Annotated in this window: 100 protein-coding genes and 3 pseudogenes (1 of these 103 running past the window's edge); 41 read left to right on the top strand and 62 right to left on the bottom strand. The window is 59.5% G+C overall.

What is annotated here, in order from left to right:
- The 35 genes and pseudogenes from fliF to ACP7BN_RS14375 form a co-directional block, all read right to left on the bottom strand.
- Positions 1–1,166, bottom strand: partial view of a flagellar basal-body MS-ring/collar protein FliF gene (fliF, locus tag ACP7BN_RS14545; protein WP_420647971.1) — the 5' portion only. Its footprint begins 622 nt before the window's first position; 1,166 of the gene's 1,788 nt are visible here — the first part of the coding sequence; its start codon is at positions 1,164–1,166; its stop codon lies beyond the left edge, outside the window.
- Between the two features lie 15 nt (positions 1,167–1,181).
- The gene (fliE, locus tag ACP7BN_RS14540; RefSeq protein WP_420647970.1) at positions 1,182–1,508 is read right to left on the bottom strand and encodes a flagellar hook-basal body complex protein FliE; all 327 of its coding nucleotides are present in this window, start codon (positions 1,506–1,508) and stop codon (positions 1,182–1,184) included.
- 126 nt (positions 1,509–1,634) lie between these two features.
- Positions 1,635–3,026 carry a sigma-54-dependent transcriptional regulator gene (locus ACP7BN_RS14535; protein ID WP_426204938.1) on the bottom strand — a complete coding sequence of 464 codons (1,392 nt, stop codon included), beginning with the start codon at positions 3,024–3,026 and terminating at the stop codon, positions 1,635–1,637.
- A 5-nt stretch (positions 3,027–3,031) separates the two neighbouring features.
- Positions 3,032–4,243, bottom strand: coding sequence for a sensor histidine kinase (locus ACP7BN_RS14530; RefSeq protein WP_426204936.1), 1,212 nt, complete (start codon positions 4,241–4,243; stop codon positions 3,032–3,034).
- Positions 4,244–4,353: 110 nt separating this feature from the next.
- Positions 4,354–5,829, bottom strand: a complete 1,476-nt coding sequence (locus ACP7BN_RS14525; RefSeq protein WP_420647968.1) for a sigma-54 dependent transcriptional regulator — start codon at positions 5,827–5,829, stop codon at positions 4,354–4,356.
- Positions 5,830–6,002: 173 nt separating this feature from the next.
- Entirely contained in the window at positions 6,003–6,299 is a 297-nt protein-coding gene (locus ACP7BN_RS14520; protein ID WP_426204934.1) for a flagellar protein FliT, read from the bottom strand.
- A gap of 10 nt (positions 6,300–6,309) precedes the next feature.
- Positions 6,310–6,708 carry a flagellar export chaperone FliS gene (gene fliS, locus ACP7BN_RS14515; protein ID WP_420647966.1) on the bottom strand — a complete coding sequence of 133 codons (399 nt, stop codon included), beginning with the start codon at positions 6,706–6,708 and terminating at the stop codon, positions 6,310–6,312.
- A gap of 125 nt (positions 6,709–6,833) precedes the next feature.
- Positions 6,834–8,279 carry a flagellar filament capping protein FliD gene (gene fliD, locus ACP7BN_RS14510; RefSeq protein ID WP_426204931.1) on the bottom strand — a complete coding sequence of 482 codons (1,446 nt, stop codon included), beginning with the start codon at positions 8,277–8,279 and terminating at the stop codon, positions 6,834–6,836.
- 81 nt (positions 8,280–8,360) lie between these two features.
- Positions 8,361–8,717, bottom strand: coding sequence for a flagellar protein FlaG (locus tag ACP7BN_RS14505; RefSeq protein WP_420647964.1), 357 nt, complete (start codon positions 8,715–8,717; stop codon positions 8,361–8,363).
- 72 nt (positions 8,718–8,789) lie between these two features.
- Positions 8,790–9,641: a flagellin domain-containing protein gene (locus ACP7BN_RS14500; RefSeq protein ID WP_426204929.1), complete on the bottom strand. Its 852-nt coding sequence runs from the start codon at positions 9,639–9,641 to the stop codon at positions 8,790–8,792.
- Between the two features lie 244 nt (positions 9,642–9,885).
- Positions 9,886–10,152, bottom strand: coding sequence for a hypothetical protein (locus tag ACP7BN_RS14495; RefSeq protein WP_426204927.1), 267 nt, complete (start codon positions 10,150–10,152; stop codon positions 9,886–9,888).
- Positions 10,149–11,438 (bottom strand): motility associated factor glycosyltransferase family protein, encoded by a 1,290-nt coding sequence (locus ACP7BN_RS14490; protein WP_426204925.1) that lies wholly within the window; start codon positions 11,436–11,438, stop codon positions 10,149–10,151. The genes ACP7BN_RS14495 and ACP7BN_RS14490 overlap by 4 nt, the downstream gene beginning before the upstream one ends.
- An 87-nt stretch (positions 11,439–11,525) precedes the next feature.
- A complete protein-coding gene (locus ACP7BN_RS14485) occupies positions 11,526–12,452 on the bottom strand; it encodes a ketoacyl-ACP synthase III (RefSeq protein WP_420647960.1) in 927 nt (308 codons plus the stop codon).
- Positions 12,453–12,677: 225 nt separating this feature from the next.
- The gene (pseI, locus tag ACP7BN_RS14480) at positions 12,678–13,730 is read right to left on the bottom strand and encodes a pseudaminic acid synthase (protein ID WP_426204924.1); all 1,053 of its coding nucleotides are present in this window, start codon (positions 13,728–13,730) and stop codon (positions 12,678–12,680) included.
- A gap of 75 nt (positions 13,731–13,805) precedes the next feature.
- A pseudogene (gene pseG, locus ACP7BN_RS14475) lies at positions 13,806–14,903 on the bottom strand (UDP-2,4-diacetamido-2,4,6-trideoxy-beta-L-altropyranose hydrolase); the annotation flags it as partial.
- Positions 14,900–15,595 (bottom strand): pseudaminic acid cytidylyltransferase, encoded by a 696-nt coding sequence (pseF, locus tag ACP7BN_RS14470; protein WP_426204922.1) that lies wholly within the window; start codon positions 15,593–15,595, stop codon positions 14,900–14,902. The gene pseF and the pseudogene pseG, both read right to left, overlap by 4 nt.
- A 6-nt stretch (positions 15,596–15,601) precedes the next feature.
- On the bottom strand, positions 15,602–16,765 hold the full coding sequence (gene pseC / locus ACP7BN_RS14465; RefSeq protein ID WP_426204921.1) for a UDP-4-amino-4,6-dideoxy-N-acetyl-beta-L-altrosamine transaminase: 1,164 nt from the start codon (positions 16,763–16,765) through the stop codon (positions 15,602–15,604).
- Entirely contained in the window at positions 16,762–17,763 is a 1,002-nt protein-coding gene (pseB, locus tag ACP7BN_RS14460) for a UDP-N-acetylglucosamine 4,6-dehydratase (inverting) (protein ID WP_426204918.1), read from the bottom strand. The genes pseC and pseB overlap by 4 nt, the downstream gene beginning before the upstream one ends.
- A 30-nt stretch (positions 17,764–17,793) precedes the next feature.
- Positions 17,794–20,718, bottom strand: a complete 2,925-nt coding sequence (locus tag ACP7BN_RS14455; protein ID WP_426204916.1) for a glycosyltransferase family 2 protein — start codon at positions 20,716–20,718, stop codon at positions 17,794–17,796.
- A 45-nt stretch (positions 20,719–20,763) separates the two neighbouring features.
- Positions 20,764–21,492, bottom strand: a complete 729-nt coding sequence (locus ACP7BN_RS14450) for a cephalosporin hydroxylase family protein (RefSeq protein ID WP_426204914.1) — start codon at positions 21,490–21,492, stop codon at positions 20,764–20,766.
- A 28-nt stretch (positions 21,493–21,520) separates the two neighbouring features.
- Positions 21,521–22,186 (bottom strand): acetyltransferase, encoded by a 666-nt coding sequence (locus ACP7BN_RS14445; protein ID WP_420647953.1) that lies wholly within the window; start codon positions 22,184–22,186, stop codon positions 21,521–21,523.
- On the bottom strand, positions 22,183–23,304 hold the full coding sequence (locus ACP7BN_RS14440; RefSeq protein ID WP_426204912.1) for a DegT/DnrJ/EryC1/StrS family aminotransferase: 1,122 nt from the start codon (positions 23,302–23,304) through the stop codon (positions 22,183–22,185). Before ACP7BN_RS14440 ends, ACP7BN_RS14445 begins: the two co-directional genes overlap by 4 nt.
- Positions 23,301–24,527 (bottom strand): methyltransferase domain-containing protein, encoded by a 1,227-nt coding sequence (locus ACP7BN_RS14435; RefSeq protein WP_426204910.1) that lies wholly within the window; start codon positions 24,525–24,527, stop codon positions 23,301–23,303. Before ACP7BN_RS14435 ends, ACP7BN_RS14440 begins: the two co-directional genes overlap by 4 nt.
- Positions 24,524–25,084: a dTDP-4-dehydrorhamnose 3,5-epimerase family protein gene (locus ACP7BN_RS14430; RefSeq protein WP_420647950.1), complete on the bottom strand. Its 561-nt coding sequence runs from the start codon at positions 25,082–25,084 to the stop codon at positions 24,524–24,526. Before ACP7BN_RS14430 ends, ACP7BN_RS14435 begins: the two co-directional genes overlap by 4 nt.
- On the bottom strand, positions 25,081–26,163 hold the full coding sequence (gene rfbG, locus ACP7BN_RS14425) for a CDP-glucose 4,6-dehydratase (protein ID WP_426204907.1): 1,083 nt from the start codon (positions 26,161–26,163) through the stop codon (positions 25,081–25,083). Before rfbG ends, ACP7BN_RS14430 begins: the two co-directional genes overlap by 4 nt.
- Complete coding sequence (gene rfbF, locus ACP7BN_RS14420) at positions 26,145–26,918, bottom strand: glucose-1-phosphate cytidylyltransferase (protein ID WP_420647948.1); 774 nt, start codon at positions 26,916–26,918, stop codon at positions 26,145–26,147. The genes rfbG and rfbF overlap by 19 nt, the downstream gene beginning before the upstream one ends.
- A gap of 240 nt (positions 26,919–27,158) precedes the next feature.
- Positions 27,159–30,752 carry a glycosyltransferase gene (locus ACP7BN_RS14415; RefSeq protein WP_426204905.1) on the bottom strand — a complete coding sequence of 1,198 codons (3,594 nt, stop codon included), beginning with the start codon at positions 30,750–30,752 and terminating at the stop codon, positions 27,159–27,161.
- 112 nt (positions 30,753–30,864) lie between these two features.
- On the bottom strand, positions 30,865–32,430 hold the full coding sequence (locus tag ACP7BN_RS14410; RefSeq protein WP_426204903.1) for a flagellar hook-associated protein 3: 1,566 nt from the start codon (positions 32,428–32,430) through the stop codon (positions 30,865–30,867).
- Positions 32,431–32,443: 13 nt separating this feature from the next.
- Positions 32,444–34,489: a flagellar hook-associated protein FlgK gene (flgK, locus tag ACP7BN_RS14405; RefSeq protein WP_426204901.1), complete on the bottom strand. Its 2,046-nt coding sequence runs from the start codon at positions 34,487–34,489 to the stop codon at positions 32,444–32,446.
- A gap of 21 nt (positions 34,490–34,510) precedes the next feature.
- On the bottom strand, positions 34,511–35,827 hold the full coding sequence (gene flgJ / locus ACP7BN_RS14400; protein WP_426204899.1) for a flagellar assembly peptidoglycan hydrolase FlgJ: 1,317 nt from the start codon (positions 35,825–35,827) through the stop codon (positions 34,511–34,513).
- An 11-nt stretch (positions 35,828–35,838) separates the two neighbouring features.
- Positions 35,839–36,927 carry a flagellar basal body P-ring protein FlgI gene (locus tag ACP7BN_RS14395; protein WP_420648096.1) on the bottom strand — a complete coding sequence of 363 codons (1,089 nt, stop codon included), beginning with the start codon at positions 36,925–36,927 and terminating at the stop codon, positions 35,839–35,841.
- A gap of 27 nt (positions 36,928–36,954) precedes the next feature.
- Complete coding sequence (gene flgH, locus ACP7BN_RS14390) at positions 36,955–37,650, bottom strand: flagellar basal body L-ring protein FlgH (protein ID WP_402805901.1); 696 nt, start codon at positions 37,648–37,650, stop codon at positions 36,955–36,957.
- A 52-nt stretch (positions 37,651–37,702) separates the two neighbouring features.
- Positions 37,703–38,488, bottom strand: a complete 786-nt coding sequence (gene flgG / locus ACP7BN_RS14385; RefSeq protein WP_420647942.1) for a flagellar basal-body rod protein FlgG — start codon at positions 38,486–38,488, stop codon at positions 37,703–37,705.
- A gap of 45 nt (positions 38,489–38,533) precedes the next feature.
- On the bottom strand, positions 38,534–39,274 hold the full coding sequence (locus ACP7BN_RS14380) for a flagellar basal body rod protein FlgF (RefSeq protein ID WP_420647941.1): 741 nt from the start codon (positions 39,272–39,274) through the stop codon (positions 38,534–38,536).
- A gap of 356 nt (positions 39,275–39,630) precedes the next feature.
- Entirely contained in the window at positions 39,631–41,193 is a 1,563-nt protein-coding gene (locus ACP7BN_RS14375; RefSeq protein WP_420647940.1) for a sigma-54-dependent transcriptional regulator, read from the bottom strand.
- 279 nt (positions 41,194–41,472) lie between these two features.
- Here ACP7BN_RS14375 and phhA point away from each other — a divergent pair, with 279 nt between their 5' ends.
- The 6 genes from phhA (at position 41,473) to ACP7BN_RS14345 (ending at position 45,830) form a co-directional block, all read left to right on the top strand.
- Positions 41,473–42,264, top strand: coding sequence for a phenylalanine 4-monooxygenase (gene phhA / locus ACP7BN_RS14370; RefSeq protein WP_426204896.1), 792 nt, complete (start codon positions 41,473–41,475; stop codon positions 42,262–42,264).
- Between the two features lie 110 nt (positions 42,265–42,374).
- Positions 42,375–42,731 (top strand): 4a-hydroxytetrahydrobiopterin dehydratase, encoded by a 357-nt coding sequence (locus ACP7BN_RS14365; RefSeq protein ID WP_003222798.1) that lies wholly within the window; start codon positions 42,375–42,377, stop codon positions 42,729–42,731.
- The gene (locus tag ACP7BN_RS14360) at positions 42,731–43,924 is read left to right on the top strand and encodes an amino acid aminotransferase (RefSeq protein ID WP_426204894.1); all 1,194 of its coding nucleotides are present in this window, start codon (positions 42,731–42,733) and stop codon (positions 43,922–43,924) included. The genes ACP7BN_RS14365 and ACP7BN_RS14360 overlap by 1 nt, the downstream gene beginning before the upstream one ends.
- A gap of 247 nt (positions 43,925–44,171) precedes the next feature.
- Entirely contained in the window at positions 44,172–44,303 is a 132-nt protein-coding gene (locus tag ACP7BN_RS14355; RefSeq protein ID WP_420647936.1) for a hypothetical protein, read from the top strand.
- Between the two features lie 73 nt (positions 44,304–44,376).
- The gene (locus tag ACP7BN_RS14350) at positions 44,377–44,556 is read left to right on the top strand and encodes a hypothetical protein (protein WP_420647935.1); all 180 of its coding nucleotides are present in this window, start codon (positions 44,377–44,379) and stop codon (positions 44,554–44,556) included.
- An 83-nt stretch (positions 44,557–44,639) separates the two neighbouring features.
- Positions 44,640–45,830 (top strand): MFS transporter, encoded by a 1,191-nt coding sequence (locus tag ACP7BN_RS14345; protein WP_426204890.1) that lies wholly within the window; start codon positions 44,640–44,642, stop codon positions 45,828–45,830.
- Between the two features lie 85 nt (positions 45,831–45,915).
- Here ACP7BN_RS14345 and ACP7BN_RS14340 read toward each other — a convergent pair whose 3' ends face one another.
- Positions 45,916–47,271: a hypothetical protein gene (locus ACP7BN_RS14340; RefSeq protein ID WP_426204888.1), complete on the bottom strand. Its 1,356-nt coding sequence runs from the start codon at positions 47,269–47,271 to the stop codon at positions 45,916–45,918.
- A gap of 134 nt (positions 47,272–47,405) precedes the next feature.
- On the bottom strand, positions 47,406–47,819 hold the full coding sequence (gene arfB, locus ACP7BN_RS14335; protein WP_420647933.1) for an alternative ribosome rescue aminoacyl-tRNA hydrolase ArfB: 414 nt from the start codon (positions 47,817–47,819) through the stop codon (positions 47,406–47,408).
- A 165-nt stretch (positions 47,820–47,984) separates the two neighbouring features.
- Between arfB and queC the strand changes: the two genes are divergently transcribed.
- Positions 47,985–48,683, top strand: coding sequence for a 7-cyano-7-deazaguanine synthase QueC (queC, locus tag ACP7BN_RS14330; protein ID WP_426204886.1), 699 nt, complete (start codon positions 47,985–47,987; stop codon positions 48,681–48,683).
- 62 nt (positions 48,684–48,745) lie between these two features.
- Here queC and ACP7BN_RS14325 read toward each other — a convergent pair whose 3' ends face one another.
- Together ACP7BN_RS14325 and ACP7BN_RS14320 are read right to left on the bottom strand one after the other, a co-directional pair.
- Positions 48,746–49,627 (bottom strand): queuosine precursor transporter, encoded by an 882-nt coding sequence (locus tag ACP7BN_RS14325; RefSeq protein ID WP_426204884.1) that lies wholly within the window; start codon positions 49,625–49,627, stop codon positions 48,746–48,748.
- Positions 49,617–50,216, bottom strand: a complete 600-nt coding sequence (locus ACP7BN_RS14320; protein WP_426204882.1) for a helix-turn-helix transcriptional regulator — start codon at positions 50,214–50,216, stop codon at positions 49,617–49,619. Before ACP7BN_RS14320 ends, ACP7BN_RS14325 begins: the two co-directional genes overlap by 11 nt.
- 437 nt (positions 50,217–50,653) lie before the next feature.
- On the opposite strand from ACP7BN_RS14320, the gene glyA reads away from it, so the two are divergent.
- Positions 50,654–52,003, top strand: coding sequence for a serine hydroxymethyltransferase (gene glyA / locus ACP7BN_RS14315; protein WP_426204880.1), 1,350 nt, complete (start codon positions 50,654–50,656; stop codon positions 52,001–52,003).
- Positions 52,004–52,064: 61 nt separating this feature from the next.
- On the opposite strand, the gene ACP7BN_RS14310 is transcribed toward glyA, so the two are convergent.
- Positions 52,065–53,483: an amino acid permease gene (locus ACP7BN_RS14310; protein WP_420647928.1), complete on the bottom strand. Its 1,419-nt coding sequence runs from the start codon at positions 53,481–53,483 to the stop codon at positions 52,065–52,067.
- A 937-nt stretch (positions 53,484–54,420) separates the two neighbouring features.
- On the opposite strand from ACP7BN_RS14310, the gene ACP7BN_RS14305 reads away from it, so the two are divergent.
- Positions 54,421–54,558 carry a hypothetical protein gene (locus ACP7BN_RS14305; RefSeq protein WP_420647927.1) on the top strand — a complete coding sequence of 46 codons (138 nt, stop codon included), beginning with the start codon at positions 54,421–54,423 and terminating at the stop codon, positions 54,556–54,558.
- Positions 54,559–54,628: 70 nt separating this feature from the next.
- Positions 54,629–55,594, top strand: coding sequence for a leucyl aminopeptidase (locus ACP7BN_RS14300; protein ID WP_426204878.1), 966 nt, complete (start codon positions 54,629–54,631; stop codon positions 55,592–55,594).
- 195 nt (positions 55,595–55,789) lie between these two features.
- On the opposite strand, the gene rluB is transcribed toward ACP7BN_RS14300, so the two are convergent.
- The 6 genes from rluB to ACP7BN_RS14270 all read right to left on the bottom strand — a co-directional run bounded on the left by rluB (position 55,790) and on the right by ACP7BN_RS14270 (position 60,660).
- Positions 55,790–57,013 (bottom strand): 23S rRNA pseudouridine(2605) synthase RluB, encoded by a 1,224-nt coding sequence (gene rluB, locus ACP7BN_RS14295; RefSeq protein WP_426204876.1) that lies wholly within the window; start codon positions 57,011–57,013, stop codon positions 55,790–55,792.
- Positions 57,014–57,169: 156 nt separating this feature from the next.
- Positions 57,170–57,361: a DUF1289 domain-containing protein gene (locus ACP7BN_RS14290; RefSeq protein WP_426204875.1), complete on the bottom strand. Its 192-nt coding sequence runs from the start codon at positions 57,359–57,361 to the stop codon at positions 57,170–57,172.
- 2 nt (positions 57,362–57,363) lie between these two features.
- The gene (gene scpB / locus ACP7BN_RS14285; RefSeq protein ID WP_426204873.1) at positions 57,364–58,323 is read right to left on the bottom strand and encodes an SMC-Scp complex subunit ScpB; all 960 of its coding nucleotides are present in this window, start codon (positions 58,321–58,323) and stop codon (positions 57,364–57,366) included.
- 11 nt (positions 58,324–58,334) lie between these two features.
- A complete protein-coding gene (locus ACP7BN_RS14280) occupies positions 58,335–59,093 on the bottom strand; it encodes a segregation and condensation protein A (protein ID WP_426205053.1) in 759 nt (252 codons plus the stop codon).
- A 60-nt stretch (positions 59,094–59,153) separates the two neighbouring features.
- On the bottom strand, positions 59,154–59,783 hold the full coding sequence (locus tag ACP7BN_RS14275) for an L-threonylcarbamoyladenylate synthase (RefSeq protein ID WP_420647922.1): 630 nt from the start codon (positions 59,781–59,783) through the stop codon (positions 59,154–59,156).
- A 13-nt stretch (positions 59,784–59,796) separates the two neighbouring features.
- A complete protein-coding gene (locus ACP7BN_RS14270; RefSeq protein ID WP_426204872.1) occupies positions 59,797–60,660 on the bottom strand; it encodes a PHP domain-containing protein in 864 nt (287 codons plus the stop codon).
- 87 nt (positions 60,661–60,747) lie between these two features.
- Between ACP7BN_RS14270 and ACP7BN_RS14265 the strand changes: the two genes are divergently transcribed.
- The 6 genes from ACP7BN_RS14265 (at position 60,748) to ACP7BN_RS14240 (ending at position 64,979) form a co-directional block, all read left to right on the top strand.
- Positions 60,748–61,344, top strand: coding sequence for a septation protein A (locus tag ACP7BN_RS14265; RefSeq protein ID WP_420647920.1), 597 nt, complete (start codon positions 60,748–60,750; stop codon positions 61,342–61,344).
- Between the two features lies 1 nt (position 61,345).
- Positions 61,346–61,645 carry a YciI family protein gene (locus ACP7BN_RS14260; protein WP_420647919.1) on the top strand — a complete coding sequence of 100 codons (300 nt, stop codon included), beginning with the start codon at positions 61,346–61,348 and terminating at the stop codon, positions 61,643–61,645.
- A 256-nt stretch (positions 61,646–61,901) separates the two neighbouring features.
- Positions 61,902–62,312, top strand: a complete 411-nt coding sequence (locus ACP7BN_RS14255; RefSeq protein ID WP_420647918.1) for a translation initiation factor 2 — start codon at positions 61,902–61,904, stop codon at positions 62,310–62,312.
- A 7-nt stretch (positions 62,313–62,319) separates the two neighbouring features.
- Entirely contained in the window at positions 62,320–62,997 is a 678-nt protein-coding gene (locus ACP7BN_RS14250) for a response regulator transcription factor (protein WP_426204870.1), read from the top strand.
- Between the two features lie 125 nt (positions 62,998–63,122).
- Positions 63,123–63,572 (top strand): Spy/CpxP family protein refolding chaperone, encoded by a 450-nt coding sequence (locus tag ACP7BN_RS14245; protein ID WP_426204868.1) that lies wholly within the window; start codon positions 63,123–63,125, stop codon positions 63,570–63,572.
- 66 nt (positions 63,573–63,638) lie between these two features.
- The gene (locus tag ACP7BN_RS14240; RefSeq protein ID WP_426204865.1) at positions 63,639–64,979 is read left to right on the top strand and encodes an ATP-binding protein; all 1,341 of its coding nucleotides are present in this window, start codon (positions 63,639–63,641) and stop codon (positions 64,977–64,979) included.
- A gap of 241 nt (positions 64,980–65,220) precedes the next feature.
- Here ACP7BN_RS14240 and ACP7BN_RS14235 read toward each other — a convergent pair whose 3' ends face one another.
- Complete coding sequence (locus ACP7BN_RS14235; protein WP_426204863.1) at positions 65,221–65,787, bottom strand: nitroreductase family protein; 567 nt, start codon at positions 65,785–65,787, stop codon at positions 65,221–65,223.
- A gap of 121 nt (positions 65,788–65,908) precedes the next feature.
- On the opposite strand from ACP7BN_RS14235, the gene ACP7BN_RS14230 reads away from it, so the two are divergent.
- Positions 65,909–67,363, top strand: coding sequence for a TrkH family potassium uptake protein (locus ACP7BN_RS14230; protein WP_420647913.1), 1,455 nt, complete (start codon positions 65,909–65,911; stop codon positions 67,361–67,363).
- Here the strand turns inward: ACP7BN_RS14230 and ACP7BN_RS14225 are convergent.
- Positions 67,320–68,381, bottom strand: a complete 1,062-nt coding sequence (locus tag ACP7BN_RS14225) for an AraC family transcriptional regulator (protein WP_426204860.1) — start codon at positions 68,379–68,381, stop codon at positions 67,320–67,322. The genes ACP7BN_RS14230 and ACP7BN_RS14225 overlap by 44 nt on opposite strands.
- A 164-nt stretch (positions 68,382–68,545) precedes the next feature.
- On the opposite strand from ACP7BN_RS14225, the gene ACP7BN_RS14220 reads away from it, so the two are divergent.
- Together ACP7BN_RS14220 and ACP7BN_RS14215 are read left to right on the top strand one after the other, a co-directional pair.
- Positions 68,546–68,857: an Mpo1-like protein gene (locus ACP7BN_RS14220; RefSeq protein ID WP_420647911.1), complete on the top strand. Its 312-nt coding sequence runs from the start codon at positions 68,546–68,548 to the stop codon at positions 68,855–68,857.
- A gap of 27 nt (positions 68,858–68,884) precedes the next feature.
- Complete coding sequence (locus ACP7BN_RS14215) at positions 68,885–69,475, top strand: HD domain-containing protein (protein WP_426204858.1); 591 nt, start codon at positions 68,885–68,887, stop codon at positions 69,473–69,475.
- A 140-nt stretch (positions 69,476–69,615) separates the two neighbouring features.
- Here ACP7BN_RS14215 and ACP7BN_RS14210 read toward each other — a convergent pair whose 3' ends face one another.
- Complete coding sequence (locus ACP7BN_RS14210; RefSeq protein WP_426204856.1) at positions 69,616–70,431, bottom strand: UDP-2,3-diacylglucosamine diphosphatase; 816 nt, start codon at positions 70,429–70,431, stop codon at positions 69,616–69,618.
- A gap of 227 nt (positions 70,432–70,658) precedes the next feature.
- On the opposite strand from ACP7BN_RS14210, the gene ACP7BN_RS14205 reads away from it, so the two are divergent.
- Positions 70,659–71,552, top strand: a complete 894-nt coding sequence (locus ACP7BN_RS14205; protein ID WP_426204854.1) for a DMT family transporter — start codon at positions 70,659–70,661, stop codon at positions 71,550–71,552.
- Here the strand turns inward: ACP7BN_RS14205 and ACP7BN_RS14200 are convergent.
- Positions 71,546–71,833 (bottom strand): SelT/SelW/SelH family protein, encoded by a 288-nt coding sequence (locus ACP7BN_RS14200; RefSeq protein WP_426204852.1) that lies wholly within the window; start codon positions 71,831–71,833, stop codon positions 71,546–71,548. The genes ACP7BN_RS14205 and ACP7BN_RS14200 overlap by 7 nt on opposite strands.
- Before the next feature lie 72 nt (positions 71,834–71,905).
- On the opposite strand from ACP7BN_RS14200, the gene ACP7BN_RS14195 reads away from it, so the two are divergent.
- Positions 71,906–74,095 carry a patatin-like phospholipase family protein gene (locus ACP7BN_RS14195; protein WP_426204850.1) on the top strand — a complete coding sequence of 730 codons (2,190 nt, stop codon included), beginning with the start codon at positions 71,906–71,908 and terminating at the stop codon, positions 74,093–74,095.
- Positions 74,096–74,102: 7 nt separating this feature from the next.
- Here the strand turns inward: ACP7BN_RS14195 and ACP7BN_RS14190 are convergent, their stop codons facing one another.
- The 3 genes from ACP7BN_RS14190 to recQ all read right to left on the bottom strand — a co-directional run bounded on the left by ACP7BN_RS14190 (position 74,103) and on the right by recQ (position 78,712).
- On the bottom strand, positions 74,103–75,752 hold the full coding sequence (locus ACP7BN_RS14190; RefSeq protein ID WP_426204848.1) for a FimV/HubP family polar landmark protein: 1,650 nt from the start codon (positions 75,750–75,752) through the stop codon (positions 74,103–74,105).
- A 127-nt stretch (positions 75,753–75,879) separates the two neighbouring features.
- Positions 75,880–76,314: a MarR family transcriptional regulator gene (locus ACP7BN_RS14185; RefSeq protein WP_420647904.1), complete on the bottom strand. Its 435-nt coding sequence runs from the start codon at positions 76,312–76,314 to the stop codon at positions 75,880–75,882.
- Between the two features lie 268 nt (positions 76,315–76,582).
- Complete coding sequence (recQ, locus tag ACP7BN_RS14180) at positions 76,583–78,712, bottom strand: DNA helicase RecQ (RefSeq protein ID WP_426204846.1); 2,130 nt, start codon at positions 78,710–78,712, stop codon at positions 76,583–76,585.
- A 276-nt stretch (positions 78,713–78,988) separates the two neighbouring features.
- Here recQ and ACP7BN_RS14175 point away from each other — a divergent pair, with 276 nt between their 5' ends.
- The 4 genes and pseudogenes from ACP7BN_RS14175 to ACP7BN_RS14160 form a co-directional block, all read left to right on the top strand.
- Positions 78,989–79,576 (top strand): UPF0149 family protein, encoded by a 588-nt coding sequence (locus ACP7BN_RS14175; RefSeq protein ID WP_426204844.1) that lies wholly within the window; start codon positions 78,989–78,991, stop codon positions 79,574–79,576.
- Positions 79,577–79,586: 10 nt separating this feature from the next.
- A complete protein-coding gene (locus ACP7BN_RS14170; RefSeq protein WP_426204842.1) occupies positions 79,587–79,982 on the top strand; it encodes a YbaN family protein in 396 nt (131 codons plus the stop codon).
- Between the two features lie 134 nt (positions 79,983–80,116).
- On the top strand, positions 80,117–83,134 hold the full coding sequence (locus ACP7BN_RS14165; RefSeq protein WP_426204840.1) for an Ig-like domain-containing protein: 3,018 nt from the start codon (positions 80,117–80,119) through the stop codon (positions 83,132–83,134).
- A 411-nt stretch (positions 83,135–83,545) separates the two neighbouring features.
- Positions 83,546–83,770, top strand: a pseudogene (locus ACP7BN_RS14160) (DUF6124 family protein); the annotation flags it as partial.
- 184 nt (positions 83,771–83,954) lie between these two features.
- Here the strand turns inward: ACP7BN_RS14160 and ACP7BN_RS14155 are convergent.
- Positions 83,955–93,347: a retention module-containing protein gene (locus tag ACP7BN_RS14155; RefSeq protein ID WP_426204838.1), complete on the bottom strand. Its 9,393-nt coding sequence runs from the start codon at positions 93,345–93,347 to the stop codon at positions 83,955–83,957.
- A gap of 532 nt (positions 93,348–93,879) precedes the next feature.
- Between ACP7BN_RS14155 and ACP7BN_RS14150 the strand changes: the two genes are divergently transcribed.
- The 3 genes from ACP7BN_RS14150 (at position 93,880) to ACP7BN_RS14140 (ending at position 99,116) form a co-directional block, all read left to right on the top strand.
- A complete protein-coding gene (locus ACP7BN_RS14150; RefSeq protein WP_420647899.1) occupies positions 93,880–95,238 on the top strand; it encodes a TolC family outer membrane protein in 1,359 nt (452 codons plus the stop codon).
- A 151-nt stretch (positions 95,239–95,389) separates the two neighbouring features.
- Positions 95,390–97,549 carry a type I secretion system permease/ATPase gene (locus ACP7BN_RS14145; protein ID WP_426204836.1) on the top strand — a complete coding sequence of 720 codons (2,160 nt, stop codon included), beginning with the start codon at positions 95,390–95,392 and terminating at the stop codon, positions 97,547–97,549.
- A 193-nt stretch (positions 97,550–97,742) separates the two neighbouring features.
- Positions 97,743–99,116, top strand: a complete 1,374-nt coding sequence (locus ACP7BN_RS14140; protein ID WP_426204834.1) for an HlyD family type I secretion periplasmic adaptor subunit — start codon at positions 97,743–97,745, stop codon at positions 99,114–99,116.
- A gap of 145 nt (positions 99,117–99,261) precedes the next feature.
- Here ACP7BN_RS14140 and ACP7BN_RS14135 read toward each other — a convergent pair whose 3' ends face one another.
- Together ACP7BN_RS14135 and ACP7BN_RS14130 are read right to left on the bottom strand one after the other, a co-directional pair.
- Complete coding sequence (locus tag ACP7BN_RS14135; RefSeq protein ID WP_426204832.1) at positions 99,262–99,858, bottom strand: tRNA-uridine aminocarboxypropyltransferase; 597 nt, start codon at positions 99,856–99,858, stop codon at positions 99,262–99,264.
- Positions 99,859–99,863: 5 nt separating this feature from the next.
- Entirely contained in the window at positions 99,864–100,757 is an 894-nt protein-coding gene (locus tag ACP7BN_RS14130; RefSeq protein ID WP_426204830.1) for a LysR family transcriptional regulator, read from the bottom strand.
- A 360-nt stretch (positions 100,758–101,117) separates the two neighbouring features.
- Between ACP7BN_RS14130 and speB the strand changes: the two genes are divergently transcribed.
- The 4 genes from speB (at position 101,118) to ACP7BN_RS14110 (ending at position 105,679) form a co-directional block, all read left to right on the top strand.
- Positions 101,118–102,068 carry an agmatinase gene (gene speB, locus ACP7BN_RS14125; RefSeq protein ID WP_420647894.1) on the top strand — a complete coding sequence of 317 codons (951 nt, stop codon included), beginning with the start codon at positions 101,118–101,120 and terminating at the stop codon, positions 102,066–102,068.
- A 9-nt stretch (positions 102,069–102,077) separates the two neighbouring features.
- Positions 102,078–102,500 (top strand): YybH family protein, encoded by a 423-nt coding sequence (locus ACP7BN_RS14120; protein WP_426204827.1) that lies wholly within the window; start codon positions 102,078–102,080, stop codon positions 102,498–102,500.
- A gap of 55 nt (positions 102,501–102,555) precedes the next feature.
- On the top strand, positions 102,556–104,058 hold the full coding sequence (locus ACP7BN_RS14115) for a purine-cytosine permease family protein (protein WP_426204825.1): 1,503 nt from the start codon (positions 102,556–102,558) through the stop codon (positions 104,056–104,058).
- 241 nt (positions 104,059–104,299) lie between these two features.
- Positions 104,300–105,679 carry a sodium:solute symporter gene (locus tag ACP7BN_RS14110; protein WP_426204823.1) on the top strand — a complete coding sequence of 460 codons (1,380 nt, stop codon included), beginning with the start codon at positions 104,300–104,302 and terminating at the stop codon, positions 105,677–105,679.
- 182 nt (positions 105,680–105,861) lie between these two features.
- Here ACP7BN_RS14110 and ACP7BN_RS14105 read toward each other — a convergent pair whose 3' ends face one another.
- From ACP7BN_RS14105 to ACP7BN_RS14090, 4 genes are all read right to left on the bottom strand, one after another.
- Positions 105,862–105,990: a PA1414 family protein gene (locus ACP7BN_RS14105; RefSeq protein ID WP_420647890.1), complete on the bottom strand. Its 129-nt coding sequence runs from the start codon at positions 105,988–105,990 to the stop codon at positions 105,862–105,864.
- A 121-nt stretch (positions 105,991–106,111) separates the two neighbouring features.
- Positions 106,112–107,044, bottom strand: a complete 933-nt coding sequence (locus ACP7BN_RS14100) for a DMT family transporter (RefSeq protein WP_426204821.1) — start codon at positions 107,042–107,044, stop codon at positions 106,112–106,114.
- A 231-nt stretch (positions 107,045–107,275) separates the two neighbouring features.
- Positions 107,276–107,680, bottom strand: coding sequence for a DUF2177 family protein (locus tag ACP7BN_RS14095; protein WP_426204819.1), 405 nt, complete (start codon positions 107,678–107,680; stop codon positions 107,276–107,278).
- Between the two features lie 38 nt (positions 107,681–107,718).
- On the bottom strand, positions 107,719–108,555 hold the full coding sequence (locus tag ACP7BN_RS14090) for a S1 RNA-binding domain-containing protein (RefSeq protein ID WP_420647885.1): 837 nt from the start codon (positions 108,553–108,555) through the stop codon (positions 107,719–107,721).
- A gap of 350 nt (positions 108,556–108,905) precedes the next feature.
- Between ACP7BN_RS14090 and ACP7BN_RS14085 the strand changes: the two genes are divergently transcribed.
- The 3 genes from ACP7BN_RS14085 to ACP7BN_RS14075 all read left to right on the top strand — a co-directional run bounded on the left by ACP7BN_RS14085 (position 108,906) and on the right by ACP7BN_RS14075 (position 110,975).
- The gene (locus ACP7BN_RS14085) at positions 108,906–109,094 is read left to right on the top strand and encodes a hypothetical protein (protein WP_186532130.1); all 189 of its coding nucleotides are present in this window, start codon (positions 108,906–108,908) and stop codon (positions 109,092–109,094) included.
- A 216-nt stretch (positions 109,095–109,310) separates the two neighbouring features.
- Positions 109,311–110,027 (top strand): TorF family putative porin, encoded by a 717-nt coding sequence (locus tag ACP7BN_RS14080; RefSeq protein WP_426204816.1) that lies wholly within the window; start codon positions 109,311–109,313, stop codon positions 110,025–110,027.
- A gap of 78 nt (positions 110,028–110,105) precedes the next feature.
- Entirely contained in the window at positions 110,106–110,975 is an 870-nt protein-coding gene (locus tag ACP7BN_RS14075) for a DUF6279 family lipoprotein (protein WP_426204814.1), read from the top strand.
- Between the two features lie 100 nt (positions 110,976–111,075).
- On the opposite strand, the gene ACP7BN_RS14070 is transcribed toward ACP7BN_RS14075, so the two are convergent.
- On the bottom strand, positions 111,076–111,468 hold the full coding sequence (locus tag ACP7BN_RS14070) for a transcriptional regulator (RefSeq protein ID WP_420647882.1): 393 nt from the start codon (positions 111,466–111,468) through the stop codon (positions 111,076–111,078).
- A gap of 174 nt (positions 111,469–111,642) precedes the next feature.
- On the opposite strand from ACP7BN_RS14070, the gene ACP7BN_RS14065 reads away from it, so the two are divergent.
- The 6 genes from ACP7BN_RS14065 to ACP7BN_RS14040 all read left to right on the top strand — a co-directional run bounded on the left by ACP7BN_RS14065 (position 111,643) and on the right by ACP7BN_RS14040 (position 115,171).
- Complete coding sequence (locus ACP7BN_RS14065) at positions 111,643–112,377, top strand: DUF899 domain-containing protein (RefSeq protein ID WP_426204813.1); 735 nt, start codon at positions 111,643–111,645, stop codon at positions 112,375–112,377.
- Positions 112,378–112,578: 201 nt separating this feature from the next.
- A complete protein-coding gene (locus ACP7BN_RS14060; protein WP_420647880.1) occupies positions 112,579–112,749 on the top strand; it encodes a YhfG family protein in 171 nt (56 codons plus the stop codon).
- Positions 112,746–113,345: a Fic/DOC family protein gene (locus tag ACP7BN_RS14055; RefSeq protein ID WP_420647879.1), complete on the top strand. Its 600-nt coding sequence runs from the start codon at positions 112,746–112,748 to the stop codon at positions 113,343–113,345. Before ACP7BN_RS14060 ends, ACP7BN_RS14055 begins: the two co-directional genes overlap by 4 nt.
- Positions 113,346–113,427: 82 nt before the next feature.
- Positions 113,428–113,703, top strand: coding sequence for a hypothetical protein (locus ACP7BN_RS14050; protein ID WP_426204812.1), 276 nt, complete (start codon positions 113,428–113,430; stop codon positions 113,701–113,703).
- Between the two features lie 270 nt (positions 113,704–113,973).
- Positions 113,974–114,558 (top strand): papain-like cysteine protease family protein, encoded by a 585-nt coding sequence (locus ACP7BN_RS14045; protein WP_426204811.1) that lies wholly within the window; start codon positions 113,974–113,976, stop codon positions 114,556–114,558.
- Positions 114,559–114,571: 13 nt separating this feature from the next.
- On the top strand, positions 114,572–115,171 hold the full coding sequence (locus ACP7BN_RS14040; protein ID WP_426204810.1) for a hypothetical protein: 600 nt from the start codon (positions 114,572–114,574) through the stop codon (positions 115,169–115,171).
- 81 nt (positions 115,172–115,252) lie between these two features.
- Here the strand turns inward: ACP7BN_RS14040 and ACP7BN_RS14035 are convergent.
- A pseudogene (locus ACP7BN_RS14035) lies at positions 115,253–115,343 on the bottom strand (group II intron maturase-specific domain-containing protein); the annotation flags it as partial.

The raw sequence follows: 115,343 nt of genomic DNA, 5'->3' as shown, positions 1-115,343 counted from the left end.
GTGGATTGCTGACGCTTGTCTGCCGGGTACGGTGCGAGCATTGGCTGGCCGGTGGCCGGGTCCATGATCTGCTGACCGTTGGCATCGACCAAGGGCTGACCCGGCTGCACCATGCTCGCCGGCGCGGCTGCGCCACCGGTGGTTTGCGGGGCCGAGGCTGGCGCTGGCGGCTGGTTGCTCAGAGCACCCGGTACGCCTTGCGGGCCATTGCTGGCGGTGCGTTGTTCGTTGACCGACTGTTCGCTGCGCAACGCCGGTTGGTCCGGGTTGAACTGCTCGGCGGTCGATTCGACGGCGCTGAAATCGACGTCGGCCGAGACTTCAGCCTTGTAGCGATCGTTACCCAGTACCGGTTGCAGAATGTTGTGCACGCGCTGGGTAAGCATGCTTTCCATGCGGCGGCTGTAATCGAACTGCTTGCCGGCCATGGTCATTTCGGAGTTTTCCGCCTGATCCGAGAGCAGCGTGCCCTTCTGATCGACGACGGTGATCTGCGATTTGCTCAACTCGGGAACCGAGGTTGCGACCAGGTTGATGATCGCCACCACCTGGCCTGGCTCCAGCGAACGACCGGAGTATAGCTCGACCAATACCGAAGCACTTGGCTTGCGCTCGTCACGCACGAACACCGAGCTCTTCGGAATCGCCAAATGCACGCGCGCGCCCTTGACGTTGTTCAGACTGGAAATGGTGCGCGCCAGTTCGCCTTCGAGGCCGCGACGATAACGGGTCGCTTCCATGAACTGGCTGGTGCCCAGACCCTGTTCCTTGTCGAGGATTTCAAAACCGATGTTGCCATCGCTGGGAGTGACACCAGCGGCCGCGAGCTTGAGCCGCGCACGGGACAGGTCATCGGCCTTGACCAGCAAGGCACCGGAGTTCGGTTCGACGGTGTAGGGAATGTCGGCGGCGGCTAGGGTATCCATGACCTGCTTGGCGTCCATCCCGGCCAGGCTGCCGTACAGAGGACGGTAATCCGGCTGCTGCGACCACAGCACCACGGCAAAGCCAATCGCCACGCTCGCAGCCAGGCCGACCAACAGGCCCACCTGACGCAGCACGGTCATCTCGGAGAGGTTTTCCAGGAAGGACAGGCCGAAAAGCGGCGGTTTGCCGTCAATCGGGGTGGCCTTGGCCGGAACGTTATCGGCGACTGCTTCTGCCATGACTCAATCTCGTCCTTATACCGGCATCTGCATGATGTCTTGATACGCCTGAACCAACTTGTTGCGTACTTGGGTCAGCGCCTGAAACGACACGCTGGCTTTCTGCGAGGAAATCATCACGTCCGTCAGATCGACGCCGCTTTTACCGATTTCGAACGCATTGGCCATCTGGGAGGAGGCCTGCTGGGTATCGCTGACTTTGTTGATCGCCTGACCGAGCATGTCGGAAAAGCTGCTGCCGGACATTTCCGGGACAGCGGCCGATTTCGGCGCAGACATGGCGTCCATTTGCATGGCGCGCATGTCCAGCATCAACCGATTAAATTCAATACCTTGGCTCATGGTCTACTCTCTTGGGCGGCCCGCAATTTTTTGACACTCACTCGGCGGGTACACAGGTGTTAGCAACAAGGGTGCCAGCTCTCGGCCGGCGCTTTCAGAAATACCGCTCAAACGTTTCGCAGTGATTCAGATGGCGAACAGATACGCCTCGACATCCATCCCCGCATCACGCATTTGCGCCAGTTTGTAGCGCAGCGTGCGTGGGCTGATTCCGAGTTTTTCCGCCGCCTCTTTGCGCCGGCCACGCTCGGCGCGCAGGGTGTCGATGATCATTTGAAACTCATGCCGACGCAGGTCATCGCCCAGCGCGCCGGGCGCATCGGACTCGATTTCGATGTCGCGAACCACCGATTGCGCAGCTGCCGCCACCGGCAATGCCGCAAATGTCACTGCACCGGCAAGACAGAAATCCTGCGGCTGGATCAACCCGCCCTGCTGCAAGATCAACGCGCGTTGAATTGCGTTGTCCAGTTCCCGCACATTGCCCGGCCACGGATATCCGGTCAGACACGCGCATGCCTCAGGCGAGAGTTTCGCTGCTGCGTGCTTCATTTTATTGACGTGTTTGGCCAACAGCCTTTCAGCCAGCGGCAGGATATCGGCAGTTCTTTCGCGAAGTGGACGCCAGGCCAGGGGAAATACCGACAGACGGTAAAAAAGATCTTCACGAAAGCGCCCCGCCGCCACTTCACCGGCCAAATCACGGTTGGTGGTCGCGACCACGCGGATGTCGAGGCTGATCGGCTTGCGCGCGCCGACTCGCTCGACTTCGCGCTCTTGCAGCACCCGCAGCAACTTGGCCTGCAGGCCCAGCGGCATTTCGGAAATCTCATCGAGCAGCAACGTGCCGCCATCGGCCTGTTCGAACTTGCCGGCCTGCGCCGCGATGGCGCCGGTGAACGAACCTTTTTCGTGACCGAACAGTGTCGCTTCGAGCATGTTGTCGGGAATCGCTGCGCAGTTGATCGCAATGAATGGCTGCGTGGCACGATGCGATTGCTGATGGATGTAGCGCGCCAGCACTTCTTTGCCGGTGCCGGACTCGCCAGAGATCAAAACTGTCGAATCACTGCGTGCCACGCGCGCGGCCAATTCGAGTAACTGTGCTGACGCAGGTTCGACCGCAATCGGGCCTTCGCCTTCAATTGCACCGATGCTGCCCAACGCATGCCGCGCCACCAGATCCAGCAGCGCCTTGGGTTCAAACGGCTTGACCAGATAATCCGCCGCACCCTGACGCATGGCATCGACCGCACGCTCGACCGCGCCATGAGCGGTCATCAACAGCACCGGCAATTGCGGCTGACGTGCGCGCAACAGGCACAGCAACTGATGGCCATCCATGCCCGGCATGTTGACGTCGCTGAGCACCAGACTGAACGGCTCACGCTCCACGGCTTTCAGTGCCTCTTCGGCCGAACCGACCGCGTGGTAGTCATGGCCGGCGAGCAGCAGCGTATCCGCCAGTGCTTCACGCAGCGCGCGGTCATCCTCGACCAGCAAAACCTTGATGCCCATATTTTTTACTCAGCTCCGTGTACAGCGCAAAACAGCGGCAGGATCACCTGCGCGCAGGTGCCGCGCCCGACCCGCGAGCGCAGCTGCAATTCTCCCTGATGGGCACGCGCCACCGCTTTGACCACGGTCAGTCCGAGGCCGGTGCCGGTGACTTTGGTGGTGAAAAACGGCTCACCGAGGCGCGCCAGCACCACTGGATCGATACCGCTGCCGCTGTCACTCACGCTCAGACGCAGAGTGTTGTCGCGGGTGTAGCAATGCACTTTCAGGCGCACTGCACCGGCGCTGGCCTGAATCGCGTTTTCGATCAGATTGAGAATCGCCCCGACCAGTGTGTCGCGGTTGCACAGCAACTCGCCGGCATGGCTGTCGCACTGCCAGCGGATTGGCAGGTCCTGGACGTGGGTCGACGCCGCAGACTGCAGGGCCTGCATCAAAGCAGTCGGTGTGATGCGGTCGGTCATTGGCAACTCGCCGCGAGCGAACACCAGCATGTCGCGCACTTGATGCTCCAGCTCGTGCAGTCGCTCCTTGAGCCGCCCGGCAAAGCGCTGCTGCGTGGCGACCGGCAGTTCCTGCTCGGTCAGATGACTGGCGTAGAGCAACGCGGCAGACAGCGGCGTGCGGATCTGATGCGCCAGCGAAGCGACCATGCGCCCCAACGACGACAGACGTTCGTGGCGCGCCAGTTGATCTTGCAGATGACGGGTTTCAGTCAGGTCGTTGAGCAGCACCAACTGCCCCGGCTCGGCATCCAGCGAGCGCGTGGCAATCGACAGGCGTCGACCGTTCTTCAGAGAGATTTCGTGGCCGTCGTCTTCACGCGGCGCGAAGCAGCGGGCAATCACGTGACGCCACAACTCGCCTTCCAGCGGCAAACCCAGCAGTTCGGTGGCGGTCGGGTTGGCTTCGCAGACGACACCGTGCCCATCGATGACGATAACGCCACCAGGCAACAGATCGAGGAGGTTTTGCAGACGGTTGGCCAGGCGTTCTTTTTCCGCCAGCTCTTGCATGCGCTGGGCACTGACCACAGCCAGCTCGCCCTTGAGCTCGGTCACCCGTGCTTCAAGCATGCTGTAGGAGTCGGTCAACTGGCTGGACATCTGATTGAACAGCGCGAAGGCCTGCTCAAGTCCCTGACGGCTCGCCTGTTCTGCGCACGGCAGCTGCGCCGAAGAGTCGGCAACTGGAGACATCTGGGAGGCTTGGGGCATTGTGCTCACTCGCTTGGCTGACCGTCAGTTAAACGGAACGTTGCGAGGGCTATAGCAATACCCGTGCCTAAAAAAAACTGCTTATAAATGAAGCAGTTGAAAAACAGGCGTCAATCCTCCGCCTGTTCATCTCCGTCGCGCCGGCTCATGCCGTACTTGCGCATCTTCTCCACCAGCGTAGTGCGGCGAATGCGTAAGCGTTCAGCGGCGCGCGCCACAATGCCATTGGCATCGTCGAGCGCTTGCTGGATCAGGCCCTGCTCCAGACCACCGAGGTAATCTTTCAAGTCCAGACCTTCCGGCGGCAACATGGCGTTGGCGGAGAAGTCCGGCGTATGGCCGTTGATCGCTACGCGTTCTTCAAGATCACTGCGCAGGCTGTCGACCAGTTGCTCGTCCTCGTCATCGACGTAGCGGAATTTCTTCGGCAACTCGACCACACCGATCACCCCGTACGGATGCATGATCGCCATGCGTTCCACCAGGTTGGCCAGCTCACGGACGTTGCCCGGCCAGCCGTGACGGCACAGCGACATGATCGCAGCCGAGTTGAAGCGGATCGAACCGCGCTTCTCGTGCTCCATGCGCGAGATCAATTCGTTCATCAGCAACGGAATATCTTCGACGCGCTCACGCAGCGGCGCCATTTCGATCGGGAACACGTTCAGGCGATAGTACAAATCTTCGCGGAAGGTGCCGATCTCGATCATGCTTTCGAGGTTCTTGTGAGTCGCGGCGATGATGCGCACGTCGACACTTTGGGTCTTGTTGCTGCCCACGCGTTCGAAGGTGCGCTCCTGCAACACGCGCAGCAGTTTGACCTGCATCGGCAGCGGCATGTCGCCGATTTCGTCGAGGAACAGCGTACCGCCGTTGGCCAGCTCGAAGCGGCCCGCACGGCTGGTGATCGCGCCGGTGAAAGCGCCCTTCTCGTGGCCGAACAATTCGCTTTCCAGCAACTCGGCCGGGATCGCCCCGCAGTTGACTGGCACGAACGGCGCGTCGCGGCGCTTGGAATGGTAATGCAGGTTGCGTGCGACCACTTCCTTGCCGGTGCCAGACTCGCCGAGGATCAGCACGCTGGCGTCGGTGTCGGCCACTTGCTGCATCATCTGGCGCACGTGCTGGATCGCGCGGCTGGTGCCGACGAGGCTGCGAAACAGATTGGGTTCGCGATGACGACCGCGCTCACGGGCCTGGTCATACATCTCGCGATAGACCTGGGCACGGTGCAGGGAGTCGAGCAATTTGCTGTAGCTGGGCGGCATTTCGAGGGTAGAAAGCACGCGGCGGCGCTGGTCGTCAGGCAGGTCGACGGAAGAATTGTCGCCCATCAACAAAACCGGAAGGAACTCATCCCAGGTTGAGAGTGTCTTTAACAAGCCCAAAAGTGCACCTGGAGCATTGACCGTCCCGATCAATACACAAATGACTTCACGACTTGATGACAAAGAGCCGACTGCCTGCTGCCAGTCATGGCTACCGCAGGGTAAATTTTCTTCGCCAAGAAAATTTAAAATCACCGCCAGGTCGCGGCGGCGGACGCTATCGTCATCGATCAGCAGAATTTTGGTTTCACGCCACATGCAATAGCAACTTCCCTAGTCAACTCAATGCCCGAAAATAAGGGGCAAGCGAGACGCTTGCAGGACACCATGTGCCTGTAGACGCCCGAAATCTGTAATCAGCCACTAGTTAAGTCAAAAAACCGTGCACAGTCAAATTTATGGCGCACGTGTCTGGATTAACTGAGGGTTAATTAACCAAACAGATGGTAAACCTTTGCCGCATTCTGCGCTTGGGTGATCTGCGACATCTCATCGGCAATTGCCTGACGCTCACCGATGGCAGCGTCAAGCAGTTGCTTGTAGACGTGCAGCAACTCCTCAAGATTGTCGCGCAACGCCACCTCATCCAGCGCAGCCTCACTCAAGACGTCTTCCATGCAGGAACGGCAATCGAGATCCAATTGGCCGATGACTTCCCAGTTGCGGTCGGCCAGGGCACCGATCAGCGCTTGCCGGGTGTCTTCGATTCGCTGCAATACAAGACTCATGGTGATCTCCTTAGAACTGAGGAGCTGGCGTAGGCGCGATGGCGTCCCAGCCTTCTTTGACCGTGCGCAGCAAACCGGCAACTTCATCGAGAATGCGCGGGTCGCTGGCGATATTCGCTTCAGCCAGACGCTTCATCATGTAGATGTACAGACTGTCCAGATCACTCAGCGTATCCGCGCAATTGTCCAGATCCAGGCCTTCACGCAGCCCGCTGACGATGCCAATGGCCTTGCTGATCGACGTGCATTTGGCCGGCACGTCCTTGCGCTCGATGGCGCCTTTGGCCTGAGCGATGCGATCCAGGCCACCTTCCATGAGCATTTGGACCAGACGGTGCGGGCTCGCTTCGGAGGTCTGAGCGTGTGCGCCGATCTTCTGATATTGCCGCAGCGCTAACATTGGGTTCATGGTCTACCTCATTGCCACAATGACTCGTATGACCAGTGTATCGCCATCGAGCCAAAAAACTTTAGCGCAAAAGACAAAAACCCGGCGCGCCTCTGAAAGCGCAGCCGGGTTTTTGTCGTTTCATCTTACTTTGCGGATTGCTGCGCGTTCAACGACGCGAAGAACGAGGTAATGTTGCTCGCCGTCGCTTTCATCTGCCCAACCAGCAAGTCCATGGCGTTGTATTTGGCCGTCAGGGTCTTGGTCAGGTTGGCGACACGAATATCGAGTGCCTCCTGCTGATTGGCAATCTTCTTGCCGTTCGCGGTCAGATCGGCAAGGCGCTGATCAAGCATACCTTTGGATGTGATACTGGCGGGCTTGAGATACGGGTCGAGCGACTTGCTCATACGCGACAACAGGCCGTTGGTGTCGTTGGTGCCCGCGAACAGTTGCTGTATCTGACCAGTGGTGCCGGGCGTAGCCATGCTTTTGGTAAACGCGGCTGCGTCGAACTTCAGCTCGCCCGTGTTCTGGTCGGTCATTACACCAATTTGCGACAAAACGCCTACTGGGCCACCCGTCGTGTTATTGGTCAGTTCTGCGCGGATGTCGCTCATCAGCTTGCGCGTCATCGAATCGCCAGTGAACGCAGCCTGCACGGTCAGCTTGCCATCCTCGTCCGGCGTCGCTTTGGACAAGGTATCAATGGTTTTCTTGAGCGTGTTGTACGCATCAACGAAGGATTGAATCGAGGTCTGCAGACCTTTGGTGTTGGGCTCGACGCCTACCGTCACAGTTGTGCCTGGCGCAGTGGTGGTCACCAGATTCAGGGTCAGGCCACTGACTGCACCCGTCACGGTATTGGTCTTGCTGGTCACCGGCAGACCGTCGATGGTCAGGCTCGCATCCTTGGCCAGACCGTTGATCGAACCGGAACTGCCCGCCGTCGGTGTAGCGCCCATTTCCTGAGTGCCATCGATCTCCAGGCCGGAGATGCCGCTGAGTTTGAGGTCCGTACCTGCGCCAGTCTTGTTCGAACTGACCACCAGACGCGAAGCACCGCTGCTGTCAGTCACGATGTTGGCGGAAATACCGGCAGGACCCGCCGAGGAGTTGATTGCGTCGCGCGTGCTCTGCAAGGTAGCGTTGGCCGGAATCGTGACCGGGATATCAATACCATTTTGAGTGATTTTCAGAGTACCACTCGGAATGGCACTGGCAGCACCGCCGGCGAAGGCTGCGCTGGCTACTTTCGAGCCGGTGGCCAAGGACGAGACGAAAATATTGTAAGTGCCGGCAACTGCAGTGTTATCAGTCGTCGCGGTAAGCACCGAAGGCGTACCTGAAGTCGCCGAGAAACCGGCAAACGCAGGCGCGGTCTTGCTGCCCAGGTTGGTCATGGCGGTCTGGAATGCGGTCAACGCACTCTTCAACGAACCGACACCGGAAATCTTCAGAGAATTGTTCTTCGTCTGGGTGTCGATCTGCGTCTGTTTCGGCGCTTTGTCAGCATTGACCAGTGCGGTCACGATTGCGCCGATGTCCAGGCCGGAACCCAGGCCGGAGCCGGGTAGAATTGGACTTGCCATGTGCATCTCCTTTCATGATGTTGCCAGTCTTTTGACCTTTGCCAGCGCCTAAAGCACTTCAAACACTATTCATGCCAGCTATCAGACTTTAGCGTCGAACAATACATGACTCGCATTGCTCAGACTTTCAGCCAGCTTGAGGGCTTCTGCGGAAGGGATCTGTCGTACAACCTCACCCGTTTCGCTCGCGATCACCTTGACGATGACCTTTCCGGAATGCTCGTCAATCGAGAACTCCAGGTTGCGCTTGATCGACTGTACAAACTTCTCGATCTCCTGCACTGCCAGTTTCAGCTTGGTCTCATCCGAATCACCGCTCTTTTCGGGAGCAGCGACCACAGCGACGACCTGAGGCTTCGTCTCTGGCTGTTTGTCAGCGACGATGTTGGCTGGCTTGGGCGCCGGATAAGCCACGTTAAGCTTGACGCTCATGTCCATGCTCATCACCTCTGAACGTAAAAAGCGAGAGAGCACGACAAGCGCACTCCCCCGCTAAAACTTATTCCGAAATTACTGAAGCAGCTTCAGTACAGCGGAAGGCAGTTGGTTGGCTTGAGCCAGTACGGAGGTCGAAGCCTGTTGCAGGGTTTGCTGCTTGGTCAGGTTAGCAGTCTCAGCGGCGAAGTCGGTATCTTGTACGCGACCTTGTGCTGCAGTGGTGTTTTCCACGATGTTCTGCAGGTTGGAGATGGTGCTGGTCAGACGGTTTTGCGAAGCACCCAGGCTCGAACGAGTGCTGTTGATCGTGGCAATTGCAGCGTCGATCGCGGTGATTGCGTTGTCGATGTTGACAGCAGCGCCCGATACGCTTGCACCGGTCAGAACTACAGTACCGCTACCTACGTTCAGGCTGACGGCGTCGAACTTGGAGCTCAGTACCAGGTCGATGTGGTTAGCCGAACCGGTGTTTGCGCCCACTTGCAGGGTCACAGTACCAGCCGAACCGTCCAGCAGGTTTTTGCCGTTCAGGTTGGTCGAAGCCGAGATACGGGTGATCTCGTCGGACAACTGAGCGAATTCGTCGTTCGTTGCTTTCTGGTCGATGCTGCCGTTGGTACCGGTACGGGCTTTAACAGCCAGTTCACGCATACGCTGCAGAATGTCGGTCGAAGCTTGCAGAGCGCCTTCAGCGGTCTGAGCAACGGAGATACCGTCGTTGGCGTTCTGGATCGCCTGGTTGCCACCACGGATCTGGGAAGTCATGCGGGTAGCGATCTGCAGGCCAGCGGCGTCGTCTTTAGCGCTGTTGATTTTCAGGCCGGAAGACAGGCGCTGCATCGAAGTCGACAGAGCGTCGGAAGCTTTGTTCAGGTTTTTCTGAACGTTCAACGACGTAGTGTTGGTGTTTACTGTTAAAGCCATGACGAATTCCTCGTTGGTTGGGTACTGCGGCTTCCGGCCCTGGCAACCGCCGGGTATGGCCTAGAGAACCTTCGTAATAGTTATCGTCGGGTTTGCAGGTTGCTTGAGGGCTTTTTGAAAAAATATTGCCATCACCCTGCCACTCCCAAAAAAACAAGGGCTTAGGGCGCTCCACCCACGAAAAAAATGACGCCATAAAACTGTCCGTACCACCAACCCTTGTGCCAGAGCCGTCGATCCCCCTTCAGCGCTGCGCGCTGTCGAGCAATTCAATCAGTTCATACTCGACGAAATCGGCAAGCCCCAACCAATCCTGGCGTTCCTGACACGCCAATATGTGTGTCAGCACCTGTGCCCACGACTGCTGAACCTCCTCAGAGGCGAGTGAAAAAAACCGCTGCGCCTCGTCGAATACGTCGACCATGGTCAGCGCCGCTTCGACATCACGCCCCAAACGAAACAATCCGGCGCATTGCCGGCATGCGCTGATGCAATCCACCTGCGCACTCATTGCACAAACTCCGGATTGAATTGCGTGCCCACGATCATCGCCCCTGCCCGACTGCTGTTAAGGAAGCTGACCTCTGGATGCCGCGCGATGTAACGCTCCATCACGCACAGGTAGCCACGAAAGTTCAACTGCGTCCTGACCCGTTCGCCATTGCCGTCACGGACCCAGTGCCGAGCCTGCTCCAGGGCTGGCCCCAGATCGCCATCGTTCCATCCGGCATGCGTCTTGTTCATCGGGAAGGCAAAGTCGGCGCCGAACAGGGTGATGCGCGTGCCGCCCATTTTCACGGCCAGGTCCACGGCGGGGTGAATCACACTGCCACCCGCATGCAATTCGGCCCGAGGGTGCTGATCACGCAACGTGGCATAGACAGGGCTGGCGGTATAAGCGCCATAGCGCTTGCCCCTCCAGGCCTTCAACACCTGCGGTGAGCTCATGGGCAGGTACACCAGCGGGATGCCGTCGGACTCCTCGAAAGGCAGGTGCCGAAAGCTGATCAACTGATCGATCGTCACCACCAGATCGGGAATGATCCCGTGCTGGCGCAAAGGCCGATAGGCCGTGTCGACACAAATGAACAGCGGACGGTCGACCTGACCGCGCACCGACGCCAGCCGTTCAAAATGCCCTTCCAGACTCGGCCCGGTGCCGATCACATAGATTTCGCGGCCGCTGCAGGTACCAAACAGTTGCGCCACGTCATCATCGCCAAGCAGCACCTCCAGGCTATCGCGCAAGCGCTGCTGAATCGCCGGCAATTGCGGATCGAACTCGCGATTGTTGAAACTCAGGTGAACCTCATTGACCAGCCGATCACGAATCTTCGCGCTGAAGTCATCGGCCAGGAGCATTTCGGCGGGCAGCGCAAAAAACGGCGTGTAGATATCCGCATGATCGCCGGCATACATCAGTTCCACTCTGGGGTCTTCAAGCCATGGCCGCTGGTCGAGCAACTGCAGAACCAACGCAAACAAGGCGCCGTTGAGGATGTGCACGTACAACCTCTCCAGTGCGGCGCGCTCGAGCAACACCGACGGCAGGTCGCCAAGGCCGGTGCCGTAGATGTGCACCCGGGGCTTTTCCGGCAGGCTGGCCGCCTGGACCCGGGCCTCGTGGATCCGGTCGTGGCGACTGGTCAGTTGAATCCCGTCCACACTCAGCGTAGAGCCCAGGCCTTGCACCAGTTCGGCTTGAATGGCCGACGCGTCCTCAGCCACCAATCGTGCAAACACCGCCGGCCAGCGTTGCTGGATCACCTGGGCGTTGGCTTGGAAAAACTCGCTCATGGCGCCTTGCGCTCCGTTTCAGGCAAAAAAATAGCGTTCAAGGTTAACCTTGAACGCTATTTTTGTATCCGCCGTTTTTGACCAGACTCAAGGACGATAGATGATCGCCGAGCCCCACGACAGGCCAACGCCGAAACCGCTGATCGCCACGCGCTGCCATTGCGAGTCGAGCGCATGTTTTTCCAGCAGCAACGGAATGCTCGACGACACGGTGTTGCCGGTCTCGACCATGTCCTTGATGAACTTCTCCGGCTCGCCTTCGAAGCGTCGCGCCACGGCATCGACGATCGCCGCGCTGCCCTGGTGGATGCAGAACGCATCGATGTCATCGGACTTCAGACCGGAGTCGTCGAGCAATTCATGCAAGTGCGCCGGGACTTTAAGCAACGCGAAGTTGAACACCTGACGACCGTTCATGAAGAACACGCCATCGGTCACCTTCAAGTGCGGTGCGCCGGCACCGTCGGTACCGAACTTGGCCTTACCCAGCGCCCACAGCGGATCTTCACCCATCCAGGTCGCGGTGGCGGCATCGCCGAACAGCATGGTGGTGTTGCGATCTTCCGGGTCGACGATCTTCGAATACGGGTCAGCGGTGATCAGCAGACCGTTTTTCAGGCCGGCGGCTTCCATGAAACCCTTGATCGCGTAGATGCCGTAGACGTAACCGGAGCAGCCCAGGGAAATATCGAACGCCGCGACCGTGGTCGGCAGGCCGAGCTTGTCCTGGACGATGGCTGCGGTGTGCGGCAGACCTTCTTCGTCACCGTTCTGGGTGACCACGATCAGCGCGTCAATCGCTTCACGTTTCAGCGCAGGGTTGCTGGCGAACAGCGCATTGGCTGCTTCAACACACAGATCGGAGGTTTCCTGATCAGCGTCTTTGCGTGGCAGAAAGGCTGAACCGATCTTGCCGAGGATGAAATCTTCATCCTTCTCGAATTTTGCACCTTGTGCGTAATTGTCCACGCCGGCTACAGGAACGTAGCTCGCAATGCTTTTTATGCCAATCATTACGGCTTCCCAATAATAAACAGCCCAATACCACCGCTCGCAAGGATTCGAGGGGCGCCGACAGACAGACAAAAGCCGCCACAACGGGCAGCCACGGGGAGCGCAAAGGGCTATCACTGCAACCGATAACGGGTCAGGCGCCATCTTCCCGGTCAATACAATACAGTGAAGATGCGCGTTATGACTCACAGGTCACGCTATTTTGCCGAATCGGTGCAGATCGGCTTATTCGATCAGTGACCAGTCCAGCGGCGTGCCGCGTTTGATCGGCGCGCGGGCGCGGCGTCCGAGAATGGCGTCGGTGTGCTTGGGCGGCAGACCGAGGCCGGGACGAATGGCGCGCAGATTGTCCGCACTAAAGGCTTCACCAGCGGCCATATCAGCGGTGACGTACAGCGAGCGGCGGTAAACCACCGACTTCAGTTCAGCCTCGGTCGGGCCGTATTGCACCTGGCCCATGGCCTGCCAGGCGCGTTCGGTTTCCAGCACCAGGCTGGCCATTTCTGCCGGCTCGAGCGAGAAGCTGGCGTCGACGCCACCCGCCGCACGATCCAGTGTGAAGTGTTTTTCCACCACGGTCGCACCCAGCGCCACAGCGGCCACCGACACGCCGACCCCCATCGAGTGATCGGACAATCCGACTTCGCAACCGAACAACTCACGCAGATGCGGGATCGTGCGCACGTTGCTGTTGGCCGGCGTCGCCGGATAAGTGCTGGTGCACTTGAGCAACACCAGATCCTTGCACCCCGCCTCACGGGCCGCGCGTACGGTCTCGTCGAGTTCAGCGATGCTGGCCATGCCGGTGGAGATGATCAGTGGTTTGCCAGTGGCGGCCACGCGGCGGATCAACGGCAGATCAGTGTTTTCAAAACTGGCGATCTTGTAGGCCGGCACATCGAGGCTTTCGAGAAAGTCCACCGCCGTGTCATCGAACGGCGTCGAAAACGCGAGCATCCCCAGCTCTTTCGCCCGGGCGAAGATCGGCGCGTGCCATTCCCAAGGCGTGTGGGCCTTTTCATACAAGTCATACAGCGACGTGCCGGCCCACAGACTTCCCGGATCCTTGATGAAGAATTCGCCCTCAGTCAGATCCAGAGTCATGGTTTCGGCGGTATAGGTTTGCAACTTCAAGGCATGCGCGCCGGCCTTGGCCGCCGCTTCGACAATCTGCAGCGCCACTTCAAGCGATTGGTTATGGTTGCCGCTCATCTCGGCAATGATGAAGGGCGGCGCGTCGGCACCGATCAGACGGTGGCCAATCTTGAAACTGCTCATGTGCGGTGTTCCTTGAAAACTCGGGTAAACCCGCAAGCACCGAGGATGAATTCGGCCTCGCGAAATACATTAAATGAGGGTCGATTGGCCATCCGGCGTTACCGGGGCCACGTTGAGCACCGCGTCAGCCAATGCCGCCGCCACCCGCGGCGCACCGCGCCCATCCACCAGTTGCCGCGAACGCTCGGCCAGGCTCTGGCGCAAATAATAGTTGTCGGCGACAAACCCGATTGCCAGTCGCAGTTGCTCGACACTGACCTGCTCACGCGCGCCCATGAACACATGCGCGCCGGCCGCCGCCATGATCTCGCCGTTGGCCTGCTGGTTGTTCGACACCGCAATGCAGATCGTCGGCAGACCCAGCGCCGCACGCTCCCAACTGGTGCCGCCGCCAGCGCCGATAAATACATCGGCTTGAGTCATGCGCTGATAGAAATCGCTGACAAAACTGTGCAGGCGCCAGTGCGGCCGCGTCTCGGCAAGGGTCTGCATCTGCGCCCATGCCGGGTTGTCGGCACCGGCGAGAAAATCCACTTCCAGCTCCGGGAAATCCGCCAGCGCGAGCATCGCGTGATGAGTCTGCATGGCAGCGTCGAAGCCGCCGAAATTCACCAGCACGCGCGTCGCCTTGGGTTTGATCTCGATGGCCGGGCAGATGAACTCTTCACGCAGCATCGCGTAACGCGGGCCGAGCAGGGTTTGGCAGTGCTCCGGCAGCAGCGGCGCATAGTTTTCGTGCAGGCCGGACAGATTCTGATTGAGCAGCAGATCGACGCTATAACGCCGGGTCGCCAGATCGTCCACCGCAGCAATCCGAGGTGCCCAGCGGCGCGCGGCGGTTTGCCAGTGATGATCGAGACCGTAGTGGTCAGCGATGATCCAGTCGAACCCGGCCTGCCCTTCGAGCAGTGCCGCCAACGCGTCGATGTCCGCCTGCCACGGCAGCATCGCTTCGATGGCCTGCTGCGGGTCTTCATCGGCGTAGCGCTCGGGCAGCGCGAAAGTCTGAAAACCTTCAGCATGCAAGAAATCGAGTCGATGCCCCGGCAAACGTCGGCAGGCAAATGCGACATGACTGCCCTGCGCGCGCAGCACTCGCGCCAGCGTCAGGCAACGGGCGATGTGGCCGCTGCCGATGGTTGGGGAGGCGTCGGCGCGGATCAGCACTCTCATTGCAGTTCTCCACCAGCCTTGAGCGCGGCGTACAGATATTCGGCACGCTGCCAGTCTTCGGGCGTATCGATGTCCTGCACCAGATGCCGGGGCAGAATCACTGGCAGACTGGCCGGCGAAAACATGACCTCGCCACTCAGCCAGGCCGCACTGCGTCCCCAGTAGAACTGGCCTGCATCCTGAAAGGCTTCAGGCAAATCCTGCGAGCGGGTATCGCGAAACTGCGGATACAGCGGCGTCAATGCGCCCTGCCCGTCCAGAGTCAGCGCGCGCTGCACCGGAAAACCGAAACTGCACACCGAAAACGCGAACGACTTGTCTGCATGCTGCTCAAGCAACTCAAAGCCCTGACGCAGGTAGCGCGCCTGCAACAGCGGCGCCGTGGCGTAAACGCAACACGCGTAATCGAAGCTCGGCAGTTGCTGCAAGGCATGCACGATCACCGCCGCTGTGCCGGCGAAATCATCAGCCAACTCCGCCGGACGCATGAACGGCACCTCGGCGCCATGCGCGCGGGCGATCTCGGCGATCTCCTGATCATCGGTGCTGACCACCACCTGATCGAACAGACCCGACTCCAGCGCCGTGCGAATCGAGCGGACGATCATCGGCACGCCGTCGAACGCTTTGAGGTTCTTGCGCGGGATGCGCTTGCTGCCACCGCGCGCCGGAATGATCGCCACACAACTCACGTAAAACTACTCCTCAAGCAGCAGCCGACGCAGATGCTCGACCACATGGTCCTGTTGTTCTTCGCTGAGCAGCGGGAACAGCGGCAAGCTGATCGCCTCGGCGTAATAACGTTCGGCCTCGGGGAAATCGCCCTCGGCAAAACCCAGGTCGCGATAGTACGGCTGCAGATGCACGGGAATATAGTGCAGATTCACCCCGATCCCGGCCGCGCGCAAACCTTCGAACACCTGACGATGGCTGAGATTGCAGCGCTCAGTCTGCAAGCGCACCACGTACAGATGCCAGGCCGACTCGGCCTCCGGCTGCGGGCTGGGCAAGGTCAGTGGCAAGTAGGCGAGCAGTTGATCGTAACGCGCCGCCAGTTCACGGCGACGCGCTACGAAATCATCCAGTTTGCTCAGTTGCGACAGCCCCAGCGCCGCTTGCAGATCGGTGATCCGGTAATTGAAACCGAGCTCGATCTGCTGGTAGTACCACGGGCCATGACTGGCTTCGCTCATCTGCTGCGGGTCGCGGGTCATGCCGTGGCTGCGCAGGCGTTGCAGACGCTCGGCCAGCTCCGGGCGATTGGTCAACACCATGCCGCCCTCGCCACTGGTGATGATTTTCACCGGGTGGAAACTGAACACCGTCATCGCGGCGAATTCGCCGCAACCGACCGGACGCCCCGCGTAGGACGCACCCACCGCGTGCGAAGCATCTTCGATCACAGTGAAGTTGTAGCGCGTCGCCAGTTCGGCAATCTGGCGCATGTCGCAGCTCTGCCCGGAGAACGCCACCGCAACGAGGACTTTAGGCAGTTTTTCTTCGCGCTCGGCTTGCTCAAGCTTGGCCGCCAGCGCAAAAGCGTCGAGGTTCCAGGTCAGCCGGTCGATATCCACGAAGTCGACATCGGCCCCGCAGTAACGCCCGCAATTGGCCGACGCGAGAAAGGTGTTCGGCGTGGTCCACAGTCGATCACCCGGCCCCAGTCCCGCAGCCAGACAGGCAATGTGCAGCGCCGCTGTGGCGTTGCACACCGCCACGCCGTAAGCCGCCTGGCAACGTTCGGCCATGGCCTGCTCGAAGCGTTCGATGGTCGGCCCTTGGGTCAGCCAGTCGGACTGCAAAACTTCGACGACTGCGTCGATGTCCGCCTGATCAACGCTCTGCCGACCGTAGGGAATCATGCCGAAAGGTCCGCGTGCAGGTCAGCGATCTGCCCCACCGAGAGGAACTGCGGATTGGTGTCGGAGCGGTATTCGAAATCCTCGCCGACCGGATGGCCACGCTCGCCGAGCTGATCCACGGCAAAATCCACGTCGACGCTGGTAAAGCGAATCGACGGCTGAATCGTGTAGTGATCGTCGAACTCCAGGGTCATCCGTGCATCGTCCAGCGGCACCATCAATTCATGCAGTTTCTCGCCCGGACGAATGCCGACATTCTTGTGCGGCAAATGCCCGGCCATGCCGCGCGCCAGATCGACGATGCGAATCGACGGAATCTTCGGCACAAATACTTCGCCGCCGTGCATGCGCGCGAAGCTGTCGAGGACAAATTGCACGCCGTGATCGAGGGTGATCCAGAAACGCGTCATGCGCTCGTCGGTGATCGGCAGTTCGGTCGCGCCTTCAGCAATCAGCTTGTTGAAGAACGGCACTACCGAGCCGCGCGAACCGGCGACGTTGCCGTAGCGCACCACGGCGAAACGGGTGTGCTGCTCGCCGGCGATGTTGTTGGCGGCGACGAACAGTTTGTCCGAAAGCAACTTGGTTGCGCCGTACAGATTGATCGGGCTGGCCGCTTTGTCGGTGGACAGCGCCACAACCTTTTGCACGCCGTTGTCGATGGCCGCCGCGATGATGTTTTCCGCGCCGTTGACGTTGGTGCGGATGCATTCGGTCGGGTTGTATTCCGCCGCCGGCACCTGCTTCAACGCCGCCGCATGGATCACGTAATCGATGCCACGCATGGCCTGACGCAAACGCTCGGCATCGCGCACGTCGCCAAGGAAATAACGCATGCACGGCGCGTTGAACGTCTGCTGCATCTCGTACTGCTTGAGCTCATCGCGCGAAAACACCACCACGCGCTTGGGCTGGTATTGCTCCAGCAAGCGGCGGATGAAATTGCGCCCGAACGAACCGGTGCCGCCGGAGATGAAAATCGATTTACCGTTGAACATGTCTTGAGTCCTGTTTGCTGTGCGCAAGGCTTAAGCGAGCAATTGCGCCCAATCAATCGGAGCACTCGGTGCCAAGGTAAAACCCTTGCCGGTCAGCGCCAGATTGGCGTTGTACAGCGGATCGGCGGCGAACATGCCCGGCCATTTTTCGCGCAGCGCTGCCAGTGCCTGCGGCGCCTCTGGCGTGCGGCCCGGGTGGATGACCTGCACCAGCGGCGTCCACACCGTGAGGTAACCGGCAGCACCGGCCTTGAGGCACAGATCGACATCGCTGTAAGCGTCAGCAAAGGTCTCTTCATCCAGCCCGCCGAGCGCATTGAACAGCTCTTTGCGCACCATCAGGCACACGCCGGAGACGGCCGAGTAGTTCTGCTCCACCAGCAGGCGTTGCATGTACACCTCGGCGTCGTGCTTCTCGCCAACAAACGCCGAGCCGACGCCGTTATTCATCCCCAGAATCAGCCCGGCATGGGCAATCTTGCGGTCGCGATTGATCAGCTTGGCACCGACGATCCCGACTTCCGGACGCTGCGCGTGGTTGAGCAGCGATTCGATCCAGTTCGGGTTGACCACTTCACTGTCCGCCGCCATCAGCACCAGGAACTCACCTTGCGCCTGCTCGCTCGCGGCATTGCACAACGCCGCCTCGCTCAGCGGCTGATCGCTATAGAGCACGCGCACCTTGGCGTTGTTCAGCGCGCCGAGCCAATCGTTGACCGCTGCCGAGTGATTCGGATTGGCCGCAATCAACACCTCGTACTGGGTGTAGCGGGTTCGCAGCAGCAAGCCTTCGAGGCAACGTTGCAGCGCCGGCAGATCATCCGAGGCCGGCACAATCACCGACACCTGCGGGCGGCCCGGATGGCGATAATCCACCTGCCAGGTGCCCGGCAACGACGAGGTGACCTGCGCCTTGTAGCCGCGCGTGCTCAGGTGACGCAACAACGCCTGACGTTCATCCGGGTTGTCTTCCAGCGCTTGCGCCTGGGTGATCAGCAAAGGTTCGTCGAGGTGCGCCAGACCGCCCACGCCACCCTGTTCGATGATGCGCAGCAGCAGGTCGAATTCCAGCGCCTTGCTGAAATCAGGCTGATAACCACCGGCCTCGACCAGCACGTCGCGACGAATCAGCCAGTGCCGCGCCATCAGCGCCGGGACACTTTGCAGCAGGTCGAGGTTGAAGCCGCTGCGGAATACGTTGACCAGCGCGCCTTCGGACGTGCGCTGGATTTCATCGGTCGCGACGGCGCGGCAGTCACCGGCAGCCTGCAACTCCAGACCTGCACGCAACAGACCACTGGCGGTAAATTCGTCGCCGGCCTCAGCCAGCAGCAACCAGTCGGCGGACGACTGGCCAACACTCGCGTTCAGCTTGTCGACGAAGTTGCCCTGAGTGACGCGCACAAAGTGCAGGACGTTTTGCGCGGTGGTCGCGGCCGGCGGTTCGCCGGTGGTGAACACCACTACTTTGAAGGCCTTGCTACCGCTTTCCAGCAAACTGTCCAGCGTGACTTGGATCTTATCGATGTCGTTGTCCAGATCGAGCAGCAAAATGCCGAACTGCGGACCACCACCATTCGCCTCCAGATGACGCGAAATTGCATGCGTCTGTTCGGCATCAGGTTGGCGCTCGGCGAGCCATTGGATCAAGCGACCCGTCAGCATCTTGCTGAATGCCGAGTGATTGCCTTCCAGCGACACGGCTTCCAGGCGCGCAAGCCAGTCACCGAGTTCTTGCGCTTCTTGCGATTCGCCCATTGCTTGCAGCTGAGTCACCAGGCGCCTGATCACATCGCGATTGAACACATTGCTGTCGTGGGCCTGCCACAAACGGTCAATCACACTCTCCGGCGTGTCGTTGTTGCGCGCCAGCATCAGGTGCTGTTGCCGCGCCCAGATGCCCTCCAGCCCTCTCAACTGGACGCGGCCCGCCGGCATTGCATGGATCAGAAACTCGAAGTGGGTCAACTGATCAAAGAACGCCTGATTGTAGAACGGCATTTCGACGTACTGTTTCGGGCCGAAACGGCGCTGTGGGTCGGCATCGGTGTCAGTCCAGGTCGAATCCAGAATCAACTCGGCGGTCAACGCACGACTGGTGCGCAGACTGTCGGCCAGTGCTTCGAAGCTCTCGAGCGCAAAGGCTTTACCCTGCTGCGGATCCGCATGCTGCACTTGGGTTGGCAAGCTGGCGACGAAACCGGCGAAGGCTTCACGCTCGGCGACATGCTTGGCGTCGGTATAGGCCAGCGAGTGGTAGATCTCGGTGTTGTGGTCGGATTGCTCATAGTTGAGCTCACGCACCACGTAGGGGATCGGCAGAATTCGCGCCTTGCCCCGGGCCAGCATGTACCAGGTGTGGCCAACCTCTTGCCATTGGAAGATCGTGTCTTCGGGCATTGCGGCATACCAGTCACGCAGAATTGCAGTGCGCTGCACGGCGTAAAACGGCGGCAGGTACTGCCGCATGTATTCCGTCAGGCGCTCCTGGGCCAGATCGGAGCAGTAGTCCTCGCAGACCTTCTTGTCACGGCGGTAGTAGCTGACGCTGTTGGGCAGCGCCAGGTACATCATGCTGTAGCCATGGCACAGGCTGTAATCGGGGTTGGCTTGCATGAAGGCCACCGCCTCATGCAGAGCATCGTGCACGAGGAAGTCATCGTCGGCGGCAAACACCATGTACGGCGTCTGCAACTGCTCCACGCCGTACGCCAGCTTGGCGCGGATGCCCCAATAGCCGTACTGCGGCAAGTGCCGGTAATCAACATTGGCAAACTGTGCGGCCATGCCCGGTTGAGCCTCGACCGAGGAATCCAGCACAAGAATCCTGCACGGCAGGCTGCTGTAAAAACGCACGGCACGACGCAGAAACGCCGGTCGTTCGTGAGAAATCAGCACAACGGTCAACTGATCGTCGAGTGCCAAACCGTGTTCAGAACTATTCTTGCCTTGCATACTTTCCCCACAAACGGCGAGTCGCCGAAAACTCAATTCTGTCGATTAACGTACGCGACGTAGATAGCCGTCCGGCGCCACTGTGATCAGCAACTTGCTGTGAATGGCCTGGTCGATTTCAAAAGCATTGGTTTCTTTCAGGTAAGCCCACACTGCGGTTTTCGGGTTATCACCTTTGCCCCACGGACGATCCGGAAAAGCGTCTGTCGGCATGTCCTCGACCACGGTATCCATGACCACGCAGTAGCTGCCCACCGAGACCATCGGCGCATACAGGCGCAGCTCTTCGAGCACGTGTTCATGGGTGTGGTTGGAGTCGAGCACCACCAGCACTTTCTTGCCCTCGATGCGCGCGCGCACCTGGTCGACAATCGCAGTATCGATGCTCGAACCCTGGATCATGCTGATGCGTTTGCTCATCGGGTGAGCTTCGATCGCTTCGCGGTTGTGCTGACGGATATCGATATCAACGCCCAACACTTCACCATGGCCGACCAGTTCCAGCATCGAGGCGTAAAACACCAGCGAACCGCCATGAGCAATGCCGGTTTCCACGATGATGTCCGGACGCAGATTCCAGATGATCTCCTGCATCGCGACCATGTCCTGCGGGAACTGAATGATCGGGCGTCCCATCCAGCTGAAGTTATAGGTGTACTTGTGCTTTGCGGTGGTGCCGACCCAGGCGAGGGATTCGGCTTGCAGCGCCTTGTCCTGTTGCAGGCCTTCGATGTTGGTTTTTACTTCTTCGCGAAACTGCTCATGAGGATTCATTGCAACTCTCCAAAAAAAGGGGAAACGCTTACTTGAATACCTTGCCGTCGGGGTAAGGCACTGCGTTGGTCTTGATGATCCTGGCGGGGTTGCCCACCACGACTGAAAAATCCGGGACGTCCCTGGTCACCACGGCGCCCGCACCGATCATGACCCAGCGGCCGATGCGCAGGCGCGGCAGGATCGTGGCATTGGTACCGATGAACGTGCCGTCGCCGATCTCCACGCAACCGGCGATGCACACGCCGGGCGCCAGGAACACCGAATGGCCGATCCGGCCTTCGTGTCCCACTACACTGCCGGCGCTGATGCTGGTGTTATCGCCAAGCGTCACTTCAGCTTGCAGCAACACGCCTTCCTGCAAATAGCTGCCCTGCCCCATGCGGGTCATTGTCAGGTCGATGCCAGGATGGATGAACTGGCCCAGGCAGGCACCCGCCTCGACCAGTTCACAGGTGGTTTCGTAGCGCAGTCGCGTGCTGCCGGTAATCAGGTTGACGAACCGCACGTCCGGCCCCTTGAGTTCTGCGACACACTGCGAACCGCCAATCACCGGAACACCATGGAACAGCGTGCCGTGCTTGCGCGGATCATTGTCCAGAAACGCAAATTCGGCGTTTGGCGTATGACGCTTGACCGCGTGCAGCATGCGCACCGCTTCCGGGTTGGCGGCGCCTAACAGATAGGTCTTCACAATGTTTGCCTGCGAGCAAGCAAGTCGAGGATCACGGCGACGACACGCTGCTGATCGGCGTCGGTCATTTCGTGATAGCTCGGCAGGTTGAAAGCGCGCTCGGGCAACGCGAACGCTACAGGCGTTTCAACTATTCGTTCACTGAACATTGGCAGCGAGGACAGCGGCCAGAAAAACACTCGGGCATCGATATCGGCGGCCTGAAATGCCGCGATCAACTCATTGCGATGGATGCCGGTATCGGCATCAAACACTACGGTCGGCATCCAGTAACCGTTGCGCCCATGGGTCGGTTCCGGGTTCAAGGACACACCCGGCACGCCTTCAAGTGCGTGCGCATAGTTGGCGAAAATCGCCCGTTTGCGCTCGATAAGCTCTTCAATGCGTTCGACCTGAGCGCAGCCGATCGCCGCTTGCAGGTTGCTCATCTTGTATTTGAAGCCGACGAAATCCGGCCAGAATTGCTTGGTGCTGCCCGCCACTCGACCATGATTGGAGAGCGTCAGGACGCGTTCGTACAACGCTTTGTCCGAGGTGACAAACATGCCGCCCTCGCCCGTGGTCATGGTTTTCGTGCCATGGAACGAGAAGGCCCCGAAAGCGCCAAGCGAACCGGCAGCCTGGCCGCGCCACTGCGAGCCGATGGCTTCCGCCGCATCTTCGATCACCGGGATGCCGAACTCGCGACCGATCGCCAGCAAGGCGTCCATGTCACACAGATTGCCGTACAGATGCACGGCCAGAATCGCCTTGGTACGCGGGCTGATCGCGTTTCGCACTTGTTGCGGATCGAGGCACCAGCTATCGCTGAGCACGTCGACAAACACCGGGGTCGCGCCCAGATAAGTGATCGGCGCCGCCGAAGCGATCCAGTTGGTATTGCCCAGAATCACTTCGTCGCCGGCACCCACGCCGAGGGCGGCCATGCCCATGTGCAAGGCACCGGTACAACTGGAGGTGGCAATCGCATAAGTCGCGCCCAGATGCTCGGCAAACCCGTGCTCGAAGCGCGTCAGGTATTCGTAGCAGCGCTCGCCCCAGCCGTTTTGCACGGCATCCAGAACGTAACGTGCCTCAAGTTCGCCGACACTCGGCTTGGTGTAATGAATTCTGCTCATCGAATGCTCAACTCCGGAACCGCCACTACAAATCGTGCACCCCATGTTTTGGCCTCGGCCAACTGCTCGGTCACTTCACTCAACAGGTTCCATGGCAGCACGAGGATGTAGTCGGGTTTTTCCACTGCGATACGCTCGGGCGCGACAATTGGAATACGGCTGCCGGGCAGGAACTTGCCCTGCTTGTGCGGGTTGGCATCGGCGACCCAGGCCAACAGATCGGCGCGGATGCCGGCGTAGTTGAGCAAGGTGTTTCCCTTGGCCGCCGCGCCGTAACCGACCACGCGCTTGCCATCAGCCTTGGCCTGCAACAGGAAACGCAGCAGCTCATGCTTGATGCGTTCAGCGGCCGGCGCCAGCGTGGCGTAGTACTCGGCGGTTTTCACGCCGGCAGCGAGTTCGGCCTGCAATTGCGCTTGCACCGCAGGCTGCACCGCGCGGCGTTCGCCGTCCTGGCGCTGCACGAACACCCGCAGCGATCCGCCATGGGTAGTGAGCTGGCTGACGTCGAATACTTCCAGGCCATTGCGCTCGCACAAGGTCTGCACGGCGGTCAGCGACAGGTAGGAATAATGCTCGTGATACAGCGTGTCGAACTGCGCGCCAGCCATCAGCGTCAGCAGTTGCGGAAATTCGAAGGTGGCGACGCCGCTCGGCTTGAGCAGCGCGGCGAACCCGCCGAGGAAATCATTGATGTCCGGCACATGCGCGAGCACGTTATTGGCGGCCATCAAATCAGCAGCCCAGCCTTCGCTGTTCAGTTGCGCGGCGGTGTCGCGGCCGAAGAACAGCTCGCGAATTTCCAGACCTTTCGCGCGCGCGGCTTGTGCAGTGCTGCGGGTTGGTTCGACGCCCAGGCAGGCGATGCCGCGCGTGGCCACGTACTGCAACAGATAACCGTCGTTGGCGGCGACTTCCACCACGCGGCTGTCGGCGTTCAAACCGAAGCGCTCGACCATCTCGGCCACATAACGTTCGGCGTGGGTCAGCCAAGTGCTGGAGAACGAACTGAAATAGGCGTACTCGGCGTCGAACAGGCTGTCGGCGCGGGTGTAATCCTCGGTCTGCACCAGCCAGCATTGCTCGCACACCGCGACTTTCAGCGGCACCCATTGCTCGGCCTGTTCCAGCCGATCGGCATGCACGTAGGCGTTGGACGGCGGCGAGGTGCCGAGGTCGATCAACGGCAGGCTCAGCGGTGCGGCGCACCCACGGCAGTTCATAGACGCACTCCAGCAAAATGTTGATCAAGCGCGGGATGGCTGGAATCCCGGGCTGACAGATTATTGACGGGTAACGGCCAGGCAATCGCCAGGCGTGGATCGTTGACCGACAAACCGGCCTCATGCGCAGGCGCGTAATCGGCGCTGTGCAGATAGAGCAATTCGGCGTCGTCAGTCAGGGTCTGGAAGCCATGGGCGAAGCCCGCCGGGATCAGCAGACTGCGACCGTCGCCGGCCTTGAGGTGCTCGGCGTGCCAGTGCAGAAAAGTCTCTGAGTCGGGGCGCAGATCGACCGCCACATCCCACACTTCACCGCGCAGGCAGGTGATCAGCTTGGCTTCCGGCGCGTTGGCATTCTGATAATGCAGACCACGCACACTGCCGCGCTCGCGGGTGCAGGAATGGTTGATCTGGCGAATATGAAACGCCGCGCCAAAGGCACTCAGACTGCCTTCGCAAAACAGCCGTGCGAAGTGCCCGCGATCATCTTCAAAGCGCTTGTGCACGACGTTGAACAGCCCGGCCAACGGCAAAGCCTGCAAAGAAAACTCGCTCACAACGCGCCTCGGTACAGGTTCAGTTGGCCAAGGGTCACGGCGCGCATGTCATCGCCGTTCTGCCACGCCAAGTGCCAGTCGAGCGTCTGGGTCAGGCAGTCCTGCAACGACCAGCGCGGTTGCCAGCCGAGCAGCTGACGCGCGCGGCTGCTGTCCAGACGCAGCAGACCGGCTTCGTGCAAGTCACTCGGTTCGATGCGCAAGCCACGCGCCTGTGGCCAGCGGCTGGCGAGCAATTCGACCACTTCGCCCACGCTGCACATGTCCGCTTCGCTCGGGCCGAAGTTCCACGCCCCGGCATATTCCGGGCCTTGTTCGTAGAGCCCGGCGGCCAGTTGCAGATAACCGGCCAACGGCTCCAGCGCGTGCTGCCATGGGCGCACGGCTTGCGGGTAACGCAGGGTTACCGGCTCATCAGCCGTCCACGCCTTGAGCACGTCGGGAATCAAGCGTTCCGGAGCAAAGTCGCCGCCACCCAGCACGTTGCCGGCGCGTGCGGTGGCCAGCGCCAGACCGTGCTCGGCGTGCTTCTCGGCCGGGAAAAACGACGCCGCATAGGATTGCGCCAACAGCTCGCAGCAAGCCTTGCTGCTGCTGTAAGGATCGTGACCGCCGAGGGCTTCGTCTTCGCGGTACGGCCACAGCCATTCCTTGTTCGCGTAGACCTTGTCGGTGGTCACCAGCACGCAGGCGCGCACGCAACCGACCTGACGAATCGCTTCGAGCAGGTTGAGCGTGCCCATCACGTTGCTCGAATAAGTGCCGAGCGGATCACGGTAGCCTTCACGCACCAGCGGCTGGGCTGCGAGGTGCAGCACGATCTCGGGCTCGGTGTCGGCGATGATCTCAAGCAGAGCGCCGAGGTCACGCAGGTCGCCGCGCTGATCGTTGATGCCTTCGTGGACCCGCGCCAGTTCGAACAGGCTCGGCTCGGTCGACGGATCCAGCGAAAAACCGCTGACATCGGCACCGAGGCTTTGCAGCCACAGCGTCAGCCAACTGCCCTTGAAACCGGTGTGACCGGTGACCAGAACACGTTTGCCCCGCCAGAAGTTTGCACTCAGGCCCACTGCTTCCATGGGGCCTCCCCGCTCTGCCACAACGCTTCGAGGTGGTTTTTATCGCGCAGGGTGTCCATCGGTTGCCAGAAGCCGTCGTGCTGGTACGCCATCAGCTCGCCGCGCGCGGCCAGACCATCGAGCGGGCCGGATTCCCACGAAGTCTCATCGCTGTCGATCAGCGGCAGGACTTTGGGTGACAGTACAAAGAAGCCGCCGTTGATCCAGCCGCCGTCGCCGCGCGGCTTTTCGGTGAAACCGAGCACGCGATCGCCTTCACGATCCAGCGCGCCGTAGCGTCCCGGTGGTTGTACGGCGGTGACTGTCGCCAGCTTGCCGTGGGTCAGGTGGAAGTCGACCAAGGCACTGATGTTCAGATCCGAGACACCGTCGCCATAGGTAAAGCAGAACGCTTTTTCGTCTTCCAGATACCGCGAGGCGCGCCGCAGACGGCCACCGGTCATGGTTTCTTCACCGGTATCGATCAGCGTGACGCGCCATGGCTCGCTGAAGTTCTGGTGCACGTCCATGCGGTTTTCGCGCATGTCGAATGTCACGTCGGAGGTGTGCAGGAAGTAGTTGGCGAAGAAGTCCTTGATCGCGTAGCCCTTGTAGCCGAGGCAGATCACGAAGTCGTGAATCCCGTGCGCGGAATACTGCTTCATGATGTGCCAGAGAATTGGCTTGCCGCCGATCTCGATCATCGGTTTCGGCTTGAGGTGCGACTCCTCACTGATGCGCGTGCCCAGGCCACCCGCCAAAATAACTGCCTTCATCGTCTCCCCTCTTGTTCTTCACAGGGCGGCACGCGGCTTTTTCAGCGGTGCGGGCCTTCTGGCTCAATCTTTCTGCCGATTCGGGCGCGGGTGGATAGACCGCAAGCGCTCGTTTTATGGCGATTGGAGGGGGACTTGCAGGAAACGCGCCAGCTCGACTGGCTAGTTATCGACTGAACAAGACGAAAAAAAACAGGCGCCGTTTAAGGTCGCCTGTTTTTTAAGCCTCGCGCGACTCGATCAATCCGCCAGCCAGCCATTTTCCCAGTAGCGCAGGTTGTCGCCGCGCAGCACGTAATCGCGCAACACCACTTCGCGCAACTCGTCGCCCATGCGGTAACTGGCGTCCGGATCGGCCAGGTGCATGCGGATCGCTTGCAGCCATTCATCCGTGGAGTTGCTCTTGATCCGCGTACACGGCAAGTAACCGCGATAGGCCTCGGTGTCGGTGCAGATTACCGGGTAGCCACAGGCGCCATATTCCAGCAGCCGCAGGTTGCTCTTGCAGTCGTTGAAGATGTGGAATTCCAACGGCGCCAAGGCCAGATCAAGATTCAGGCTGGCGAGTTTTGCCGGATACACCTCCAGCGGAATCACCCCGTGGAATTCATGCATGTAAGGCAGCAGATCGTCCGGGCACATGCCGAAGAACACCCAGTCGACTTCATTGGCCAGCTCGCGCACCACCTCGGCGATCACCGCCAGGTCACCGTGGTGACTGGTGCCACCGCCCCAGCCGACGCGCGGTTTTTTCGTGGTACGGCGCTGGCTGCGCAGGTCGCACCACAAATCTTTGGAGAGCATGTTCGGCACCACGCGGATGTCGTGATGCATGTCGGACAACGCGTTGGCCAACGGCTCGGTCGACACGACCACGCGATCACACAGACCGATCGCGCGGCGCACCATGCGCTCCATGTCTGGTTTGACCGGCATGTTGCGGATATGCGCATTGCGATGCGGGACGTCGATCACGTAGTCATCGAGTTCGAAGATGCGCCGCGCATTGAAGAATTTCTTCAGCGGCGGAATTTCGTCGATGGCGTGTTCCGAATAGCGCCCTTGCAGCACGATCACATCGGGTGACTGCCGCTCGATTTCGATGATTGAGGGCAGGCCATAGCAAATACGCCCTTGCGCCCTGCTCGCCGCTTCCAGTTCGATCATCGGCTGGCTCATCCGGTAGTGACCGATGGCAGAAGCATTGATCGGTACCGCCAGCACGTTGGGCAATTGCGCCTTGGAAAAAGCGCTCCAACCGGTACGCAGGCCAGGCTCGAGACTGAAGCTGGTGGCACCGATACCCTGCAACGTCAGATTGACGTTGTACGCCGGGTCACGCGCAACCAGCGGCAGCCAGCGCTGATAAAACGTCTCCTGCTCATCCGCATGTTGTTGCAGCTCTTGCGGCGTCGCCGCGACCACTGGCTGCGCACCCAGTGCCAGCAAGGCGTGAGGATTCCACACCACCAGATAACCTTGCTGACCGACGCGCAAACACAGGTCGATGGCATTCAGTTCCTGAGTCAGATCCTGCTCGTCGAGTCCGCCGGCAGCCTCGAATACCGCCTTGCGGACCAGCAGGCAATCGCCGCCGACCGCACTCAGGTCATGCGCAACTTGCAGGCGGAACATGTAGCCGTCCGACTGCAATGGCTGGCCATAAAACGGCAAGCCGGCCGGCCCTTGCAGGCCGAGTATCAGCCCCGCGTGCAACACGCAGCCGTCCGGGTTGAACAACTTGGCACCGACCACGCCGACTTCCGGGCGCTGCGCATGGTTGAGCAACTCGTCCAGCCACTCCGCGTGGGTGATGACCGCAAAGGCATTGAGCTGCAGCACGTACTCACCACGCGCCTGCCCCACCGCAAAGTTGTACATGGCCGAAGCGTTGCCCTGCTGCGGATACGTCAGAACGCGTACCCGGTCGCTGCCCAACTGCGCCATGCCCTCGAGCCATGCCAGCGCCTCAGGACTCTGACTGCCGTTGTCTACCAACAGCAACTCATATTCGGAGTAAGCGGTCTTTTCCAGCAGCGTCTCGACACAGCGCTGCATAGCGGCGGTCTGATCCCGGGCGGCAATGATGATCGACACCAGCGGGCGACGAGCGTGCTTATAGTCGATCCGATTGAGCAGCGGGGAGCCGCTTTCGCGTAGCTCATGAGCGATCCCGAGACGTTGCAGATGCGCTTCAAGCAGCCGCGGATTTTGCGCCAGCACGCCAGGTTCGGAGAGCCATTTCGACAGATCGAATGACGACTCCAGCAACACCTCGGCAACGTGCCCGATCACCTGCGTACCGTAGCTCTCGACCATCCGCCAGAGCAGATCGTGTGGCGCCAGCTCGGCGAACGTCGACTCGAACCCGCCCAGCGCGAGGAATCGCTCACGCTGAAACGCCAGCGCCCGCCCGACGTAGGGAAAGCTGCGCATCAAGTCGAGGTTGAAATCCGGCTTGAACGCAGGCTCCGCCGATTCGCCATCGCGCAGGCTGCCTTCATCGCTGTACAGGCAGGTCAACGTCTGCGACTGCGCAATCCGTTCAGCCATGACCAACAGTGCCGGCGCCACTGGACGATCGCCGGCCTGCAACAGATAGATCCAGTCGGCGCCCTCCAGTTGCGGCAGGAGCGCGTTGATCTGCTCAAGTCCGTCGTCCTCCAGCGGCATATGGAAAACTCGCCCGTCAAGCCGTGCTTCCGTGCAAGAGGCGGACAACACGAGGATCAACTCCGCTGGATAGTCTTGCGCGGCGAGCGCCTCCAGTGTGCGCTTGAGGCCGGCACGACTGCCCTGCGCGTCAATGATGATCGGCACCATGCGCGGCTGATAGGACCAACCGGCGAGCGTTTCCGGGAGCAACCTGCGCTGCCCGTCAGTCAGCACCCGACATTGCAGCCACTGTGCGTAAAGTTCGGCAAAACTGAAGCTGTCGACACCGACACAGCATTCCTGGCGGCTTTGCTTGGAGCCGAGGGTCCGGCTCAGCGGCAGCTCTTCCCATACGCGTGGCGACTCGTCGGCCTTGGTCAACGGGATGTAACGCACCCAACCGGACGCAGGTGCCTGCTCACCGCTGCGTGCCTTGAGCATCTGCAAAATCCATTCGCGCTCGATTTCAACCGCGTCTTTCATCGGTTGTTGCGCGCTCAGACGTTCCGGGTACAGCCGTTCGGCACTCAGTACGTTGTTCGACACCGCCAGATTGCCGCGCCGCAGCAAGCAGACAAACAAGGCGAAATCGAGGGTCGCGACGAAGCAGTGACCTTCCTGGGTCAGCGCCGGCAACAGCTCTTCGACATCGGCGCGACGGAACAACGCATTGCTGAATCCGCCAAGCACGTTGACCGGGAATTTTTCAAAGACGCTCAGCAGGTCGTCGCCCTTGAACAGGCCGCTGACCGGCGACAACGCAGTGTTTTCCAGGCGCGACGGCAGGACGATGTCGCTGGCATCCCATAACAGTCGCTGGGCCAACACCAGGCTGACTTCTGCGCGTGACATCTCGTGCACCTGCTGCTCGATGCAATCGGCATAGAGATGATCGTCGTCACACAGGATCTTGATGTACTCGCCCTGCGCTTCCTTTACGCACGCCTGCAGATTGCCGATCAGGCCCAGCGTGCGCGGGTTGCGCACGTAGCGCACCGCGACCGCCGATTGCTCGACTACGCGCGCCACGATGCTTTCAATCTCGTTGCCCCGGCTATCGTCGCAGACAATGATCTCGAGATTGGCGTAGCGCTGAGTCACGGCACTGCTCAAGGCCTTGCTGAAAAAGCGCGGGTTGAAGGCCGGAATGACCAGGCTGACGAGGGGAAGTGAATTCACGGCGGGCTCACAGGCGGTGCGAGCCCGCTCAGAAAAGCGAGCCCTTGAAACCGCTAAAGACATTAACTATTGAAGGGACAGGGTATACCGGGCGCCGGGCGCCCGGCTGTCGTCAAATTTTGTTGAACAGACCCAACTGGCTGATTTTGCTGAACGCCAGTTGCGCAGCTTGCAGCATGGTCTGTTGCAAGGTCAGACGCGTCATCACTTCGGCCGGATCCGAATCACGGATCGAGCCTTGGGTCGTGGCGTTCGCCAGCGTCAGGCTCTGGTTGGTGGTGCTCTGGTCATCCAGCGACTGACCCCGCGCACCGATCGAAGTGATGGCGGCGCCGATCTGGTTGCCGGCGCTGTCGAGGTTGCCGAGGGCCGATTCCATCGCGCCCTGGAACTTCTGCTTGGCCACCGCATCGCCGTCGAGCGGAGTATTCAATGCAGCCATCATCTGGCCCAGGGTGTCGAGCACGTTCTGGGTCTGGTGGTCGTTGGGCTGGATCGAAAACTGATCACCATTGGCCGGTGTACCGCCGATGGCGAAAGTCACACCGGCCGCTGTGGCATTGCCGCCGACCATGGTGCCTGACGATACGGGTTTGCTGTCGGCAGTCACCGGTGCCGCGTACAGATCGAAGTCAGTGGCGCTGGTGAACTTGAGCACGGCGCCACCCGGGAAGGTGCTGGTGTACGCCGCCTGGTTGGAAACGCTGGAGCCAGTGATCACGGCAGTCGACGGGTTGCCCGGACTGCGCGCAGTGGTGAACGAATCCGGAGTCACCGACAGCTGGAAGCTATGGCCGGCAATCACCGCATCCGGGTTGGTATCACCGGTCTTGAGGTTGATGTTCAGCTTCAGATCGACGCCACGGAAACTCACGGTCTGGTTGGCGCCGTTGGCATTGCTGACCACGCCGTTCTGAGTGGCCTCAGAGGTCACGTCGTTACCCAGCGCATCAGTGATTTTCAACTGGGTGCTGCTGAGGAAGCTGACGGTGTAAGGCTCGCCACCGGTGAATTTCGAGTTGTAGGTGGCGGCAGTGCCAACCGTACCGTTGGTCAGCACTACGCGACCGTCATCCACGGCCGGTGCAGTCATTTGCGTCTGCGTGCGGCTGGTGTTGATGGTCTGCTGGAAGGCATCCCAACCGGTGGTGTTGGTCGCAACGTTCAGACCATCGCCAATGCCCAGATTGATGCTGGTCTGGTCACCGTTGTAGGTGTAAGTGCCATCGACGTTTTGCGAGTACGGTGCAGTGTCAGTCTTGGAGCCGGAGAACAGGTAATTACCGTCGGCATCCTTAGCGTTCATCAGGCCCAGTACTTGTTGCTGGATCTGGCTCAGCTCGGCCGCATAAGCCTTGCGGTCCGCGTCGGTCTTGTTGCCGTTGTTCGCCGCCAGGCCGATTTCCTTGGCCCGTTGCAAGGCGTCGGTGATCGAATCCAGTGTCGATTCCTGCACGGTCAACGTGTTTTTGGTCGAATTGATATTGCCCTTGTATTGCTCGAGCAAGGCACTCTGCTGACCCAGGCGCAGCAAACGGCCGGCACCGACCGGATCATCGGCAGCGGTGTTGATGCGTTGCAGGCTGCTCGCCTCGGCGGCGGTCGCCAGCGCGTTGTTGAAGTTACGCTGATAGTCCGCAGCTTGCGTGCCGTAATATTGGGCGGTGGAAATGCGCATGAATTACGACTCCTTAAAGGCTGTTGATCAGCGTAGCGAAAGTTTCCTGCGCCGCTTTGATGATCTGCGACGAGGCGGTGTAGTACTGCTGATATTTGACCAGGTTGCCGGTTTCTTCATCGAGGTTGACCCCGGACAACGAATCGCGGGCGCCTTTGGCCTGAGTCAGAATCGCCGAGGTGGCGGTGTTGTCCGACTTGCTCTGCGCAGCCTTGGTGCCCACGTTGGTCACCAGTTTGTTGTAGGCGTCGGTCAGGCTGATGCCCTTGCTCGCCGTACCGGTGTCTACGGTTTGCTTGGTTTGCAGTGCGACCAGCGATTGCGCGTTGCGGTTGTCCGAGGACGCCGCGCCGGTCAGGTTCATCGTGAAGGTTTCACCGGCCTTCGGCGTGGCGCTGACGGTGGTCTGCACGGTGAAGGTCTTTTGTACGTTCGGGATGACGGTGGTGTCCATCACCGGGTTGCCGCTGGCATCGACGATGCCGACCTTGAGATTCAAGGTGTTGGCCTGCCCCGGCACGATGGTGCCGGTGCCCATGGAGAAGCCCTTGGCGTCAACCAGTTTATACGGCTGACTGCCGTTGGCGGCAGTACCGAACTCCAGTCTGACCGGCGTCGAGTACTTGAGCGCGGCCTGCATGTCGGCCTGCGACACCGGGTTGTAGATGTCGATGGTGCTGCTGAGCGTCGGCTGGGTGTAGCTGCCGGAATTGTTCGCGCTCGCCACCCCGGTCAACGGCCCTGCTGCGGCGATTTTCTTCGCGTCGGTGAGCACGGTCTGAATGCTGGCTGCCGCGTTACGGGTCGGCGTCACCTTGAAGCTGTCGCCAGCACTCAACGCGCCGCCATTCAGCGCCAGGGTAAAGCCGTCAATCACCGGCGGCGGTGTGGTCGTGGTGCTGAAAGCGCCCATGTCGGTGCCGTCGGAACGCTTGACGCTGTAGTCGGTGGCGCTGGTGAAAGTGATCTGATAATCGCTGGTGGTCAGCTTGCCGGTGTCCTTGATGGTCACATCAAGGTTGCCCGAACCGACACTGTTGCTGTCTTTGGCGATGCTGCGCTGACTGATCAGTGCGGCACTGTTGATGTTGTTGAAAATTGCCGCGCCGAAATCACCGTTCTTGTCGATGCCCTGGGCTTGCTGGCTGTTGACCTGATCGGCCACCACCAGCGCCACACGGCCCAGCTCGTTGAGCGCAGGGTCGAGGACTTCGTTGCGATACGTCAGCAGACCGCCGATTTCGCCACCGCTGATCACCGAAGTGATATCGATGGTGCTCGAACCACGATCCATCTGGATGCCCATGCGCGTCGGGTCACCCTTGCTCGGCACGGCGCTCAGGGTGTTGGTGGTGTTGCCGACCACCAGTGGCTGGCCGGTGCCGACGTATACGTCGAAGCTGGTGCCACGCTCTACCACCTGCGCGCTGACCAGCTCGGAGAGCTGACGTACGGCTTCGTTACGAGTGTCGAGCAGATCGTTGGGCTGGCCACCGCTGGTGGAAATCTCGCCGATCTTCTGGTTCAGATTGGCGATCGAGGTGGCGAGCTTGTTCACCTGGGACGCCATGTCCGACAGGTTGCCGTTGATCGCGGTGTTCTGATCGGTGAGCTGCTTCGACAGCGCGTTGAAACGACCGGTCAGCGCCTGCGCGCCGGTCAGCACCGACTGACGCGAAGTGTCATCGGTGGCCGAAGTCGATACAGCCTGCATCGAGGTGAAAAATTTCTGCAGCACGCCGGTCAGGCCGGTGTTGCTGTCGGACAGCGAAGCGTCGAGGCCGATGGCCTGAGCGCCGTACGCCGCGGCTTCGCTATTGAGCGAAGTGGCAGTGTGCAGTTGCGTTTCCAGATAGGAGTTGTACACGCGGCGCACATCGGCCAGCGTGGTGCCGGTGCCGATGAAAACGCTGCCGTACTGCTGCGAGGACTTGGTGCCCTGCACGGTTTGCTGGCGTGAATAACCGGCGGTGTCGACGTTGGCAATGTTGTTGCCGGTCGTGGCCAGAGAGGATTGGCTTGCAGACAACCCCGACATCCCGATATTGAGCAAACTCATGATTCAAACCTTACCTTATGTTTATAAAGGCGTCGTGGACACGCCCGCCGCAGCGTAGTTCGGGGTGTAGCCCTGGGTGTTACCCATCTGCCTGGCAATCTGCGAAATCTTGCTTGCGTAGTTCGGGTCGGTCGCGTAACCGGCCTTCTGCAACTCGCGTACAAACTGTTCTGGGTTATCGGCCGACTTCAGCACTTCTTGATAGCGATTGTTGCTCTGCAGCAAAGTCACCAGGTCATGGAAGCTGTCCTTGTAAGAGGCGTAGGAACGGAACTCGGCCGTCTCCTTGACCATCGCACCATTGCGGAACTCGCTGGTGATCGCCCGCGCCGAATCGCCCTGCCAATTGCTGCTGGCCTTGATGCCGAACAGGTTGTGGCTGCTGCTGCCATCCTGGGCGCGCATGACCGATTTGCCCCAGCCGGTTTCCAGTGCAGCCTGAGCCACGAGGTAACGCGGATCGACACCGATACGCTCGGCAGCCTCTTTGGCCATCGGCAGCATGGTGTTGACGAATTCGTCGGCCGAACTGAAAGCTTTCTTCGCCGGCGCCAGCGGAATCTGCGCCATCGCGCGACCGTAGACCTGCATCTGCCCGCCCGACGCCTTGTCGGCTTCGGCACGCGACAGCCAGTCGCCGTTGTACAGCGGGCCGGTGCCAGTGCTGGCGAGCGTGGTGCTGCGATCCGGCAATGCAGTCTTGTTGACCGGCGTGCTCGCGGCGGTGGCCGACGGCACCAGACCTGCAAGCAAGCGATCAGCCAGTTTCGGCGGCAGTGCCAGACGACGCTGGTTGATCAACGCCATGTCATTGCTGTGCGTGAGCTGAGTGCTCGGCACTTTGGCCGAACGCGAGGCCCACAGCGGACGCTCGCCATTGAGTCGCGACAGCGCGCCGTTGGTGCCGAGGGTGCCCGCGGCAATCGGCGTCGCCATGTTCGCGGCAGCGGCTTTCGCTTCTGCCTGCTTGGCAGCGGACGCAGCTTCAGCCTCGCCCGGTGCCATTGGTTTGTTCTTCGACATCTGGCGCATCAGCACGTCGGCCAGACCGATACCACCGCCCTCGCGGGACATGGAAACCGCCAGTTGCTGGTCGTACATTTCCTGATACTGCTTGGCGGCCGGCGTATTGAGCGGATTGTCCTCGCCCAGTGCGTTGGTTGCCGAGCGCATCGATTTGAGCATTTCACCGAGGAACAGCGACTCGAATTCCTGCGCAACCTTGCGCATGTTCGCATCGCTGTCCTTGTCGCCGACCTTGAGCTGGTTCAGACGATTGAGGTCGGAGTAGGAACCCGAATCGCTGCTGCCAACCACACCGCTTTTGCGCATATCCATAGTGGCCGTCCTCAGATCACGATCAGGTCGGCTTGCAACGCGCCGGCCTGCTTCAGTGCTTCAAGAATCGCCATCAAGTCACCCGGTGCCGCGCCGACCTGGTTCACCGCCCGCACGATCTCGTCGAGGGTAGTGCCCGGACCGAACTTGAACATCGGCTTGGCTTCTTGCTCGGCGTTCACACGCGAGCGCGGCACAACCGCCGTCTGGCCGTTGGACAACGGACCAGGCTGGCTGACAATCGGGTCTTCGGTGATGGTCACGGTCAGGCTGCCGTGGGTCACGGCGGCCGGCGAGACTTTCACGTTCTGGCCAATGACGATGGTGCCGGTGCGCGAATTGATGATGACTTTCGCCACCGCCTGACCCGGATCGACTTCGAGGTTTTCCAGGATCGACAGATAGTCGACACGCTGGCTCGGATCGAGCGGCGCGGTCACGCGAATCGAACCGCCGTCAATCGCCTGAGCGACACCAGGGCCGAGCATGTCGTTGATCTTGTCGACGATGCGCTTGGCAGTGGTGAAGTCGGAACGGTTGAGGTTCAGCGTCAGGCTGTTGCCCTGGTTGAAACCGCTCGGCACCGAACGCTCCACCGACGCACCGCCGGGGATGCGACCGGCCGACGGAACGTTGACGGTGATCTTCGAACCGTCACGCCCTTCCGCATCAAAACCGCCGACCACGAGGTTGCCCTGAGCCACGGCGTAGACATTGCCATCGATACCTTTGAGCGGGGTCAGCAACAACGTGCCGCCGCGCAGGCTCTTGGAGTTACCGATCGACGAAACGGTGATGTCGACTTGCTGACCGGGCTTGGCAAACGCCGGCAGATCAGCACTGATCGACACCGCTGCAACGTTCTTCAACTGCACGTTGCCCGACCCGGGCGGCACCTTGATGCCGAACTGCGAGAGCATGTTGTTGAAGGTCTGCAGGGTGAACGGGGTCTGCGTCGTCTGGTCACCGGTGCCGTTAAGCCCGACCACCAGGCCATAGCCGATCAATTGGTTGGAACGCACGCCGGAGATACTGGCGATGTCCTTCAACCGTTCGGCTTGTGCAGTGAATGCCACCGGCAACAACAGCGCGGCCAGCATCAGGCTTTTCAGATTCAACGTGGCCACCTAGAAAGGGAACAGCGGGCTGAGGAAGAAACGGTCGAACCAGCCTGGCTGACTCGTATCGGCAAACGCACCGGTACCCGAATAGGTGATGCGCGCATCGGCAACCCGGGTCGACGAAACGGTGTTGTCGGTGGCGATGTCATCGGCGCGAACCATGCCGGCAATGCGCACCAGTTCGTCACCGGTGTTCAGGGTCAGCCACTTCTCGCCACGCACCGCGATGATGCCGTTGGGCAATACATCGGCAACGGTGACGGTGATCGAACCGGTCAGGCTGTTGCTCTGCCCCGACTTGGCATCGCCCTTGGTCGAACGGTCGGCGCTGTAGCCGGCGTTCAGGCTAAGGTCGCCGCCACCAATCGGATTATTGGTGGTCAGGCTGGAGCCGAACAACGAGCTCAGACCAACCGAGTTGTCACTGTTCTTGTCCATCTGCGAGTTGGCGTTCTTGCTCGCCTGCGTGCGCTCGTTCAGGGTGATGGTGATGATGTCACCGACCCGGAACGCCTTGCGGTCGCTGTACAGGTTCTGCTCGAAACCGGCCTGATAGATCGAGCCGTTATTGGCCGCAGCCGGCAACGGCGTGCGCGGCAGCACCGGAGCGTAGTAAGGGTCATTGGGCTTGGGCGTCGGAGCGACGCAGCCCGCGAGCGAGACCACCCCACTCAATGCCAGAACAGATACAAAGCGATTCATGACCCTACCTCACGGTGTTGCAGGCAGCCTCATGGCCGCCCCAAAGACTTGATTACAGATTCTGCGTTACGAACGAGAGCATCTGGTCGGCGGTGGAAATCACTTTGGAGTTCATCTCGTAAGCGCGCTGAGTGGTGATCATGTTGACCATCTCTTCAACGGTGCTGACGTTGGACGTTTCCAGGGTGTTCTGCAGCGTGGTACCGAAACCGGCCAGCCCCGGAGTGCCGACTTGCGGCGCGCCGGAAGCAGCAGTTTCCAGGAACAGGTTGTTGCCCACGGCTTGCAGACCGGCCGGGTTGATGAAGTCAGCGGTCTGCAGGTTGCCGATCACTTGCGAAGCGGCGTTGCCAGGCAAGGTCACGGAAACGGTGCCGTCATTGCCGACGGTGAAGGTTTGCGCGTCGTTCGGGATAACAATCGCAGGCTCCAGAGCGAAACCACTGGCGTTGACGATCTGGCCATTGGAATCGAGGTGGAATGTACCGTCACGGGTGTAGGACGTGGTGCCGTCCGGCTGCAGGATCTGGAAGAAACCGCGACCGTTGATGGCCATGTCCAGCGGCTGCTCAGTCGTTTGCAGGCTGCCGGCGGTGAAGTTTTTCTGAGTGCCGACGATGCGCACACCGGTACCCAATTGCAGACCCGTCGGCAGTTCGCTGTCTTGAGTCGACTGGGCGCCTGGCTGGCGTTTGATCTGGTACAGCAGGTCCTGGAATTCTGCGCGGTCACGTTTGAAACCCGTGGTCGACACGTTGGCCAGGTTGTTGGAAATGGTAGTCAGGTTGGTGTCCTGAGCGGACAGACCTGTTTTGGCAACCCATAGAGCCGGAAGCATTCGATTCTCCTCGTGCGCCTGTTTTACGGCGCGACGTTCTGATAATTAGCTGATCTGCAAGACCCGAGCCATGGCCTGGTCGTCGTCTTTGGCGGTGTTCATCATCTTGATGTGCAACTCGAACTGCTTGGCCAGGGCCAGCACCGAGGTCATCTCTTCGACGGCATTGACGTTGCTCGACTCAAGAAAACCCGAGACCAGTTTGACGTTGGCATCGGCCTGCGCCGGCTGGCCGTCCTTGGTGTAGATCGAGCCGTCGAGGCCTTTATTCATGTTCTTGATGTCCGGGTTGACCAGTTTGATCCGGTCGACTTCGGCCATCACGCGCGGGCCTTCACCCATCGCGCGAATACTGATGGTGCCGTCTTCACCGACTTCGATCTGCTGCTCGGGCGGCACGGCGATCGGACCGCCATTGCCCATCACCGGCATGCCGTTGCCGGCGCGCAACACACCGAGGGCATCGACGTTCAGGCTGCCGGTGCGCACGTAGCTTTCGCCACCGCTCGGGTTCTGCACGGCGATCCAGCCGTTGCCGGTCACGGCCACGTCGAGGTCACGACCGGTCTGCACCAGCGAGCCAGGCGTGAAGTCGGTAGCGGGCCGCTCGCTCATGGCAAACGCACGCGCCGGAAAGCTGTCACCGAACACCGGCATCGAACGCGCCTGTTCCAGGTCGCGCTGAAAACCGTTGGTGGAGATGTTCGCCAGGTTGTTGGCATGCGCCTTTTGCGCCAGTGCGTTCTGGCTGGCGCCGGTCATTGCCACATAAAGGTACTTGTCCACACTCTTTCCTCTGCATGCCGGACGTTTGCCGCCCACCGCTGTACTGCTGAGCCTTAAGCAATTTGCAGACCAACTTTTTTCTGGCAGCACGAAGCCCGGCAAACAAAGGACTTGAAGGGTTTTAGGGGGAAAAGGGAAATGTATCGAAGTCGAAAAACCGGCGGTGGAATGCCGCTATGCGGCAATCACGATCTCTGAGGTTGTTGGCGAACTTGTGGCGAGGGGATTTATCCCCGCTGGGTGGCGAAGCCGCCCCGATACCGATAAACGCAGTTCAACTGATACACCGCTTTGGATGGATTTGGGGCTGCTTCGCAGCCCATCGGGGATAAATCCCCTCGCCACAGGGGTTCTTCTTAACTTCCGGAATCTTTGCCGACTTCGTATTCGCGCAATTTGTTAGCAATGGTGGTGTGCGAGACGCCGAGTCGCTTGCCGAGTTGCCGACTACTCGGATGTTCCGAATACAGCCGCTCCAGCACAGCCTTCTCAAAGCGCCCGACAATTTCATCCAGCCCGCCCTCCAGCGAAAAATCGCCAAGCGGCTGACGCACGCCATAATCCGGCAGGCGAATGTGCTCAGCCTTGACCGTGCCGCCGTCACACAGCGAAACCGCCTGAAACAGCACGTTCTCCAGTTGCCGCACATTGCCCGGCCAATGGTAGTGACTCAGCCGATCCATCGCCGCCGGTGCCAGTTTCGGCAGCGCGCAACCGATCTGCCGACTGGCCTGATCGAGGAAGTGTTCAACCAGCGGTGTCAGCCCGTCGAGGCATTCACGCAGTGGCGGGATGTGCAGCGAAAGCACGTTCAAGCGATGGTACAAATCCTGACGAAACTCACCGCGCGCGCACAGTTCGGACAAGTCCACCTGCGTCGCGCAGATCACCCGCACATCCAGATACACCTCTTCATCACTGCCGACACGACGGAAGCAACCGTCCTGCAAGAAGCGCAGCAATTTCACCTGCAAGCGCGGGCTCATTTCGCCGACGCCATCGAGAAACAACGTACCGCCCGCCGTCAGCTCCAGCAGCCCGAGCTTGCCTTCGGCCCGCGCACCTTCGAACGCGCCGGGGCCGTAGCCGAACAACTCGGTCTCGGCCATCGACTCGGGCAACCCGGCACAGTTGAGCGCCATCAACGGCGATTGTCCGCGTGGACTGGCGAGGTGACAGGCGCGCGCCAGCAATTCTTTGCCGGTGCCGGTTTCGCCTTCTATCAATAGCGGCGCATCCAGCGGTGCCATACGCCGAGCTTCGCGCACCACGGCGGCCATGACTTTGGAACTCTGGAAGATGCTGTCGAAGCCGCGCAGCTCTTGCTTGCGCACGTTATAGATACGCTCGCCAACCCGGTCCGCTCGATGCAAAGTCAGCACCGCGCCGGCCATGGCTTCGCTGTCGTCGTGTTCGGATTGCAGTGGTGCGATGTCGGCGAGAAACACGTCGCCCTTGACCTTGACCCGCATGCCGTTGATCCGCGATTTGTTGGCGCGCACCAGTTCCGGCAAGTCGAAATCTTCGGCGTAACGCGACAGCGGAATTCCCGGAACCTCGTCGACGCGCACCCCGAGCAACTGCGCCGCCGCGCGGTTGGCCGCCACGATCGAGCCGCCCATGTCGATCGACAGCACCGGAAACTCCAGCGCGCCGAGCAAGGCGTTCAATTCCATATGCCGACGTTCGCTGGGCATCAGCCCGACGCGCTTGACGCCAAACACCCCGGCAATCGCTTCGAACTTCGGGCGCAGCGCCTGGAACTGAATGTTGATCAGGTTCGGGCAATGCAGGTAGATCGCGTTGCCGTGCTCGCCACCAACTTCGCCGCGTGCGACGTTGATCCCGTACTCCACCAGCAAGTTGAGAATGTCGCGCAGGATGCCGATGCGGTTCTGGCAGTGGACTTTGATACGCATATGAAAGGCCCGATACAGGTCAATGGGCGGGTTGGCGCGGATTTTTCTGCGCCGGTCGCAAGATAATCGTCAAGATTATGTGACAGCCAAGCGCCTTTTCAAACCCGCCAATCACCGCAAACACGACTTTTCCCACAATACGTAACGAAAAGTTTACGGATGATGCCGAATTTTCCCACTTCAAACTATTTCAACCTGCTGCATCAACCCACGCTCTCAGGTAATTCTGAATCCATCGCTGGACATAACAAGAACGAATTCCCCTAGCAGGAGAGCAGTATGAAGCAGACGCAATACGTGGCTCGCGAGCCCGATGCGCAAGGTTTTATCGACTACCCCGCCGAAGAACACGCGGTGTGGAATACGCTGATCACCCGCCAGCTGAAAGTGATCGAGGGTCGAGCGTGCCAGGAATACCTGGACGGTATCGACAAACTCGGTCTGCCCCACGACCGCATTCCGCAACTCGGCGAGATCAACAAAGTCCTCGGCGAGACCACCGGTTGGCAGGTCGAACGCGTTCCTGCGCTGATTCCCTTCCAGACCTTCTTCGAATTGCTCGCCAGCAAGCGCTTCCCGGTGGCCACGTTCATTCGTACCCGCGAAGAACTGGACTACCTGCAAGAGCCGGACATTTTCCACGAGATCTTTGGTCACTGCCCGCTGCTGACCAACCCGTGGTTCGCTGAATTCACCCACACCTACGGCAAGCTCGGCCTGCAAGCCAGCAAGGAAGAACGCGTGTACCTGGCGCGTCTGTACTGGATGACCATCGAGTTCGGTCTGGTCGACACGCCGCAAGGCCAGCGCATCTACGGCGGCGGCATTCTGTCCTCACCCAAAGAAACTGTTTACTCGCTGTCGGACGAACCTGAGCATCAGGCCTTCGATCCGCTGGAAGCCATGCGTACGCCGTACCGCATCGACATCCTGCAACCGGTCTACTTTGTACTGCCGAACCTCAAGCGCCTGTTCGACCTCGCCCACGAAGACATCATGGGTATGGTCAAGCAAGGTATGCAGTTGGGTCTGCACGCGCCAAAATTTCCGCCAAAACCGAAAGCGGCGTGACCCGCCACTTTTGCTGACAAGTGAGTCTGTCAGTTGCCGCCACTTTGGTTTAGCGTGGCGGCATTGACGGCCAATATAAAAAAACACCTCCAGATTTCAGGAAGCCCACCATGTCCACTTTGAACCAAGCCCACTGCGAAGCCTGCCGCGCCGATGCGCCACAAGTCAGCGACGAAGAACTGCCGATTCTGATCAAGCAGATCCCTGACTGGAACATCGAAGTGCGCGACAGCATCATGCAGCTGGAAAAAGTTTTCCTGTTCAAGAATTTCAAGCACGCGCTGGCGTTCACCAACGCAGTCGGCGAGATCTCCGAGGCTGAAGGTCACCACCCGGGCCTGCTCACCGAGTGGGGCAAAGTCACCGTGACCTGGTGGAGCCACTCGATCAAAGGCCTGCACCGCAACGACTTCATCATGGCCGCGCGCACTGACGAAGTGGCCAAGACCGCAGAAGGACGCAAGTAATGCACTTCGACGCCATTGGCCGGGTGCCCGGCGATCCGATCCTCGGTCTGATGGAGGCTTATGCGCAGGATGCCAATCCGCGCAAATTCGACCTTGGCGTCGGCGTTTATAAAGATGCCCAAGGCCTGACGCCGATCCCCGAGGCGGTGAAAATCGCCGAAGCGCGGCTGGTCGAGAGCCAGAACACCAAGACCTACATCGGTGGCCACGGCAATCCGCTGTTCGGCAAAGTCATCAATGAGCTGGTACTCGGTGCCGATTCGGCACTGATCGCCGAACAGCGTGTTGGCGCCACCCAGACACCGGGCGGTACCGGTGCCCTGCGTCTGGCTGCGGACTTCATCGCCCAGTGTCTGCCGGGCAAAGGCGTCTGGCTGAGCAACCCGACCTGGCCGATCCACGAAACGATTTTCGCGGCGGCCGGGGTCAAGGTCAGCCATTACCCATACGTGGGCAGCGACAATCGTCTCGACGTTGAAGCAATGCTCGAAGTGCTCAATCAAGTGCCGAAGGGCGACGTGGTTCTGCTGCACGCGTGCTGCCACAACCCGACCGGTTTCGACCTCAGTCATGACGACTGGCGTCGAGTGCTGGACGTAGTGCGCAGCCGCGATCTGCTGCCGCTGATCGACTTCGCCTATCAAGGCTTTGGTGATGGTCTGGAGCAGGACGCGTGGTCAACCCGACTGTTCGCCGCTGAAGTGCCGGAACTGTTGATCACCAGTTCCTGCTCGAAGAACTTCGGCCTGTATCGCGACCGCACCGGTGCGCTGATCGTCTGCGCAAAAAGCGCCGACAAGCTCATCGACATTCGCAGCCAACTGGCCAACATCGCCCGCAACCTGTGGTCGACTCCGCCAGATCACGGCGCGGCAGTCGTCGCCACCATCCTCGCCGACCCGGAACTGAAAAGCCGCTGGGCCGACGAAGTCGAAGCCATGCGCCTGCGCATCGCCCAACTGCGCAGCGGTCTGGTCGAAGCGCTGGAACCGCACGGCTTGCGCGAGAAGTTCGCACACATTGGCGTGCAACGCGGGATGTTCTCCTACACCGGTCTGTCGCCGGAACAGGTGAAACAACTGCGCGAGCATCACAGCGTGTACATGGTCAGCTCGGGCCGGGCCAACGTGGCCGGTATCGATGCAACCCGCCTCGACCTGCTGGCCGAAGCGATCGCCAACGTCTGCAAATAACCAAATGTGGGAGCGAGCTTGCTCGCGAAAGCGCCGGATCAATCGACACCTGTGTCGGCTGAGAGGGCCCCTTCGCGAGCAAGCTCGCTCCCACAGTCGTTTGTGCGCTGCCTTCTCCCGTGCGGCCATTTGTCGCAATAAATCGAATTAAAAGTCTGATTGTCATTTTTCCTGCTGTATCCTGCGCAGGCTTTCTGAAAGCGCGGATCTACCAGATCTATCAACAGACTTAGCGAGGAGCGCAACCATGCACGAGATTCCTAATCTCCCCTTCCCAAGCCTGCACGAACCTGAGCAGACGACCACGCAACAAGCCGGCGCAGCACAGGCCGAGCCGCAAGAAGCAGTTGAAAGCCGTCCGGCCGACAGCGACGAGTAAGCAATACCCGCCGTACAGACCGTGTGGAAAGCGCTAAGATGCGCTTTCCACACTGCCTGAAACCTGAGCCACCATGTCCAAAGAATTCGATGAACAGCAGGCCGCGACCCTGATCGGTGCCACCGAGAAGATGATCGAGATCTGGAGCCGTCTCTCGCCCGAGAAGCAAGCCGCCCTGCTTGCCCGTTTCGGCAGCGAAGAAAACGCCCTCGCCGCGCTGGTCACTACGCAATTGGTCGCCCCGGCCAAATAGTTTTACTTTTCCCCGCCCCACACGCGCCCACGCCGGTATCATGAGCAGCCTATCTATTCTGCTCGCCCCGTGGATCGTTACCCATGTCGTTGTCTATGCCAGAACCCCAGCGCCCCCTGGCGGTTACGCTGCAAGTCGTTTCCATCGTCCTCTTCACGTTTATCGGCTACCTGAATATCGGCATTCCGCTCGCCGTATTGCCCGGTTATGTCCACAGTGACTTGGGCTTCGGCGCGGTCATCGCCGGGCTGGTGATCAGCGTGCAATACCTCGCCACCCTGCTCAGCCGCCCGTATGCCGGCAAGATCATTGATAACAAGGGCAGCAAACTGGCGGTGATGTATGGCTTGGCCGGGTGCGGTCTGAGCGGTGTGTTCATGCTGATTTCGGCGTGGACGCAGAGCTTGCCGATGCTCAGCCTGATCAGTCTGCTGATTGGGCGGCTGGTGTTGGGCAGCGCGGAAAGTCTGGTGGGTTCCGGTTCGATTGGCTGGGGCATCGGCCGGGTCGGCGCGGCAAACACCGCCAAGGTGATTTCGTGGAACGGCATTGCCAGTTACGGCGCCATCGCCATCGGCGCGCCACTGGGCGCACAGTTGGTCAGAGAGTTGGGCTTGTGGAGCATGGGCGTGAGCATCGTGCTGCTCTCGCTGCTCGGCCTGATGCTGGCGTGGCCGAAAATCGCTGCGCCGATTGTGGTCGGCGAGCGCTTACCGTTCATGCATGTGCTGGGCCGAGTGTTTCCACACGGTTGCGGTCTGGCACTGGGTTCGATTGGGTTCGGCACCATCGCCACCTTCATCACCCTGTATTACGCGACGCAGCACTGGGAAAACGCGGTGTTGTGCCTGAGCCTGTTCGGCGCCAGTTTCATTGGCGCGCGACTGCTGTTTGGCAATTTGATCAACCGTCTCGGCGGGTTCCGTGTGGCGATTGCCTGTCTGTCAGTGGAAACCCTGGGCCTGTTGCTGCTGTGGCTCGCGCCGGACGCGCATTGGGCGTTGGCCGGTGCGGCGTTGAGCGGTTTCGGTTTCTCGCTGGTGTTCCCCGCGCTGGGCGTGGAAGCAGTGAACCTGGTGCCGGCCTCCAGCCGTGGTGCGGCGGTCGGGGCTTATTCGCTGTTCATCGATTTGTCGCTGGGGATCACCGGGCCGCTGGCCGGGGCGATTGCGGCGGGCTTCGGCTTTGCTTCGATTTTCTTGTTTGCCGCCCTCGCTGCATTTTGCAGCCTGGTGCTGAGTGTCTTTCTATACAGGCATTGCGCTAAAAAATAATGATCGACACCTAACGCAAAGAAGACCGCTGAGGCAGCAGCCGTAGCGGTCTTCGGGCTGAAAAGGCACTGTTCTTGGCTGTATATCACCCGATCAGACGCATGATCTCGTAGGTGTCGGGCGAACCATCATGACTTGCAGAAACAACGATATTCCGGTCTGTCTGGACAGCTAATGAATGCACGATATTCTTCTCGGGCAGCGCAGCAATCCCGTCTTTTCCAAAACTACCTTGCCACCCCATACTCTGCTCGAGCGTTCCGATTACAGCATCCCCGTTACCTTGGGAGTCGTATTGCCGTGCCGCCACGACGATGGTCGAACCCGGATTGTAGAGTCGCGCAGCAAATACTTCGGTTTCTCCATTTCCGCCGAGTGAACCGGTCCAGCCTCTATCTCCATAGTCCGGGTCTTCTTCGCCATCCGCTCCGCGACGTTGGACGACAAGAAAGAAGTGCTGACTGGCGGCATTTGCAGCCGTGCCCGACAGGTAAATTTTTGATGTGTCGTCCCTGAACAGAATGGATTTTTTCACATTTGGCTGCTGATCGTAGTAGCCATCACTCCCGAAATCCGTAGCAACCTTCCCGTTAGCGTCGAACTTGACTAAAAACCAACCACCTTCGCCGGTGACGTGAGTAGTGGCTGCAAGTAGAAAGTTCGAGCCTTGCGGAACTAGACTCTCGATTCTCTCGAGGTGCATGCCATTGCGCTGCAACAACATATATCCAACCTCGTGGAAACTTGTATCCAGGTCCCCATTGCCCAGCACATTCGCAAGTACGCCGTAATTATATAAATCTTCGTACGGCTGACAACTGGACAGCATGACCGTACCGTTACTCAATAGCGTCATTGCTCCAGAAAATTCGAGTTCAATTCCCTTACCATTTGGGGGCGAGGCAAATAAAGGGCCACCTTCAGCGAGGTCGAAATAATTAAAATAAGCTAGCCCTCCTTTGCCGAACGAACCATCCAATTTCCCGGCAAGATCCAACTTGGCCAAACCTGGAAAATGCGCTCCGGTCAACGTCTCTGCGCAGAACCCCACTACAATTGTCTGAGTAGCCTCATCAACCTGCAAATCAAAGGGTCGCGCCGACTTCGTTGCTGAAAAATGATCGGACAATTTAAACTTCGCAAGCCCGCCATTACCAAATCGGGCATCCAGATTTCCGTTGACATCAAGCATAGCCACGTAAGTCGTTTCGCTGAGACTTGCGTAAGCCGCACACAGAACATTCCCACTGCCTAAAACATGAAGCGTACAAACTTCCAGATCGGCGCCTTGCTCATCGAGCAAGTGAACTTTCCCGCCATCACCAAAACTTACGTCGAGGTCTCCTCGATTCGCAACATTCGCACTTAAACTAACACGACTGGTCATGATTAACGTCCCTGACAGGTTGAAGAGAAGATGCCAGTCATTAAACAGAATCACTAACTCTCAGTCTCCTGTCAGAAATGACAGTTGTATAGATCGAATAGTAATAAAAACCTACTCAATCACAAAAAAGATCCATCTGAATAATTGACTTAGCACTATTACATCGCACGTTCGGAATTGCCGAGCACTCAAAAATCCACCTTGCCGCGCCCGGCCTTGATGCTGCCGCGCTTGGTTTTCGATTCGAGCCGACGCTTCTTCGAACCGAGGGTCGGCTTGGTCGGGCGGCGTTTCTTTTCGACTTTGGTGGCGCTTAGAATCAGCTCGGTCAGGCGCTCCAGCGCATCGGCGCGGTTAGCTTCCTGCGTGCGGTATTGCTGAGCCTTGATGATCAACACGCCATCGCTGGTGATGCGACTGTCGCGCAACGCGAGCAGACGCTCCTTGTAGAACTCCGGCAAGGACGAAGCCGGAATGTCGAAGCGCAGGTGCATGGCACTCGAGACCTTGTTGACGTTCTGCCCTCCCGCGCCTTGCGCGCGAATGGCGGTCAACTCGATCTCGGCATCCGGCAGATGCACAGTGTTGGAAATCTTCAGCATTGCATTCTCATCGTGAAACCTGACGTCTCGTTACATCCCTGAAGCTGCTCGTGGGCACGGCTTCAAGGGCATTTCCAATTTCTGACCGGCCACTATACACAGATGAAGTATCATCCCCGCCCATACAACCTTGGCCCTAACTATCCCAATGCAGGAAGCATAAGCATGACCAGCAAAGCAGTTATCGTTTTCAGTGGCGGACAGGACTCCACAACCTGCCTGATTCACGCCCTCGCCCACTACGATGAAATTCACTGCATCACCTTCGACTATGGTCAGCGCCATCGCGCAGAAATTGAAGTCGCCCAGCATCTGGCCAAGAAGCTCGGCGTCATCGTGCATAAAGTTCTGGATGCATCGTTGTTGAATGAGCTGGCGATCAGCAGCCTGACACGCGACAACATTCCGGTGCCGACCGTGAACAGCTCAGGTGAAAGTATTCCGAGTACGTTTGTGCCGGGCAGAAACATTCTGTTCTTAACCCTGGCTTCGATTTATGCGTATCAAGTTCAAGCCAAAACAGTCATCACCGGTGTTTGCGAGACTGATTTCTCTGGCTATCCAGACTGTCGAGATGAGTTCGTCAAGGCTTTGAACAAAGCCATTGAGCTAGGCATGGATTACCCATTGACGCTGGAAACGCCGCTGATGTGGCTGAACAAGGCAGAAACCTGGGCCTTGGCCGATTACCACAATCAACTGGATTTGATTCGCGAACAAACGCTGACTTGCTATAACGGCATTATGGGCAGCGGATGTGCCGATTGCGATGCTTGCAATCTTCGCGCGAAAGGACTGAACGAGTTCTTGAATAACAAATCGCAAGTTACACAGAGTTTGAAAGCCAAGCTTAACCTTTCGTAAAACACAAAAGCGCTCACTCAGACATGCACACAATGGCATGTCAAGTGAGCGCCAGCCTTGGCTTATCGAGTCTGGACTGCGCCTGTCAAATACTTCTTGAACAATGACCTTGCGCCGTATGCAGGCAAGACGTTAAAGAACGCAAAGCAAACTTTAATCGCGATCTGAACGTAGATCATGCTGAGGATCGCACTGTTCTCCATAACGCCATAAAACGCGATATAGCAGAACAGAAAACTGTCGATGATCACCGCGAACAACGTACTCAAAAACACCCGCAGAAACAGAAACTTCGAGTTGGTGAGCTCTTTGATTTTGCACAACAACCACGAGTTTATGTTTTCAGACACCAGAAACGAAATAGAAGATGCAACCAGCACTGAAGACAACTGGCTGATGACATCATTGTAAGGCCCATCGAGTTTCCAGCCTGGCAAGCCAGGAAGGTGAGTGGTAATGGCCAACAGAATAATAATGGCCGCATTGCTGATGAAGGCAAAAAGTATCGCCTTGCGCGCCAGTCTCAGGCCAAACGTCTCATTCAGCAAATCAACGATCAGAAATGTCAGCGGATAAAGGAATGTTCCCGGTGTCACGACGATATCGAAGTATTCCAGATAAATTGGCTTGGTCGCGGCAATACTGGTGAAGATATAGAGTGTGAACAGCATCAGGTTCAGAATGATGTAAATCATCCATGAACTCTCATGACGGTCGTTCATTTCGTAGGCGGTGAGCGCCCCGCCCTGGGAGTAGAACTTCTTGTACAGGTTTTTCACTTCGATTTTATTCAGATTATCCATAATCTCACTATTCAACACTTCGCTCAGTTTTATTTTAATGATCTTGCCCGTCGCGATAATCATGATCACGGCGAGGCTTTTTTCGTTTTCAAATCCCAATAGCTTGTATTTGCTGTTTTCCATTTCAACACTACAGCCCATTAAATCGTTCCTCGATTATGTCTCCGACAACACAAAAACGATCCGCAACAACGCCGACCTCTTTGGTTATCAGCAGCTTTTTGGTGATGTGGTCATACACCAGCTTTTCCCTGTCGCTGGTTGATGAACCTTTTTGCACTATCAATAAATCGCCCGACTCATTTTTGCCGCTGATTTCGTTTTCCAGCAGCACACCGATCAAATTGAAGGATGTTCCGAAATAGTAGGTCAATGGGTAAATGGTCGCCAGCTCACCAATTCGCTTATCCAGATTCTGTAGAACCAGACTCTCTTTCAGAATAGGCACTGCGGCGGGATTCATATTCCCCTGCGGTGAAATACTGCTGTCTATTATTTCCTTCTCTTGAAAATCGATAGTTTCTATTTCTTCATAAGAAACGCCGAAAAAATCAGAAATCTTACGCACCGTGGACTGCTGTACGTTTACCACCTTACCTTCGAGAATGTTGTAGATGGTAGTTCTGGTCAGGCCACTGGAATTGCACAAGGACAGTTGAGTTTCACCGCGACTTTTTATCAAGTACTTGATGTTGTTCTTGAGATTCTCCGATCTTTCTTTTCTGTGCATGAAATGCTTACCCGTCCTTTTTATCCGCAATCAAGGATACGCCCTGAATACTCACTCAGTACTCACAAGCGAAGTACTTGATTACGGCTTTCTCCGTATGAAAGCCGCGAGCGATCATAGCATCGCTCCATTCCTTGAGCCCGGCACACGCAGTTTTACACCTAACCCCCATGCAAAAAGAATCATTTTCTTTGAACAATGTTCATTTTTCTGATTAATTCGGTGGCATTCCTGACTGAAAAACCTATGATGCACCCAGCCGTCCTGCGCTCAAAGCATCGTGCGCAGGTATGAAACGCTGGCTGCCGGTACAGACGTTAGTTGGGCGCGCATGGGCGCCACAACACGGATCGTCTGCATCGGAGGTACACCACGCAAGCTCAGGAAAGTCGCGCTGTTGTTCGCAGCGCGCAACACACAGGGAAGGTAAACAGACGATGGCAGTCATGACTGAACAGCCTGCGAGCCAGGTAGATTTGCTGCGCCGTGGCCTGGCGGATCTTCGTGCAGAAGATGCCGAACTGGCGCAGATCCTCGACGCTGAAATCACGCGTCAACACCGCACGCTGTCACTGATCTCCTCTTCCAGCGCGGTCAAGCCGCGCACTTTGGTGGCATCCGCTTCGACGCTGGTCAACGTAACCGCTGAAGGCATGCTCGGCCGGCGCGGTCACACCGGTTGCGAAAACGCCGATCGGGTTGAGTCGCTGGCCGTGCGCAGAGCGCGAGAATTGTTCGGCGCCCAATACGCAAACGTGCAATCGCATTCAGCGTCGAACGCCAATTACCAGGTGCTGACGGCCCTGCTTGAGCCTGGCGATACCCTGTTGGGAATGGCCGTCGAACATGGCGGGCACCTCACCCATGGCTGCCCGACTGCATTCTCCAGCGACTACTACAAGGCCATCCAGTACGGCACGACTGCGCAAGGCCTGATCGATTACGACGAGGTGCGCACACTGGCGCTGGCGCATCGCCCGCGCATCATCATGTGCGGCGCAACGGCTTACTCGCGTGTGGTGGATTTCCAGCGTTTTCGCGAAATTGCCGATGAAGCCGGCTCGCTCCTGCTGGCTGACATTTCGCACATCGCCGGACTGGTTGCCACCGGGCGCCATCCGAATCCGATCGACGTTGCGCACGTCACCACCACTTGCACTCACAAGCAACTCGCCGGCCCGCGTGGTGGCTTGATTCTGTCCGGCCGAGACGCGAACACCAAAGTCCCCGGCCTGCGGATCACCTTCAGCCGTGCGCTTGAGCAAGCCGTATATCCGGGCATGCAGGGCGCGCCGGCAGTGAACATGATCGCGGCCAAAGCGGCGGCACTGGGCTACGCGATGTCTGCCGAATTCGACGCTGACATGGCGCGCATCCGCGCCACGGCAGAGGCGATGGCCAGCGCGTTTCAGGCGCATGACTACGAGGTCATCGGCGGCGGCAGTGACAACCATACGATTCTGCTGCGCCTGCGTGGCGGCATCACCGGCTGCATGGCGCAATCGGCGCTGGATCAGTGCGGGATCATCGTCAACCGCCATCGCGTACCCGGCGAACCCCGAGCGTCCCACATCACCAGCGGCTTGCGCATCGGCACTGGCTGCATGGCGCAGCGTCACATCGATGCCCAAGGCTGCCGCGAAGTCGTCGAGCTGATCTGCCGGATTCTCGACAACCTCACGCCACTCGGCGAGCAGGATTACACGCTGCAACCTGCACTGCGTGAGCAATTGCGCCTACAGACTGAAGCGCTGTGCACGCGCTATCCCATCGCAGATTACGCATAACCCTTCTTGCGCAGACAAAAAACCCGGCGCTTGGCCGGGTTAGTTGTTTGTGCGTCAGCGCTTACTTGGCAGCACCTGCCGCCTGCACAGCTTGTTGCGCACCGCGTTTGTTCTTGATCACGTAGCAGACCCACATGAACACGACCCACACCGGAATCGCGTACACCGAGATCTGGATGCCCGGAATCAGCAGCATCACACCCAGAATGAATGCAACGAATGCCAGGCAGATGTAGTTGCCGTACGGATACCACAGCGCTTTGAACAACGGCGTCTGCCGGGTCTTGTTCATGTGCTGGCGGAACTTGAAGTGCGAAAAGCTGATCATCGCCCAGTTGATCACCAGCGTCGCTACAACCAGCGACATCAGCAGCTCAAGCGCGTGTTGCGGGATCAGGTAGTTGAGCAACACTGCCACCAGCGTCACCGCTGCGGAAGCAAGGATCGAACGCACCGGCACGCCGCGCTTGTCGATCTTCGCCAGCGCTTTCGGCGCATCACCTTGCTCGGCCATACCCAGCAACATGCGGCTGTTGCAGTAGGTGCCGCTGTTGTACACCGACAACGCAGCGGTCAAGACCACGAAGTTGAGGATGTGCGCGGCGGTGTTACTGCCGAGCATCGAGAACACTTGTACGAACGGGCTACCGCTGTAGGAATCGCCGGAAGCATTGATGTTCGCCAGCAGGGCATCCCACGGAGTCAACGACAGCAGGATCACCAGCGCGCCGATGTAGAAAATCAGGATGCGGTAGATCACCTGGTTGATGGCTTTCGGGATCACGGTCTTCGGCTGGTCGGCTTCAGCTGCGGTGAAACCGAGCATTTCCAGACCGCCGAAGGAAAACATGATGATTGCCATGGCCATCACCAGACCGCTGACGCCATTGGGGAAGAAACCACCGTGCGACCACAGGTTGCTCACCGAGGCTTGCGGGCCGCCATTGCCGCTGACCAGCAGGTAGCTGCCCAGCGCGATCATGCCGACGATCGCCACGACCTTGATGATCGCGAACCAGAATTCGGCTTCACCGAAGACTTTGACGTTGGCCAGGTTGATCAGGTTGATCAGCACGAAGAAGCCAGCAGCGGTCACCCAGGTCGGAATATCCGGCGCCCAGTAGTGCACGTACTTGCCGACCGCTGTCAGCTCCGACATACCCACCAGAATGTACAGAATCCAGCAGTTCCAGCCCGACAGGAAACCGGCAAAGCCGCCCCAGTACTTGTGCGCGAAATGGCTGAAGGAACCGGCCACCGGCTCTTCGACGATCATTTCGCCGAGCTGGCGCATGATCATGAACGCGATGAAGCCGCAGATGGCGTAGCCGAGGATCATCGACGGGCCGGCGGATTTCAGCACCCCGGCCGAGCCGAGGAACAATCCGGTACCGATCGCGCCACCAAGGGCGATCAGTTGAATGTGTCTGTTTTTCAGGCCGCGTTTCAGCTCGCCTGATTGCGAGGGTTGTCCACTCATGAAAAAGGTCTCACGCAAGGTTTGATGATGTTCAGTAGACGTTGCTGCAAGGTTGCGATTTGGCAGCCTCGATCAAACCCCAGCGCAGGCACCAGGAGTTCAGCTTTTTTACAACGGTCATGCGTCACCTGTTTGTTTTTATCTGTGACGAAATCGAACCCGGCACGCTCGTGACGCGACGGAGTGAACAAGGCGGATGGCCTTGAGATTTACGCGATTACGCAGAGGGTCACAGCTAAAACGCGGCGCATTGTACACCGCTAACCCCCTGCTGCCAGACACCGCTGGATCAGCGTGTCGGTTGCCGGGATTGCGCGTGTCCGCCTCGAGTAGCCCGGGCGACTGCAAAATTTGATTCAGGCCTTTGCAGGCCGTCGGTATGGACGAGTGAAAAGTCGCCCACTGAGGAGAGGTGAAATCGGATTACGGCGTTCATTGCGCCTCCTTCTTGTTATGCACCTGCACGACAGGTATAGGGCGCATCTCATCGTTCAAAGCGTTCGGAAACAAGCGCGCCAGAGCCTTGCACGGCTCAGCACAGACGGGCCTTCGGCATGAATTCCTTACAGCCGCGCCAAGCTCCCTGATCCATGGGACTAAAGCGCGTATTTCGTAAACAATACGTTACATCGCGTAACGCATAGTTTCCGATTCAGAAAAATCTGTAGGTCGTCTGCAAATTGACGGAGGCAAGCTGGCTAACGAAAAAGCCGTTTAGTTTTTTGTTTTCAAATAAGAAAACGCCGCCAGAAAAACGGAATAAAAAGTTTATTTAAAAATTAAATGGATAATTTTTTGCGCAACAAAACATCGTCAACTAGGTTCTTCACGTCCTGCCGGGGTTCGTGACCGGCAAGTCAGCGCACTGTTCCGCGAGCCATTGGCAGTTGAGAGTGCGCCGCTATTCCAATCGTGAAAGTCATCTAGGAGATCGACCATGCAAGTACTGGAAAAAGACCTGGACACCGAACTGCAACTGGACGAATGGTTCGAAGCACCGACTCATGACGCCGCCGTGGAAATGATGCAAGCCGACGCGGTCGTACCGTTCGGCACGGCGATGTGGCCTCTGTAACACGTCCCGGGCAGGCACGATCCGGCCGGTCGTGCCTGCCGCTTTTCTCACGGTCTGTCCGGGAGGGCTCATGGATAAGCCACGCGCGATTTCGCATTTCCTCTACTACCTCGAACATCACCCAGCCTTGGCCGGACTTGAATCAGCCAAGGTGCTGCTGGGGCACACTGCCGATTACGAAGCGCTGACCGGCGCCATCGCCGAAAAATCCGGCGATCATCCGCGCTTCAAGTTCAGCGCCCGACGCCTGGACCTGGAATCCACCGCAGCGCTGACTTCGGCGATCACCGACAGCGATCTGTACATTTTCTTCTACGACTCTTCCACCCTGCCCAACCCGCGCCCCGACGGCCCGGAGTTTGTCCGCGCGCTGCAAACGGTGATGGCCGAGAACTGGAAGAAATCGCTGCTGTTCAAGGATTACGGCGATTATTTCTACGACACCTTCAGCGTCACACCGCAACGCATTGCCGGGCTGAATAGCCATCTGATCCAGCGCATGTCGCAGGCCACCACCCTGAGTTTCAAGGACGAGCACGGCTCATGGTTCGAAACGCCGATGAGCAGCATCAAGAAATGGACCGACATCAACGGTGTCGGCAATTTCGACCTGGCGCCCGGTGAAATCGCCACTCACAGTGAAGCGATCAATGGGCATGTGAAGTTCAAGGGCACGTTCCTCAGCACCATTCCTTTTGCGCGCAAGTACGGCGTGCTGGAATCGCCGCTGGAGCTGTGGATCGAGAATTCGACCATCAGCCGCATCGCCACCGAGGTGCCGGGGCTGGAGCATGATTTCAACAAGTACCTGGATGCCAACCCGTCGAACCGGCGGATCGAGGAGCTGGGGATTGGTACTAACGAAGGCGTGAAAACGCTGTATGCGCGCAATGCCGGATTCGAGGAGCGTCATTGCGGTTTGCATCTGGGGCTGGGTGGTGGGGCCAAGGGCAGCCATCACCTGGATCTGATTTTCTCCAGCGGGGTCTTGGCGCTGGATGACAAACCGGTGTTTGACGGCAGGTTTGTTTTTTAGGCGGCTGACGCCATCGCTGGCAAGCCAGCTCCCACAGGGATTATGTCGATTACAAAATTTGAATCCAACCCGAATCCTGTGGGAGCTGGCTTGCCAGCGATGACGGCCTCAAAACCACGACATAACTTTCGCCAGACAAAAAAAACGCCAACCCTGAGGTTGGCGTTTTTTATTCAGCTTCAGCGCAAAAACCGCTTACTCAGGCTTGCGACGACCAAAGCCCGGACGCTGACCGGAACCAGCCGGTGCGCCACGGCGCTTGCCCGATGGCTTGTCGCCGTCGACCAGTTTGATACCTGGACGCTTCGGCGCCGGTTTGGCCGGGCGCTTGTTGGTGGTGTCCGCTGGACGATCCGCAACTGGCGTACCGCGACCGGCAGGAGCACCACGCTCGCCACGCTCAGTGCGACCGTTGGCCGGACGCGGAGCGCGCTCGCCGTCACGGGCGCCAGCAGGCTTGCGCGCTGGACGCTCGCCTTCGATGTGCGGCTCACGCGATGGACGCGGGCCGGTCGGGGCGCCAGCGGCTGGACGCAGCGTGCGCACGCGCTCGGTCTTGCCCATCGGGCGCGACGATTTGCGTTGCAGACGCTCGAGCTTGTCTTTGCTCTTGGCATTCAGTTGCGGCATGGCCACCGGGGTCAGGCCGACTTCAGCGCTCAGAATGTCAACTTCATACTGGCTCATTTCGCGCCAGCGGCCCATCGGCAGGTCGGAGTTGAGGAACACCGGACCGAAACGCACGCGCTTCAGACGGCTGACCACCAGACCCTGGGATTCCCACAGACGACGAACCTCACGGTTACGGCCTTCCATCACCACGCAGTGGTACCAGTGGTTGAAGCCTTCGCCGCCCGGAGCCTGCTTGATATCGGTGAACTTGGCCGGGCCGTCTTCCAGCACCACGCCAGCCTTCAGACGCTCGATCATCTCGTCATCGACTTCACCACGAACACGCACGGCGTACTCGCGGTCCATCTCGTAGGACGGGTGCATCAGACGGTTGGCCAGTTCACCGTCAGTGGTGAACATCAGCAGACCGGTGGTGTTGATGTCGAGACGGCCGATGTTGATCCAGCGCCCTTCTTTCGGACGTGGCAGCTTGTCGAACACGGTTGGACGACGCTCAGGGTCGTCACGGGTGCAGATCTCGCCATCGGGCTTGTTGTACATGATCACGCGGCGTACCGACTCGGCGGCTTCTTCGCGCTTGATGACCTTGCCATCGATGGTGATTGCGTCGTGCAGGTCGACGCGCAGGCCCAAGGTGGCATCTTTGCCGTTGACCTTGATGCGGCCGGCAGTGATCCAGGATTCAACATCGCGGCGCGAGCCGACGCCGATACGGGCGAGGACTTTTTGCAGTTTCTCGCCTGCTGGGCCGATTTCCTGGTCGTCTTTCTGGTCGTTGATACTCATCTGGGCACCTCCCGGTGTGATCTGTTCAGAACGCTCTGAATTAAGCGCGCTGAAGCTTTGAAATCTGGGTTCTTTGCCGAAGGGATCGACGAAGGGTCGCGAATCATACGCGGATGTGCGCGTTGGCGCATCAAAGACTAGCTGATCGATCGACAGTTATTTGCTTTTCCGCCGACCGGCCTTGCCAAGTTTGATCAGGCGCAGCGCGGCTTCGGCGAGTACCGTGCGCTTGTCGTCCTTGTCGAGCTTCTTCCAGGCCTTGATCTCGCGCTTGCTGCGCCCGCAGCCGATGCAGATGTCATCGGTGAATTTACAGAGGCTGATGCAGGGGTCTTTGGTTGAGCTCATGCTCAGTCCTCGAATTCGCGGCGCTCGGCTTCGATGGCTTCGGCGAGGGCGCGGGCTTCGGCTTCTTCTTCGCTCAGCTCGGGTTCCGGCGCGGCTTGCTCAAGGGCGGCCACGGCGGCGAGCAGTTTCTCCCTGGCCTCGGCGACGCCTAATACGTCGTCTTCGTGCTCCGGTTCGGGCTCGGGCTCAACCGTCGGCGCAACTGGCTCGGCGTCAAACTCCGTCGACACCGGCGGACCATCCGCCACATCCCGCAGCAAATCGTCGAAGTCGGTCTTGATCCCCTCCTCCATGCTGTCCAGCTCCAGCAGCAAGGTGTGGAAACTGGTTTCCTCTTTCTCTTCCTCCGGCTCGGCGCTGGCGTCGGCCAATTCCTGCAGGCTGGCGGGAACCGGTGCGTCGTCGAAGTCCAGAATCGGGTCCGGTTCCAGCTCGCGCAGTTCGGCCAGCGGCGGCAGGTCGTCGAGGTTTTTCAGGTTGAAGTGATCAAGAAAAGCCTTGGTGGTGGCGAACATCGCCGGTTTGCCCGGCACGTCGCGGTAACCGACGACACGGATCCACTCGCGCTCCATCAGCGTTTTGACGATGTTGCTGTTGACCGCCACGCCACGCACGTCTTCGATTTCGCCGCGAGTGATCGGCTGGCGATAGGCAATCAGCGCCATGGTTTCCAGCAGTGCGCGGGAATAGCGCTGCGGGCGTTCTTCCCACAAGCGCCCGACCCACGGCGAAAACTTCTCGCGGATTTGCAGGCGGTAGCCGGACGCGACTTCTTTAAGCTCGAACGCACGGCCGTCGCAGGACTTGGCGAGCAAGGTCAGGGCTTTCTTGAAGACCGGCGGTTCCGGGCGTTCGCCTTCTTCGAACAGCTCGAAAAGGCGTTCAAGCGATTGCGGTTTTCCCGAGGCCAACAGAAAGGCTTCAAGCAGGGGCGCCAGCTCGCGGGGTTCAGTCAGGTTCATGTTTCGACTCGTTATTCGGCTCGGGCTCGCACGTGGATCGCGGCGAACGGCTCATTCTGCACCAGCTCGACCAAGGATTCCTTGACCAGTTCAAGGATCGCCATAAAGGTCACCACCACCCCGAGCTTGCCTTCCTCGGCGGTAAACAGCTCGATAAACGGCACAAACCCGCCGCCCTTGAGCCGCTCGAGCACATCGCTCATACGTTCGCGGGTGGACAGCGCTTCGCGGCTGACCTGGTGGCTTTCGAACATGTCGCCACGGCGCAACACCTCGGCCATGCACATCAGGATTTCTTCCAGCGCCACGTCCGGCAACAGCTTGCGCGCGCGGGCTTCCGGGGCGTCAAGCTTGGGCACCACCACGTCGCGGCCAACCCGGCTCAGGCCATCAATGCCTTCGGCGGCAGCCTTGAAGCGCTCGTATTCCTGCAAGCGGCGAATCAGTTCGGCGCGCGGGTCGTCCTCTTCGTCTTCGACGGTTTCCGCTCGCGGCAGCAACATCCGTGACTTGATCTCGGCGAGCATGGCGGCCATCACCAGATACTCGGCTGCCAGTTCCAGACGCACCGATTGCATCAGCTCGACGTACCCCATGTACTGGCGGGTGATTTCCGCCACCGGGATGTCGAGGATGTTGATGTTCTGTTTGCGGATCAGATACAGCAGCAGGTCGAGCGGGCCTTCGAAGGCTTCGAGGAAAACCTCAAGTGCGTCCGGCGGGATGTACAGGTCCAGCGGCATTTCCATGACCGCCTGGCCATAGACCATGGCAAACGGCAGTTCTTGCTGGGCGCCGGCCTGCGGATCGACGGTTTCCACTGCGGACATTCAGGCCTCGACCATGAACGGAGCAGGGTCGCCGCAACCGACGCGCACCACTTCCGGGTCGTCGCCGGTCAAGTCGATGACCGTCGATGCTTTGATCCCACCGAAACCGCCGTCGATGATCAGATCAACCTGATGCTCGAGCAACTGGCGCATTTCATAGGGATCGGTCAGTGGGTCTTCATCGCCGGGCATGATCAGGGTCACGCTCATCAGCGGCTCGCCCAGTTCGGCCAGCAGGGCCAGCGCAATCGGATGGCTCGGCACGCGCAGACCGATGGTGCGCTTCTTCGGATGCAACAACAGGCGCGGCACTTCGCGGGTGGCGTTGAGAATAAACGTGTACGGGCCCGGCAGATGCGCCTTGAGAATACGGAAGGTGCCGGTGTCGATCTTGGCGAACAGGCCGAGTTGCGACAGGTCGCTGCAGATCATCGCGAAGTTGTGCTTCTCATCGAGCTGACGCAAGCGCCGAACGCGCTCCACAGCATTCTTGTCGCCCATCTGGCAACCGATAGCGTAGGAAGAGTCCGTGGGATAAATCACCACCCCGCCCTTGCGGATGATTTCAACAGCCTGTTTGATCAGGCGCGCTTGCGGGTTTTCCGGATGGATCTGGAAAAATTGACTCACATTCTCTACCTGTTCAGACGGCGGCAATAACTGTGTCATGTTTGAACCGGCACCACAGGGGCGGCAGGTCCTCAGGAAGCGGCCGGTACTGGCCGATCTCGGACCAGCCACCAGGGCCATGAAAATCACTGCCGGCACTGACCAGCAGACCGAACTCACGGGCAAGGATCGCCAGGCTGCCCACCTGTTCTGCGGGCTGATGGCCATTGACCACCTCGATTGCGTGCCCGCCTGCTTGAATATAGTCGGCAATCAGTTTTCGGCGCTTGCTGCGGGTGAAATCGTAGTGCCACGGATGCGCCAGACTGACCCAGGCCCCGGCGGCGCGCAGGGTGCCAACGGTGTCTTCGAGGGTCGGCCAGTGTTGCTTGACGTCACCGAGCTTGCCGGCGCCGAGCCATTTGCGGAACGCTTCGGCGCGATCCTTGACGAAACCTTCACGGACCATCCAGTCGGCGAAATGCGGACGGGCCGGGGCGTTGCCGCTGTCGCCGAGTTCCTGCTGGATCTGCCGAGCGCCTTCGAGAGCGCCGGGCATGCCTTTGAGCGCAAGTTTGCGGCTTATCTCTTCCGACCGTAGCCAGCGCCCATCGTGCAATTTGGCGATCGCCTCGACCAACGGTACGGCATTTACGTCAAAACCGTAGCCGAGCACATGAATGGTCGCGCCGCCCCAGGTGCAGGACAATTCGACGCCGTTGACCAGTTGCATCCCCAGCTCGTTGGCGGCGCTGCGCGCTTCGGCGAGGCCTTCGAGGGTGTCGTGATCGGTCAGGGCCAGAACTCGCACGCCATTTTCAAACGCACGCGCAACCAGTACCGCAGGCGCCAAGGCGCCGTCGGAGGCCGTGCTGTGGCAGTGCAAATCAACATTCACGGGGATGTGTAACCTCAAATAAGCTGGCGCTATCGCGCGCCGATATGTTTGTTATTATGCCGCCACATCCGGCATCTGGCTCTCACTGTGAAACAATTCATCGATTTCATCCCGCTTCTGCTGTTCTTCATCGTCTACAAACTCGATCCACGCACCGTCGATATTGCCGGGCATGAGTTGACTGTAGGCGGTATTTACAGCGCCACCGCGATGCTGATCATCAGCTCCCTGGTGGTGTATGGCGCCCTCTTCATCAAACAGCGCAAGCTGGAGAAGAGCCAGTGGCTGACCCTGATCGCCTGCCTCGTGTTCGGCAGCCTGACCCTGGCCTTCCACAGCGAAACCTTCCTCAAATGGAAAGCCCCGGTGGTCAACTGGCTGTTCGCCGTGGCCTTCATCGGCAGCCATTTCATCGGCGACCGCCTGCTGATCAAACGCATCATGGGTCACGCGCTGACCTTGCCGGATCCGGTCTGGACGCGCTTGAACATCGCCTGGATCGCGTTTTTCCTGTTCTGCGGCGCGGCCAACCTGTTTGTCGCCTTCACCTTCCAGAGCTACTGGGTCGACTTCAAGGTGTTCGGCAGCCTGGGCATGACCGTGCTGTTCCTGATCGCACAGGGTATTTACCTGTCGCGTCACCTGCATGACACCGATACCACAACGCCAAAAACCGAGGACTGACATGCTCTACGCAATCATTGCTACCGACGTCGCCAACTCTCTGGAAGCCCGACTGGCTGCCCGCCCTGCACACCTTGAGCGCCTGCAGGTACTCAAGGGTGAAGGCCGCATCGTCCTGGCCGGCCCGCACCCGGCGGTCGACAGCAATGATCCGGGCGCAGCGGGTTTCACCGGCAGCCTGATCGTCGCCGAGTTCGACTCACTCAGCGCCGCCCAGGCCTGGGCCGATGCCGATCCGTTTATCGCCGCGGGCGTCTACGCCAACGTCAGCGTCAAACCGTTCAAGCAAGTCCTGCCTTAACAAGTAGAGAACCTTGTGGCGAGGGAGCTTGCTCCCGCTGGGGCGCGGAGCGGCCCCGCTGTTCAACTCACGAAGCTGGAGACTGCTGCGCAGTCTAGCGGGAGCAAGCTCCCTCGCCACGGTTACCTATCCCCTCACGGTCGGCGAAATGGTTTCTGGCACTGAACCTTGATAGTTCTTGCTGCTCTCAATCGCTCATTATTCTCGTTTGCCTGCCGACAACCTGCCCAATATCCATTTGGAAACAGGTGTCGCGATGCGCAAGGGTCCGTTGTGTCTGATGTTGTTGACGTTGTCGATCGTGGCCCCCGCCCATGGCGAGGAAGGGACTGAGGGCGGCAACTCGACGCCATTGTCGTTAAGTGCCGGCAGCCAGATCACCGAATTGCAGCAGCGCCTCAAGGCCAGCGAGCAGCAGCGCGAAGAACTGAGCAAACAATTGCAAAGTGCCGACAACGAACGCGAAAGCGCCCAGCTCGGCCGCTTGCGTCAGGAAAATCAACGTTTGAAGCTGCAACTCAAGGAAGCCCAGGCCAGTCCAATGCCGCGTCTGCTGACTGATCAGCAGCAATGGTTCGTCACTGGGGCCGGAGTTGCGCTATTGGCGCTGCTCTGCGGTATCTTTGCCAGTGGTGCAAGTCGAAAACGTCGACAATGGCTAAATTGAGTGAGTCATGAGCGAGCTGTTACTGATTGATGATGACCAGGAGTTGTGTGAACTCCTGAGTAGCTGGCTGAGCCAGGAAGGCTTCCAGGTGCGTGCCTGCCACGACGGCCAGAGCGCCCGCAAGGCATTGGCCGAAACCTCGCCCGCCGCCGTGGTGCTGGACGTCATGCTGCCCGACGGCAGCGGTCTGGAACTGCTCAAGCAACTGCGCAGCGATCACGCTGATCTGCCGGTGCTGATGCTTTCGGCCCGTGGCGAACCGCTGGATCGCATCCTCGGTCTGGAACTGGGCGCCGACGATTACCTGGCCAAACCCTGTGACCCGCGCGAACTCACCGCCCGCCTGCGCGCCGTATTGCGCCGCAGTCATCCGACGGCCGTGACCACTCAGGTCGAACTGGGCGATCTAATGTTCAGCCCGGTGCGCGGCGTGGTCAGCATCGACGAGAAGGAATTCACGCTTACCGTTTCCGAAAGCCGCCTGCTCGAAGCCCTGCTCAAGCAACCCGGCGAGCCGCTGGACAAACAGGAACTGGCGCAGATCGCCCTCGGCCGCAAGCTGACCCTGTACGATCGCAGCCTCGACATGCACGTCAGCAACCTGCGCAAAAAGATCGGCCCGCACCCCGACGGCCGCCCACGGATCGTGGCGCTGCGCAGCCGCGGCTACTATTACAGCCTGTAAGTTTTGTCAGGTCGGCACCAAAGCGTGTTTACCCAAGCTTTACACTGCGCTGACCGCCGCTGACCTTGATCTCCGTAATCTGAACTCATCCGGAACGTAGCGGGAACGAGACAAGGAGATACACCATGCGCAAGACTCTTATCGCTCTGATGTTCGCTGCCGCTCTGCCAACCGTCGCCATGGCCATGCCCCAAGATGGCGGCCCGATGGGTGGCCCACTCGACGGTCCGCGCCACGGCGGTCAAATGCACGGCATGCACGGCAAAGGCCCGTACAGCGAGCTTGACCTGTCCCGCGAACAGCGCGAGCAGATCCGCAAGATCATGGGCGAGCAGATGCACGAGCGTAAGCAGACGGTCGACAAGTACCTGGAAAAGCTCTCGCCAGCCGATCAGAAAGCCATGAAGGACGAGATGGCGGCCAACCACAAGAAAGCCGAATCTGACGTACGTGCGGTACTGAAGCCGGATCAACAGAAGAAATTCGACGAGATCCAGAAGAAGAAAGCCGAACGCCGCGCCGAATGGGCCGAGTTCAAAGCCTGGAAAGCGCAACAGCCGCAAAAGGCGCAATAATGCTCTAGTGTCACGCCCAACCCAACGGCTCAGCGCCGTTGGGTTTTCTTTGTTTGAGGATTTTCTGTGCGTTCATTGTTCTGGCGTATCCTCGCCAGCTTCTGGCTGGCCATCGCTCTGGTTGCAGGGCTCTCCATTCTGCTCGGGCACATGCTCAATCAGGATGCGTGGATTCTCAGCCGCCATCCGGGCCTCAACACCCTGGCAGCCGACTGGACCCAGACCTATGAAGCCCAGGGCGAAGACGCCGCTCAGAACATCCTCGAACAGCGCAAACGCCAATACCACATCGACGTGCAAGTGCTAAACGAGAGCGGCGACCCGGTAGTGCGCGGCACCTTTCCACGCCGAGCGGCCGCCTTCGAAGCACGCCAGAACAACGATGACCGACGCCTGCCATGGCGGCGTCTGACCGACGAGTTCACCAGCGACAAAAGCGGCGACACTTACCTGTTTATCTACCGCATCCCCCATCCCGAACTCGACTCATGGCATCGCGAAAGCCTGCTCTGGCCATTGAGTGCGCTGGGCATCGCGCTGGTGGTATTGACCCTGTTCAGTCTGCTGGTAACGCTATCCATCACCCGCCCGCTCAGCCGTTTGCGCGGTGCGGTGCATGACCTGGGGCAGACCACCTATCAGCAGAACAGCCTGGCGCGGCTGGCCAATCGTCGCGATGAGTTCGGCGTGCTGGCCAACGATTTCAACCGTATGGGCGCGCGCCTGCAAAGTCTGATCGGCAGTCAGCGCCAGTTGCTGCGTGACGTTTCCCACGAACTGCGTTCACCGCTGGCGCGATTGCGGATTGCCTTGGCGCTGGCCGAACGGGCCAATCCTGAAGAGCGCGAGAAACTCTGGCCACGTCTGACCCGCGAGTGTGATCGGCTGGAGGCGTTGATCAGTGAGATTCTGGTACTGGCACGGGTCGATGCCGACAATGCCAGCGCCGAAGATGTCGACTTGAATGCCTTGCTCTGCACGCTGCAAAAGGATGCGCAACTTGGCTCGCCGGAGCAGACCGTGCGGCTGGAGGTCGAGCCGCAACTGAACCTCAAAGGCTGGCCGACCATGATCGAGCGCGCGGTGGACAATCTGTTGCGCAATGCTCAGCGCTTCAATCCGGTCGGGCAGGCGATTGAATTGCAGGCTGCACGTCAGGGCGACCGAATTGTGGTGAGTGTGCGCGACCATGGGCCGGGGGTGCAGCCTGAGCATTTGAGCCAATTGGGCGAGCCGTTTTATCGGGCGCCGGGACAGACTGCTGCCGGGCATGGTTTGGGGCTGGCGATCGCGCGGCGCGCGGCGGAGCGCCATGGCGGGAGCCTGGTTTTGGCGAATCATCCTGACGGTGGGTTTGTTGCCAGTCTGGATTTGCCGTTGGTGCCGGGGATCGTGGTGCAGCCCTGAAGAGGCCCTCACCCCAGCCCTCTCCCGGAGGGAGAGGGAGCCGACCGAGGTGTCTTGCGTCATACATCGACCTGAAGAACCGAGCTGATTATGAATTCAACAGAACCGTAATCCGCGTCGATCTGGATTCGGCAAAGATCGCTCAGGTCGATGTACCTCTGAAGCATCCCCCAATCAGTCCCCTCTCCCTCGGGGCGGTCCGACGTTTCGGGAGGGCTAGGGTGAGGGTGCTTTTCAGCTTTTAGGCGTTACCAGGCCAAGCACTGACGAACTCCGCCAGATCAACCTTCTCTACAACACGCGGTTCCTTCTGCGGCGTCCCCAGATACAGAAACGCAATCACTTCCTCACCCTCGACCAACCCCAAGCCTTGCGCCACGTGCTGCGAATAAGCCAGATCCCCAGTACGCCACACCGCACCAATCCCCTGCGCATACGCCGCCAGCAAGATCCCGTGCGCCGCACACCCGGCCGCCAGCAACTGCTCAGCCTTCGGGTACTTGATGTGATCCTGCAACTTCGCGATCACCACGACCACCAACGGCGCGCGCAACGGCCCGTTACGCGCCTTGTCAATCACCGCCTCGGTCACTTCGCCGCCCTGCAATTTAGCCGCTTCAGCCAGCAACTCACCCATCTGCTCGCGCGCCGCACCTTCGACGGTCAGAAAACGATAAGGCTGCAAATGCCCGTGATCCGGTGCACGCAGCGCCGCCCCAAACAGGGCTTCGCGCTGTTCGGCAGTCGGGGCCGGATCGATCAGTCGTGGGACGGAAACACGGTTGAGCAAAGCGTCGAGAGCCTGCATCGGCCACCTCCTGGAAAAAATGTCCGACTATTCTAGCGGTATCTTCCACCGGGATGCCGGTTTACATGCCCTGCCCCACGGGTAGAATGGCGACCTTCCCACATCAGCCCGAGCGGACTTCATGGCGTTGCCGACCTTACGCATCATTGGTTTCATCATCGGCATCTTCCTGATCACCCTGGCCATCGCCATGGTCGTGCCCATGGCCACGCTGGTGATCTACGAGCGCACCGGCGATCTGCCGTCGTTCCTCTGGGCGAGCATGATCACCTTCGTCGCCGGCCTCGCGCTGGTGATTCCCGGTCGCCCGGAACATATCCACCTGCGCCCGCGCGACATGTATCTGCTGACGGTCAGCAGTTGGCTGGTGGTGTGCATTTTCGCTGCGTTGCCGTTTCTGCTGACCCAGCACATCAGCTACACCGACTCGTTTTTTGAAAGCATGTCCGGCATTACAGCCACCGGTGCCACCGTGCTCAACGGTCTGGACAACATGTCGCCGGGCATTTTGATGTGGCGCTCGCTGCTGCACTGGATCGGCGGTATCGGCTTTATCGGCATGGCGGTTGCGATTTTGCCGCTGCTGCGAATCGGCGGCATGCGCCTGTTCCAGACCGAATCTTCCGACCGTTCGGAAAAGGTCATGCCGCGCTCGCACATGGTGGCGCGCCTGATCGTGGCGGCGTATGTCGGCATCACCATTCTCGGCAGCCTGGCCTTCTGGTGGGCCGGGATGAGTCCGTTCGATGCGATCAACCACGCGATGTCAGCGATTTCCACCGGCGGTTTCTCGACGTCCGACCAATCGCTCGCCAAGTGGACACAACCGGCGGTGCACTGGGTGGCAATCGTCATCATGATTCTCGGCAGCCTTCCCTTCACCCTGTACGTGGCGACGTTACGCGGCAACCGTCGGGCGCTGATCAAGGATCAGCAAGTGCAGGGCTTGCTGGGGATGTTGCTGGTGACCTGGCTGGTGCTCGGCACCTGGTATTGGTGGACCACCCAGCTGCATTGGCTGGAAGCGTTGCGCCATGTGGCGCTGAACGTGACTTCGGTGGTCACCACTACAGGGTTCGCACTGGGGGACTACAGCCTGTGGGGCAATTTCTCGCTGATGCTGTTTTTCTATCTGGGCTTTGTCGGCGGCTGTTCCGGTTCGACGGCGGGCGGGATCAAGATTTTCCGCTTTCAGGTCGCCTACATCCTGCTCAAGGCCAACCTTAATCAGCTGATCCACCCGCGCGCGGTGATCAAGCAGAAATACAACGGTCACCGCCTCGACGAAGAAATCGTGCGTTCGATCCTGACGTTTTCGTTCTTCTTCGCCATCACCATCTGTGTGATCGCCCTGCTGCTGTCGCTGCTCGGGGTCGACTGGATGACGGCATTGACGGGCGCCGCCAGCACCGTGTCGGGCGTCGGCCCGGGTCTGGGCGAAACCATCGGCCCGGCCGGCAACTTTGCGACGCTGCCGGATGCGGCCAAGTGGATTCTGTCGTTCGGCATGCTGCTCGGCCGACTGGAAATCATTACGGTGTTCGTGCTGTGTATTCCGGCGTTCTGGCGTCACTGACAGCGTTCGACGTTTGCAGCAGTCGCGCCCGGTAATCGCCGGGCGTGGTGTCAAACCAGCGGCGGAAAGCGCGGAAAAAATTGCTCGGATCGGCAAAGCCCAATAGATAAGCAATCTCCAGCAGGGTCATGCTCGCCTGCGCAAGGTATTGCTCGGCCAGTTCGCGGCGCGTGTCATCGAGCAACTGCTGAAAACTGGTGCCCTCCTCCTGCAACCGACGCTGCAACGTGCGCTGGGACAAGTGCAGGGTTTGCGCCACCGTATCCCGCTTGGGTTCACCCTGAGGCAGTAACCTGCACAGCACCTGGCGTGCCTTGTGAGTCACGCGACTTTCGGAAAACCGCGCCAGATACTCCCCGGCAAACCGGTCATGCAGCAGCGCCATCGCCTCATTGGCAGTCGGTAGCGGCGCTTCCATGTCGGCACGCTCGAAGATCAACGCGTCATACGCCGCGTTGAACACCAGCGGTGCATGAAAAGCTTGTCTGTAAGGTTCCAGATCATCCGGCTGATCGCCCTGCACCAACACTTTGCGCGGGTGCAGCGTGCGCCCGGTCAGCCAACCGCACAGGGCCAGCGCGCAGGCCAGCGAGGCTTCGCCACTTTGCCGGGTGGGTGGCAGGTGATCGCCGTGTACCGTGAGGATCAGCGCATAACCTTCGTCGAGCAGGCGAAAACTCAGGTCAGCACTTTCGGCAATGATCCGCTGATAACGCACCAGTCGTTGAAAGCCTTCGGCCAGGGTGTTGCTCGACATCAACGCGTAACCGGCGACATGAAACGAGGCCGGGCGCACCACTTTGCCCATGTTCAGGCCGATCGCCGGATTGCCGGACAGCTCGACCGCCCGTTGCCAGAGTCGGGTCATGGAATCTTGCGGGAAGCGCGCATCCGGATCATCCAGCGCCGCGTAGTCGAGCCCCAGTTGTCTGAACAGAACCCGGCAATCCAGACCGTCCATTTCCAGTGCTTTGACAATCCCCATCGCCCAGCTTGCAGAAGTCGTTCGTTCGCTCATGGCGTTTTTCTTTTAGAGAACGGGCCGCATGCCACGGCCTGATTTGCGAAGGATACTAAAGTGGCGCCGATTGTCACTGGCCGACGCCAATGATCACTCTAGACTCAAATAAGCTACCCGCCGAACATCTTGCCATCAGAACAATAACCACAGAGATCGCAGTCGTGGAAAACATCAAGCCGTTCAACAGCTTCGCCGAGTTCTATCCGTACTACCTCGGCGAGCACAACAACAGCACGTGCCGGCGCCTGCATTTCATCGGCACCACACTGGTGATCTGCATTCTTGCGCTGAGCATCGCCAAAGGCGCCTGGCTGCTGTTGCTCGCCCTGCCGGTCGCCGGGTACACCTTTGCGTGGATCGGGCACTTCTTCTTCGAAAAAAACCGCCCGGCGACTTTTCAGCATCCGTGGTACAGCCTGCTCGGCGACTTCGTGATGTACCGCGACATGATCCTTGGCCGTGTGCCGTTCTGAATACGTTGTGTGCCCGGAGGATGGCCGATGAATGCCAACGCCCGCTTCACCCATATGCAGGACGGTACGCAAGAGGACTGGGCGATCATCGCCGCAGACTTCAGCGCCTACGCCCGCCAGTTGCCGGGGCGGATCCTCGCTCACCTGAAATTGCTCGAAGGCGATTTCGGCGGTTTCCCGGTGGATCGCCTGACCCACTCGCTGCAAACCGCGACCCGCGCCTTTCGCGATGGTCGCGACGAGGAGTACGTGGTCTGCGCGTTGCTGCATGACATTGGTGACACCCTCGGGTCCTACAATCATCCGGACATTGCGGCGGCGATTCTCAAGCCGTTCGTCAGTGCCGAGAATCTGTGGATGGTCGAGAAGCACGGAATTTTTCAGGGCTACTACTTCTTCCATCACTTGGGCATGGATCGGCACCTGCGCGAGCAGTTCAGTGAGCATCCGCAGTACCACGCGACGGTCGAGTTTTGCGCCAAGTACGATGCGGCGGCGTTTGATCCGGATTACGACACGTTGCCGATGAGTTTCTTCGAGCCGATGCTGGAAAGGCTGTTTGCCCAGCCGAAGAACTCCATCTACAAAGCGGCGATGGAAGAACACGCCCCGGCTTGACGTTGTCTGCACCGGCCTCATCGCTGGCAAGTCGAATCGTCGCACCGCAGCTCCCACAGGTTTCGTGTACACCGCGATCACTGTGGGAGCTGGCTTGCCAGCGATGAGGCCAGTAAAACCAACACAAATGTTTGCCTCTTCTAGGCCAGTTCGGCGACTTTTGCGGCCTTAAGCTCAGCCTCCCGCGCCTGCGCATCCGCCAGCCGATACAGCTCGATCGTGCCATCCCAATGCTCGATCAGCGCCGTACACGACTCCACCCAGTCGCCACAATTGAGGTAATCCACCTCGCCAACCTTGCGAATCTCGGCATGGTGAATGTGCCCGCAGACCACGCCATGCAGTCCGCGCTTCACGCATTCATGGGCAATCGCTTCTTCGAAGTCGCTGATGAAACTAACCGCCGTCTTCACTTTGTGCTTGAGGTACGCCGACAGCGACCAATAACCGTAGCCGTAACGGGCGCGCCAGTGATTGAGCCAACGGTTGAGCGTCAGCGTGAACTCATAAGCCGAGTCGCCGAGAAACGCCAGCCAGCGGTGATAACGCGTGATCACATCAAACTGATCGCCGTGAATCACCAGCAAATGCCGGCCGTCTGCCGTGACATGCACCGCTTCATCGACCAGTTGAATATTGCCGAGGATCAACTTCGAATAACGCCGCAGAAATTCGTCATGGTTGCCGGTGACGTAGATCACCTCGGTGCCGCGCTTGCTCATGGTCAGCAAGCGGCGAATCACGTTGGTGTGCGCTTGCGGCCAGTACATGCCGCCGCGCAGTTTCCAGCCGTCGATGATGTCGCCAACCAGATAGACCTTATCGGCGTGATAGCCCTTGAGAAACTGCGACAGATGCTCGGCCTGACAATCTTTGGTGCCAAGGTGCACGTCGGAGATCCACAGGGTCCGCACGCGTTGTTTACGGCTGGGTCTGGCAAGCTCGGCGCTGGTCATGGGCGACCCTCTACGATGTTTTTGCCACTCTGCGCCCGGTGGGTTAATCGTCCATGACAACTGTGCGTCAGTCTCGTGACAACGCTTGAACAATTCACAGGACGACTTCAGGATGTCTCCTACACAAATGCGACACGGGGCTGACGACAACTGTCGGTAGTCTGCTGACAGACACATCAGGCAGAACACGATTCAATGGCGCAAATGTATTCGATCCAAGGACAGCAATGACTCCCCGTACCGCCCTCGGCGCCCTGCATATTGGCGCACTGATGTTCGGCCTGACCGGCGTATTCGGCAAACTCGCGGCCGCCTCGCCTGCGGTGATCGTGTTCGGCCGTGCCGCGTTTGCCGTGCTCGCACTGGCCTTTTTCGCGCGCTTCGCCAGTCAGCAGGGCTGGCAAAAACTTCAGGCTGTGGACTGGCGTCGATTGGCGTTGAGCGGCGTATTGCTGGCCGGGCACTGGGTGAGTTTTTTCATCGCGGTAAAAGTCGCCGGGGTCGCTATCGCTACGCTGGGTTTCGCCAGTTTCCCGGCCTTCACAGTGATTCTTGAAGGGCTGATCTTCCGCGAACGCATCCGTGCCAACGAGATTCTGTTGGTGGTGCTGGTGAGCGTCGGTCTGGTGCTGGTGACCCCGGCGTTCGATCTCGCGAGCGGCGCGACCACCGGGTTGCTCTGGGCGATTCTCTCTGGCCTGCTGTTTTCCCTCTTGTCACTGACCAACCGCGCCAGCTCCGGGCGCATTCCGGCGGTGCAGGCGGCGCTGTGTCAGAACGTGGTGGTGGCGCTGTGTCTGCTGCCGGTGGCGGCGCCGCAACTCAGCGAAGTGCGGGCCATTGACTGGCTGTGGATTGCCCTGCTCGGAGTATTCTGCACAGCCGTCGCGCACAGTCTGTTTGTCGCCAGCCTCGCGGTGATCAAGGCGCGCACCGCTGCGGTGGTGTTTGCCATGGAGCCGGTGTACGGCATCACCGTCGCCTGGCTGCTGTTCGATGAAAACCCGACGCTGCGCATGTTGCTCGGTGGCGCGCTGATCATTGTCGCCATCGTGGTGTCGAGCCGGATGTCAGGCAGCGCCGACAAGAAAACCGTCGCCGCCGAAGCTGCCTCTCACTGAGTGCGATCGTTGTGGCCGAGGTCACGCTCGGGATCGATCTGATCACGGACTCGCTGCTTGAGCACCTTGGCCTCGGGAAACCCGCCATCGGCCTTGCGCTCCCAGATCTGCGTGCCGTCGCAGCTGATGTGAAACACCCCGCCGGTGCCCGGCACCAGTGACACTTTGCCGAGGTCATCGCCGAAGGTGCTGAGCAGCTCTTGCGCCAGCCATGCGGCGCGCAGTAGCCACTGGCACTGCGTGCAATAAGTAATGACGATTTCCGCTTTTGTTACGGTCATGATCGCTGAAACTCCTGATCCAGAGAGGCGCCGCTATAATAACCGGCTTTATCGCTCTGCCCGAGACTCACGATGCGCCGTCTGCTGATCTGCCTGCTGCTTGGTTTCCTTCCAATCTTCGTCCATGCCGCTGAAGCGCCGCGACCGAAAGTCGGCCTGGTGCTGTCCGGTGGCGCTGCCCGTGGGTTGGCGCACATTGGCGTGCTCAAAGCGCTCGAGGAGCAAGGCATCAAAATCGATGCGATTGCCGGCACCAGCATGGGCGCGGTGATTGGCGGGTTGTACGCCTCGGGTTACAAAATCGACGAGCTGGAAAAACTTGCCCTGAACATCGACTGGCAACAGGCGCTGTCCGACGCCCCGCCGCGCGGCGACGTACCGTTCCGGCGCAAGCAGGATGACCGCGACTTCCTGGTTAAACAGAAACTCAGCTTCCGCGACGACGGCAGTCTCGGCTTGCCGTTGGGAGTGATTCAGGGCCAGAACCTCGCGCTGCTGCTGGAGAGCTTATTGGCGCACACCAGCGACACGCGGGATTTCGACAAGCTGCCAATCCCGTTCCGCGCCGTGACCACCGACATCGCCAATGGCGAAAAAGTGGTGTTTCGCAAAGGTCATCTACCGCAAGTGATTCGCGCCAGCATGTCGATCCCGGCGGTGTTCGCCCCGGTCGAGCTCGATGGCCGATTGCTGGTGGACGGCGGCATGACCGACAACATCCCCCTCGACGTGGCGCGGGAAATGGGCGTCGACGTGGCCATCGTGGTCGACATCGGTACGCCGCTGCGCAACCGCAAGGAACTGGTCACCGTGGTTGACGTGCTGAATCAGTCGATCACTCTGATGACCCGGCGCAACTCCGAAGAACAACTGGCGACCCTGCACCCGAATGACGTGCTGATCCAGCCACCGCTGGCGAGCTTCGGTTCAACCGATTTCGGCCGTGGCCAGGAAATGATCGACGCCGGCTACCGTGCGACTAAAATCCTCGATGCGCGCCTCGCCCGTCTCAGACCCGCGCAGACTCAGGATGCCGAGCTCAATGCTGCCCGCGCCCCCGGTCAGCGCACGCCGATCATCACCGCGATCAAGGTCGAGAACGACTCGAAAGTCGGCGACGACGTGATCCGCTATTACATCCGCCAGCACATCGGCGAACCGCTGGACATGGGCCGCCTGCAATCGGACATGGGCACCTTGTACGGCCTCGATTACTTTGAGCAAGTGCAATACCGCGTGGCGCACAAAGGTGACAATCACACGCTGGTGATCACCGCGCGCGGCAAACGCAGCGGCACCGATTATCTGCGCGTCGGCCTGAACCTGTCGGACGATATGCGCGGTGACAGCGCCTTCAACCTGGGCGCCAGTTACCGGGTCAACGGCATCAACCGTCTTGGGGCCGAGTGGCTGACGCGGGCGCAGATCGGCGACAAACAAGAGTTGTACAGCGAGTTCTATCAGCCGCTGGATGTTGGCTCGCGTTACTTCGTCGCGCCCTACGCCGCGTTCGAAGCGCAGAACGTCGAGTCGGTGCTCGACAACGATCCGGTCGCCCAGTACCGCGTCGAGCGCTACGGTTTTGGTTTGAATGTCGGCCGGCAGATCGGCAATAGCGGTGAAGTGCGCTTCGGCGTCGGCGAGGCCTGGGGCAAGGCCGACGTGCGGATTGGCGATCAGGATTTACCGAGCGAGAGCTTCACCGAAGGTTTCTACACGCTGAAATACTCGTTCGATTCGCTGGACAACGTGTACTTCCCGCACGAAGGCGAGGACATCGGCCTGACCCTGACCCAGTTCGAACCAAGCCTGGGTTCGGATACACGCTACCGGCAATGGGAGTTCAAACTCGACAAAGCCATGAGTCGTGGGCCGGACACGCTGATCCTTGGCGGGCGCTATGGCCGCACCCTGGATGACGCCAACGTGGTGACTTCAAGCTTTCTGCTGGGTGGCGCGCGGCAGTTGTCCGGGTTCCGCGAGGATGCGATTTCCGGGCAGAACGTCAGCCTGATGCGCGCGGTGTATTACCGTCGCCTGACGCCGCGCTCATATCTGCCTCTGGATTTCCCGCTGTATGCAGGGGCTTCGCTGGAGCGCGGTCGAGCGTGGAACAACGACAATGAATTCGACAGCGGCTACATCAATGCAGCCAGTGTATTCATTGGGTTTGATACACCGCTGGGGCCGCTGAATTTCAGCTACGGCTTGAATGACGCGGATGAGCAGGCGGTTTATCTGAATCTGGGGCAGACCTTCTGACCCGGATTCAACGAATCCCCGCCAACAACGTCCGCGCCGTTTGTCTGAGCGGCTCGTCGGCCTCCTTGAGCAATTCGTTGAGCAAGGCAATCGCGCTGTCGAGGTCGCCGTCGTCAATGCAGGTCTGCGCTTGTTCGAGTTTCCCGGCGCTGGCGACTTGCACAGGTTCTGCCGGTTGCAGCTCGAGGGGTTCGAGTTCAAGTGACTGATCGGGATCGCCAAATGCATCAAGAAATTCGTCGTCGAGCGACTTATCGGTAGCCGAAAGACCGTCATCCAGGTCCCAACTGGAATCGATCGACAGATCTTCCAGATTCAATTCGAAGTCGTCCTCGGCAGCCAGGGGCGCGGGTTCGGCAGGAACAACCGGCGCAGCGGACACAAAGGGCAACACCGGTATCAACGCCGCAGCACTGACCAGTTTCGGGTGGTGCGTGCGGATGTCTCGCAACTGCTGCTGATCGACGCCGAGTTCTCGCAGATGGTTTTCCTGCTCGTCATAAGCGGGTGTATCGCCCTGACGCCCCAGCACTTCGAGTAATTGCAAGCCAAGGTCGATGCGCTGCGGTTCTTTGTGCAAGGCATCGCGCAGCAGACCGACCGCTTCGCCAAGCCGTCCATAGGCCAGATAAATGCCCACTGCCTCAAGAACATCGCCAGCTACGGGTTCGTCGCGTTGCTCGTCGCGATGACTCGCAGTCATCGCCTGCCCCGGCTGAGCGTCTTCAACTTCAGGCTCATTGCGCAGCGGTAACGGTGGTGGCGCATCCGAGCCAAAGGTCTGTTGCCGCCGACGCCGTACAAACAACCCCGCTCCCAGCAATGCCAACACCGCCAACAGGCCACCCAGCAGTGGCCAGTTCAGAGCGTCTTCCTCAGCCTGGGCTGGTGCAGTCACCGGAGTCGGTGTCGGCGCTGCAACGACCGGCGCTGGAGGGGGTTGTTGCACCTCAGCCAATCTCACCTGCAAATCACTGATCTGTTTTTTGCCATCGGCGATCAGAATGTCCTGTGCCTGAAGCTTCAAGTTCAGCTCATCGACAGTCTTTTGCAGTTGCTGATTCAGCAGCACGCTGGCCGCCAGTTGCTCGGCCAACGGATCATTGGCCGGCGTGGTGGGCGGTTGCTGCACGGGTACGGACGCGCGCTTGGCCAGCTCGACCGGAGACAGCGCATCAGGGACGGGAAATCCGGATGATTGCGGCCGCGCATCCGGCTCGTCGGTAGCCGGTACGATGCCCGGTGTACCCGGTGGATCGATCAGCACCGTGTACTCGCGCAGCAGACGGCCGTTGGGCTGATTGAGCTGCACCAGAAAATTCAGAAAAGGTTCGTTGACCGGTTTGCTTGAGGTCACGCGGATCAGTGTGCGGTTGCCGCGCAGGATCGGGGTGAACTTGAGGCCATTGAGGAAAAACACCCGCTCGATCCCGGCCTGACCGAATTCGTCAGCCGTCGCCAGGCTGACCGACAGCTCGCTCTCGCTCAGCCCTCCGGCATCCAGCAGCGCGATGTCAGCTTTGAGCAGTTGATTGAGCGCCGAGTGCACGGTGATGTCACCGAGCCCCAGCGCCCATGACGCGGTGGACCAGACAAGTACACCGGCCAGCAACAGCGAGTTGGCGCAACGCAGTACAACGTGCCGACTTTCGAGCATGAGCATCCCTTTTATAAGCAAAACCGACTTCTATGCGTTCGCACATCCGGTACGAACACGATATTGCCCAGTAGTTCTTATAGTCGGCCCAGCGCGATCTCTCAAAAAACCGGCGTGCGGTTATGCCTCAAGATTTTTCCAGATTGCCCAGAATGTGCCCGTGAACACGCATGCAGACCTTTAAATCCGCCTCGTCCACGCCATCGAACAATTCGTGGCGCAGTTGCGTGGCAATGGTTTCGATCTGTTCGATCAGGGGTAGAGCCGGGGCGCACAAGACGATTTTTTTCGCCCGACGGTCTTCCACAACGGACTGGCGCTGCACCAGGCCCTGGCCTTCCAGACTGTCGAGCAATCGCGCGAGGGTCGGCCCTTCAACACCGACGCTCTGCGCCAGTTCACGTTGAGTCGGGGCTTCTGCGAAGCGTGCCAGATGCAGCAGCACCAGCCAGCGCGCCTGGGACAAGCCCAGCCCGGCCAGACGGCGGTCCAGTTCGGCACGCCAGCCGCGTGACATCTGGGCCAGTTGCATGCCAAAACGGTGTTGATCGGTTAACGGCATAAAACTCTCGTGATTAGACTGACAAATAGAGAAAAACTAATTATTAGTCAGCTAAGCATGACATTTGGCTATAGGCAAGAGCCGAGCTGTACTGAATCGTTACATCTGAAAAGCCCCTCACCCTAGCCCTCTCCCGGAGGGAGAGGGAACTGAGCGCTCTGCACTGAATCCATAATCGACTCAGAGTCTCAGGTCGATGTCAGACGCGAGACACCTCGGTCGGCCCCCTCTCCCTCTGGGAGAGGGCTGGGGTGAGGGAAGGCCCTGGTCACATCTCAAATTCAGATTGCAACGCAGCCCGCACGCAGTACAGGACGCCTTCCGGAACACGCCCGGCAAACAGCGCTGCGATCTCGGCGACCGGCGGCAGTTCGCCTTCGCCATCGAGAAACGCGTCCTGAACCTCGCCCATCAAGTCTTCCGGCAGATCCAGCGCCTGCTCCAGCGACAACTGCTGCTTGCCAATCGCCTCGGCGAGCATGGTGTAGACGTTCTTCTCCGAACACTGCAACTGCCCGGCAATCTGCACTGGAGTCATGCCGGCGCGGGCCAGGGTGATCAGCTCGTGGCGCACATCGGCCACAACCTTCGGCGCCTCGGCCTGACCGCCAAGCACTTCGAGGAAAGCGTCGCCGTAACGCTCGAGTTTGCGCGCGCCGACGCCGCTGACCCGGCCCATTTCCGCCAGCGAGGTCGGCTGGCTGCGGAGCATCTCCAGCAGCGTCGAATCGGGGAAGATGACGTACGGCGGCACGCCGTGTTCTTCCGCCAGTTTGCGTCGCAACGCACGCAGGGCTTCCCACTGCTCGCGCTCTTCGCCGCGCACCAGTTGACTGGCCGGGCTCTTGCTGGCGCTTTTGGCGGTGGTCTGCGCCTTGAGGTCGCGACGCAACTCAAGAGTCACTTCGCCCTTGAGCAACGGCCGACAGATGTCGCTCAGACGCAATCCGCCGTAGCCTTCATGATCGACATCGGCCAGACCACGTGCGACCAATTGGCGGAACAGCGAGCGCCATTCGCTCTCGCCCAGCGCCTTGCCGACACCGTACACCGACAGATGCTGATGGCCGAAGCTGCGGACTTTTTCGTTGTCCTTGCCCAGCAGCACATCCACCAGGTGACCGACGCCATAACGCTGACCGGTGCGGAAAATCGCCGATAACGCCTGACGCGCCGGCTCGGTGGCATCCCAGGTCTGCACGCCGTCGACGCAGTTGTCGCAGTGGCCGCACGGCTCGGGCATGTCTTCGTCGAAATACGCCAACAGCGTCTGACGCCGGCAGCGGGTTTCTTCGCAGAGCGAGAGCATGGCGTCGAGCTTGTGTTGCTCCAGACGCTTGTGACGCTCGTCGCCTTCGGAGTTCTGCAGCAATTGCTTGAGCATCACCACGTCTTGCAGGCCGTAAGCCATCCACGCGTCCGCCGGCAGACCGTCACGGCCGCCGCGTCCTGTTTCCTGGTAATAGGCTTCAAGAGATTTCGGCAGATCGAGGTGCGCGACGAAACGCACGTTGGGCTTGTCGATACCCATGCCGAACGCCACGGTGGCGACCATGATCAGGCCTTCCTCATTGAGGAAGCGCTTCTGATTGAACGCGCGCAGCTCGTTGGGCAGACCGGCGTGATACGGCAGCGCCGGGAAACCCTGCTCGCTGAGGAACGTCGCGACTTCTTCGACCTTCTTGCGCGACAGGCAATAAACGATGCCGGCATCGCTGCGCCGCTCGGCGAGGAATGCGAGCAACTGCTTGCGCGGCTGCTCCTTGGGCACGATGCGGTAGAAAATGTTTGGCCGGTCAAAGCTCGACAGAAAACGCTCGGCGTTCTGCAAATGCAGGCGCTCGACGATTTCTTCGCGGGTACGCTTGTCGGCGGTGGCGGTCAGCGCGATGCGTGGCACATTCGGGAACAGTTCAGCGAGTTGGCCGAGTTGCAGGTATTCGCGACGGAAGTCATGGCCCCACTGCGACACGCAATGCGCTTCGTCGATGGCGAACAGGGCGATTTCCAGACTCTGCAAGAACGCCAGCATGCGCGGCTGCACCAGACGCTCGGGCGCCAGATAGAGCATCTTCACTTCGCCGCGCTTGATGCGGTTGGCGAGATCGCGTTGCTGTTCGGCGCTCAGCGTCGAGTTCAACGCAGCAGCCGCTACGCCCAGTTCTTCGAGGGTGGCGACCTGATCGTCCATCAACGCGATCAGCGGCGAAACCACTACCGCCAAGCCTTCGCGCAGCAGCGCCGGGACCTGGAAGCACAGCGATTTGCCACCGCCGGTCGGCATCAGCACGAGGGCGTCACCGCCACTGGCCACGCGCTCAATGATTGCACCCTGGCGACCACGGAAACTGTCGTAGCCGAAGATGTCCTTGAGGACGCGTTGAGCCTGTTCGAGCATAAAAACTCCAAAAATCTACCGAAACATCCCTGCACAGGCTGGTTCAAGGCAGCCAACGCTGCTTAAACAAAACGTAAGGGCGCATTGCACGGCGCCGTTCGTCTCAGCCGCGACGCAGGCAGGGATCGCAAAGCGCGGCAGTATACCCGAGCCCTCCCCCGCAGAGGGCGCCGCCGAGAAGAAGCTTGTGCGGGCAAATCTGCCGCGCGGCTGGCTTGAGCGCTCAAGAAGGCCTAGAATTCGCGCATTGTTTATTATTCCCAAGGTAACCCCTCAATGTCCTTCGCTGAGCAACTGACCCGCCTGCAAGTCTTCCTCGACGCCGACGAACTGCATGACGAGGCGCTGGACTACGTGGCCGCCCACGGTTACCTGACCGCGCTGTCGATCTGTTCCGAAGAAGTGCCGGAGCGCGAGTGGATCGACGCGCTGTTCTCGGAAGAGCCGCGTTACAGCAGCGAAGCCGAACGCGCGGAGATCGAAGCCACGCTGATCGGCCTCAAGGCACACATTGCCCGCCAACTGGCGTCCGACGAAGAATTCGAACTGCCTTGCGAACTCGACCTGGGCGACGACCCGGACGATTCCGAACTGCGCGGCTGGTGCATCGGCTTCATGGAAGGCGTGTTCCTGCGTGAAGCGGCCTGGTTCGAAACCGCCGAAGAAGAAGTCAGCGAAATGCTTCTGCCGATCATGGTTGGTTCGGGCCTGTTCGACGAACAGCCAGAGTTCGAAGACATCGCCAAAGACGCCAACCTGATGGACGACATGATCGTGCAGATCCCGGAAGCCCTGACCGCGCTGTACCTGCTGTGCAACGCGCCAGACGAAAAACCGGCGATCCTCAAGCCACGTCACCACTAAGATCCAGCCTATGGACAACCCCATAGGCAACCGCCCCCTGATGTTGCGCTACTTGCTGCTGGCCATCGGCTGGCTCAGCGTGGCATTGGGGGTGATCGGGATTTTCCTGCCTGTCCTCCCCACCACCCCCTTCCTGTTACTCGCGGCGGCCTGCTTCGCCCGCAGTTCCCCACGTTTCTATCAATGGCTGGTCGAGCACCCACGGCTCGGGCCATGGATCCGCGATTACCTCGACGGCAACGGCATTCCACTCAAGGGCAAGGTCTACGCGATCGGGCTGATGTGGGCGAGCATTCTGTTCTCGTGTTACCTGGTGCCGCTGATGTGGGCGCGCGGGTTCATGTTGACCAGTGCGGTGTTGGTGACGGTTTACATCCTTCGGCAGAAGACTTTGCGTAAGTCCTGACACAACCATTCGTCTGAAATCCGCATTCACCTGTCAGATCTGACAGTAGGCAGACGATCAGAGCAGCGCTCTAATCCTTCGTCAACGGTGCCGGCGTTCAGAGATTCGTGCACCTCTTATGAAGGTGCGTTTTTATGAACAGTCCTCCGTCAGTGTCCGGCACTCCTTCCAATACAGTCGTTGTGTTTCCACTTGACCGCAGCGGTATCGGTGTACTCGTCGTACCCCCGCCCTATCCGGTTGGATACAAGCCTCAGCCGGATGGCAGCCTGGGGATCAACCGCAACATGGTGCATGACGACCGCGATGGTTTGCTGATCTACCTCCTCGCCTATCTGAACATGGCCGTCGGCGACTTCATCCGAGTCTACATCGAAACGAAAAACGCACCGGTGGTGGAGTTTTCGATTACCGACGCGCATTTCGACAGCAACGGGATCGCCAAAGATATCCCGTTCCATATCCCCGCCGACGACATGCACGACAAGTTTGCGCCCCTGCTATCGGAAAAGAAGGATATCTGGGTCGAGGTCCGTCGTATCAGCGACAACTCTACAGAAGACTCTCCACATGCCCTGCTGTTCTACAAACACCCGGTCCCGGGCGAGCCAGACACGGACGGTGGCAAGCCATTCAATCAGGGCCTCAAATTACCTGACGCCTCGGAGAGTCTCATCGATCAGACCGTGATCGACGACGGGATGTTTGTGACCATACCGGCGTACTTCAATCAACAGATCGGCGACACCGTGGTGCTTGCTTTCGGCTCGCTGCTGCTGGAAATCGAAGTCACCGCACTGGGCGATGTCCGGTTCGAACTGACGCCGGAAATGCTCGCCACGCTAAAGCCCACCAACACAATCATCGTGCGCTGGGAAGTCTTCGATGTCGTTGAGAATTCCAGTGGCTGGTCGGACTCTCTCGTAATTGTGTTCAAGCCCGGCATTGTGTTGCTGGCTCCACCGATTTTCGAACAGGCCGATATCAATAACGTGGTGCACCACGATTGGCTCGCGGGCGCCAGCATGTCGATATTGATCACAGGGGTTTTCGCGATTGGCGACGTGGTGGTGCTTTTACTTGAGGGTGTCACCGAAGGAGGAGACTCCGTTAGCCATAGCTACTCGATACCGGTGGCGGCCGCCACTCGCTCGCTGAGGGTAGATGTCGAAAACTATCGTGTGCAAAACGTCATCAGGGGAAGTTTACGAGCCACATATACGCAGAACAGAGCGGGAAAAATTCAACAGTCGAAACCCGCCGACGCCATAGTCGCGGGCGGAGCTTTCAAGTTGGGCCAGCCAACTGTCACACCACTGGAGAACAACGACACCGTACCCGTGGATACCGTCGAGGTCACGGTGCAGTTCCCGGAGTATTGGCCGCTGAAGCCAGGAGCGATAGTCGAACTGCTCTGGCAAACTGTCGACGATGAAGGTATTCGGGTCCTGATCATTCTTCAACAGATCGTCACTGACCCTACGCAGCCGATCGTGTTCAAGATACCCGCCAAATACATTGGTCGTTTTCCCGGCTCCGCGCTGACAGTGCAGTGTGCGGTTACCAACCCCGGCGAGGTCCGCGTTGTATCCGAACCGCTGCCGTTGAAGATCGGTGACGAAAAGGCCATCGTGCTTGACCCGCCGACGCTGGTGGGCGCTCCTGCACCGATTGATCCATTGGCCGGCGCACGGACCATGCGGGTTGAATTTGCTGCCAAAATAACGGGCGACCAAGCAAGACTGGTACACGTGAAAGCGCCTGTCGGCTCCGCCCCGTTTGCGCTTGAGGTTTTGAATCAGAACAACCGCGCCAACTGGTCGCTCGATAACACCTTTCTGGTCGCAAATAATGGCAAAACAGTTCGGCTTCGCTGGAACCTGAGACGCAAAATCCAGAAGGTTGCCTCATCGCGAGGCGTAGACCTGGAGATCATGCCGATCGCGCCCGCCGACGCCCGACTTCCGATGGTCAAAATCAGCGGCGTCGAAGGGGTTGTCGACGTCCAGAAGTTGACCGCGGCAAATAGACTGGTTGCTGATGCGTGGATAGGTCAGCGCGAAGGACAGGCTCGACATCTGCAACTGATCGGAACTGCAAACAACGGAAAAGAAACAATTTTCGATGTATTTAAAGGCGAGCCGACTGGTGAGGAAAAAGGTCTGGATGCGCCCGTGCCGATCCCTTGGTTTCGGACGCTGAAAGATAACTCCACGGTGCATCTTGCTTTGCATGTGAACGTAGACGGTTCCACCAGCCGGGAAACCGCCTTGAAGTTTCCCCCGAACTCGTACCTTGTCGATACGCTGGATGAAAAGCAGCCAGTCATCACGAAAGTGCTCGACGCTCAGGGTCGTGAAATACCCCAAAACTCAGAAACCATAACGACTACCGTTAGAGTTCATGTCAATGGCACACCTGATAAGAGGATCAAACTCCTGCTGAACGGAGCGCTGCAAACCACCGTGACCACCGATAAAGCAGGGAACGCGTCAGCTAACGTTTCGGCGGGCAGCTTCGATGCCTATAACCACCTCATCGCCCAAGCGGAGTACGGCCAGAACCTTTCGTCCCCACCCCGAAGCTGGCTCCTTCGTCGCGCCCTGCAAATCGACACCACGCGCAGACTCCTAAAGGGCTACAGGGTATACACAGGCTGGGCGGAAACCGGCGCAAAATGGATTGATAACTGGCTGCAACTTAGCCCATCTTTCGGCGTAGGTAAGCGCACCTTTACCTCCAGCAATCCGTCCGTGGTCTCCGTTGATGCCAACGGGGTGGTAACCGGGTTGCGTTGTGGAGCTGCTTACATTTATGTTCAAGACCAGTTCAGCAGCTTTGCGATCTATGTAGACTCAATCAATATCTTCACATTGGCCATCCTTCCGCCTGGCATGACCCATGCGCAAAGCGTGCAGTGGCTCAAGAGCGTTCCCGGCTCAATTCCCCTGACTCACGTCTTTGGCTACATGCGCGTAGTTTATGGTCCCGAGCAAAACTGGCCATTGGCAGCAGGTTGGACGTCATGGATGTGCGACGACACCGCGTGCCCTCCGAATCACGTTGGTTTTTACGTTTGGAAGGGTGGCGGTTACTTGTGTACTCAGAACGTGAATAACCATTATTGGCCGTGGTGTCTAAGACCTCATTGATCACAGGGGTCATGTAGCATGATATGAGACCCGCGTTCTCCCTCAATCGGCAGCGCGGGTTTTGTCGTTTAAGATCAATCCGTAGCGCTTGTTGAATAGTGTTTAAGGCTATGTCCGCAAAGCCACGCATCCTTGCGCCTTTGCCTACACGTACGCCAGAATCGGCCGGCTTGTGCGCCTTGGGGGCGGGGCTTCTCGTTTCCGGGCCGCTGACGAATCAGCGATCGGGTCTCGCAGCCCGCGATCTCTGGACGCACAACACCTCCATTGTTATGGCGGCTGTACGTGGGAGACGTTCGGGTCTGCCGGTTCTAGAGTCCCGGTCTGCGACCCGCGTATAGCTGCCACCCCTTCGTATTGCAGCGAAACGTGGCAGCTCCATGACCCTGGAGATTTCACCTTGATCAAACCAACACCATCTACAAAATCGCCCCCGGCATCGACAGCGAAGAATTGCTGGCCAATGCCTGCGAAACGCTGACCTCGGCCAAGGTCATGGCCAATGATTTCGCGGGGATGCTCGACGCGTCGCAGCGGCATGTGCTGCTGGGGATTGCGCAGTTGATCATGCTCGGGGAGTTGGCGGTGAATCGGGTGCTGGATAATCTGGAGTTGAAGGCTGACACAGCCCCGTAGGCTGACGAGCGGTTGTGGCGAGGGAGCTTGCTCCCGCTCGAGTGCGCAGCGCTCGCAATACTTTTTTGGGGCTGCTTCGCAACCCAGCGGGAGCAAGCTCCCTCGCCACAGGTTTATGCCTGACATGAAAAACCCGCCGTCCCGTTTGATCGGGGCGGCGGGTTTTGTCGTTTCAGCGCTCAGGTCAGACGGTGTCCACCTTCAACGAATGATCATTCAGCATCCCGGTGATGATCGTCGCCGTGTCGTGCCCGCTGGCGATCATCCCGCCCGCCCCCGGTGTCACGCCGTAGTGGCTGGCGAGGTTGACGCCGGCCAGATCGATGGTCTGGTTCGGCGTGGCGCCGGCCATGGCGCTGACGTCGATGCTGGTCATCACCGATGCCCCGCTACCACTGACGGTGAAGTGCAGATAGTCATCGAGTGACGCCGTGGTGCCGTTTTCGCCTTGCAGCAATTGCGACAGATCGAGCTTGTCGGTGCCGGGGGTGAAGTCGGTGACGACGTCGTGGCCGCTGTTGCCTTTGAGCCACTGGAAGGTGTCGGCCCCTGCCCCGCCAGTCAGCGTGTTGTTGCCCATGCCGCCGATCAGCAGGTCATCGCCACCGCCACCGTTGAGGACGTCATTGCCGAGGCCGCCGGTGATCACGTTGCTGTTGTTGTCGCCGGTCAGGCTGTCATTGAAGTTCGAGCCAACGAGGTTTTCGATACCGGTCAGGGTATCGGTGCCGGCACCCAAGGTATTTTGCGCGACGAGTGTGCCGAGGTTGACCGTAACGCCTGCGGTGGCATGGGCGTAACTGGCGGTGTCGCTGCCGGTGCCGCCGTCGAGCAGGTCATTGCCCGGCCCGCTGTAGAGCAAGTCATTGCCGGCGCCGCCGTGCAGTTCGTTGTTGCCCGAGCCTGCGGTCAGCACATCGTTGCCGTCGCCGGCGTTGATGATGTTGTTGCCGGTGCCTGCCACCAGCACGTCATCGCCTGCAGTACCGGTGAGGGTGTGGCCGTCCTGATAGCTGATGGTCACGTTGGCGCTGTCGCTGCCGCCGTGGTTGTCGTTGGCGGTGTAGGTGCCGTGGTAGTCCGGGGTGATGTCCTGCGCCCCGGCGTAGTTGAGGGTCATGGTCAGTTGGTAGTTTTCCGCCGCGTTGGCGTTGCTGCCCGTGGTGTTGGTGATGTTGGTGATGTGGATCTGGTAGGTGCCGTCCGCCGAAGCGGTCAGGGTTTGACCGTCGGCCAGGGCGATCCAGCTGCCGCCATTGAGCGAGTACTCCATGCTCACATGACCGGCCGCCAGATTGTGATCCAGGTTGAGGGTTTCACCCTGGCGCAGGTTGACGGTGATGCGGTCTTCATCGTTGGCATTGACGTTGCTCACAGCACCGAGGTAGCCGCTGACCACCAGTACGGCCGTCATGGTCGCTGCGTTGGCGCTGAACGAATTGCGCACGTTGGCCAGGTTCTGGTTGGCGGCGGTGTTGCCGATCCCGGTGAAGCTGATCGCACCAGTGCCGGTGAAGTCCGCCGCTTTCGAAATCCAGCCCGTGTTGAACGAGGTCGGTGTGGCGTTGAGCGGGTCGCCATTGGGGTCGGTGTCGTTGGCCAGCAGCAGCTCGCCGGGCACCACAATGTTGCCCGACAGCACGTTGGTGATGACGTGGTCGTCCATCGCCACCGGAGGCGCGTTGGGGATGACTTTGACGGTCAGCGTGGAGCTGGCGAGGTCACCGTCGTTGTCGCTGACGGTGAAGCCGATGTTTTCGGTGATCACCACGGCGGTGGTTTTTTGCGAGGTGTAGGTGTAGTCGCCGGTGTCGAGGTTGATCACCAGGGTGCCGCCATTGTTGGTGGCGATGCTCAGGCTGTTGGTCGCCGTATTGAAGGTGCCGTGGTTGACGCCGCCACTCGGGGTCAGCGAGCCCTGGCCGCTGAGGGCTTTGGGATCGTAGGTGTAGGTGGTGCCGTCGACGACGATGGATTTGATGAAACCGCCATCCGCGCCGAAGGTCCCGCCCTCGCCCAGCAACGAGCCGGTGACAGGTGCGCCCTGTACGGTGCCCGACAGCACCGAGTTGAGTTGATTGAGATCCGTCACCACCACCGCATTGGTGTTGGTGTGGCTGATGCCGTCGTAGGCCAGTGGGTCGAGGTTGGCGTTGCTCACGCCGCTGCCGAGGCCGATCGCGTAGTTTTTGATGTTGTTGGCATCGAGGAAGTTTTTCAGCGCAGCTTCGTCTGCGGCGTTGATGTCGCCCTCGTTGGGTTTGCCGTCGGAGAAGAAGTAACCGACGTTTTGCGCCCCGGTGAGTTTGCCCGAGGTGTTGAACGCGGTTTGCATCACCGCCACGGCAGCATCGTAGTTGGTGCCGCCACCAGCGGTGAGGCCTGCGAGGATGGTCTTAGCGGTGGCAACATCGACCCACACCGCGGTGCGATCGGTGGCGTTGCTGCTGAAGGTCACCAACTGCACTTTCACATCGCCGAGATCATCGTACTTGTCGAGCAAGGCACTGATCGCCTGCTTGGCCAGCGCCAGCCGCGACAGGCCAGGTACGCCGGAGGCATCGGCCATGCTGCCGGAGATGTCGAGGACGATCAGCAGATTGGAATCGATCTCCACCGCCGCCACCGAACGATCCGAGGCCACGGCTTTGGGCACGTCATCGACAATGTTGACGACGATGGTGCTGGTGGTGCTGTTGCCCAGTGCATCAGTGGCTTTGTAGGTGAACGATTCGCTGAGGGTATTCGGTCCGTCGTTGGCGTTCGGCGAGGTTTTTGGCGCCGAGGTCAGGGTGTAGGTGTACGTGCCGTTGGGGTTGAGCAGGATCTGCCCGTAACTGCCCGTGGCACTGCCGACCAGCGTATAAGTCAGCGCGCCGCTGCCGCCGGTGACCGCACCGACCAGTGTGCCCGTGGCGGTTTCGCCGGTGTTGCCTGGCTCGCTGCCGGTGACCGTGCCGGGGGCCAGATCCTGGCCGTCCTTGGTCAGGTCGAGGGCTTTCTCGTAGACCGTTACGTCCTGATCGACCGAGGCCAGCAGTTTGCTGTCGGCGACGTTGATGGTGATGGTCGTGGTGCTTTCATCACCGTCACTGTCGCGGATGCTGTAGGTGAACGTGTCGGTGGCGCCCGGTGGGCTGACCGAGTTCGGGTTGCTGTGGTAGACGGCGTTGCCCGCCGCATCGAGGGTCAGGTAACCGTAGGCGCCATTGATGTTGCTGTTCAGTCCGCCGACGGCCGAAGTCGCGGTGTTGCTGCCGGCGCGCACGCCAATAATCGTCGCCGCGCCATCGGCACCGCTGACGTCATTGCCCAGCACGCTGATGTTGACCGTGCCGCCCTCCGCCACCGAGCCGCTGTCCGCTTGAGCGGTCGGCAGGTCGTCGACGATGTTGACGTTGATCTGGCCGGTGGCGGTGCTGCCATCGGTGTCGGTCGCCACCACGTTGAAGTTCTCGGTGATGCTGTTGGCGCCGTTGGCGTTCGGGTGGGTTTCGTTATCCACCAGGGTGTAGCTGTAGCTGACCACGCCGGTGGTTGCGTTGAACCCGGTGATGGTCAGCGTGCTGCCCAGCGGGGTGACTGTCGATTGCGGGAAGCCTGCGGCCACGCCATTGGTGACCAGCGCGATGCCGCCGACGGTCAGGGTTTGCAGACCGTCGAGCGCGGTAACGGTGAAGGTGCCGCTTTGGGTCAGCGCCGGAGCGTTGGGGCTGGTGCCGTCGCTGAGATTTTTCTCGTAGACGGTGAGTTCGCCGCCATAGACGTTGAGGCCGTTGAGCACCACTGGATCGTCGTTGTTGTGAATGTTCAGCACCAGGTTGGCGGTGCTGGTGTCGCCGTCGGCATCGGTCAGGGTGTAGGTGAAGGTTTCAGTGCCGTTGCCACCGCCGTGCAGATTTTTGAAGTCCGCATCGTTGGTGTTCAGCGTGTAGGTGTAAGTGCCATTGGCATTTAGCACCAAGGTGCCGTACGTACCGGTGAAGGTGCCGGGGGTGATAGGACCTGTCGCGACGACATCCGCGCCTTGCACGTCGTTGGTCAGCACGTTGCCGTTGAGGGTCAGCAACGATTCGGAAGCCGTGTTGGCATTGCTGTCATTCACAGCTGTCGGCACGTCATCGACGATGCTTACCACGATGGTGCTGGTGACCACGTTGCCCAGCGAATCGGTCGCCTGATAGGTGAAGGTTTCGGTCAGCGTGTTAGCGCCGTCATCGGCTTGCGGCGTGGTGCTGGCCGGCGAAGTCAGGGTGTAGGTGTAAGTGCCGTTGGCATTGAGCACGATCTGCCCGTAGTTGCCGGTGGCGCTGCCGACCAGCGCGTAGCTGATCGCGCCGACTGCGCCCGTAACCGAGCCGACCAGTGTGCCGGATGCGGTTTCGCCAGTGCTGGTGGGGTCGCTGCCGACCACAGTGCCAGGGGCCAGATCCTGGCCGTCCTTGACCAGATCCAAGGCTTTTTCGTAGACGGTAACGTCGGTATCGCTGGTCGCGTACAGCTTGCTGTTGGCCACATCGATGGTGATGGTGGTGGTGCTTTCATCGCCGTCGGAATCGCGCACGGTGTAGACGAACACGTCAACTGCGCCCGGGCCACTGACGGTATTCGGATTGCTGTGATAAACCGCGTTGCCATTGGCATCCAGTGTCAGGTAGCCATAGGTGCCGTTGATCTGTGAATTGAGACCGGTAGTGGCCGAAGTCGAGGTATCGGAACCGGCGCGCACGCCGATCACCGCGCCCGTCACCGCCGGGCCGTCGGCGCCACCGATGTCATTGTTGAGCACGTTGCCGCTGACGGTTGCGCCCTCTTGCACCGAAGCTGCATCGGGTTTGGCGGTGGGCAGGTCATCGACGATGTTGACGTTGATCTGGCCGCTGGCAGTGCTGCCGTCGGTGTCGGTCGCCACCACGTTGAAGTTTTCCGTGATGCTGTTGGTGCCGTTGGCGGTTGGATGCGCTTCGTTATCGACCAGGGTGTAGCTGTAGCTGACGACACCCGTGGCCGCGTTGAACCCGGTGATGGTCAGCGTGCTGCCCAGCGGCGTGACCACCGATTGCGGGAAGCCTGCTGCCACACCGTTGGTGACCACGGCTATGCCGCCGACGGTGAGGGTTTGCAGACCGTCGAGCGCGGTGACAGTGAAAGTGCCGCTTTGAGTCAACGCCGGGGTATTGGGACTGGTGCCGTCGCTGAGGTTTTTTTCGTAGACCGTCAGCTCACCGCCATTCACATCGAGACCGTTAATGATCACCGGATCGTCGTTGTTGTGGATCTGCAGAACGAGGTTGGCTGTGCTGGTATCGCCGTCGGCATCGGTCAGGGTGTAGGTGAAGGTTTCGGTAGCGTTGCCACCGCCGTTTAGCGCTTTGAAATCGGCGTCGCTGGTGTTCAGCGTGTAGGTGTAGGTGCCGTTGGCATTCAGCACCAAGGTGCCGTAGGTGCCGGTGAAAGTGCCGGCAGTGATCGGCCCGGCGTTAGGCCCGGTCGCAACGCGGTCGGCGCCTTGCACATCGTTGGGCAGGACATTGCCTTCGAGCGTGAGCAGGGTTTCGGAGGCGGTGCTCGCGTTGCTGTCGTCCACCGCTTTCGGCACGTCATCGACGATGTTTACGTCCAACGTGGCGTTGGCAGTGGTGCCGTTGTCATCGACCACGGTTACGGCGAACTGCTCGCTTAGCGTGTTGGCGCCGTTGGCAGTCGGATGCGCTTCGTTATCGACCAGGGTGTAGCTGTAACTGACCACGCCAGTGGTCGCGTTGAACCCGGTGATGGTCAGCGTGCTGCCCAGCGGAGTGACGACGGATTGCGGGAAACCTGCGGCCACGCCATTGGTAACCACGGCGATGCCGCCGATGGTCAGCGAGGTCACGCCGTCGAGTGCGGTGATGGTGAAGGTGCCGTTTTGCGTCAGCGCGTTGGCATCCGGAGCGCTGCCGTCGCTGAGGTTTTGCTCGTAGACAGTAAGTTCACCGCCGTTGACGTTCAGGCCATCGATGATCACCGGATCGTCGTTGTTGTGGATCTGCAGAACGAGGTTGGCGGTGCTGGTATCGCCATCGGCATCGGTGATGGTGTAGGCGAAAGTTTCAGTGCCGTTGCCGCCGCCAGTCAGCGCTTTGAAATCAGCGTCGCTGGTGTTCAGCGTGTAGGTGTAGGTGCCGTTGGCATTCAGCACCAAGGTGCCGTAGGTGCCGGTGAAAGTGCCGGCGGTGACCGGCCCGGTCGCAACGCGGTCGGCGCCTTGCACATCGTTGGGCAGGACATTGCCTTCGAGCGTGAGCAGGGTTTCGGAGGCGGTGCTCGCGTTGCTGTCGTCCACCGCTTTCGGCAGGTCATCGACGATGTTTACGTCGAGCGTAGCGTTGGCAGTGGTGCCGTTGTCATCGACCACGGTCACGGCGAATTGCTCGTTCAGCGTGTTGGCGCCGTTGGCATTCGGGTGTGCTTCGTTATCGACCAGGGTGTAGCTGTAGCTGACCACGCCCGTGGCCGCGTTGAACCCGGTGATGGTCAGCGTGCTGCCCAACGGCGTGACAACGGATTGCGGGAAACCTGCGGCCACGCCATTGGTGACCACGGCGATGCCGCCGATGGTCAGCGAGGTCACGCCGTCGAGTGCGGTGATGGTGAAGGTGCCGCTTTGAGTGAGTGCGTTGGCATCGGGGGCGCTGCCGTCGCTGAGGTTTTGCTCGTAGACAGTAAGTTCACCGCCGTTGACGTTCAGGCCATCGATGATCACCGGATCGTCGTTGTTGTGGATCTGCAGAACCAGATTCGCGGTGCTGGTATCGCCGTCGGCATCGGTAATGGTGTAGGCGAAAGTTTCAGTGCCGTTGCCGCCGCCAGTCAGCGCTTTGAAATCAGCGTCGCTGGTGTTCAGCGTGTAGGTGTAGGTGCCGTTGGCATTCAGCACCAAGGTGCCGTAGGTGCCGGTGAAAGTGCCGGCAGTGATCGGCCCGGCGTTGGGGCCGGTCGGTACGCGGTCGGCGCCTTGCACGTCGTTGGGCAGGACGTTGCCTTCAAGCGTGAGCAAGGTTTCGGAGGCGGTGCTTGCGTTGCTGTCATCCACGGCTTTCGGCAGGTCGTCGACGATGTTCACGTCGAGCGTGGCATTGGCAGTGGTGCCATTGTCATCGACCACGGTTACGGCGAACTGCTCGTTCAGCGTGTTGGCGCCGTTGGCAGTTGGATGCGCTTCGTTATCGACCAGGGTGTAGCTGTAGCTGACCACGCCCGTGGCCGCATTGAACCCGGTGATGGTCAGCGTGCTGCCCAGCGGAGTGACCACTGATTGCGGAAAACCAGCGGCCACGCCATTGGTGACCACGGCAATGCCGCCGATGGTCAGCGAGGTCACGCCGTCGAGTGCGGTGATGGTGAAGGTGCCGTTTTGCGTCAGCGCGTTGGCATCCGGAGCGCTGCCGTCGCTGAGGTTTTGCTCGTAGACAGTAAGTTCACCGCCGTTGACGTTCAGGCCATCGATGATCACCGGGTCGTCGTTGTTGTGGATCTGCAGAACCAGATTCGCGGTGCTGGTATCGCCGTCGGCATCGGTGATGGTGTAGGCGAACGTTTCGGTGCCGTTGCCGCCGCCAGTCAGGGCTTTGAAATCGGCGTCGCTGGTGTTCAGCGTGTAGGTGTAGGTGCCGTTGGCATTGAGCACCAAGGTGCCGTAAGTGCCGGTGAAAGTGCCAGCAGTGATCGGCCCGGCGTTGGGGCCGGTGGGCACGCGGTCGGCGCCTTGCACGTCGTTGGGCAGGACGTTGCCTTCAAGCGTGAGCAAGGTTTCCGAAGCGGTCGAAGCGTTGCTGTCGTCCACGGCTTTCGGCAGGTCGTCGACGATGTTTACGTCGAGCGTGGCGTTGGCAGTGGTGCCGTTGTCATCGACCACGGTTACGGCGAACTGCTCGCTTAGCGTGTTGGCGCCGTTGGCAGTCGGATGCGCTTCGTTATCGACCAGGGTGTAGCTGTAACTGACCACGCCAGTGGTCGCGTTGAACCCGGTGATGGTCAGCGTGCTGCCCAGCGGAGTGACGACGGATTGCGGGAAACCTGCGGCCACGCCATTGGTAACCACGGCGATGCCGCCGATGGTCAGCGAGGTCACGCCGTCGAGTGCGGTGATGGTGAAGGTGCCGTTTTGGGTCAGTGCACTGGAGTCCGGCGCGCTGCCGTCAGCGAGGTTTTTCTCGAAGACTGTCAGCTCGCCACCTTCAACGTTCAAGCCGTTGATGATCACTGGATCGTCGTTATTCTGGATCTGCAAAACCAGGTTCGCAGTGCTGGTATCGCCGTCAGCATCGGTCAGGGTGTAGGTGAAGGTTTCCGTGCCGTTGCCGCCGCCAGTCAGCGCTTTGAAATCAGCATCGCTGGTGTTCAGGGTGTAGGTGTAGGAACCGTTCGGATTGAGCACCAAGGTGCCGTAAGTCCCTGTGAAAGTCCCGCCAATCACCGGGCCGCTGTTCGGGCCAACCGGGATGCGGTCGGCGCCCTGAATGTCGTTGGGCAACACGCTGCCGGTCAAGGTCAGCAGGGTTTCCGAGGCGCTGTTGGCATTGGTGTCATCAACCGCTTTGGGCACGTCGTCGGTGATGTTGACATCGAGGGTGCCGGTCGCGGTGTCGCCATTGCTATCGCCGGCGACCACGGTGAATTGTTCGCTGAGGCTGTTAGCGCCATCACCGGCCGCATGGGTTTCATTGCCGTTGAGGGTGTAGCTGTAACTGACCACGCCGGTCGCCGGGTTGTAGCCGGTGATGGTCAGCGTGCTGCCGAGTTGCGTGGTGATCGATTGTGGGAAACCGACCGCTACGCCGCCGACCACCACATTGATGCCGCCGATGCTCAGACTGGTCAATCCGTCTGGTGCATTCACAGTGAAGCTGCCGGTCTGGGTCAGCGCGCCAGGATTGGCGGCGGAGCCGTCGCTCAGATTGGATTCATTGAGATTCAATTCGCCGCCATCGACAGACAAGCCGCCGAGGGTCACAAGGTTGTTGACTGGAGGTGGTGGCGGAACAATCGGCGCGACCGGATCAGCATCGCCATCGCCGTTATCCAGCGCCGCCTCGCGGCGTTCCAGCGGAAACTCGGGGATCCCGCCAAAACCGGCAGTAGGGAAACCGATAGTCGGATCGACCCGCCCGCCGACTTCTTCCAGCAACACAAAAGTATGCCCGCCACCTAACTCACCGGTCGTGTTGCCCGGGGTGTTGGGGCCGGCGGCAGTGGCTTCAGCGGTTTTGCTCGGGTCTTCACCGGCAGCGATGGCTTTCTGGATCTGTTCGACGTCGGTCAGCTGTGAATCGGTCGGGGTCAACGCATCAGCCGTGTGCACTTGACCAGGCTGATCGGCAAGCAACTGCGCAGTCAATTCCAGGCTGCTGCCTCGGCCCAAAGTCAATTCCTTGCCATTTTGCAGATGAACGGCAACCGCGCCCTCGGCGCCAGTGACCAATTGATCCCCTGCAAACAGGCGGTCGCCCTCGACGAGTGCGCGGCGAGTACCGTCGCCCGCAACCGCAAAAACCTGACCAATGACTTTAGTGACGATCCCGATGAGCGTTGCCATGTGCATCTCCTGGGCGCCGACCACCGTCGGCACTGGTTAACGAAGCAGCCCATGGCTCAATCGGGTTGTCGGGGTGACGCTCGCACCTCGACAGTTCGTTTCGCCGGTGACGCGAAATCAGAAACTCCCGCGCCTTCAAGCACTTGGAATTCCTGATCGATGCCGCCAACCGACTAACGCTACGTAACGGTGGTGAATCACTCGAGTGACAAAAATCTGTCGCCCATCAACCGCTACGCGTCCCTCCCCTTTAGCAGTACTTCGCCGTATGTCGCAAAGTTGATTGGAACTTTCCTCAAGCCTTTTTGTGCTCCCTAAAGCGCATGAAACAAAGGCTTTCGAGTGGAACAATGTGCCGGATTTCGAGAAGCGCATAAGTTTTTTTTGGAATAACCGTTATGAAAATTTTTTCTTAGCTACGCTTCAGGATGTTCTTAGCTCTGTTGTTACAGGCATGAAACGCTTTTCACTATAAAAGACGTCAAATAATTGGCGACAACGAAATACCATCAGGACTCAGGGAGATGCACCCATGCGCGTTTTAACCCCCCTCTGCAGCGCGGTTTTGCTGGCCATGGCTTGCACTTCTCAAGCCCAGGCCATGAACCTCACCGAAGCCATCCAGAGCACTATCGCCACGCACCCCGAATTGGCTTCGCGCGTGGATGCGCGCCTGTCGGCTGATGAACAGGTGAAAGTCGCCAAGGGGGGCTTCTACCCTTCCGTCGATTTGAACGCCGCTTACGGGCGCGGCTACAGCGACAACACCAATACTCGGGCTTTGGGTAATCACAACACTGAAATCCTCACCTACACCCAGTCCGAATTGCGCATGCGGCAGATGATCTTCGACGGTTTCAATACCGCCAACGAGGTCGAGCGCACCAAAGGCGTGTCCAACTCGCGCGCTTACTACGCGCAAGGCACCGCTCAGGATCTGGCCCTGCGCACCATCGAGGTCTACCTCGAAGTGCTCAAGCGCCGCGAACTGGTGACCCTCGCCACCAACAACTTGCAGGCCCACTTGCGCGTGAATGATCAGATCGGGCTGCGCACCGAGCGCGGCATCGGCAGCACCGCCGACTCCGACCAATCGGTTGCACGTAAAGCGCTGGCGCAGAACAACCTCGACACTGCCGAAGTCGATCTGGCCGACGCCGAAGCGAATTTCTACAGCGTGGTCGGACGTATGCCCGATGAGCTGGAAACCCCGGCCTCGACTCGCGGCGAATTGCCTACCGACCTGCGCGAAGCCCAGCAAAGCATGGTCGAGAACAATCCTTATCTGAAGTCTGCGCAGGCCGACGTGCAGTCAGCCGAGAGCCAGTACGAAGTCGCCAAATCGCCGTTCTATCCACGCTTCGATGCCGAAGCGGCAGTCGGCGCCAACAACAATGTGCAGGGTGATGAAGGCCATGACAACGAATGGCGCGTAGGCGTGGTGATGAACTACAACCTGTTCCGTGGTGGCAGCGACAAGGCGCGTCTGGCCGCCAATGCGCATGACATCAACCAGGCGATGGACATCCGCAACAACGCGCTGCGTCAGCTCAACGAGAACATTCGTCTGGCGTGGAACGCCATGACCAACGCCAAGAAACAAACCCCGACCGCCCGCGAATACGCCGACACCACCAAACGCGTACGTGCGGCTTATCAGGATCAGTTCGGCTTGGGCCAACGCACCCTGCTCGACTTGCTCGACAGCGAAAACGAGCTGTACAACGCCAACCGCCGCTACGTCGAAGTACGCTACACCGAGGAATACTCGATGTACCGCGTGCTGGCCAACATGGGCCAACTGCTGAGCAAACAACGGGTGGTGCTGCCAGCGGATGCGATTGCGTCCAGCGAGGTGAAAAACGAAGCGCGCCTGCCCGAGTTGAAATGATCGCTCTGTGGCGAGGGAGCTTGCTCCCGCTGGGTTGCGCAGCAACCCCAAGATCGTTCAACGATGAAGATTTTGTGAGTGCTGCGCACTCAAGCGGGAGCAAGCTCCCTCGCCACAGGTACTTGGCCAGTCATCTCCGGGAGCGATCAATATGACCAGCATGGAACCCGGCAACACCGGGATCGATCCGCGGCTGAGCTTCGATGATCCGTTACTCGACGGTCTGTTGATCCTCTGCAAACTCCACGGCGCGACAGTCAGTCGCGCCAGCCTGAGTGCCGGGTTGCCTTTGAACAAACAACGCCTGAGCCTCGACCTGCTGCCCCGTGCAGCGGCCCGGGCCGGGTTGCAGGCTCGATTGTTACGGCGTGAACTGAAAGACATCTCGCCACTCAACTTGCCGATTCTACTGTTGCTCAACGATGGTCGTACCGCCGTGCTGCGGCGCTTCGGCGACGACGGCAAGGCACTGATTCTGCCCAGCGAAGCCGATGGCGGCGAGCAATGGGTCAGCCGTGAAGAACTCACCGAACACTACGCCGGTCAGGCGCTGTTCGCCCGGCCGAGGCACGAACTCGAAGACCTGCGCTCACCCTTGGTGCCACGCGTGCAGGCATGGTTTCGCGACACGCTGAAGCTGTCGAAATGGCTGTACAGCGACGCAATCCTCGCCAGTTTCCTGATCAACCTGTTGGGCCTGATGGTGCCGCTGTTCGTCATGCAGACCTACGACCGCGTGGTGCCGAACCAGGCCACCTCAACCTTGTGGGTGCTGTCGATCGGCCTGCTGATCGGCACCGGTTTCGAACTGGTACTGCGGGTGGTGCGCGCGCACTTGCTGGACACCGCCGGCAAGAAAACCGATGTGATCCTTTCCGCGACTTTATTTGAACGCATCACCGGCATGTCGATGAAGGCGCGGCCGGCGACCATCGGCGGATTCGCGCAGAGCATTCATGACTTTCAGGGCCTGCGTGAATTCCTCACCGCCGTGACCCTGACCAGTTTGATCGACCTGCCGTTTGTGGTGCTGATGCTGGTGGTGATCGGCCTGCTCGGCGGCTGGCTGGTGGTCATTCCGCTGCTGGCGTTCCCGCTGACGATCATTTTCGCCATGATTATTCAGGCGCGCCTGCGCGACACCGTGCAGAAGAGTTTGAGCCTTGGCGCCGAGCGTCAGGCGCTGCTGATCGAAACCCTCGGCGGCCTGGAAACCCTCAAGGCGTGCAGCGCCGAGAGCGAGCGCCAGCACAAATGGGAAAGCACCCACGGCGCCCTCACCCGCCTCGACAGCCATGCGCGCAATCTGTCGGCGCTGGCCACCAACGGCACGTTGTTCATCCAGCAGTTTTCCGGGATGGCGACGATTGTCGCCGGGGTCTACAGCATCATTGCCGGCAACCTCAGCGTCGGTGCGCTGGTCGCGACCTACATGCTCGGCAGCCGCGTGCTCGCACCGCTGGGGCAGATCGCCGGGCTGATCACCCGCTACCAGCAAGCGCAACTGACGATGAAAAGCACCGACGCGCTGATGTCGCTGCCGCAGGAACGCGACGGCAAACAACGGCCGCTGGAGCGCACGCAATTGCAAGGCGCGCTGGAGGTCAACGGCGTGACTTTTCACTACAACGGCCAGAACGCTCCGGCCCTGAACAACATCAGCTTCAGCATGCAGGCTGGCGAACGCATCGGCATCATCGGTCGCAGCGGCTCGGGCAAAAGCACGCTGGCGCGGCTGGTGATGGGCTTCTACGAACCGGAAGAAGGCCAGCTCCTGCTCGATGGTCTCGACCTGCGGCAACTGGATGTCGCCGACCTGCGCCAACAGATCGGCTACGTCGCCCACGACTTGCCGCTGCTGGCCGGAAGCCTGCGCGACAACCTGACCCTCGGCGCGCGTTACGTCAGCGATGCGCGCATGCTCGAAGTCGCCGAACTGACCGGAGTCACCGAACTGGCGCGCCAACATCCGCAGGGTTTCGACCGGCCGGTGGGCGAGCGCGGGCAACTGCTTTCCGGTGGCCAGCGCCAAGCGGTGTTGCTGGCGCGGGCGCTGTTGCTCGATCCGCCGATCATGCTGCTCGACGAACCCACCAGCGCCATGGACAACAGCAGCGAAGACGCCCTGCGCCAGAAACTGCACGGCTGGATGCAGGGCAAGACACTGCTGCTGGTCACCCACCGCACCTCGATGCTGAGTCTGGTGGATCGGCTGCTGGTGCTGGACAACGGCCGGATCGTCGCCGACGGTCCGAAAGAAGCGGTCATCGATGCACTGCGCAAGGGCCGCGTCGGCTCGGCGGCGGTGTAAATGGGTACACATAACCTTGGCTATCACAAACCTGTGGCGAGGGGATTTATCCCCGATTGGGTGCGCAGCGCCCATCAGATTTTTGGGGCTGCTGCGCAACCCAGCGGGGATAAATCCCCTCGCCACAGGTAAGCGTCCTTAGCCACTGCTTTGTGGTGAGGTTTGATGTTTCTTTATTGAGGGGTATTGCCCCATGTCTGGTTCTTCCGGCTCTGACTCAAATGCTAAAGATCGCGGCTACTTCGACAGTTTCGGCAAGAGTGCCGAAGTCGAGTACATGCCGGAAACCGCCGGCGCCTCGTTGCAGGATTCGCCGCGCTGGTCGCGCATCACCGTGTGGCTGGCGGCAGGGTTGCTGATCAGTGCGCTGGTCTGGGCGAAGTTCGCCGTGTTGCAGGAAGTGACCATGGGCGAAGGCAAGGCGATTCCGTCGAGCAAGATCCAGGTGATCCAGAACCTGGAGGGCGGGATTGTCACCGAGATCTTTGTTCGCGAAGGGCAAATGGTCGCCAAGGGTGACACTCTGCTGCGCCTGGATGACACGCGATTTCGTTCAAATAAAGGTGAAAGCGAGGCCGACCGCTATGCCTTGACCGCGCAGGTTGAGCGGCTGTCGGCCGAGGCTGAAGGTCGGCCGTTCAAGCTCTCCGCCGAAGTGATCGCCAAGGCCCCGCAAGTCGCCGAGGACGAGCGCTCGTTGTACGAGCAACGCCAACGCCGACTCGCCAGCGAACAGCGAACTCTGAGCGAACAGTTGCGCCAGAAGACTCAGGAACTGGCCGAGTTTCGTTCGAAGCAGGGGCAGTTCAGTTCCAGCCTCGGGCTGCTGCAACAAGAGATGAACATGTCGGAGCCATTGGTGAAAACCGGTGCGGTGTCGCCAGTGGAGATCCTCCGGTTAAGACGCAGCGCAGTGGAAATTCGCGGCTCGTTGAATGCCACGACGTTGGCAATCCCGCGCGCCGAATCGGCGATCAACGAGATCAAAAGCAAGATCGACGAATCGGAGCAGACCTTTCGTTCGGAAGCGGCCAAGGAGCTCAATGAGAAACGCACTGACCTGTCGAAAATCACCGCATCGAGCATCGCCATCGACGACCGCGTCAGCCGCACCACGGTGACCTCGCCGGTGCGCGGGGTGATCAAGCAAATGAAGGTCAACACCATCGGCGGCGTGGTGCAGCCGGGCAGTGACATGGTGGAAATCGTGCCGCTGGAAGACAACCTGCTGATCGAAGCCAAGGTGCGTCCGCAGGACGTCGCGTTCCTGCATCCGGGCCAGAAAGCCATGGTCAAGTTCAGCGCTTACGACTACACGATCTACGGCGGGCTGAGCGCGAAACTCGAGCTGATCGGCGCGGACACCATCACCGATGACAAGGGCAACAGCTTTTATCTGATTCAGGTGCGCACCGATAAAAACCATTTGGGCGGGGACGTGAAACCGCTGCTGATCATTCCGGGGATGGTCGCGACGGTGGACATTATTACCGGGGAGAAAAGTGTGCTGGATTACCTGCTGAAACCGGTGCTCAAAGCCCGGACCGAGGCGATGCGCGAGCGCTAGTGATTATCCGGAATTTGTATTGATTGGTCGGGCCTCATCGCTGGCAAGCCAGCTCCCACAGTGACCGTGTCGTACACAAAGTTTGTGGCCACAGAAAAACCTGTGGGAGCTGGCTTGCCAGCGATGAGGCCCGCAAGAACACCAATCATTTTCCAGCATGATTACGCTGAAAAGTTTCCTGCCCCATCGCCGCAATCTGCCCTTCGATCAACGCTTCGAACGGCTTGAGCAATGGTTCGAATGTAGTGGGCGCTTCCAGGGTTTGCAATGCCTGCACAATCGCCTCAACCGTCGACAACGCCCCCGGCCCCGGCGCTTTGCGCAGTCGATAGCGCGACACCCCGCCACCCACCAGCGTCACCCTCGGCAACGCCGCCAGCAGCGGATTCAGGTGCAGCATCTTACGCGCCTTGCGCCAGGTGCCGTCCGGGACCACCAGCAGTAGCGGCTCATCGGACGCGGCATAAGCCTGCATCGGCTGCGCATCCTCGGCGGGAAACAACAAACGCGCCTGATACCCCGGCTGATTCAGCAGCGTCGGCAAATCCTCGAACACTTCACCGACAATCAGCTCGGCATTGGTCAACCCCAGCGCCGCCAGCCGCGCGGTGTTCAGTGCATGACTGACCTCGCTCGGATGCTGCAACAGCAACACCCGGGTGCGGCTGTCGAGGCTGGGGATCAGCGGGCACAGGCAGTGGGTTTGTGGGCGCAGGCAGCGCGGGCATTGGAGTCTGGACATTTTGGTTAAACCTGATTGAGCTGAGCTTTGAGCAGATCGCGGAAGGTCTGGATCAGCGGTTCGCGACTGCGGCCGCGGCGCATGATCATCGAAAACGGCGCCTGGTAACCGAAGGTCGCCGGCAGCAACACGCGCAGATCACCCTTGTCAGCCCAGGCTTGCGCGTAGTGCTCCGGCAAGTAACCGACGTAGGCGCCGGATAGCACCAGAATCAGCTGCGCTTCCATACTTTCCACCGTCGCGGCGCTGTGTTTGAAACCGTGGCGGGCCAGTTCGGCCTGGCTCCAGTAACCGCGCCCGACCATGCGTTGCTGGGTGATGACTTGCTCGGGAATCCGTCGTTCGTTGAACAACGGATGCCGGCTGCTGCAATACAACCAGTGCTGCTCGCGGTAGAGCGGCATGTACACCAGACCGCTCATGCGCGTGGAAAACGCGCCGATGGCCAGGTCGAGGCGATTGTCCTGTACGCCGAGCTGCAGTTCATACGGGCTCATCACCGACAAGTGCAGATGCACTGCCGGGTGTTCCTGACTGTAGGCACCGATGGCCTCGGCAAAAGGCAAGGCCTTGTCGCTGACCGTGGAGTCGATAACACCCAGGTTGAGCGTGCCGCGCAGTTCGCCCTTGAGCGCGGCGGCGTATTGCTCGAAGCCTTCGAGTTCAGCCAGCAGGCGCAGGGTTTCCTGATGAAACAGCTCGCCTTTGCTGGTCAGACTGAACCCGCCCCTGCCGCGATGACACAGCACCAGACCGAGCGCGGCTTCGAGCTGGCTCATGTAGGTGCTGATGGCCGAGGTCGACAGGTTGAGTTCCTGCTGCGCGTTGGCGAAGCCTTGATGGCGGACCACGCTGGTGAAGATGCGCAGGAGTTTCAGGTCGGGTAGAGCGTTGGCCATGGGTTACTCCCGGCTCTGGTGTTGTCTGTGGGAACTGCCCCTCACCCCAGCCCTCTCCCGGAGGGAGAGGGAGCTGATCTTCATGGCTTTCAAATCCTGAGTTCGGCTCGATATCTCAGGTCGATGCAAATCCTGAGAACAACGCGGTCGGCCCCCTCTCCCTCCGGGAGAGGGCTGGGGTGAGGGCAACAAAGTCTAATCCGCCATCGCCCATTAGTTTAGAAAAATCTGAACTAAGTATTTGCCCGTAGCGATTCTTCCCCGTCACTACATTTCGCAGAATCGGCCCCCAGCGGTGCCCGTGACCTTGCGAATACGGCGCGCCGACATAAATAAAACAATGACGATGAGGCCTTACCCGTGGACAAGATTCTTCACCAACCACTGGGCGGCAATGAAATGCCGCGCTTCGGCGGCATCGCCACCATGCTCCGACTCCCCCACTTGCCAACCGCTGCCGGTCTGGACGCTGCCTTCGTTGGCGTGCCGCTGGACATCGGTACGTCGCTGCGCCCCGGTACTCGCTTCGGGCCGCGCGACATTCGCACCGAATCGGTGATGATCCGCCCGTACAACATGGCCACCGGCGCCGCTCCGTTCGACTCGCTGTCGGTCGCCGACATCGGTGACGTGGCGATCAACACCTTCAACCTGCTCGACGCCGTGCGCATCATCGAAGAAGCCTACGACAACATCCTCGAACACAACGCGATCCCGATGACCCTGGGTGGCGACCACACCATCACCTTGCCGATCCTGCGTGCGATTCACAAAAAACACGGCAAGGTCGGTCTGGTGCACATCGATGCTCACGCTGACGTCAACGATCACATGTTCGGCGAGAAAATCGCCCACGGCACCACCTTCCGTCGCGCTGTCGAAGAAGGCCTGCTGGACTGTGATCGTGTGGTGCAGATCGGTCTGCGCGCGCAGGGCTACACCGCTGATGACTTCAACTGGAGCCGCGATCAGGGCTTCCGCGTGGTGCAGGCCGAAGAGTGCTGGCACAAGTCGCTGGCGCCGTTGATGGCTGAAGTGCGCGAGAAAGTCGGCGGCGGGCCGGTGTACCTGAGTTTCGACATTGACGGCATCGATCCGGCCTGGGCGCCGGGCACCGGCACCCCGGAAATCGGCGGTCTGACGACCATTCAGGCGATTGAAATCATTCGCGGCTGTCAGGGCCTCGACCTGATCGGCTGCGATCTGGTAGAAGTCTCGCCCGCTTACGACACCACCGGCAACACCTCGCTGCTGGCCGCCAACCTGCTGTACGAAATGCTCTGCGTACTGCCTGGCGTGGTCCATCGCTGAGGATCGGTCATGAACGAACTCGATCAGGTTCTGAAAGCCGCTGCCGATCTGGTGACGGCGTTTGCGCGCAATGATCGCGAAGCTTACTTCGCTGCCTTCAGCAGCGACGCAAGCTTCGTGTTCTACACCCTCGAACAACCGCTGTTGTCGCGCGATGCCTATCAGGCCTTGTGGGACCGCTGGCGCGTCGAGGATGGCTTCGAGGTGCTCTCGTGCACCTCAAGCAACGCCTTTGTCAGCCTGCAGGGTGACGTGGCGATTTTCATCCATGACGTGGCCACCGAGCTGCGCATGCAAGGGGAGCAACACTTCAGCCAGGAGCGCGAGACGATTGTTTTCAAGAAACAAACGTCGAGCCTAAAACAACAAGGCCATTGGCTGGCCTGCCACGAACATTTGTCCGCAATGCCGGAAGGGCTGCCATCCCCTTAGCCAAGACAGGTGACGCTCACGCACGATGAGCGCGCCTTTATGATCGGAGCAGATCATGAATAACAACAACAACGAAAAAAGCCTTCGCAGCATCGAAACAAACGGGGTCGAACAGATCCCGGATCATGAGCGTGACGCCCGACCCAGCGATCTGTTTCGCTTGATCTTCGGCGGCGCCAATACCTTTGCCACCGCCGTGCTCGGCAGTTTCCCGGTGCTGTTCGGTCTGTCGTTTCAGGCCGGTGTCTGGGCAATTGTGCTGGGCGTGGTGGTCGGTGCGCTGATCCTGGCGCCGATGGGCCTGTTTGGCCCCCTCAACGGCACCAACAACGCCGTGTCTTCTGGTGCGCACTTCGGCGTGCACGGGCGGATCGTCGGCTCCTTCCTGTCGTTACTGACGGCTATCGCGTTCTTCTCGCTCTCGGTGTGGAGTTCGGGCGATGCGCTGGTCGGCGGCGCCAAACGCCTGATCGATCTGCCGGAAACCGACCTGACGCTGGGCCTGGCCTACGGCTTGTTCGCGCTTCTGGTGCTGACAGTCTGCATCTACGGCTTCCGCTTCATGTTGTGGGTCAACCGCATTGCGGTGTGGGCCGCGAGCCTGTTGTTCCTGCTCGGCATCTTTGCCTTTGCCCCCGCCTTCGACAGCCAGTACGCCGGCAGCGTGGTTATGGGTCAGGCCGGGTTCTGGGCGGCGTTCATCGGCGCAGCACTGGTGGCCATGAGCAACCCGATTTCCTTCGGTGCGTTCCTCGGCGACTGGTCGCGCTACATTCCTCGAGAAACGCCGAAGGGCCGCATCATGTTTGCGGTGATCGCCGCGCAACTGGCGACGTTGATTCCGTTCCTGTTCGGCCTGGCCACCGCGACCATCGTGGCGATCCACGCCCCCGATTACATCGCGGCCAACAACTACGTCGGCGGTCTGCTGGCCGTGTCGCCGAGCTGGTTCTTCCTGCCGGTGTGCCTGATTGCGGTGATCGGCGGCATGTCCACCGGCACCACCGCGCTGTATGGCACCGGGCTGGACATGTCCAGCGTGTTCCCGCGCTTGCTGTCACGGGTCAAAGCGACGCTGCTGATCGGCGTGCTGTCGATTGCTTTCATCTTCATCGGTCGCTTCGCGGCGAATCTGGTGCAGAGCGTGTCGACCTTCGCCGTGCTCATCATCACCTGCACCACGCCATGGATGGTGATCATGATCATCGGCCTTGTGGTGCGTCGCGGCTTTTACTGCCCGGATGATCTGCAAGTGTTCACTCGCGGCGAACAGGGCGGGCGCTACTGGTTCAGCCACGGCTGGAACTGGCGCGGCCTGGGCGCGTGGATCCCGAGCGCGGCAGTGGGTTTGTGCTTCGTCAACTTGCCGGGGCAGTTCGTCGGCCCGCTGGGTGAATTGGCCGGTGGCATCGACATCAGCCTGCTGGTGACCCTCGGCCTGGCTTCGCTGCTGTACCTGATGCTGCTCAGCCTGTTCCCGGAACCGCCGGCGGTGTACGGCCCGAAGGATGCGCGCCGTGAAGGCGGAGTAAAACCGGCACTGCGTCAGGCTGCCTGAGTAGCAAAGAATTTCTGAAGGATTGGAGTTTTTGTGGCGAGGGAGCTTGCTCCCGCTCGACTGCGCAGCAGTCGCAGAGCATCGGTTGAGTTTCACTGAAGAAACTCGGTTGCAAGACTTGGGGCCGCTTCGCAGCCCAGCGGGACGGTGCGACGATTCGACAAGCTCCCTCGCCACAACAGCCCGCCACAGCAACGCAATTCGGCCTCACCATAAAAAAGACAATCGGAGACACGCCACCATGGCTTTGGATTTATTCGTCGTCCTCATCTACGCCGCCGGCATGCTTTTGCTCGGCTACTTCGGCATGCGCAAAGCCAAGACCAATGAAGACTTTCTGGTCGCCGGTCGCAACCTCGGGCCGAGCCTGTATATGGGCACTATGGCCGCCACGGTTCTCGGTGGTGCATCCACCGTCGGCACTGTGCGTCTGGGTTACGTGCACGGGATTTCCGGTTTCTGGCTGTGTGCGGCGCTCGGTTGCGGCATCGTCGCGCTGAACCTGTTCCTCGCCAAACCGCTGCTGAAACTGAAGATCTACACCGTCACCCAGGTGCTGGAAAAACGCTACAACCCGATGGCCCGCTCAGCGAGCGCGGTAATCATGCTGGCGTACGCGCTGATGATCGGCGTGACCTCGATCCTCGCCATCGGCACCGTGCTGCAAGTGCTGTTTGACCTGCCATTCTGGGTCTCGGTACTCGTCGGTGGTGGCGTGGTGGTGATCTACTCGGCCATCGGCGGCATGTGGTCGCTGACCCTGACCGACATCGTCCAGTTCATCATCAAGACCGTCGGTCTGATGTTCATCCTGCTGCCGATCTGCCTGTACCGCGTCGGCGGTTGGGACGAGCTGGTGCTGAAACTGCCGGCCACGGCCTTCAACTTCACCACGATCGGCTGGGACACGATCATCACCTACTTCATGATCTACTTCTTCGGCATCCTGATCGGTCAGGACATCTGGCAACGGGTGTTCACGGTCAAAACCGCCAAAGTTGCGCAGTACGCGGGCAGCATCGCCGGCATCTATTGCATCGTCTACGGCCTCGCTTGCGCGCTGATCGGCATGGCGGCGCATGTGCTGATCCCGGATCTGGACAACGTCAACAACGCCTTCGCCGCCATCGTCAAACTGTCGCTGCCGGACGGCATCCGTGGCCTGGTGATCGCTGCGGCACTGGCGGCCATGATGTCCACCGCCAGCGCCGGCCTGCTCGCCGCTGCCACCACACTGACCGAAGACCTGCTGCCGAAGCTGCGCGGCGGCAAGCCGTCGAGCTTGCGTATCAACCGTCTGTTCACCTTGCTGACCGGTATCGTCGTGCTGGGCATCGCGCTGGTGGTGAATGACGTGATCAGCGCGCTGACTCTGGCCTACAACCTATTGGTCGGCGGCATGCTGATTCCGTTGATGGGCGCGATTTTCTGGAAGCGCGCCACCACCGCCGGCGCCATCGCCAGCATGGGCCTGGGCTTCGCCACGGCGCTGTTGTTCATGTTCAAGGATGGTCTGGATGCCAACACGCCGATCTATTACAGCCTCGGTGTGGGCCTGGTGAGTTTTGTGCTGGTCAGTCTGATGTCTCGTCGCCCGGCCATCGTCGCCAGTGCGATTTAAGCTGAAGCAATAGCAACAAGTTTCTTCGACGGGTGTGGCGTCGGTTGCCACACCCGTTTTTTTTCGCCTGCACAAAGCAAAAAATCGCAGCCTTCGGCAGCTCCTACACTGATTTCTGTAGGAGCTGCCGAAGGCTGCGATCTTTTGATCTCTAAATCGTGCGACCCTTCAGCCCGGGGGCATTACCGCCGACGTTGCTGACGCCGACGCTGTTCGTCATCGGTGCGAATCGGGATCGGTTGCATTGGCGGTTCGATCAAGCCCAGAGCAACACCCAAATCGTGCAGCCAGTTTTGAATTTTCTCTTTCATCGTCATGCCCCCTTCAGGGTAGTGCTGAGCGGCCGGAATTCTGAGGTCGCTTCGCACTGATAATAGTCCGAAGTCCTACGCAATGCTCGGGCAAATCCGCAATGATCTGTTACTGAATTGATCAGGATTGGCCCAAAGCCTTACGCAGACGCCGGCGTACCCACTGCTCGGCGCTGACAAAAGTGATACCGAGCAGCACCAGCACCGCGCCGGTGATGAAGTTCAGGCTCAGCTCTTCGCCGAGCAAGACCACGCCGAAGGTCACGCCGAACAACGGCGTCATGAACGAAAACACTGCCAGGTTGGCCGCCAGATAACGTCGCAGCAGCCAGAACCACGTCAAGTAGCTGAAGAACGACACCACCAGCCCTTGAAACAGCACGCTGCCCACTGCTACCGCTGTCAGGCTGACATGGGTGATCTGCCCGCTGAGCAAAGCGATCGCCAGCAAACCGATGAAGCCGACAATCAACTGGTAGAACAGCGTCAGCGTCACCGGCGCTTCCGACAGGCGCGAGGCGCGCACGACTACGGTGGTCGCGCCCCAACTGGCCCCGGCCAGCACGCCGAGGGCATCGCCGAGCAGCATGCGCCGGTCAAGGTTGTCCCACGACACCCCGCCGGCAAACGCGATGGCGATGCCGACAAACGCGAGGAAAATCCCCAGCCACTGCACCGGCCGCAGGCGTTCACTTGGCAACAGAAAATGCACGCCCAATGCGGTGAAAATTGGCGCGGTGTAAAGAAACACCGACATGTGCGCCGCCGTGGTCAGTTGCAAGCCTTCGGAGATAAACAGGAACTCCAGACCAAACAGCCCGCCCGCCAGCAGCCCACCCTTCCAGGTGCTGCCGACCTGATCCCATCCGCCCTTCCAGCAGATCAGCAGCCCTACGAGTAACGCGGAAATCCCCGAACGCCCCGCCGCCTGCATCACCGGCGCAATGTCAGTCGCCGCCCATTTGATCAGCACCTGCTGCACGCCCCAGATCAGGCACAGACCGATCATCACTTGCAAGGCAAAACCGTCGGCATTGCGCCGAGTGATGCTCATTGCCAACCCTCGAGAAAACACAACATGGTGGCCATCCAATGGTCAAAAACAGTGCCGAGGATTATCAGTCAGTCAGACAGAAAAAGCCGTCTGGGAAAGACATTTAGTTCTTCGGGAGCGTCAGCGGTGAATGGCTGCCACAGTGTCCGCGTCGTATTCAGAATTTGCGACCGACCACAAAACCTGTGGGAGCTGGCTTGCCAGCGATGAGGCCCGCAAAGGCCAAACACATCATGAGTTCGAACCAGAAACCTTCCGTGCGACCAAAAACCCCACCGTACAAGCCACCGCCGTAGCAAACGTCCCCCACGCCCAATCCATCAACGACACTTGCACCGACCAGCCGCGCAACGTCGCCCAATTGGTCAGATCATAAGTGCCGTACGCCACCAGCCCGAGCAGTGCACCCATGCGCGCGGCGCTCTGCCAGGTCAACGCCGGCAACACCACGAACATCAGGCAACCTAAAACGTACAGGCAATAAAAAACCGCTGCTGGCACCAGCAACGGTTTTTCGAGCATCAGCGGACCAAGCAGTTCGCGATAGGTCGGCGCCATCAGGACGCCGAGCCAGAGCCCGTCGAGCATTAGAAATGCCGCCAGCGTGGCGACATAGGCAATCAAATTTCTCTTCATCACGCCGCCCTCTATGTCTTACATGGGGCCGGCGGTGATCAGGTTAGTTCAATGCGATCCGCATGAATGACGATTTTGCCATCCTTGTACAACGCACCGATGGCCTTCTTGAAGTTGCCCTTGCTCACGCCGAACAGGCTGCTGATCAACGCCGGATCGCTCTTGTCGCTGACCGGCAAGGTGCCGTTGTTGTCGCGCAACTTGGTGAGGATCTTCGAGTTCAGGCTGCTCGCCGCTTCCTGACCTACCGGTTGCAGGCTCAGGCTGATCTTGCCGTCGGCGCGCACTTCCTTGATGAAACCTTTTTCGCTCATGCCGGCACGCATGAACTTGAAGATTTCGTTCTTGTGGATCAAGCCCCAGTGCTTGTTGTTGATGATTGCCTTGAAGCCCATGTCGGTGGGTTCGGCAACCAGCAAGTCGACTTCCTGACCCACGCTGTAGTTGGCCGGGGTCTTGTCGAGATAACGATCCAGACGCGCTGTGGCGGTGATGCGGCGGGTATGTTTGTCGAGATAGACGTGCACCACGCAGTATTCGCCAGCCGTCATCTGACGTTTTTCTTCGGAATACGGCAGCAATAGATCCTTCGGCAGCCCCCAATCGAGGAACACACCGATGCTGTTGACTTCAACTACTTTCAAACTGGCAAATTCACCGACCTGAACTTTAGGCTTTTCAGTGGTGGCGAGAAGTTTGTCTTCGCTGTCCAGATAAATGAAAACGTTGAGCCAATCTTCATCTTCGCTTGGAATATCTTTAGGGATATAACGGTTGGGCAAAAGAATCTCGCCATCGGCACCGCCGTCCAGATATAAACCGAAGTTAGTGTGTTTAACCACTTGCAAACTGTTGTAGCGCCCGACTAAAGCCATTTCCAATACCCTCATTGCGTGGGCGGCATTCTACCCGTTTTTGCCCGGTGGGATCGCTGGCAGATCCGTGGTCGGCAGAAAATCTGCTGTAGAGCTTGAGAATCAAGCGTTTACCGTGGGCCAGCCGCCGCTCGTCAGACCAGCGTCAGCGCTTGCCGGTGGCTACGCTCACCTGCATCACGCGCAAATCTGCTTAATGTTGTTATTTAAAACAGCAGGTTAGCGCAATATTCCGGTTAATTAATCGAGAATATCTCAGTGACGGGGTGGGTTATTCCGGGGGATATTTACCAAGCAACTGTCAAGTATTTCCTGTACGATGCCTGGCCGAGTTACTTTTCTACAGGTTAATGGCCGCCATGCGTGTAAAAGCATCCACCAGCAAAGCAAAGCCAGCTCCAGCCGTTGAAACCAGCGAATCGATCAACAATCAGATCGCAGCGTTTCTGAAGTCCGGCGGTGAGATTCAGCAAATTGCCAAAGGCGTCAGCGGCCAGACGTTCGGCCCGTCCAAGCAGATCAGCCTGGGCAAAAAGTAATACCGGAATACCCCCGTCCAGAGACGCTTTGCGTTTCGAAGCGTCTGGACTGGAACCGCGCAACACCCTCCTCGCTTTAAACATATTCCAAATCAATAACGCATAAATCGACGAACGGCCCTCAACGCCGATCATTCGTCGGTATCCTTGCACGCGTCTGGATCAAGCGTTTCAGCAGGTTTTTATCCCCTGCGCTCGCTGCTCATGGAGTGACGCATGCTCAAAACCATCTGTTTATTTCTCGCAAGTCTGCTGGCCTCAATGACTGCGCACGCGCAGATTTTCCAACGCGAACTCGGCGACTTCGACCTCAAACTCGGCACCACGCCCAGCCGCAGCATGGCTGAAGGCCTGGTCAAACCGTCAGCGGTCGGCTCGTTTCACGGCGGCCTTGATCTGACGCACAACAGCGGCCTGTACATCGGCCAGTGGTCGCCGAGCATGGGTATCACCCCGGGGAAGAATCTGGAAATCGACTCCTACGTTGGCTTCAAGCAACCCTTCGACCAGACCCTCGGCTACGAAATCGGCATGATTCATTACAGCTACCCGAAGGTCGATACCCTCGACAGCCAGGAGTTGTTCGGTGGCCTGACTTTGCTCGGCAGCCGTTTCGGCGCTGCATTCAGCAACGACCCGGATAAACAGAACAGCACGCTGTTCGCCGACCTCGGCGGCAACCAGCCGTTCGGCATCGGGATCAGCATGAAATACACCACCCATGAGCTCACCACACCGGTTTCGGTGGACGGCGGTTATGTCAGCAGTTTTACCGATTGGTCGGTGAAATTTTCCCGGCCGTTCATGGGCGTCGATCTCGACCTGACCTACAGCAATTCGAGCCTCAGCGGCAGCGACTGCTCGGCCTACTCCGGGCATAACAGCGAGTGCGACGGACTGGTCACGCTCAAGGCCCAGCGCACGTTCTATTGATCGGCTGAACTGCCGGGCCCATCCTGCGTTCAGATGAGAGTCAGTTTCCCGAAGCCAGGCTTACGCAAGGATTCGCCCATGTCTCGCTGGTGCAAAAACATCGCCGTTCTGCTGATTGTTTCCCTCGCCCTCGGCGCTTGCAGCCGCGTTGGCCTGGCCTACCGCAACCTTGACGTGATCATTCCGTGGACGCTCGGCGACTACCTGGACATGAACGGCGAGCAAAAAAGCTGGTTCAACGAGCGCCTGCGCGAACACCTGAGCTGGCACTGCAGCACGCAACTACCGGGTTATCTCGACTGGCTGGACCGCTTGCAGGTGATGGTCGAGACCAATCAGGTCACCGACGCCGCGCTTCAGGCCCGCACGCTTGAGGCCAAAAAGGCGATTGCTGAAACGGCACAGGAGATCACTCCATCGGCCATCGAATTGCTGCAAGGTCTGGACGACAAGCAGGTCGCGGAGATGAACGATGCGTTCGCCAAGGATCAGCGCAAACGTGAGCAGGAATACCTCAAGCCGCCGCTGGCACAGCAGATTGCCGAACGCAGCGAGCGCATGCAAAAACGCCTGAATGACTGGCTTGGCCCGCTGAGTAAAACCCAGCAACAACGCGTGGTGAGCTGGTCGACTGCGCTGGGTGATCAGAACACCCAGTGGATTGCCAACCGCGTGCATTGGCAGAAGCAGTTCAGTGCGGCGGTTGCCCAGCGCAAGAGTGCAGAATTCCCACAGCGGATCGAGACGCTTCTGGTCAATCGCGAGAGTTTATGGACGGCGGATTATCAAAAGGCCTACGCCGATACCGAAGCTCAGGCGCGTTCGCTGTTTGTGGACTTGATGGCGGAGAGTACGCCGGAGCAACGCCAGCGGTTGTTGAAGAAGATTGAAGGGGTGCGCAAAGACTTCAATGATCTGAAATGCCTCAAAGCTGCAAAACAGAGCTAAAGATCAAAAGATCAAAAGATCGCAGCCTGCGGCAGCTCCTACAGGGATTGTGTAGGAGCTGCCGCAGGCTGCGATCTTTTGATCTTGCTTCTAATAAAACTCAGGCAATCTGCGCCTTGGAAGCCACTTCATCAAACGTCCCTTCCGCCAGCGCATCTTCCTGATCATCCAGCACCTGACGCGGGTGATCATTCCCGGGAATGCTGCTGTCGATCATGCTCAACAGGCTGGAGCCGCGCGGGGTCAGGCTGAAGTTGTTACCGGTGCTGCCCTCATCTTCCCCACGTGGCCCAATGTAACCGCGCAGCAGCAACATCCGTTCATAGTCACAGGCCAGCGTTTTCAGATGATCCAGATTATCGATCGGCTCGCCTGCCGCAGCTTTTGCTGCCGCATAATCTTCGGCGACAGAGCGCGGCGCAAAGCTGTGGCCGGCGCCGTTCTGCACTTCATGCAGCAAGCGCTCAATCAAATCCCAGTTATAAGTCGTCATCCTGATACAACCTCCGGTGCGCGTGATTAATGGCGCGTTCATAGGTTGTGACCGGAGCCAACCGTAGCCGTTCAGCCGCATTCGTCGCTGCGACCGACCGGCGGTCTGTCGAATTGCGACACCGCCAGACGACTAGGCTGTGAAAGACGGTTCAACCTCGCAGGAGATTTCTCCATGAACGTTCAGAATCATCCGGTGGTGTCGCGCGAAGAATGGCTCGCCGCCCGCATTCAACACTTGGCAGACGAAAAAGCCTTCACCAAGGAACGCGATCGCCTCAGCGCACAACGCCGAGCGTTGCCTTGGGTAAAGATCGACAAGGACTATCAGTTCCAGGGGCCGCAAGGAGAGCTGAAACTTGCCGACCTGTTCGGCAAACACAGCCAACTGATCATTTACCACTTCATGTTCGCCAAGGGCTGGGAGGAAGGCTGTCCTGGCTGCTCGTTTCTTTCCGACCACATCGACGGCGCCAATCAGCATCTGGCGCATCACGATATTGCGGTGGTGGCGGTTTCCCACGCGCCGTTTAACGAATTCCAAGACTTTAAACGCAGGATGGGCTGGAAGTTTGACTGGGTTTCGTCAGAAGGATGCGACTTCAACTATGACTTCGGCGTGTGCGCCCGCGCTGAAGATGTTGCCGAAGGAAAGGCTACGTACAACTACGAAAAAACTGACAGCGCCGAGGAGGAAATGCCGGGGCTGAGTGTGTTTTACCGTGATGATAAAGGTGAGATTTTCCACACCTACTCTACCTACGCCCGCGGTCTCGACATGCTGGTCGGCGCCTACAACTACCTCGACCTCACGCCCAAGGGCCGGAATGAGGACGAGATCATGGAGTGGGTGCGGCATCATGATCGGTATGAGGGCGGTGCTAAATCGAATTGCTGTCATGAGGCTTAGTCTTCAAACCCACTGTAGATGCAATTCCGCTTGTTTAACACCTCACCGGCGTTGCTGCATCTCTTACACCTTTTATCAACATATGGTCCCGGTGGCGACGAGTGGGTTCAACGACGCATTTGAATGTGCGATGCTAAGTCAATCATGTCGTCAGGTCTGCGGCCGACTACAATTGCCAGATACAGATTTCAGGAGGCCCATATGGAAAAGCTGAGTTTGCAAACCAAAAAAACCTGGTTCGCGAAGCACCGTAAGGCCAATTTCGCGGCCAGCCTGCGCTTGGAAGGCTTTGTCCCATCCCCGTCCGATGGCGATATCAAACTGCCGACCAGAGACGCGGCATTAAGAGCCGTCCGGCTCGTGAAAGTTTGAGCGACGACAAGTATGGCACCGACCAGGCCCCGGATTGCTATCCGGGCACTGATGTCCTGATCAATCTACTCGACTTACGTAATGCCGAAGACCTTGATGAGGCAGAGCGCTACATCAACGAGATGGCAGCTGCGCAGTTGGAGTTCGTCTTACCCCCATACAGCCTCGCGACTTTGAAACAGGTGCATCGCACACTGTTTGAAAAAGTCTACGCGTGGGCCGGAGAAATTCGAACACTGGCGATCAGCAAAGGCAGCACCAGATTTTGTAGCCCTGAGTTCATTGAAAGTCAGATCGCCAAAGAGTTTTCGAAGATGGCTGCTGCAGGCTGGTTCGAAAGCTACTCACGGGACCAATTGGTCTCAACAGTCGCCGAATCCTACGGCACACTCAACGTGGCTCACCCCTTCAGAGAAGGTAACGGTCGCACGCAACGCATTTTGTTCGAATTTATCATTTTCAACGCAGGCTATCTGATCGACTGGGGATCGGTCGAGCGTGAGGAGTGGATCGACGCATGCATTCATTCGTTCCACTGTGACGACAGCCTCCTTGAAAAGATATTCGACCGATGCATCGGCGCGTCAATCCTGTAAGTCGAACGCAAGCTCACTGAACTTTCCCCGCGCAAAACTCCTCAACCGGTTAACCCGCCTTAACCGCAACTGAGGCCATCCCATGAAAACCCTGATCAAGCTCACCCTCGCCGCTACCCTCGCCTGCGCCCTGCCCGTCTGGGCTTGCACGCCGGAAGAAGCCACCGCTAAACGCGAGCAACTGGCCAAGGAAGTCACCAAACTGACTCAGCAGAATCCGGCCAAGGCCAAAGAGATCAACGCCGAGTTGCAGAAGATGGACTTGGGCACGGCGAGTGCCGATCTGCCGGACAGGTGCCAGTTGATTGATCAGCGTCTGAAAGAGCTGGGTACGGCTGAGAAAAAGACCGAGGGTTAACCACAAGATCAAAAGATCGTCCGATCGCGGCCCGAGCCTTCGGCAGCTCCTACAAAATCGGTATGGGGCTGCCGAAGGCTGCGATCTTTTGATCCTGATTATGCATCAGTGCATTTATATATTTGCACAAACGCATATTGACTACTAGGGTTACCTCGAGCCAGAGCGGAATCGCCACCAAACATGGCAAACCTTGAACGCCGCTGGCTCGGCAACAACGCTACACACGCACAAGCTGGACGCTTGTTTTCACTCATGGAGGATTGAAAAATGTTAACCACTGAAACAACCCGATTCACCGGCGACACACTGCCCAACTGCCTGGTCGGTCATCTTCTCGACGCGCAACTGGTCGAAGTCGAAGCCGCCCCTCAGGCCCGAGCATTGGCTGCCGCCAGTCTCAACTTCAGCATGCAGCCGCAAACCCAGACCAACTGGTGCTGGGCCGCGGTTTCTGCCTCGGTCGGCAACTACTACGGCACCGGGTCCTGGACTCAGTGCGGGGTGGCCAGCAGCGAACTGGATCGCAACTGCTGCAATCAGCCTGGCCCGTGCAACGTCTACGGCTATCTGGATTCCGCCCTGCGCACCACGCGCAGCTACAACGGCATGAATCAGGGCTCGCTGCAGATGTCGGCCATTCAGAACCAGATCAACATGGGCCGTCCAATCGGCTTGCGTTGCGCCTGGTACGGCGGCGGCGCGCACTTTCTGGTGATCTATGGCACCAATGGCAACTACCTGCTGATCGCGGATTCGATCTACGGTTACTCGACCCGCGCGCTGAACTCGTTCCCCGGTTCGTACAACGGCGGCGGCAACTGGACCAACACTTACTTCACCGTGAAAAACTGAGGAGGGCTACATCATGCAACTGACTTATCCAAAGGCGCCCTCCAACGGCGTACAAACCCTGCGTCCGGCCCTGCAAGCCGCGCTGCAAACCCAAGGCTTTGGCGTTAATCGGCAGTTCGCCGCTGCGGCTCCGGCCAAGATCAGCCTGAGCGAAGCCTACCGCGGCTACTCGCTCAGCCTGGACGATCTGAGCAACGGCAAAGGTCTGAAAGAAGCCAAGGTTGGCGACTGGCATTACATGGTGTTCGCCGACGGCGTGACGATTGCGGACGCGCAATTGGCCGACGTTCGCGGTCACGTCGAGTTCGCCTCGCTGAACCACGGGACGCTGGCCGCGGCCACGGTGGATGCGCTGAAGCTGGCGGAACAGTCGCCGCAATTGCACGGTAAAAGCGTCGAGCTGCGGGTGCTGTTCATCTCGGCACTGCACGTTGTGGCGATCTGGCTGCATGCCGCCGGTGAAGATGTGCTGATCCCGATCGAGCCGACGCCCAAGGAACTGGCGGTCACTCAGTTGTACAGCGAAGCGGCCCTGCTGGCGCAGCTCAAGCCCGCGGCTGATCAGGCGCGTCAGCGCTTCGACTCTGATACCAGTGGCCTGCTGGGGAGCTGATAAACCCCAGATCGAGTAGGAGGCGGATTTACATCCGCCGTCCTCTCACACCACCGTACGTACGGATCCGTATACGGCGGTTCAAGCTATGCGGCTAAGCCGGTTTATCGTATCCAGTACCGAGACCAACCCAAGTTGATCCCATAGCTTCTTCGGCAGCGCCTGATTCATA

It is taken from the genome of Pseudomonas sp. TWP3-1, from assembly GCF_049896625.1.
Taxonomy (GTDB): domain Bacteria; phylum Pseudomonadota; class Gammaproteobacteria; order Pseudomonadales; family Pseudomonadaceae; genus Aquipseudomonas.
The sequence above is the reverse complement of the archived record's forward strand: the minus strand, read 5'-3'. Positions and strand labels throughout refer to the sequence as shown.

Excerpts from the sequence above, each read along its gene's own strand:
- fliE (WP_420647970.1), bottom strand. The coding sequence starts at position 1,508 with ATGAGCCAAGGTATTGAATTTAATCGGTTGATGCTGGACATGCGCGCC.
- ACP7BN_RS14535 (WP_426204938.1), bottom strand. The coding sequence starts at position 3,026 with ATGGGCATCAAGGTTTTGCTGGTCGAGGATGACCGCGCGCTGCGTGAA.
- ACP7BN_RS14530 (WP_426204936.1), bottom strand. The coding sequence starts at position 4,243 with ATGCCCCAAGCCTCCCAGATGTCTCCAGTTGCCGACTCTTCGGCGCAG.
- ACP7BN_RS14525 (WP_420647968.1), bottom strand. The coding sequence starts at position 5,829 with ATGTGGCGTGAAACCAAAATTCTGCTGATCGATGACGATAGCGTCCGC.
- ACP7BN_RS14520 (WP_426204934.1), bottom strand. The coding sequence starts at position 6,299 with ATGAGTCTTGTATTGCAGCGAATCGAAGACACCCGGCAAGCGCTGATC.
- fliS (WP_420647966.1), bottom strand. The coding sequence starts at position 6,708 with ATGAACCCAATGTTAGCGCTGCGGCAATATCAGAAGATCGGCGCACAC.
- fliD (WP_426204931.1), bottom strand. The coding sequence starts at position 8,279 with ATGGCAAGTCCAATTCTACCCGGCTCCGGCCTGGGTTCCGGCCTGGAC.
- ACP7BN_RS14505 (WP_420647964.1), bottom strand. The coding sequence starts at position 8,717 with ATGGACATGAGCGTCAAGCTTAACGTGGCTTATCCGGCGCCCAAGCCA.
- ACP7BN_RS14500 (WP_426204929.1), bottom strand. The coding sequence starts at position 9,641 with ATGGCTTTAACAGTAAACACCAACACTACGTCGTTGAACGTTCAGAAA.
- ACP7BN_RS14495 (WP_426204927.1), bottom strand. The coding sequence starts at position 10,152 with ATGAGTGCGCAGGTGGATTGCATCAGCGCATGCCGGCAATGCGCCGGA.
- ACP7BN_RS14490 (WP_426204925.1), bottom strand. The coding sequence starts at position 11,438 with ATGAGCGAGTTTTTCCAAGCCAACGCCCAGGTGATCCAGCAACGCTGG.
- ACP7BN_RS14485 (WP_420647960.1), bottom strand. The coding sequence starts at position 12,452 with ATGATTGGCATAAAAAGCATTGCGAGCTACGTTCCTGTAGCCGGCGTG.
- pseI (WP_426204924.1), bottom strand. The coding sequence starts at position 13,730 with ATGAGCAGTTTCAAGATTGGCCACCGTCTGATCGGTGCCGACGCGCCG.
- pseC (WP_426204921.1), bottom strand. The coding sequence starts at position 16,765 with ATGATTCCCTACGGTCGGCAGAGCGTTGATCAGGCGGACATCGACGCA.
- pseB (WP_426204918.1), bottom strand. The coding sequence starts at position 17,763 with ATGTTCAACGGTAAATCGATTTTCATCTCCGGCGGCACCGGTTCGTTC.
- ACP7BN_RS14455 (WP_426204916.1), bottom strand. The coding sequence starts at position 20,718 with ATGCAAGGCAAGAATAGTTCTGAACACGGTTTGGCACTCGACGATCAG.
- ACP7BN_RS14450 (WP_426204914.1), bottom strand. The coding sequence starts at position 21,492 with ATGAATCCTCATGAGCAGTTTCGCGAAGAAGTAAAAACCAACATCGAA.
- ACP7BN_RS14440 (WP_426204912.1), bottom strand. The coding sequence starts at position 23,304 with ATGAGCAGAATTCATTACACCAAGCCGAGTGTCGGCGAACTTGAGGCA.
- ACP7BN_RS14435 (WP_426204910.1), bottom strand. The coding sequence starts at position 24,527 with ATGAACTGCCGTGGGTGCGCCGCACCGCTGAGCCTGCCGTTGATCGAC.
- rfbG (WP_426204907.1), bottom strand. The coding sequence starts at position 26,163 with ATGGAAGCAGTGGGCCTGAGTGCAAACTTCTGGCGGGGCAAACGTGTT.
- rfbF (WP_420647948.1), bottom strand. The coding sequence starts at position 26,918 with ATGAAGGCAGTTATTTTGGCGGGTGGCCTGGGCACGCGCATCAGTGAG.
- ACP7BN_RS14410 (WP_426204903.1), bottom strand. The coding sequence starts at position 32,430 with ATGCGCATTTCCACCGCCCAATATTACGGCACGCAAGCTGCGGACTAT.
- flgK (WP_426204901.1), bottom strand. The coding sequence starts at position 34,489 with ATGAGTTTGCTCAATATCGGGATGTCGGGGTTGTCTGCAAGCCAATCC.
- flgJ (WP_426204899.1), bottom strand. The coding sequence starts at position 35,827 with ATGGATATGCGCAAAAGCGGTGTGGTTGGCAGCAGCGATTCGGGTTCC.
- ACP7BN_RS14395 (WP_420648096.1), bottom strand. The coding sequence starts at position 36,927 with ATGCTGGCCGCGCTGTTGTTGCCGGTGGCATTCACTGCACAAGCCGAA.
- flgH (WP_402805901.1), bottom strand. The coding sequence starts at position 37,650 with ATGAATCGCTTTGTATCTGTTCTGGCATTGAGTGGGGTGGTCTCGCTC.
- flgG (WP_420647942.1), bottom strand. The coding sequence starts at position 38,488 with ATGCTTCCGGCTCTATGGGTTGCCAAAACAGGTCTGTCCGCTCAGGAC.
- ACP7BN_RS14375 (WP_420647940.1), bottom strand. The coding sequence starts at position 41,193 with ATGCGTATCAAAGTCCACTGCCAGAACCGCATCGGCATCCTGCGCGAC.
- phhA (WP_426204896.1), top strand. The coding sequence starts at position 41,473 with ATGAAGCAGACGCAATACGTGGCTCGCGAGCCCGATGCGCAAGGTTTT.
- ACP7BN_RS14365 (WP_003222798.1), top strand. The coding sequence starts at position 42,375 with ATGTCCACTTTGAACCAAGCCCACTGCGAAGCCTGCCGCGCCGATGCG.
- ACP7BN_RS14360 (WP_426204894.1), top strand. The coding sequence starts at position 42,731 with ATGCACTTCGACGCCATTGGCCGGGTGCCCGGCGATCCGATCCTCGGT.
- ACP7BN_RS14355 (WP_420647936.1), top strand. The coding sequence starts at position 44,172 with ATGCACGAGATTCCTAATCTCCCCTTCCCAAGCCTGCACGAACCTGAG.
- ACP7BN_RS14350 (WP_420647935.1), top strand. The coding sequence starts at position 44,377 with ATGTCCAAAGAATTCGATGAACAGCAGGCCGCGACCCTGATCGGTGCC.
- ACP7BN_RS14345 (WP_426204890.1), top strand. The coding sequence starts at position 44,640 with ATGTCGTTGTCTATGCCAGAACCCCAGCGCCCCCTGGCGGTTACGCTG.
- arfB (WP_420647933.1), bottom strand. The coding sequence starts at position 47,819 with ATGCTGAAGATTTCCAACACTGTGCATCTGCCGGATGCCGAGATCGAG.
- queC (WP_426204886.1), top strand. The coding sequence starts at position 47,985 with ATGACCAGCAAAGCAGTTATCGTTTTCAGTGGCGGACAGGACTCCACA.
- ACP7BN_RS14325 (WP_426204884.1), bottom strand. The coding sequence starts at position 49,627 with ATGGGCTGTAGTGTTGAAATGGAAAACAGCAAATACAAGCTATTGGGA.
- ACP7BN_RS14320 (WP_426204882.1), bottom strand. The coding sequence starts at position 50,216 with ATGCACAGAAAAGAAAGATCGGAGAATCTCAAGAACAACATCAAGTAC.
- glyA (WP_426204880.1), top strand. The coding sequence starts at position 50,654 with ATGGCAGTCATGACTGAACAGCCTGCGAGCCAGGTAGATTTGCTGCGC.
- ACP7BN_RS14310 (WP_420647928.1), bottom strand. The coding sequence starts at position 53,483 with ATGAGTGGACAACCCTCGCAATCAGGCGAGCTGAAACGCGGCCTGAAA.
- ACP7BN_RS14305 (WP_420647927.1), top strand. The coding sequence starts at position 54,421 with ATGCAAGTACTGGAAAAAGACCTGGACACCGAACTGCAACTGGACGAA.
- ACP7BN_RS14300 (WP_426204878.1), top strand. The coding sequence starts at position 54,629 with ATGGATAAGCCACGCGCGATTTCGCATTTCCTCTACTACCTCGAACAT.
- rluB (WP_426204876.1), bottom strand. The coding sequence starts at position 57,013 with ATGAGTATCAACGACCAGAAAGACGACCAGGAAATCGGCCCAGCAGGC.
- ACP7BN_RS14290 (WP_426204875.1), bottom strand. The coding sequence starts at position 57,361 with ATGAGCTCAACCAAAGACCCCTGCATCAGCCTCTGTAAATTCACCGAT.
- scpB (WP_426204873.1), bottom strand. The coding sequence starts at position 58,323 with ATGAACCTGACTGAACCCCGCGAGCTGGCGCCCCTGCTTGAAGCCTTT.
- ACP7BN_RS14280 (WP_426205053.1), bottom strand. The coding sequence starts at position 59,093 with ATGGTCTATGGCCAGGCGGTCATGGAAATGCCGCTGGACCTGTACATC.
- ACP7BN_RS14260 (WP_420647919.1), top strand. The coding sequence starts at position 61,346 with ATGCTCTACGCAATCATTGCTACCGACGTCGCCAACTCTCTGGAAGCC.
- ACP7BN_RS14255 (WP_420647918.1), top strand. The coding sequence starts at position 61,902 with ATGCGCAAGGGTCCGTTGTGTCTGATGTTGTTGACGTTGTCGATCGTG.
- ACP7BN_RS14250 (WP_426204870.1), top strand. The coding sequence starts at position 62,320 with ATGAGCGAGCTGTTACTGATTGATGATGACCAGGAGTTGTGTGAACTC.
- ACP7BN_RS14245 (WP_426204868.1), top strand. The coding sequence starts at position 63,123 with ATGCGCAAGACTCTTATCGCTCTGATGTTCGCTGCCGCTCTGCCAACC.
- ACP7BN_RS14235 (WP_426204863.1), bottom strand. The coding sequence starts at position 65,787 with ATGCAGGCTCTCGACGCTTTGCTCAACCGTGTTTCCGTCCCACGACTG.
- ACP7BN_RS14230 (WP_420647913.1), top strand. The coding sequence starts at position 65,909 with ATGGCGTTGCCGACCTTACGCATCATTGGTTTCATCATCGGCATCTTC.
- ACP7BN_RS14225 (WP_426204860.1), bottom strand. The coding sequence starts at position 68,381 with ATGAGCGAACGAACGACTTCTGCAAGCTGGGCGATGGGGATTGTCAAA.
- ACP7BN_RS14215 (WP_426204858.1), top strand. The coding sequence starts at position 68,885 with ATGAATGCCAACGCCCGCTTCACCCATATGCAGGACGGTACGCAAGAG.
- ACP7BN_RS14210 (WP_426204856.1), bottom strand. The coding sequence starts at position 70,431 with ATGACCAGCGCCGAGCTTGCCAGACCCAGCCGTAAACAACGCGTGCGG.
- ACP7BN_RS14205 (WP_426204854.1), top strand. The coding sequence starts at position 70,659 with ATGACTCCCCGTACCGCCCTCGGCGCCCTGCATATTGGCGCACTGATG.
- ACP7BN_RS14200 (WP_426204852.1), bottom strand. The coding sequence starts at position 71,833 with ATGACCGTAACAAAAGCGGAAATCGTCATTACTTATTGCACGCAGTGC.
- ACP7BN_RS14195 (WP_426204850.1), top strand. The coding sequence starts at position 71,906 with ATGCGCCGTCTGCTGATCTGCCTGCTGCTTGGTTTCCTTCCAATCTTC.
- ACP7BN_RS14190 (WP_426204848.1), bottom strand. The coding sequence starts at position 75,752 with ATGCTCGAAAGTCGGCACGTTGTACTGCGTTGCGCCAACTCGCTGTTG.
- ACP7BN_RS14185 (WP_420647904.1), bottom strand. The coding sequence starts at position 76,314 with ATGCCGTTAACCGATCAACACCGTTTTGGCATGCAACTGGCCCAGATG.
- recQ (WP_426204846.1), bottom strand. The coding sequence starts at position 78,712 with ATGCTCGAACAGGCTCAACGCGTCCTCAAGGACATCTTCGGCTACGAC.
- ACP7BN_RS14175 (WP_426204844.1), top strand. The coding sequence starts at position 78,989 with ATGTCCTTCGCTGAGCAACTGACCCGCCTGCAAGTCTTCCTCGACGCC.
- ACP7BN_RS14170 (WP_426204842.1), top strand. The coding sequence starts at position 79,587 with ATGGACAACCCCATAGGCAACCGCCCCCTGATGTTGCGCTACTTGCTG.
- ACP7BN_RS14165 (WP_426204840.1), top strand. The coding sequence starts at position 80,117 with ATGAACAGTCCTCCGTCAGTGTCCGGCACTCCTTCCAATACAGTCGTT.
- ACP7BN_RS14155 (WP_426204838.1), bottom strand. The coding sequence starts at position 93,347 with ATGGCAACGCTCATCGGGATCGTCACTAAAGTCATTGGTCAGGTTTTT.
- ACP7BN_RS14150 (WP_420647899.1), top strand. The coding sequence starts at position 93,880 with ATGCGCGTTTTAACCCCCCTCTGCAGCGCGGTTTTGCTGGCCATGGCT.
- ACP7BN_RS14145 (WP_426204836.1), top strand. The coding sequence starts at position 95,390 with ATGACCAGCATGGAACCCGGCAACACCGGGATCGATCCGCGGCTGAGC.
- ACP7BN_RS14140 (WP_426204834.1), top strand. The coding sequence starts at position 97,743 with ATGTCTGGTTCTTCCGGCTCTGACTCAAATGCTAAAGATCGCGGCTAC.
- ACP7BN_RS14135 (WP_426204832.1), bottom strand. The coding sequence starts at position 99,858 with ATGTCCAGACTCCAATGCCCGCGCTGCCTGCGCCCACAAACCCACTGC.
- ACP7BN_RS14130 (WP_426204830.1), bottom strand. The coding sequence starts at position 100,757 with ATGGCCAACGCTCTACCCGACCTGAAACTCCTGCGCATCTTCACCAGC.
- ACP7BN_RS14120 (WP_426204827.1), top strand. The coding sequence starts at position 102,078 with ATGAACGAACTCGATCAGGTTCTGAAAGCCGCTGCCGATCTGGTGACG.
- ACP7BN_RS14115 (WP_426204825.1), top strand. The coding sequence starts at position 102,556 with ATGAATAACAACAACAACGAAAAAAGCCTTCGCAGCATCGAAACAAAC.
- ACP7BN_RS14110 (WP_426204823.1), top strand. The coding sequence starts at position 104,300 with ATGGCTTTGGATTTATTCGTCGTCCTCATCTACGCCGCCGGCATGCTT.
- ACP7BN_RS14105 (WP_420647890.1), bottom strand. The coding sequence starts at position 105,990 with ATGAAAGAGAAAATTCAAAACTGGCTGCACGATTTGGGTGTTGCTCTG.
- ACP7BN_RS14100 (WP_426204821.1), bottom strand. The coding sequence starts at position 107,044 with ATGAGCATCACTCGGCGCAATGCCGACGGTTTTGCCTTGCAAGTGATG.
- ACP7BN_RS14095 (WP_426204819.1), bottom strand. The coding sequence starts at position 107,680 with ATGAAGAGAAATTTGATTGCCTATGTCGCCACGCTGGCGGCATTTCTA.
- ACP7BN_RS14090 (WP_420647885.1), bottom strand. The coding sequence starts at position 108,555 with ATGGCTTTAGTCGGGCGCTACAACAGTTTGCAAGTGGTTAAACACACT.
- ACP7BN_RS14085 (WP_186532130.1), top strand. The coding sequence starts at position 108,906 with ATGGCCGCCATGCGTGTAAAAGCATCCACCAGCAAAGCAAAGCCAGCT.
- ACP7BN_RS14080 (WP_426204816.1), top strand. The coding sequence starts at position 109,311 with ATGCTCAAAACCATCTGTTTATTTCTCGCAAGTCTGCTGGCCTCAATG.
- ACP7BN_RS14075 (WP_426204814.1), top strand. The coding sequence starts at position 110,106 with ATGTCTCGCTGGTGCAAAAACATCGCCGTTCTGCTGATTGTTTCCCTC.
- ACP7BN_RS14070 (WP_420647882.1), bottom strand. The coding sequence starts at position 111,468 with ATGACGACTTATAACTGGGATTTGATTGAGCGCTTGCTGCATGAAGTG.
- ACP7BN_RS14065 (WP_426204813.1), top strand. The coding sequence starts at position 111,643 with ATGAACGTTCAGAATCATCCGGTGGTGTCGCGCGAAGAATGGCTCGCC.
- ACP7BN_RS14060 (WP_420647880.1), top strand. The coding sequence starts at position 112,579 with ATGGAAAAGCTGAGTTTGCAAACCAAAAAAACCTGGTTCGCGAAGCAC.
- ACP7BN_RS14050 (WP_426204812.1), top strand. The coding sequence starts at position 113,428 with ATGAAAACCCTGATCAAGCTCACCCTCGCCGCTACCCTCGCCTGCGCC.
- ACP7BN_RS14045 (WP_426204811.1), top strand. The coding sequence starts at position 113,974 with ATGTTAACCACTGAAACAACCCGATTCACCGGCGACACACTGCCCAAC.
- ACP7BN_RS14040 (WP_426204810.1), top strand. The coding sequence starts at position 114,572 with ATGCAACTGACTTATCCAAAGGCGCCCTCCAACGGCGTACAAACCCTG.